This window comes from Sphingopyxis sp. DBS4 (assembly GCF_024628865.1).
GTDB lineage: Bacteria > Pseudomonadota > Alphaproteobacteria > Sphingomonadales > Sphingomonadaceae > Sphingopyxis.
The window spans coordinates 699,599-814,941 of the sequence record NZ_CP102384.1 but is presented as its reverse complement, the minus strand read 5'-3'; the positions used below and the strand labels follow the sequence as shown (position 1 = coordinate 814,941).

General features: G+C 66.2%; 99 protein-coding genes and 1 tRNA gene (2 of these 100 running past the window's edge). 38 read left to right on the top strand and 62 right to left on the bottom strand.

The window, feature by feature from the left end; translation table 11 throughout:
- Positions 1-680: the 5' portion of an ATP-dependent DNA helicase RecG gene (gene recG, locus NP825_RS03745; RefSeq protein WP_257548542.1), read on the bottom strand. It extends 1,387 nt beyond the left edge of the window; the window shows 680 of its 2,067 coding nt (coding positions 1-680); it begins with the start codon at positions 678-680; its stop codon lies beyond the left edge, outside the window.
- 206 nt (positions 681-886) lie between these two features.
- Here recG and NP825_RS03740 point away from each other — a divergent pair, with 206 nt between their 5' ends.
- Positions 887-1,147 (top strand): succinate dehydrogenase assembly factor 2, encoded by a 261-nt coding sequence (locus NP825_RS03740; RefSeq protein WP_257548539.1) that lies wholly within the window; start codon positions 887-889, stop codon positions 1,145-1,147.
- Positions 1,144-4,725, top strand: a complete 3,582-nt coding sequence (gene mfd / locus NP825_RS03735) for a transcription-repair coupling factor (protein ID WP_257548537.1) — start codon at positions 1,144-1,146, stop codon at positions 4,723-4,725. Before NP825_RS03740 ends, mfd begins: the two co-directional genes overlap by 4 nt.
- Positions 4,726-4,733: 8 nt before the next feature.
- Here mfd and NP825_RS03730 read toward each other — a convergent pair whose 3' ends face one another.
- On the bottom strand, positions 4,734-5,930 hold the full coding sequence (locus NP825_RS03730) for a GGDEF domain-containing phosphodiesterase (protein WP_257548534.1): 1,197 nt from the start codon (positions 5,928-5,930) through the stop codon (positions 4,734-4,736).
- A gap of 60 nt (positions 5,931-5,990) precedes the next feature.
- Between NP825_RS03730 and moaA the strand changes: the two genes are divergently transcribed.
- The 3 genes from moaA to NP825_RS03715 all read left to right on the top strand — a co-directional run bounded on the left by moaA (position 5,991) and on the right by NP825_RS03715 (position 7,934).
- Positions 5,991-6,995, top strand: a complete 1,005-nt coding sequence (gene moaA, locus NP825_RS03725; RefSeq protein ID WP_257548532.1) for a GTP 3',8-cyclase MoaA — start codon at positions 5,991-5,993, stop codon at positions 6,993-6,995.
- A gap of 33 nt (positions 6,996-7,028) precedes the next feature.
- Positions 7,029-7,799 (top strand): NAD kinase, encoded by a 771-nt coding sequence (locus NP825_RS03720; protein ID WP_257548529.1) that lies wholly within the window; start codon positions 7,029-7,031, stop codon positions 7,797-7,799.
- A gap of 60 nt (positions 7,800-7,859) precedes the next feature.
- Positions 7,860-7,934 (top strand) — tRNA-Asn (locus NP825_RS03715).
- Between the two features lie 7 nt (positions 7,935-7,941).
- Here NP825_RS03715 and NP825_RS03710 read toward each other — a convergent pair.
- The 9 genes from NP825_RS03710 to NP825_RS03670 form a co-directional block, all read right to left on the bottom strand.
- Positions 7,942-8,235, bottom strand: a complete 294-nt coding sequence (locus NP825_RS03710; protein ID WP_257548527.1) for a hypothetical protein — start codon at positions 8,233-8,235, stop codon at positions 7,942-7,944.
- Between the two features lie 132 nt (positions 8,236-8,367).
- On the bottom strand, positions 8,368-9,084 hold the full coding sequence (locus NP825_RS03705; RefSeq protein ID WP_257548520.1) for a response regulator: 717 nt from the start codon (positions 9,082-9,084) through the stop codon (positions 8,368-8,370).
- Complete coding sequence (locus tag NP825_RS03700) at positions 9,081-11,750, bottom strand: sensor histidine kinase KdpD (protein ID WP_257548518.1); 2,670 nt, start codon at positions 11,748-11,750, stop codon at positions 9,081-9,083. Before NP825_RS03700 ends, NP825_RS03705 begins: the two co-directional genes overlap by 4 nt.
- The gene (gene kdpC / locus NP825_RS03695) at positions 11,747-12,340 is read right to left on the bottom strand and encodes a potassium-transporting ATPase subunit KdpC (RefSeq protein ID WP_257548516.1); all 594 of its coding nucleotides are present in this window, start codon (positions 12,338-12,340) and stop codon (positions 11,747-11,749) included. The genes NP825_RS03700 and kdpC overlap by 4 nt, the downstream gene beginning before the upstream one ends.
- A 10-nt stretch (positions 12,341-12,350) precedes the next feature.
- A complete protein-coding gene (gene kdpB, locus NP825_RS03690) occupies positions 12,351-14,384 on the bottom strand; it encodes a potassium-transporting ATPase subunit KdpB (RefSeq protein WP_257548514.1) in 2,034 nt (677 codons plus the stop codon).
- A gap of 11 nt (positions 14,385-14,395) precedes the next feature.
- Positions 14,396-16,099 (bottom strand): potassium-transporting ATPase subunit KdpA, encoded by a 1,704-nt coding sequence (gene kdpA / locus NP825_RS03685; RefSeq protein WP_257548511.1) that lies wholly within the window; start codon positions 16,097-16,099, stop codon positions 14,396-14,398.
- A gap of 12 nt (positions 16,100-16,111) precedes the next feature.
- On the bottom strand, positions 16,112-16,201 hold the full coding sequence (locus NP825_RS03680; protein WP_257548509.1) for a potassium-transporting ATPase subunit F: 90 nt from the start codon (positions 16,199-16,201) through the stop codon (positions 16,112-16,114).
- 12 nt (positions 16,202-16,213) lie between these two features.
- Positions 16,214-16,441, bottom strand: coding sequence for a hypothetical protein (locus NP825_RS03675; protein ID WP_257548507.1), 228 nt, complete (start codon positions 16,439-16,441; stop codon positions 16,214-16,216).
- A gap of 42 nt (positions 16,442-16,483) precedes the next feature.
- Positions 16,484-18,226, bottom strand: a complete 1,743-nt coding sequence (locus NP825_RS03670) for a class I adenylate-forming enzyme family protein (protein WP_257548505.1) — start codon at positions 18,224-18,226, stop codon at positions 16,484-16,486.
- Between the two features lie 424 nt (positions 18,227-18,650).
- Between NP825_RS03670 and NP825_RS03665 the strand changes: the two genes are divergently transcribed.
- A complete protein-coding gene (locus NP825_RS03665; protein ID WP_257548502.1) occupies positions 18,651-19,328 on the top strand; it encodes a hypothetical protein in 678 nt (225 codons plus the stop codon).
- A gap of 51 nt (positions 19,329-19,379) precedes the next feature.
- On the opposite strand, the gene NP825_RS03660 is transcribed toward NP825_RS03665, so the two are convergent.
- Positions 19,380-20,390: a LacI family DNA-binding transcriptional regulator gene (locus NP825_RS03660; RefSeq protein WP_257548500.1), complete on the bottom strand. Its 1,011-nt coding sequence runs from the start codon at positions 20,388-20,390 to the stop codon at positions 19,380-19,382.
- Between the two features lie 149 nt (positions 20,391-20,539).
- Between NP825_RS03660 and NP825_RS03655 the strand changes: the two genes are divergently transcribed.
- From NP825_RS03655 to NP825_RS03625, 7 genes are all read left to right on the top strand, one after another.
- Positions 20,540-22,750 (top strand): glycoside hydrolase family 3 protein, encoded by a 2,211-nt coding sequence (locus NP825_RS03655; RefSeq protein ID WP_257548498.1) that lies wholly within the window; start codon positions 20,540-20,542, stop codon positions 22,748-22,750.
- A gap of 46 nt (positions 22,751-22,796) precedes the next feature.
- Positions 22,797-25,034, top strand: coding sequence for a TonB-dependent receptor (locus NP825_RS03650; RefSeq protein WP_257548480.1), 2,238 nt, complete (start codon positions 22,797-22,799; stop codon positions 25,032-25,034).
- A 62-nt stretch (positions 25,035-25,096) separates the two neighbouring features.
- The gene (locus NP825_RS03645; RefSeq protein WP_257548478.1) at positions 25,097-26,803 is read left to right on the top strand and encodes an alkaline phosphatase family protein; all 1,707 of its coding nucleotides are present in this window, start codon (positions 25,097-25,099) and stop codon (positions 26,801-26,803) included.
- Positions 26,804-26,837: 34 nt separating this feature from the next.
- Positions 26,838-28,391, top strand: coding sequence for a carboxylesterase/lipase family protein (locus NP825_RS03640; RefSeq protein ID WP_257548476.1), 1,554 nt, complete (start codon positions 26,838-26,840; stop codon positions 28,389-28,391).
- An 18-nt stretch (positions 28,392-28,409) separates the two neighbouring features.
- Positions 28,410-30,062 carry a carboxylesterase/lipase family protein gene (locus NP825_RS03635; protein ID WP_257548474.1) on the top strand — a complete coding sequence of 551 codons (1,653 nt, stop codon included), beginning with the start codon at positions 28,410-28,412 and terminating at the stop codon, positions 30,060-30,062.
- Between the two features lie 259 nt (positions 30,063-30,321).
- Entirely contained in the window at positions 30,322-30,564 is a 243-nt protein-coding gene (locus NP825_RS03630; RefSeq protein ID WP_257548472.1) for a hypothetical protein, read from the top strand.
- A gap of 48 nt (positions 30,565-30,612) precedes the next feature.
- Positions 30,613-31,368 (top strand): alpha/beta fold hydrolase, encoded by a 756-nt coding sequence (locus NP825_RS03625; protein ID WP_257548470.1) that lies wholly within the window; start codon positions 30,613-30,615, stop codon positions 31,366-31,368.
- Here the strand turns inward: NP825_RS03625 and NP825_RS03620 are convergent.
- The 3 genes from NP825_RS03620 to NP825_RS03610 form a co-directional block, all read right to left on the bottom strand.
- Positions 31,319-32,362: an alpha/beta fold hydrolase gene (locus NP825_RS03620; RefSeq protein WP_257548467.1), complete on the bottom strand. Its 1,044-nt coding sequence runs from the start codon at positions 32,360-32,362 to the stop codon at positions 31,319-31,321. The genes NP825_RS03625 and NP825_RS03620 overlap by 50 nt on opposite strands.
- A 58-nt stretch (positions 32,363-32,420) precedes the next feature.
- A complete protein-coding gene (locus tag NP825_RS03615; protein WP_257548465.1) occupies positions 32,421-34,094 on the bottom strand; it encodes an MFS transporter in 1,674 nt (557 codons plus the stop codon).
- A 192-nt stretch (positions 34,095-34,286) separates the two neighbouring features.
- Positions 34,287-35,657 (bottom strand): DEAD/DEAH box helicase, encoded by a 1,371-nt coding sequence (locus tag NP825_RS03610; RefSeq protein WP_257548463.1) that lies wholly within the window; start codon positions 35,655-35,657, stop codon positions 34,287-34,289.
- A gap of 377 nt (positions 35,658-36,034) precedes the next feature.
- Between NP825_RS03610 and NP825_RS03605 the strand changes: the two genes are divergently transcribed.
- Complete coding sequence (locus NP825_RS03605; RefSeq protein ID WP_257548460.1) at positions 36,035-37,507, top strand: glycerol kinase; 1,473 nt, start codon at positions 36,035-36,037, stop codon at positions 37,505-37,507.
- A 33-nt stretch (positions 37,508-37,540) separates the two neighbouring features.
- Here NP825_RS03605 and rpmE read toward each other — a convergent pair whose 3' ends face one another.
- The 12 genes from rpmE to rpsB all read right to left on the bottom strand — a co-directional run bounded on the left by rpmE (position 37,541) and on the right by rpsB (position 49,009).
- Entirely contained in the window at positions 37,541-37,768 is a 228-nt protein-coding gene (gene rpmE, locus NP825_RS03600) for a 50S ribosomal protein L31 (RefSeq protein WP_257548458.1), read from the bottom strand.
- A 210-nt stretch (positions 37,769-37,978) separates the two neighbouring features.
- Positions 37,979-38,455, bottom strand: coding sequence for a 3-hydroxyacyl-ACP dehydratase FabZ (gene fabZ / locus NP825_RS03595; RefSeq protein WP_257548456.1), 477 nt, complete (start codon positions 38,453-38,455; stop codon positions 37,979-37,981).
- Between the two features lie 5 nt (positions 38,456-38,460).
- Positions 38,461-39,147 carry an OmpH family outer membrane protein gene (locus NP825_RS03590; RefSeq protein WP_257548454.1) on the bottom strand — a complete coding sequence of 229 codons (687 nt, stop codon included), beginning with the start codon at positions 39,145-39,147 and terminating at the stop codon, positions 38,461-38,463.
- Complete coding sequence (gene bamA, locus NP825_RS03585; RefSeq protein ID WP_257548452.1) at positions 39,147-41,831, bottom strand: outer membrane protein assembly factor BamA; 2,685 nt, start codon at positions 41,829-41,831, stop codon at positions 39,147-39,149. Before bamA ends, NP825_RS03590 begins: the two co-directional genes overlap by 1 nt.
- Positions 41,832-41,902: 71 nt before the next feature.
- On the bottom strand, positions 41,903-43,033 hold the full coding sequence (gene rseP, locus NP825_RS03580) for an RIP metalloprotease RseP (protein ID WP_257548450.1): 1,131 nt from the start codon (positions 43,031-43,033) through the stop codon (positions 41,903-41,905).
- A complete protein-coding gene (locus NP825_RS03575) occupies positions 43,026-44,186 on the bottom strand; it encodes a 1-deoxy-D-xylulose-5-phosphate reductoisomerase (RefSeq protein ID WP_257548448.1) in 1,161 nt (386 codons plus the stop codon). The genes rseP and NP825_RS03575 overlap by 8 nt, the downstream gene beginning before the upstream one ends.
- 2 nt (positions 44,187-44,188) lie before the next feature.
- The gene (locus NP825_RS03570; protein WP_257548446.1) at positions 44,189-44,860 is read right to left on the bottom strand and encodes a phosphatidate cytidylyltransferase; all 672 of its coding nucleotides are present in this window, start codon (positions 44,858-44,860) and stop codon (positions 44,189-44,191) included.
- Between the two features lie 6 nt (positions 44,861-44,866).
- Positions 44,867-45,547: a polyprenyl diphosphate synthase gene (gene uppS, locus NP825_RS03565; RefSeq protein WP_257548444.1), complete on the bottom strand. Its 681-nt coding sequence runs from the start codon at positions 45,545-45,547 to the stop codon at positions 44,867-44,869.
- A 159-nt stretch (positions 45,548-45,706) separates the two neighbouring features.
- Complete coding sequence (gene frr / locus NP825_RS03560; protein ID WP_257548442.1) at positions 45,707-46,261, bottom strand: ribosome recycling factor; 555 nt, start codon at positions 46,259-46,261, stop codon at positions 45,707-45,709.
- A 23-nt stretch (positions 46,262-46,284) separates the two neighbouring features.
- A complete protein-coding gene (pyrH, locus tag NP825_RS03555) occupies positions 46,285-47,007 on the bottom strand; it encodes a UMP kinase (RefSeq protein ID WP_257548439.1) in 723 nt (240 codons plus the stop codon).
- Between the two features lie 115 nt (positions 47,008-47,122).
- Positions 47,123-48,049: a translation elongation factor Ts gene (gene tsf / locus NP825_RS03550; protein ID WP_257548436.1), complete on the bottom strand. Its 927-nt coding sequence runs from the start codon at positions 48,047-48,049 to the stop codon at positions 47,123-47,125.
- A gap of 135 nt (positions 48,050-48,184) precedes the next feature.
- Complete coding sequence (gene rpsB / locus NP825_RS03545) at positions 48,185-49,009, bottom strand: 30S ribosomal protein S2 (RefSeq protein ID WP_257548434.1); 825 nt, start codon at positions 49,007-49,009, stop codon at positions 48,185-48,187.
- 524 nt (positions 49,010-49,533) lie between these two features.
- Between rpsB and NP825_RS03540 the strand changes: the two genes are divergently transcribed.
- A complete protein-coding gene (locus NP825_RS03540) occupies positions 49,534-49,794 on the top strand; it encodes a hypothetical protein (RefSeq protein WP_257548432.1) in 261 nt (86 codons plus the stop codon).
- Here the strand turns inward: NP825_RS03540 and NP825_RS03535 are convergent.
- Positions 49,778-50,551, bottom strand: a complete 774-nt coding sequence (locus tag NP825_RS03535) for a phosphatidylcholine/phosphatidylserine synthase (RefSeq protein ID WP_257548430.1) — start codon at positions 50,549-50,551, stop codon at positions 49,778-49,780. The two genes, NP825_RS03540 and NP825_RS03535, sit on opposite strands and share 17 nt — an antisense overlap.
- On the bottom strand, positions 50,551-51,285 hold the full coding sequence (locus NP825_RS03530; protein WP_257548428.1) for a phosphatidylserine decarboxylase: 735 nt from the start codon (positions 51,283-51,285) through the stop codon (positions 50,551-50,553). The genes NP825_RS03535 and NP825_RS03530 overlap by 1 nt, the downstream gene beginning before the upstream one ends.
- A gap of 140 nt (positions 51,286-51,425) precedes the next feature.
- Here NP825_RS03530 and NP825_RS03525 point away from each other — a divergent pair, with 140 nt between their 5' ends.
- Positions 51,426-52,640 carry an NADP-dependent isocitrate dehydrogenase gene (locus NP825_RS03525; protein ID WP_257548426.1) on the top strand — a complete coding sequence of 405 codons (1,215 nt, stop codon included), beginning with the start codon at positions 51,426-51,428 and terminating at the stop codon, positions 52,638-52,640.
- Between the two features lie 80 nt (positions 52,641-52,720).
- Complete coding sequence (locus NP825_RS03520; protein ID WP_257548424.1) at positions 52,721-54,493, top strand: cation:proton antiporter; 1,773 nt, start codon at positions 52,721-52,723, stop codon at positions 54,491-54,493.
- A gap of 36 nt (positions 54,494-54,529) precedes the next feature.
- Here NP825_RS03520 and NP825_RS03515 read toward each other — a convergent pair whose 3' ends face one another.
- Positions 54,530-56,353: a PDZ domain-containing protein gene (locus tag NP825_RS03515; RefSeq protein ID WP_257548422.1), complete on the bottom strand. Its 1,824-nt coding sequence runs from the start codon at positions 56,351-56,353 to the stop codon at positions 54,530-54,532.
- Between the two features lie 223 nt (positions 56,354-56,576).
- On the bottom strand, positions 56,577-59,513 hold the full coding sequence (locus tag NP825_RS03510) for a pitrilysin family protein (protein ID WP_257548420.1): 2,937 nt from the start codon (positions 59,511-59,513) through the stop codon (positions 56,577-56,579).
- A 117-nt stretch (positions 59,514-59,630) separates the two neighbouring features.
- On the opposite strand from NP825_RS03510, the gene NP825_RS03505 reads away from it, so the two are divergent.
- A complete protein-coding gene (locus NP825_RS03505; RefSeq protein WP_257548418.1) occupies positions 59,631-60,488 on the top strand; it encodes a carbon-nitrogen hydrolase family protein in 858 nt (285 codons plus the stop codon).
- 662 nt (positions 60,489-61,150) lie between these two features.
- Here the strand turns inward: NP825_RS03505 and NP825_RS03500 are convergent.
- On the bottom strand, positions 61,151-61,390 hold the full coding sequence (locus NP825_RS03500; RefSeq protein ID WP_257548416.1) for a hypothetical protein: 240 nt from the start codon (positions 61,388-61,390) through the stop codon (positions 61,151-61,153).
- Positions 61,391-61,566: 176 nt separating this feature from the next.
- On the bottom strand, positions 61,567-62,352 hold the full coding sequence (locus NP825_RS03495) for an NUDIX domain-containing protein (protein WP_257548415.1): 786 nt from the start codon (positions 62,350-62,352) through the stop codon (positions 61,567-61,569).
- A 94-nt stretch (positions 62,353-62,446) separates the two neighbouring features.
- Here NP825_RS03495 and NP825_RS03490 point away from each other — a divergent pair, with 94 nt between their 5' ends.
- The gene (locus NP825_RS03490) at positions 62,447-63,082 is read left to right on the top strand and encodes a DUF4126 domain-containing protein (RefSeq protein ID WP_257548414.1); all 636 of its coding nucleotides are present in this window, start codon (positions 62,447-62,449) and stop codon (positions 63,080-63,082) included.
- Between the two features lie 60 nt (positions 63,083-63,142).
- Here the strand turns inward: NP825_RS03490 and NP825_RS03485 are convergent, their stop codons facing one another.
- Positions 63,143-64,366, bottom strand: coding sequence for an NAD(P)/FAD-dependent oxidoreductase (locus NP825_RS03485; RefSeq protein ID WP_257548413.1), 1,224 nt, complete (start codon positions 64,364-64,366; stop codon positions 63,143-63,145).
- A gap of 78 nt (positions 64,367-64,444) precedes the next feature.
- Positions 64,445-65,182, bottom strand: a complete 738-nt coding sequence (locus NP825_RS03480) for an IclR family transcriptional regulator (protein ID WP_257548412.1) — start codon at positions 65,180-65,182, stop codon at positions 64,445-64,447.
- Positions 65,183-65,287: 105 nt separating this feature from the next.
- Here NP825_RS03480 and NP825_RS03475 point away from each other — a divergent pair, with 105 nt between their 5' ends.
- The 7 genes from NP825_RS03475 to NP825_RS03445 all read left to right on the top strand — a co-directional run bounded on the left by NP825_RS03475 (position 65,288) and on the right by NP825_RS03445 (position 74,381).
- Positions 65,288-66,205, top strand: coding sequence for an SDR family NAD(P)-dependent oxidoreductase (locus NP825_RS03475; protein ID WP_257548411.1), 918 nt, complete (start codon positions 65,288-65,290; stop codon positions 66,203-66,205).
- Positions 66,206-66,215: 10 nt separating this feature from the next.
- Positions 66,216-67,385 carry an acyl-CoA dehydrogenase family protein gene (locus NP825_RS03470; protein WP_257548410.1) on the top strand — a complete coding sequence of 390 codons (1,170 nt, stop codon included), beginning with the start codon at positions 66,216-66,218 and terminating at the stop codon, positions 67,383-67,385.
- Positions 67,386-67,538: 153 nt separating this feature from the next.
- A complete protein-coding gene (locus tag NP825_RS03465; RefSeq protein ID WP_257548409.1) occupies positions 67,539-68,735 on the top strand; it encodes a CoA transferase in 1,197 nt (398 codons plus the stop codon).
- Positions 68,736-68,867: 132 nt separating this feature from the next.
- Positions 68,868-70,079 carry an acetyl-CoA C-acetyltransferase gene (locus tag NP825_RS03460; RefSeq protein WP_257548408.1) on the top strand — a complete coding sequence of 404 codons (1,212 nt, stop codon included), beginning with the start codon at positions 68,868-68,870 and terminating at the stop codon, positions 70,077-70,079.
- Positions 70,079-71,668, top strand: a complete 1,590-nt coding sequence (locus NP825_RS03455) for an acyl-CoA dehydrogenase family protein (RefSeq protein WP_257548406.1) — start codon at positions 70,079-70,081, stop codon at positions 71,666-71,668. Before NP825_RS03460 ends, NP825_RS03455 begins: the two co-directional genes overlap by 1 nt.
- Complete coding sequence (locus tag NP825_RS03450) at positions 71,668-72,519, top strand: MaoC family dehydratase N-terminal domain-containing protein (RefSeq protein WP_257548404.1); 852 nt, start codon at positions 71,668-71,670, stop codon at positions 72,517-72,519. Before NP825_RS03455 ends, NP825_RS03450 begins: the two co-directional genes overlap by 1 nt.
- Before the next feature lie 53 nt (positions 72,520-72,572).
- Entirely contained in the window at positions 72,573-74,381 is a 1,809-nt protein-coding gene (locus tag NP825_RS03445; RefSeq protein WP_257548402.1) for a diguanylate cyclase, read from the top strand.
- 144 nt (positions 74,382-74,525) lie between these two features.
- Here the strand turns inward: NP825_RS03445 and NP825_RS03440 are convergent, their stop codons facing one another.
- The 6 genes from NP825_RS03440 to NP825_RS03415 all read right to left on the bottom strand — a co-directional run bounded on the left by NP825_RS03440 (position 74,526) and on the right by NP825_RS03415 (position 82,149).
- Positions 74,526-75,956 carry an aldehyde dehydrogenase family protein gene (locus NP825_RS03440; RefSeq protein ID WP_257548400.1) on the bottom strand — a complete coding sequence of 477 codons (1,431 nt, stop codon included), beginning with the start codon at positions 75,954-75,956 and terminating at the stop codon, positions 74,526-74,528.
- 117 nt (positions 75,957-76,073) lie between these two features.
- Positions 76,074-77,186, bottom strand: coding sequence for an NAD(P)-dependent alcohol dehydrogenase (locus tag NP825_RS03435; protein WP_257548398.1), 1,113 nt, complete (start codon positions 77,184-77,186; stop codon positions 76,074-76,076).
- A gap of 12 nt (positions 77,187-77,198) precedes the next feature.
- On the bottom strand, positions 77,199-78,083 hold the full coding sequence (locus NP825_RS03430; RefSeq protein ID WP_257548396.1) for a helix-turn-helix domain-containing protein: 885 nt from the start codon (positions 78,081-78,083) through the stop codon (positions 77,199-77,201).
- Positions 78,080-79,297: a cytochrome P450 gene (locus tag NP825_RS03425; RefSeq protein ID WP_257548395.1), complete on the bottom strand. Its 1,218-nt coding sequence runs from the start codon at positions 79,295-79,297 to the stop codon at positions 78,080-78,082. Before NP825_RS03425 ends, NP825_RS03430 begins: the two co-directional genes overlap by 4 nt.
- Positions 79,298-79,299: 2 nt before the next feature.
- Positions 79,300-81,525: a TonB-dependent receptor gene (locus NP825_RS03420; RefSeq protein ID WP_257548394.1), complete on the bottom strand. Its 2,226-nt coding sequence runs from the start codon at positions 81,523-81,525 to the stop codon at positions 79,300-79,302.
- A 135-nt stretch (positions 81,526-81,660) separates the two neighbouring features.
- Complete coding sequence (locus NP825_RS03415; RefSeq protein ID WP_257548393.1) at positions 81,661-82,149, bottom strand: Lrp/AsnC family transcriptional regulator; 489 nt, start codon at positions 82,147-82,149, stop codon at positions 81,661-81,663.
- A 98-nt stretch (positions 82,150-82,247) separates the two neighbouring features.
- On the opposite strand from NP825_RS03415, the gene NP825_RS03410 reads away from it, so the two are divergent.
- Positions 82,248-83,213, top strand: a complete 966-nt coding sequence (locus tag NP825_RS03410) for a DMT family transporter (RefSeq protein WP_257548392.1) — start codon at positions 82,248-82,250, stop codon at positions 83,211-83,213.
- A gap of 23 nt (positions 83,214-83,236) precedes the next feature.
- Positions 83,237-83,668 carry a heme-binding protein gene (locus NP825_RS03405; protein ID WP_257548391.1) on the top strand — a complete coding sequence of 144 codons (432 nt, stop codon included), beginning with the start codon at positions 83,237-83,239 and terminating at the stop codon, positions 83,666-83,668.
- A gap of 29 nt (positions 83,669-83,697) precedes the next feature.
- On the opposite strand, the gene NP825_RS03400 is transcribed toward NP825_RS03405, so the two are convergent.
- Positions 83,698-84,381 carry a lipopolysaccharide assembly protein LapB gene (locus NP825_RS03400; protein ID WP_257548390.1) on the bottom strand — a complete coding sequence of 228 codons (684 nt, stop codon included), beginning with the start codon at positions 84,379-84,381 and terminating at the stop codon, positions 83,698-83,700.
- Positions 84,382-84,559: 178 nt separating this feature from the next.
- Between NP825_RS03400 and NP825_RS03395 the strand changes: the two genes are divergently transcribed.
- On the top strand, positions 84,560-85,507 hold the full coding sequence (locus NP825_RS03395; RefSeq protein WP_257548389.1) for an alpha/beta hydrolase: 948 nt from the start codon (positions 84,560-84,562) through the stop codon (positions 85,505-85,507).
- A 210-nt stretch (positions 85,508-85,717) separates the two neighbouring features.
- Positions 85,718-86,284, top strand: coding sequence for a TetR/AcrR family transcriptional regulator (locus NP825_RS03390; protein WP_257548388.1), 567 nt, complete (start codon positions 85,718-85,720; stop codon positions 86,282-86,284).
- Positions 86,285-86,371: 87 nt separating this feature from the next.
- Here the strand turns inward: NP825_RS03390 and NP825_RS03385 are convergent, their stop codons facing one another.
- Positions 86,372-90,607: a TonB-dependent receptor domain-containing protein gene (locus tag NP825_RS03385; protein WP_257548385.1), complete on the bottom strand. Its 4,236-nt coding sequence runs from the start codon at positions 90,605-90,607 to the stop codon at positions 86,372-86,374.
- A 267-nt stretch (positions 90,608-90,874) separates the two neighbouring features.
- Here NP825_RS03385 and NP825_RS03380 point away from each other — a divergent pair, with 267 nt between their 5' ends.
- From NP825_RS03380 to NP825_RS03370, 3 genes are read left to right on the top strand one after another with little or no spacing between them, the layout of a single operon-like run.
- Entirely contained in the window at positions 90,875-91,759 is an 885-nt protein-coding gene (locus tag NP825_RS03380; RefSeq protein ID WP_257548383.1) for a metal-dependent hydrolase, read from the top strand.
- On the top strand, positions 91,759-92,613 hold the full coding sequence (locus NP825_RS03375) for an SDR family oxidoreductase (protein WP_257548381.1): 855 nt from the start codon (positions 91,759-91,761) through the stop codon (positions 92,611-92,613). The genes NP825_RS03380 and NP825_RS03375 overlap by 1 nt, the downstream gene beginning before the upstream one ends.
- Positions 92,610-94,118, top strand: coding sequence for an NAD(P)/FAD-dependent oxidoreductase (locus NP825_RS03370; protein ID WP_257548379.1), 1,509 nt, complete (start codon positions 92,610-92,612; stop codon positions 94,116-94,118). Before NP825_RS03375 ends, NP825_RS03370 begins: the two co-directional genes overlap by 4 nt.
- Positions 94,119-94,125: 7 nt before the next feature.
- Here NP825_RS03370 and NP825_RS03365 read toward each other — a convergent pair whose 3' ends face one another.
- Both NP825_RS03365 and NP825_RS03360 read right to left on the bottom strand, forming a co-directional pair.
- On the bottom strand, positions 94,126-95,883 hold the full coding sequence (locus NP825_RS03365; protein ID WP_257548377.1) for a chloride channel protein: 1,758 nt from the start codon (positions 95,881-95,883) through the stop codon (positions 94,126-94,128).
- 54 nt (positions 95,884-95,937) lie between these two features.
- A complete protein-coding gene (locus NP825_RS03360; protein ID WP_257548375.1) occupies positions 95,938-96,987 on the bottom strand; it encodes a serine hydrolase in 1,050 nt (349 codons plus the stop codon).
- A gap of 103 nt (positions 96,988-97,090) precedes the next feature.
- Between NP825_RS03360 and NP825_RS03355 the strand changes: the two genes are divergently transcribed.
- Complete coding sequence (locus tag NP825_RS03355) at positions 97,091-98,389, top strand: hypothetical protein (RefSeq protein ID WP_257548374.1); 1,299 nt, start codon at positions 97,091-97,093, stop codon at positions 98,387-98,389.
- 44 nt (positions 98,390-98,433) lie between these two features.
- Here the strand turns inward: NP825_RS03355 and NP825_RS03350 are convergent, their stop codons facing one another.
- From NP825_RS03350 to alr, 3 genes are read right to left on the bottom strand one after another with little or no spacing between them, the layout of a single operon-like run.
- Positions 98,434-98,781 (bottom strand): RidA family protein, encoded by a 348-nt coding sequence (locus tag NP825_RS03350; protein WP_257548373.1) that lies wholly within the window; start codon positions 98,779-98,781, stop codon positions 98,434-98,436.
- A 26-nt stretch (positions 98,782-98,807) separates the two neighbouring features.
- The gene (locus NP825_RS03345) at positions 98,808-100,067 is read right to left on the bottom strand and encodes a D-amino acid dehydrogenase (protein WP_257548372.1); all 1,260 of its coding nucleotides are present in this window, start codon (positions 100,065-100,067) and stop codon (positions 98,808-98,810) included.
- On the bottom strand, positions 100,064-101,191 hold the full coding sequence (alr, locus tag NP825_RS03340) for an alanine racemase (RefSeq protein WP_257548371.1): 1,128 nt from the start codon (positions 101,189-101,191) through the stop codon (positions 100,064-100,066). Before alr ends, NP825_RS03345 begins: the two co-directional genes overlap by 4 nt.
- 122 nt (positions 101,192-101,313) lie before the next feature.
- Between alr and NP825_RS03335 the strand changes: the two genes are divergently transcribed.
- Positions 101,314-101,760 carry an Lrp/AsnC family transcriptional regulator gene (locus NP825_RS03335; RefSeq protein ID WP_257548370.1) on the top strand — a complete coding sequence of 149 codons (447 nt, stop codon included), beginning with the start codon at positions 101,314-101,316 and terminating at the stop codon, positions 101,758-101,760.
- A gap of 3 nt (positions 101,761-101,763) precedes the next feature.
- Here NP825_RS03335 and dmpG read toward each other — a convergent pair whose 3' ends face one another.
- The 13 genes from dmpG to NP825_RS03270 are packed head-to-tail and all read right to left on the bottom strand — an operon-like array spanning position 101,764 to position 112,553.
- Positions 101,764-102,789: a 4-hydroxy-2-oxovalerate aldolase gene (dmpG, locus tag NP825_RS03330; protein WP_257548369.1), complete on the bottom strand. Its 1,026-nt coding sequence runs from the start codon at positions 102,787-102,789 to the stop codon at positions 101,764-101,766.
- Complete coding sequence (locus tag NP825_RS03325) at positions 102,786-103,715, bottom strand: acetaldehyde dehydrogenase (acetylating) (protein WP_257548368.1); 930 nt, start codon at positions 103,713-103,715, stop codon at positions 102,786-102,788. Before NP825_RS03325 ends, dmpG begins: the two co-directional genes overlap by 4 nt.
- A gap of 4 nt (positions 103,716-103,719) precedes the next feature.
- Positions 103,720-104,499 carry a 2-keto-4-pentenoate hydratase gene (locus tag NP825_RS03320; protein WP_257548366.1) on the bottom strand — a complete coding sequence of 260 codons (780 nt, stop codon included), beginning with the start codon at positions 104,497-104,499 and terminating at the stop codon, positions 103,720-103,722.
- Entirely contained in the window at positions 104,496-105,020 is a 525-nt protein-coding gene (locus NP825_RS03315) for a 3-hydroxyanthranilate 3,4-dioxygenase (RefSeq protein WP_257548364.1), read from the bottom strand. The genes NP825_RS03320 and NP825_RS03315 overlap by 4 nt, the downstream gene beginning before the upstream one ends.
- Positions 105,021-105,024: 4 nt before the next feature.
- On the bottom strand, positions 105,025-105,459 hold the full coding sequence (locus tag NP825_RS03310; RefSeq protein ID WP_257548361.1) for a RidA family protein: 435 nt from the start codon (positions 105,457-105,459) through the stop codon (positions 105,025-105,027).
- Positions 105,456-106,235 carry a 2-keto-4-pentenoate hydratase gene (locus NP825_RS03305; RefSeq protein WP_257548359.1) on the bottom strand — a complete coding sequence of 260 codons (780 nt, stop codon included), beginning with the start codon at positions 106,233-106,235 and terminating at the stop codon, positions 105,456-105,458. The genes NP825_RS03310 and NP825_RS03305 overlap by 4 nt, the downstream gene beginning before the upstream one ends.
- Before the next feature lie 9 nt (positions 106,236-106,244).
- A complete protein-coding gene (locus tag NP825_RS03300; protein WP_257548357.1) occupies positions 106,245-107,717 on the bottom strand; it encodes a 2-hydroxymuconic semialdehyde dehydrogenase in 1,473 nt (490 codons plus the stop codon).
- Positions 107,714-108,541: an alpha/beta fold hydrolase gene (locus NP825_RS03295; RefSeq protein WP_257548355.1), complete on the bottom strand. Its 828-nt coding sequence runs from the start codon at positions 108,539-108,541 to the stop codon at positions 107,714-107,716. The genes NP825_RS03300 and NP825_RS03295 overlap by 4 nt, the downstream gene beginning before the upstream one ends.
- A complete protein-coding gene (locus tag NP825_RS03290) occupies positions 108,541-109,290 on the bottom strand; it encodes an ABC transporter ATP-binding protein (protein WP_257548354.1) in 750 nt (249 codons plus the stop codon). Before NP825_RS03290 ends, NP825_RS03295 begins: the two co-directional genes overlap by 1 nt.
- Positions 109,287-110,039, bottom strand: a complete 753-nt coding sequence (locus NP825_RS03285; RefSeq protein WP_257548353.1) for an ABC transporter permease — start codon at positions 110,037-110,039, stop codon at positions 109,287-109,289. Before NP825_RS03285 ends, NP825_RS03290 begins: the two co-directional genes overlap by 4 nt.
- Positions 110,036-110,593 (bottom strand): VOC family protein, encoded by a 558-nt coding sequence (locus NP825_RS03280; RefSeq protein ID WP_257548352.1) that lies wholly within the window; start codon positions 110,591-110,593, stop codon positions 110,036-110,038. Before NP825_RS03280 ends, NP825_RS03285 begins: the two co-directional genes overlap by 4 nt.
- Positions 110,590-111,642, bottom strand: coding sequence for an ABC transporter substrate-binding protein (locus NP825_RS03275; protein ID WP_257548351.1), 1,053 nt, complete (start codon positions 111,640-111,642; stop codon positions 110,590-110,592). The genes NP825_RS03280 and NP825_RS03275 overlap by 4 nt, the downstream gene beginning before the upstream one ends.
- Positions 111,639-112,553: a fumarylacetoacetate hydrolase family protein gene (locus NP825_RS03270; protein ID WP_257548350.1), complete on the bottom strand. Its 915-nt coding sequence runs from the start codon at positions 112,551-112,553 to the stop codon at positions 111,639-111,641. Before NP825_RS03270 ends, NP825_RS03275 begins: the two co-directional genes overlap by 4 nt.
- Before the next feature lie 21 nt (positions 112,554-112,574).
- Here NP825_RS03270 and NP825_RS03265 point away from each other — a divergent pair, with 21 nt between their 5' ends.
- From NP825_RS03265 to NP825_RS03255, 3 genes are all read left to right on the top strand, one after another.
- Positions 112,575-112,847 carry a hypothetical protein gene (locus NP825_RS03265; RefSeq protein WP_257548349.1) on the top strand — a complete coding sequence of 91 codons (273 nt, stop codon included), beginning with the start codon at positions 112,575-112,577 and terminating at the stop codon, positions 112,845-112,847.
- Positions 112,848-113,023: 176 nt separating this feature from the next.
- Positions 113,024-113,827 carry an aspartate dehydrogenase gene (locus NP825_RS03260; protein WP_257548348.1) on the top strand — a complete coding sequence of 268 codons (804 nt, stop codon included), beginning with the start codon at positions 113,024-113,026 and terminating at the stop codon, positions 113,825-113,827.
- Between the two features lie 24 nt (positions 113,828-113,851).
- Positions 113,852-114,298, top strand: a complete 447-nt coding sequence (locus NP825_RS03255; RefSeq protein ID WP_257548346.1) for a VOC family protein — start codon at positions 113,852-113,854, stop codon at positions 114,296-114,298.
- Positions 114,299-114,525: 227 nt separating this feature from the next.
- Here the strand turns inward: NP825_RS03255 and NP825_RS03250 are convergent, their stop codons facing one another.
- Positions 114,526-115,343: the 3' portion of an amidohydrolase family protein gene (locus NP825_RS03250; protein ID WP_257548344.1), read on the bottom strand. It continues 259 nt past the right edge of the window; 818 of the gene's 1,077 nt are visible here — the last part of the coding sequence; its start codon lies off the right edge, out of view; the stop codon is at positions 114,526-114,528.

The following is a 115,343-nucleotide window of genomic DNA, read 5'->3' as shown; positions in this document are numbered from 1 at the left end:
GCGACCTGACTCGCGAAAATCTCGTCATAGGCGAGCCGGTCGCGTGCCGCCTCGTCGCGCGGGCTCGCGTGCGCGCGCTCGACCGCCTCGCGCCACGCCGGCCAGCCGCGGCTGGCGAGCAAAGGCGCATCGATCCACTCCGCAAGGTCGGGTCGCCGTTCGAGCGCGACCTGCCCCAGCTGCGACAGCCGCGCGTTGGTCAGGCCCTCGGTCAGCGGATAGACCGGCTCGTGCACCGCGATTCCCGCCTCGTCGCCCGACTCGGCGACATGGTCGGGGTGGACGATCTGGCGCATATCGCCATAGAGGTCGAGCCGCCCCGATACGCGGCGCTTCTCGCCGAGCGGGAACAGCTTGCGCGCGAGCCCGGAGGTGCGCCCGAAATAGACGAGCCGGACATGGTCGCCCGCCTGATCGAACGCTTCGACCCCGAAGGGCGCGCGCGGGCTGCGGCCGGGGCGGTAATCCTGCGCGGTCAGCTCGACGATGATCGTCTGCCCTGCCTGCGCCTGATCGAGCCGGTCCACGGGCACGCGCGAGATGAGGCCGGTCGGCAGATGGAACAGCACATCGACCACGCGCTCCAGCCCCAGCCGGGTCAGCGGCTTGGCAAGCTGCGGCCCGACGCCCTTGAGGTCGGTCAGCGCGGCAAAGAGCGGGTTGAGGATTTCGGGTCGCATGGCTAGGGCGTGTCTAGCCTCGTCTTTCCGTTCGTGTCGAGCGAAGGAAACCCAACCTCTCTTCCGTTTGTGCTGAGCTTGTCGAAGCACCGTCCTTATTTCCGGCGGCGGAAAGAGAGAACAGCCCTTCGACAAGCTCAGGGCGAACGGTGAGTGGGGGCGACGTCCATTTTCACTTCATCGCTTGCGCGATTAGAAGGCCCGCCATGCAAGACCGCCTGAAACGCCTCAAATTCCGCGCCTGGCACCGCGGCACGCGCGAGGCCGATTATATGATCGGCGGCTTCTTCGACCGCTATGCGCCCGAATGGGGCGAGGCGGAGCTTGCCTGGTACGAACTGGTCGTCGAGGAGGATGACGTCGATATCATGGCGTGGGCGCTCGGCACCGGCCATCCGCCCGCGCATCTCGACCGCCCCGAGTTGATCGCCGCGATGCGGCGGCTGGACTATATCCCGCTGCCATGACTCGACCCGCCGCCGACATCTTCGCCGCCATCGCGTCGGCCTCGGCGCCGCTGACGCTCGCGCGCACGGCGGACGGCTTCCTGCCGCTGCTGCTCGCCGATCTGGCGCGGGCGAGCGACAAAAGGCTGCTCTATGTCGCGACCGACGACGCGGCGATGCAGGCGATCGCCGACGCCGCGCCCTTCTTCGCGCCCGATCTTGTCGTGCATCGCTTCCCGGCGTGGGACTGCCTGCCCTACGACCGCGCCGGCCCGTCGATGCGCGTCAGCGCCGACCGGCTCGCCACCCTGTCGGCCTTGCAGGCGGCCCCAAAGCGCGGCGAACTGATCCTGACCACCGTCGCCGCGATCACCCAGCGCACGCTCACCCCCTTCCGCATCCGCCAGCTCGCGACGACGCTCGCGCCGGGGCAGCGGATCGATCGCGACGCGCTCGCCGAACTGCTCGTCTCGAACGGCTTCAACCGCGTCGATACCGTCGCCGACCAGGGTGAGTTCGCGGTGCGCGGCGGCATCGTCGACCTGTTCCCGGCGGGCGAGGAAACGGGCTTGCGCGTCGATTTCTTCGGCGACGAGATCGAAAGTATCCGCCGCTTCGACCCCGCCGACCAGCGCAGCCTCGGTCCCGCCAAGGCACTGCAACTGCTCCCCGCCGCCGAAACGTTGCTCGACGAGGCGACGATCAAGCGCTTCCGCTCCGCCTATCGCGAAATCTTCGGCGCGCAGGCAACCGGCGATCCGCTTTATCAGGCGGTGAGCGAAGGCCGTCGGCAGGCGGGGATGGACCATTGGTTGCCACTGTTCGAGGAACGGCTGGCGACCTTGTTCGACCATATCGACCCCGCCACCCCCGTGCTGCGCGGCCATCGCACCGAAGCGACCGCCGAGACGCGCTTCGCGGCGATCGCCGACTATCATGCCAACCGCGTCGCCGCCGCGCAGGAGCAGGCGGGCAGCTACCGTCCCTTGAAACCCGAAGCGCTCTATCTGACCGAAGCCGAATGGGCGGCGGCGGAGCGGCGCCCGGTCCATATCGTCACGCCCTTCGATGTCCCGCCGTCGGCGACGGTGATCGACCTCGAAAGTTTCGCCGCGCGCGATTTCACCCCCGAGCGCACCGCCGACCTCAACGTCTATGACAAGGTGGCGGATCATCTGTCGGACGAGCGCCGCAAGGGGCGCAAGACGATCATCGCCAGCTATTCGGGCGGCGCGCGCGAACGATTGGCAGGGTTGCTGAAAGAGCATGGCGTCGATGGGTTGGCGCAGGTCGATACGTGGCAGGAGGCGCTGGGTGCCAGTCTCCCCTCCCGCTTGCGGGAGGGGTCGGGGGAGGGCCTGTCTGATGACGGCACAGCGCCCGAGACACGCCCTCCCCTAGCCCCTCCCGCAAGCGGGAGGGGAACGGGCACCGTCGCCCTCATCGTCCTCCCGCTCGACCACGGCTTCGCTTCGGACGCGATCAGCCTGCTTACCGAGCAGGACATTCTCGGCGAGCGCCTCGTCCGTCGCGCCAAGCGTCGCAAGAGCGCCGATGCCTTCCTCGCCGAACTCGCAACGCTCAGCGTCGGCGATCTCGTCGTCCATCTCGACCATGGCATCGGTCGCTACGAGGGGCTGACCTCGATCCCGGTCGGCGACAGCCCGCACGATTGCGTCGCGCTCACCTATGCCGGCGGCGACAAGCTCTACGTCCCCGTCGAGAATCTCGACGTCCTCTCGCGCTATGGCGGCGAGAGCGAAGGCGTTGCGCTCGACAAATTGGGCGGCGAGGCGTGGCAGCGCCGCAAGGCGCGGATGAAGGAGCGCATCCGCGAAATCGCGGGCGAACTGCTCGCCACCGCCGCGCAGCGCGCGCTCCGTCCCGGCGAAGTGCTCGCGCAGGACGCCTCCTATCCCGCCTTCGCCGACCGCTTCCCCTATCAGGAAACCGACGACCAGGACCGCGCGATCGGCGACGTTCTCGCCGACATGGCGTCGGGGCGCCCGATGGACCGGCTGGTGTGCGGCGACGTCGGTTTCGGCAAGACCGAGGTCGCTTTGCGCGCCGCTTTCGTCGCCGCAATGGCGGGGGTGCAGGTCGCGCTCGTCTGTCCGACCACCCTGCTCGCACGCCAGCATTTCACCAATTTCGTCGAACGTTTCAAAGGCTTCCCGATCAACATTGGCAGACTGTCACGGCTAGTTCCGGCGGCCGAAGCGCAGAAGACACGCGACGGGTTGTCGAACGGCCAGATCGACATCGTCGTCGGCACCCACGCGGTGATTGCGAAATCGGTCGAGTTCCAGAATCTCGGCCTCGTCATCGTCGACGAGGAGCAGCGCTTCGGCGTCGTCCACAAGGAGCGGCTGAAGCAGCTCAAGGCCGACGTCCATGTCCTGACCCTCACCGCGACCCCGATCCCGCGCACCTTGCAGATGGCGATGTCGGGGCTGCGCGAGCTTTCGGTCATCCAGACGCCTCCCGTGGACCGCCTCGCGGTCCGCACTTATGTGGCGCCGTGGGACCCCGTGGTGATCCGCGAGGCGCTGCTCCGCGAGCATGACCGCGGCGGCCAGAGCTTCTTCGTCACCCCGCGGATCAAGGATTTGCCCGATATCGAGGAATTCCTGCGCACCCGCGTGCCCGAGATCAAATATGTCGTCGCGCACGGCCAGATGGCGCCGGGCGAGGTCGAGGAGCGGATGGGCGCCTTCTACGACCGCAAATATGACGTGCTCGTCTCGACGACGATCGTCGAGTCCGGCCTCGACATTCCGAGCGCAAACACGCTGGTCGTCCACCGCGCCGACCGGTTCGGCCTCGCGCAACTCTACCAGCTTCGCGGCCGCGTCGGGCGGTCGAAGACGCGCGCCTATGCCTACCTCACGACGCCAGAGGGCGGCGCGATCACCGATACCGCCGAAAAGCGGCTGAAGCTGCTCGGCGATCTCGATACGCTCGGCGCGGGGTTCCAGCTCGCGAGCCATGATCTCGATATTCGCGGCGCGGGCAATCTCGTCGGCGACGAGCAGTCGGGGCATATCCGCGAGGTCGGCTTCGAACTCTATCAGTCGATGCTCGAAGAGGCGATTCTCGTCGCCAAGGCCGAGGGCATGGGCGCCGCGCCACCGCGCGAGGCGCTGTCGCCGGTCATCACCGTCGATGCGCCGATCCTGATCCCGGAGGATTATGTCCCCGACCTGCCGCTACGCATGGCGCTCTATCGCCGCCTCAACGAGGCCGAGGATCGCGCCGGGCTCGACGGTTTCGCGGCCGAGATGATCGACCGCTTCGGCCCGCTGCCGCCCGAAACCGCGAACCTCATCCAGCTCATGGAGATCAAGGCAAACGCCAAGGCCGCGGGTATCGCCAAGCTCGACGTCGGCACCAAGGGCGCGCTCGTCAGCTTCCACGGCGACCAGTTCGCCAACGTCCCCGGTCTGATCGCCTATGTCGAGCGGCTGAAAGGCCGCGCGCGTATCCGGCCCGACAACAGGCTGTCGGTCAGCGGCGACTGGGGCAGCGCGGGGGCGAGACTCAACGGCGCGCTGCAATTGTCGAAGGGGCTGGGAAAATTGGCGCGGCAGGCGACTTAAGACGAAGCCTATTGCATCAACGCCAGCAATTCCTCCCCCGGCACAGGTCCCGATTTCAGGAACCCCTGCCAGGTCGCAACTCCCAGCTCCCGCAGCCGTTCGAGCTGCGCCTCATTCTCGATCCCCTCCGCAACCACCAGCAGTCCGAGCGCGCGTGCCAGATCGACAATCGCGCGCACGACGATGCGGTCGCGGTCGCTGCCGTCGAGGCTGCGGGTGAAACCGCTGTCGATCTTGAGATAATCGATCGGCAACTGCGCGAGCAGCGAAAGACTCGAATAGCCGGTGCCGAAATCGTCGATCGCGATCGCCGAGCCAAGCGCGCGGATCTGCGCAAGCTGCGCCGCCGCGCCGGTCGGATCGCTGAGCATCGCCTGTTCGGTGAGTTCGAGCGTCAGCCGGTCGGGATCGACCCCGGCCTTCTTCGCCATCGCCGCGAAGCGATCGGCGAATTCGGGATCGCCGAGGTCGGCGGCGGTGATGTTGAGCGACACGCGCAGCTTGCCGAGCGCGCGCGGCCAAGCCGCGATCTCAGCGAGCGCGACATGATGCGCATGTTCGGTGAGTTCGCGTTCGAGCCGTGCCGCCCGCGCCGCGGTGACCAGCGGCCCCGCGCCGAGCAGCCCGAGCTCGGGATGCCGCCAGCGCAGCAGCGCCTCGACTCCGGTCATCGCGCCGGTCGCGACGTCATATTGCGGCTGATAATGGATCACGACCTCGCCGCGCGACAGCGCCGACGTCACCATCGCGCCGTCGCGCGCCGATGCGGGGCGCGCAAGCTGGTCGCTCGCGGTGCGGAGTTGATCGACGATCGGCTCGTCGCGAACGATCAATGCCGCGGCGATGCGGATCGCGAGGCGCCCCTTGGGATCGCCGACCATCGGCTCGGCGAGCGCGACATGCAGCGCGCGTTCCTGCGCGCGCAGGGCGCCGAGCGACAGCGGCACCGCCGGAACGATCAGGAAGCGCGGCCCGTCGAGGCGCTGGACGCAGCTTCCATGTCCGAACTCGTCGCCGGCGAAATTTTCCAGCCGCCGCCCGATCTCGTCGAGCACGGCGTCGCCCGCCGCGGTCCCGGCGCTGTTGTTGATACGCGCCATCTGGTCGACCTGCACCAGCATGACGCCGGCGTCGGTTTCGTGTCGGATATGCAGGTCTTCGAGCATCCGGACACAGCCGGATACGGAGTCGGGTACGCGATTCATCGCGCCCCCTTATCAGGCTTTTCTTGCCAAGCCCTTCCCTTTTGCATCACAATCGCACCGATGGCCTCGCTTTCGCCTTTCCCTGCCCCGCTCACCGACGGCCACGGCCGCCGGATCGACTATCTGCGGCTGTCGGTGACCGATCGCTGCGACCTGCGCTGCCGCTATTGCATGGCCGAGGACATGACCTTCCTGCCCCGCGCTGCGGTGCTGAGCATCGAGGAGATGGGCGACCTCGCCGCGCGCTTCATCGCACGCGGCATCCGGCGCATCCGCCTGACCGGCGGCGAGCCGCTGGTACGGCGCGGAATCGATATGCTGGCGATGCGGCTCGGCGCGCTGATCGGGCACGGACTCGACGAGCTGACGCTGACCACCAACGCGATGCGCCTCGCCGAGCACGCGCCGATGCTGGCGGCGGCGGGGGTGCGGCGGATCAACGTCAGCCTCGACACGCTCGACGCGGGGGCTTTCCGCCATATCACCCGCGTCGGCGACCTCGCGGTCGCGCTGCGCGGGATCGAGGCCGCGCGCGATGCTGGTCTCGCGGTCAAGATCAACATGGTCGCGCTCGCCGGGCTCAACGAGGATCAGTTGCTGCCGATGCTCGCTTATTGCGGCAGTAACGGCTTCGACCTGACGCTGATCGAGACGATGCCGCTCGGCGAGGTCGCCGAGGACCGCAGCGATCATTATATCCCGCTCCATCACTTCATCGCCCCGCTCCGCACCGAGCGCGGCCTCTTTCCCGTCGACAAGCGCACCGGCGGTCCCGCGCGCTATTTCGCGGTCGAGGACAGTCCGGTCACCCTCGGCCTCATCACGCCGCTCAGCGACAATTTCTGCGCGACGTGCAACCGCATCCGCCTGACCGTCGAGGGGCGCATCTATATGTGCCTCGGCCAGGACGATCATGTCGACCTGCGCGCGGCCCTACGCGACGGCGGCGACGTCGACGGCTTGATTGATGCCGCATTGGCTGGCAAACCCCGCGCGCACGACTTTCACATCGAACGAAAGTCCAGACCGGCGGTCGCGCGTCATATGAGTGCAACGGGCGGCTGACACGTCGCCCAGAAATGGGGGCACGGGGACCGAATGCAACGCAAGATCGCACTGGTGGCGTCGAACGCGCCCGCGGGGCTGGAGGCTGAGGCCGAGCTGCGCCCGCTCTACGACTTCGTCGACTTGGCCGAGGCCGACATGCTGATCGCGCTCGGCGGCGACGGCTTCCTGCTGCACATGCTGCACCAGCTGCTCGACCAGCGGCGCAGCCTGCCCGTCTTCGGGATGAACCGCGGCACCATCGGCTTCCTGATGAACGAGTTCCGCGTCGAAGGGCTGCTCGACCGCATCGCGGCGGCACGGCCCTTTCTGATCCATCCCTTGTCGGGCGACATCACGACGATCAGCGGCGAGCGCCATATCCTGCCCGCGATCAACGAAATCTCGCTGCTCCGCGAAACGCGCCAGGCCGCGAAGCTCGAGGTGATGATCAACGAAAAGACGATGCTAGAGGAACTGGCATGCGACGGTGTGCTGGTGTCGACCCCGGCGGGATCGACCGCCTACAACCTCAGCGCCAACGGCCCGATCCTCCCGCTCGAATCGGAGATGCTGGCGCTGACCCCGATCAGCCCCTTCCGCCCGCGGCGCTGGCGCGGCGCACTCGTCCCCGAATCGACGAGCATCCGCTTCAACGTTCGCGAGGCCGCGAAACGCCCGGTCAGCGCCGTCGCCGACCAACGCGAAATCCGCGATGTGAAGACGGTATTGGTGACGACCGACCGCAGCCGCCCGCTGACCTTGCTGTTCGATCCCGACCAGGGTCTGGACGAACGCATCGCGATGGAACAATTTATCGTTTGAGGGCTTGATTAATCCCGCGACCGGCGGCAAAGGGTCCGCCTTCCCGCTTCGGCGGCGTGTTCCTCGGTAGCTCAGCGGTAGAGCAATCGACTGTTAATCGATCGGTCGTAGGTTCGAATCCTACCCGGGGAGCCACATTCCTTCATAATCGCTTTCCATCACCGGGCCAGCCCTGATCCGGGGGCGAGCGCCATCGCTCCGAGACCTCGACGCTATCCCAGAGTCCGGGGCCGACGAACAGGAGCGCGCTGCCCGCGCTTCCGCAGATGAAGATCATCGCGGCGAGCATCATCATGGAAGACGTCGCATCGCGCGCCGATGTCGTCAGCGCAATGCCGTGAAGGCGGTCGGCTGCCGACCAGCCGATGACGAACAGCATGATGCCGCCAAGGCGCAGGCCCAGATTGGCCGCGAGCGTTTCATGCCATTTCTTCATGCGACACCTCCGACGGAGGTCATTCAACTACGCAGGGCGGCGTAGGATTTCGAGGCCGCGAAACGCGGCGCCGCGTTGAGATTGCATATGATCGCTCGCCCTGGCGGCGATCCTGTCGGCGCGGCGCCGGGCCTACCCCTCCGCGTCCCCCGCCTTCTCAGCCTCGAGCCGCAGGCGATAGCCGATCCCGAGTTCGTTGCTGATGATCCGTGGCTGCTGCGGATCGGCCTCCAGCTTCTGGCGCAGCGTGCGAATGAGCACGCGCAGATATTCGACATGATGCTCATGCTCGCGCGGCCATACCTCGGCCATGATCTGCTTGTGGGTGATCACGCGGCCGGGAAAGCGGGCGAGCTGCGCGAGCACCGCATATTCCTTGGGCGTGAGATGAATCTCGCTGCCGCCCTTCGTCACCGTTCGGGCGACCATATCCAATCTGACGTCGCCCACCGTCACGACAAGATTGCCGCCGTCGCGCGTCAGGCGATTGCGCAGAGCGACGCGCACCCGCGCGAGCAGTTCGTCGGTGTCGAACGGCTTGGTCAGATAATCGTCGGCGCCAAGATCGAGCGCCGCCACTTTCTCCTCGGTCGCCTCGCGCGCCGATACGACGATCAGCGTCGTTTCGGACTGCTGCTTGAAAAGTGGAACCAGCTCCAGCCCGTCGCGATCGGGCAGGCCGAGATCGAGCAAGGTGATGTCGGGCCGCTCTTCGCGGAGCCGTTCGATCGCCGCACGCGCGTTCCCGGCCTCGACGATCGCATAATCGGCGCGCTCCAGCGCCGCGCGGATCAGGCGGCGGATATGCGTTTCGTCATCGACGATCAGAATCTTGTGCCGAACCTTCATCGGATATCCTTGTCGGTCAGATCGGTGGCGATCAACGCCTCGGGGATGCGGATCGTGAAGCGGGCGCCATGCGGCTCGCTGTTGTTGCCCGCTTCGACCGTCAACCCCATCGCCTCGGCAAAACCCTTGACGATCGCAAGCCCGAGCCCGGTGCCGTGCTTCACGCGGTCGCTGCCCTCCAACCGCGTGAAGGTTTCGAAGACGCGCTTTTCGCTGCCCGGCGCGATGCCCGGCCCCTGATCGATCACCGAGAGCAGGATGGCGTCGGCGGCGCGGTTCGCGCGAATGGCGATAGGGGTGCCGGGATCGGCGTATCGCCCGGCATTGTCGAGCAGGTTGATCAGACAGTGATGAAGCAGCACCGGATCGACCCGCACGAGCGGTATGCTGGACGCGATGTCGATCAGGACGTCGTGCCCCGCAAGCGACGCACGGGTATCGTGTGCCGCGCTCGCCGCGGCATCGAATAATTCCGTCGCTTCCACTTTCATCGGCAGGGCGCCGGCTTCGACCCGCACCATGTCGAGGAGGTTCGAGACGAAGCGGTTGAGGCGCAGCGCTTCGGCCTCGATCGTTTCTGCCATTTCGGCCGACGGATGACGCCGCATCTCCTGCGCCGCCGACAATATCGTGGTGAGCGGCGTGCGAAGGTCATGGCTCACCGACGACAGCAGAGCCGAGCGCAGCCGATCCCGCTCGTCGACCTGCCGCGCGTGCAGCGATGCCTCCTCAAGCTCCATGCGGTCGAGCGCGATCGAGGCTTGATCAAGCAGGCTCATCAGCAGCGGCACCTGATCGGACCGCACCGGCTCGCCCGCGTCGTCGCGGGTCAGCCCGAGCACGCCGAGCACGCCGCGGGTGGTGCGCAGCGGATGAAACAGCCAGTCCGACGCGGTGAGCGTGGCCGAGCCGCGTCCTGCAGGCTGCGCATTGTCGATCGCCCATTGCGCCGCGGCGCGCTCGATCTGTTCGAGCCGGTCCTCGGGCGGCACCGCGGCGCGCAGCATCGGCCCGTCGGCGGACGGCAGCAGCAGCACCGCACGAACGTCGAGCAATCGCCCGACCTCGGCGCAGATCGCCTGCATCAGCGCGTCCTGATCGGGCGCCGCGGTCAACTGGCGCGAGAAGCTGGCAAGCGCGGCATTCTGGCGCGCGCTCGATTGCGCCAGATCCGCCTGCGCCCGCACCCGCGCCGCGAACTGGCTGGTCACGATCGCAACCCCGAGCAGCACCAGGATGCTGATGACATTTTCAGGATTGTTGACCGTCAGCGTGCCGGTCGGCGGCAGGAAAAAGAAATTATAGGCGAGGCTCGACGCGAGTCCTGCGAACAGCCCGGCGCGCAGGCCGAAGGTCGCGGCCGCGAACATGACGGGGACAAGGTAGAGAAGCGCAATATTGCCGAGATCAATGGCTTCGAGCAACAGGCGACCGAGCGCGGTCATCGCGGCGACCATCGCGAGCGACACGGCATAGTGCGACGGCTTGCCCCAGCGCCCGGGCTGAGTCGCAGCGCTGCGCTGGCCTGTCGGCTTGTCGACTTCGCCGGGCAGGACATGGACCGCGACATCGTCGATCGTCCGGACGAGTTGATCGACGATCGAGCCGTGGCGCATCTCGAACCACCAAGGCCGGGTCGACTTTCCGATGACGATCTGCGTCGCGCGCGCGTCCGCCGCGAAGGCGCGCAGCCCCTCGGCGACGCTCGCGGCGGGAACGGTCGCGGTCGAAGCGCCGAGCCGCGAGGCGAGCGCCAGCGTATCGGCAAGCTGCCTACGATCGTCATCGGACATCGCCCGGCTCCGCCGCGTTTCGATATAGACCGCCGTCCAGGGCGCCTTCAGCGCATCGGCAAGCAGCTTGCCCGCGCGGACGAGCCCCGCCGCCACGGGAAGCTCGCTCACTGCCACGACGATGCGCTCGCCGACCGCGAAGCTGCCTGCCAGCGCGTGGCTGCGGACATGGTCGAGCATCTGGACGTCGACGGCCTGCGCCGCCCGGCGCAGCGCCAGTTCGCGAAGCGCGGTGAGGTTCGATTTGGAAAAGAAATGCGTCAGCGCACGCGACGCCTCCTGCGGGATATAGACCTTCCCGTCGCGCAGCCGCTCGATCAGTTCGTCGGGCGGAATATCGACGACCTCGATCTCGGCATTTTCCAATATGGTATCGGGCACCGTCTCGCGGACGCGAACGCGCGTGAAGGAGGCAACGATGTCGTTGAGGCTCTCGACATGCTGGATGTTGATCGTCGAATAGACATCGATCCCGGCGTCCAGCAGTTCCTCGATATCCTGATAGCGCTTGGGGTGACGGCTTCCGGGGGCGTTGGTGTGCGCCAGTTCATCGACCAGCACGAGCTGCGGCCGCCGTTCGAGGATCGCGTCGATGTCCATCTCGCCAAGGCTGTGCCCCGGATGATCGACCGCGCGCCGCGGGATGATCTCATAGCCATCAACCAGCGCCTCGGTCTCGCGGCGGCCATGGGTTTCGACGACGCCGATCACCACATCCACCCAGGATTCGCGGCGGCGACGGCCATCGGTCAGCATTTCCCAGGTCTTGCCGACGCCGGGCGCGGCGCCGAGAAACAGCTTGAGACGACCGCGGCCTTCCTGCGCCGCCTGGCGCAGAAAAGCCTCGGGTGGTGGTCGATCCTTTTCGGTCACGCGGCGGGTTTAGCCCCAAGTGCATCGAGTCGTCGATTGAGCTTGAACAGATTGACCCGCGGCTCGCCGAGGAAACCAAGCAGCGGCGTCTCGATTGCCTGCTCGACGATCCTGCGCACGTTCGCCGGATCGAGCGAACGCGCGTGCGCGACGCGCTCGACCTGATAAAGGGCCGCCTCGGGGCTGATATGGGGGTCGAGCCCCGAGGCGGAGGTCGTCACCAGGTCAGGCGGGACGTTCGGCCCTGGCGCCGTTCCGGAAAGCCGCGCGACATCCGCCTTCACGCGCTCGGCCAACGCCCGCGACGTCGGGCCGAGGTTCGACCCCGACGAGGCAAGCCCGTCATATCCGTCGCCGCCCGCCGCCGAGGGCCGGCTATGGAAATAACGGTCGCTGGCGAACGCCTGCCCGACCACGGTCGAACCGACGACCCGGCCGTTGTCGCGCACGAGGCTGCCGTTCGCCTGAACCGGAAAGAGCGCCTGTCCGACGGCTGTGATCGCGAGCGGATAGGCAAGCCCGAGCAGCGCCGCGAACAGCAGGGTCATGACGAGCGCGGGGCGCAGCGAACCGATGATATCCTTGTTCACATCCATTTCCTCAGGCAAGACCGAGGCCGCCCACGGCCAGGTCGATGAGCTTGATGCCGATAAAGGGTGCGACGAGGCCGCCGAGGCCATAGACGGCGAGGTTGCGCGCGAGCAGCGGTCCCGCCCCCATCGGGCGATAGGACACGCCCTTGAGCGCGAGCGGCACGAGCAGCGGAATGATCAGCGCGTTGAAGATGATCGCCGACAGGATCGCGCTTTCGGGGGTGGCCAGCCCCATGACGTTGAGCACGCCGAGCCCCGGATAGAGCGCGACGAACATCGCGGGAATGATCGCGAAATATTTGGCGACGTCGTTGGCGACCGAAAAGGTCGTGAGCGCGCCGCGCGTCATGAGCAGTTGCTTGCCCAATCCGACGACTTCGATCAGCTTGGTCGGGTCGCTGTCGAGGTCGACCATATTGCCCGCCTCGCGCGCCGCCTGCGTGCCCGTGTTCATCGCGACGCCGACATCGGCCTGCGCCAGTGCCGGCGCGTCGTTGGTGCCGTCGCCGCACATCGCGACGAGCCGTCCACCCGCCTGTTCCTTGCGGATCAAGGCCAGCTTGTCCTCCGGTGTCGCCTGCGCGAGGAAATCGTCGACCCCGGCCTCGGCAGCGATCGCCGCGGCGGTGAGCGGATTGTCGCCGGTAATCATCACCGTTCGAATACCCATTGCGCGAAGCTCGCCAAAACGTTCGCGGATGCCCGCCTTGACGATGTCCTTCAGAAAGATCGCGCCCAGCAGCCTGCCGTCCATCGCGACCGCCAGCGGCGTCCCGCCCGCGCGCGCGATCTCGTCGGTGATGCGGCGCAATTCGGTTGCGGCAGCGCTCGCATCCGCACCGGGATTGGCGCGCAGAATCGAGTCCACCGCGCCTTTCTGAATCACGCTCTCGCCGATCCGGATGCCCGAAATCCGCGTCTGTGCGGTAAAGGCGATGGGCTCGGCACCGGCGGGCAAATCCGCCGCCTGGCCGAAATCCTCCCGCGCCAGCGCGACGATCGAGCGGCCTTCGGGCGTTTCATCGGCAAGACTCGCGAGCAGCGCCGCCTCCGCAAGCTGCGCTGCCGAATGACCGCCCACGGCACGAAATTCGGTGGCCTGCCGGTCTCCAACGGTGATCGTGCCGGTCTTGTCGAGCAGCAGCACATCGACATCGCCCGCCGCCTCGACCGCGCGGCCCGACTTGGCAAGCACGTTGAAGCGCACGAGCCGGTCCATGCCCGCGATGCCGATCGCCGAAAGCAGCGCCGCGATCGTCGTCGGGATCAGCGTGATCAGCAGCGCGGCCAGAATCGCGACGGGGATCGCGCCGCCGGCATAGGACGCAAAGGCGGGGATGGTGCCGACGGCGATCAAAAAGATGATCGTCAGACCGACCAGCAGCAGCGTCAGCGCGATCTCGTTCGGGGTCTTCTGCCGGTCGGCGCCTTCGACCAGCGCGATCATCCGGTCGAGAAAGCCCTGGCCCGGCCCCGCGGTCACGCGGACACGGATCGCGTCGGAGATGACGCGCGTACCCGCGGTCACCGCGCTGCGGTCCCCCCCGGCCTCGCGGATCACCGGCGCGCTTTCGCCGGTAATCGCGGCCTCGTTGACCGACGCGGCGCCCGCGACGACTTCGCCGTCCGACGGGATGAGGTCGCCGGTCTCGACAAGCACCACATCCCCGACCTTGAGCGCGCTGGCGGGGATATCGTCCCACGCCGGACCGCCACCCTGCAACCTTTTCGCCGTCAGTTCGGCCTTGGCGGCGCGCAGCGAGGCCGCCTGCGCCTTGCCGCGCCCTTCGGCGAGCGCTTCGGCGAAGGTGCCGAAGAGGACGGTGAGCCAGAGCCAGAGGACGAGTTGCAGCTTGAAGCCGGTCGCGAGACCATCCTGCCCGATAACGAGCAGCATGGTCAGCAGCGACGCGACGACCGCCGTGGTGAACATCACCGGATTGCGGATCAGGTCGCGCGGATGAAGCTTGCGGAAGGCCCCGCCGATCGCCGGGACGACAAGATCGGCGGTGAATACAGACCTGGTTTCGGACCGAGCCATGGAAATGATCCTCAGAAAAGCTGGCCGCCCACCATCGCAAGATGGTCGGCGACGGGGCCGAGCGCGAGGCTGGGCAGGAAGGTCAGGCCGCCGACGACGGCCACGATGCCGATCAGCAGGCCCGTCCACAGCGGCCCGGTGGTCGGGAAGCTGCCCGTGGTCGCCGGCGTATATTTTTTCGCCGCCAGGCCGCCCGCGATCGCCAGCATCGGCACGATGATGAAGAACCGGCCGATCCACATCGCGACGCCGAGCAGGCCGTTATAGAAGGGCGTGTTGGCGTTGAGCCCCGCAAAGGCCGACCCGTTGTTCGCGACCGCGCTGGTGAAGGCGTAGAGGATCTCCGAAAAGCCGTGCGGCCCCTTGTTGAGCGGCCCCGCCAGCCCCGCCCCGGTCACCGATGCGATGGCAGTGAAGCCGAGGATGACGAGCGGCAGCACCGCGATCGCGAGCACCGCGAGCTTGACCTCGCGCGCCTCGATCTTCTTGCCGACATATTCGGGAGTGCGTCCGACCATCAGCCCGGCCACGAAAATCGCAAGGATCGCGAAGAGCAGGAAACCATAGATGCCCGCGCCGACGCCACCGACCACGACTTCGCCAAGTTGCATGTTGAACAGCGGGATCATCCCGCCCAATGCAGTGAAGCTGTCGTGCATCGCATTGACCGCGCCGCACGAGGCCGCCGTCGTCACGACCGCGAACAGCGCCGACTGCGCGATGCCGAAGCGCACCTCCTTGCCTTCCATATTGCCGCCCGCGGCGCCAAGCTGGTGCAGGATCGGGTTGCCGGCGGCTTCCTGCCAATAGGTGATCGCGGCGCCGGCGAGAAAGAACGCCATCATCGCGGCGAGGATCGCCCAGCCCTGGCGCGGATTGCCCACCGCCTTGCCGAAGGTCCAGGTCAGCCCGACGCCGATCGCGAAGATCGACAGCATCTGGACGAAATTGGTCAGCGCGGTCGGATTTTCGAACGGATGCGCGCTATTGGCGTTGAAGAAGCCGCCGCCGTTGGTGCCGAGCAGCTTGATCGCTTCCTGCGACGCGACGGGACCGAGCGCGAGCGTTTGCCGGGCGCCCTCGAGCGTCGTCACGTCGACCGAGCCGGCAAGCGTCTGCGGCACTCCGCTCGCGATATAGAAGAGGGCCAGGACGACGCAGACCGGCAGCAGCAGATAGAGCGTCACGCGCGTCATATCGGCCCAGAAATTGCCGATCGTCTTCGTTTCGCGCCGCGCGAAACCGCGGAACAGCGCGAAGGCGAGCGCGATGCCGGTCGCCGCCGACAGGAAATTGTGAATGGTCAGCCCCAGCATCTGGCTGAGGTTCGACATCGTCGATTCGCCGCCATAGCTTTGCCAATTGGTGTTGGCGGTGAAGCTGATCGCCGTGTTGAAAGCCAGGTCCGCGCTCGTCCCGTCGCGACCGAGCGGATTGAGCGGCAGCACGCCCTGCAAACGCAGCACCGCATAGGTGAAGAGCAGCAGCGCGGCATTGAAGATCAGCATATGGACCGCATAGCGGCGCCAGCCCTGTTCCTCGTTCGGGTCGATCCCCGACAGGCGGTAAAAGCCCGCCTCGACCGGGCCGAGCAAGCGGTGGAGCGGCGTGCGCCGCCCTTCGTAGAGCGCGAAAAGCCACAGGCCCATCGGCTTTGCGAGCAGGAGCAGCAGGCCGGTGAAAACGGCGATCAGCAGCCATCCCTGAAAGGTCACGGCGCGCCTCCCCTAAAAGCGTTCGGGCCGCGCAAGCACGGCGACGAGGTAGAGCAGAAGGCCAAGCGCGGTGAGGCCCGCGAGCCAGAGGTCGAGAGACATGGGCATCGATCCCTATGCGTCGTCGCACAGCCGCGCATAGCCGAGGCTCGCGGCGAGGAGAGCGAGGATGATGCCGATCCAGATCAGATCCTGCATGATGTTGCTCCGGCAAGACGCGGGCCACGGAATGGGCGAGTCGTCTGCAGGAGGCTCAAATAGGAGAAAGCCGCGTTTGAATTCGAGAGCGCGAAATCTCGGGCCGCATAGTGTTTGCGTATGATTTTTCGGACCGTCGATCATCTCGCCTCTGGGGCGAAGATGAGTTTCCGGGGCTTTTCTCCGCTACACCTCGAACAAGGCCTTCAAATCCTTTTTGAGTATCTTGCCGTTCGCATTACGCGGCAGCATGTCCGGCGCGAACCGGATCGCGACCGGAACCTTGAAGGCGGCAAGGCGCGCCCGGACCCAGCCCTGCAGTTCGGCCTCGCTCGCGGACATGCCGGGCGCCAGGTGGACGACCGCGACCGGTTCCTCTCCCAGTGTCCGGTGCGGGATGCCGATGACCGCGGCGTCGGTCACGGCCGGATGCTCGTAGAGTATGTTCTCGACTTCGGACGAATAGATATTCTCGCCGCCGCGCAGCACCATGTCCTTCGCGCGGTCGACGACATAGAGAAAACCTTCGTCGTCGAGCCGCGCAAGATCGCCGGTGCGCACCCAACCCTCGACGAAGGTTTCCGCTGTCGCCTCGGGTTTGTTCCAATAGCCCTTCACGATCATCGGGCCGCGCGCCCACAGCTCGCCGACCGTCCCCACGGGCAACAGGGTAACGCCATCGTCGGCGCGGATTTCAAGGTCGGCAACCGCGACCGGCGGCCCGGCGCTGGTCGGGCGAGCGAGATAATCCTCCGCCCCGTGCGAGGTGACCGTCGCCGTCGTTTCGGTCATACCCCAGCCGTTACCAGGGAGCGCGCCGAATTCCTCATAGATGCGCTTCACCAGTTCGGGCGCCGACGGCGCTCCACCGTATGAAATCGCCTCCAGCGAGGAAAGGTCGTAGCGGGCGCGGTCGGGATGCTCGATCAACTGCCACGCGATTGTCGGAACGCCGCCGGTCACATTGACCTTCTCGCGCTCGATGATCTCCATCGCGCGCCCCGCGTCCCATTTGCGCATGAAGATGGTGGTGTGGCCCGCCGCCATCGCTCCCATCAACATCGCCGAACAGGCGGTGACGTGGAACATGGGGATGACGGTCAGCAGCGTGCGCGGCATCGGATCGGGAATCGGCTCGCCACGGCGCAGAAAGCTGCGCGCCGCCGAAAAGCCGCCCGACAGGATATTGGTGACGAGATTGCGGTGCGTGCCGAGGGCGCCCTTGGGATTGCCGGTCGTGCCGCTGGTATAGAAGATCGTCGCCTCGTCGTCGCTCTCGATCGCGGCCTGCGGCCGCCCCTCATCGGGCAGGCCGCTCCAGCCATGCGGCACGCCGACGATGTCTTCGAGCGCGGTCGCCCCCGCGACGGGCGCATCCGCCCGCGCCACGATCAGATGTTCGACCGCGGGCATCGCTTCCAGATGGTCGCGGATACGCGCATGGCGCTCGGCGTCGACGAGGAGCAGCTTCGCACCCGAATCGCGGATGCCATAGGCAAGCTCGGCGCCCGTCCACCAGGCATTGAGCGGCACCGCGATCGCGCCGATCGTCACGATCGCAAAAAAGATCATCGGCCATTCGGGCAGGTTGCGCATCGCGAAGGCGACTCGATCCCCCTTGCCTACACCCATCGACCGGAACGCGCGCGCGAGGGTGGCGGTCGCGCGCCAATTCGCCTCATAGCTGACTCGCTCGTCGTCGAGGATCGTGAACAGCCGTTCGCCGTGGGTGCGCGAGAGGTCGAGGAGCTCGCCCAGATCGTGTGGCGCATTCTTCCAAATTCGCGTCGGAATGCCACCGACAAGGGCATGGTCCATTTCGAACTTGGCACCTGGCGCCGTAAGCAGGGCATTCGCCTCGGCGATGGACATGCTGGGCCAGGCGGGATCGAGCGGAACGATACGTTCGCTGGTCGGATCTTCAGCCATCGGCAAAGCTTCCATAATCTCTCTCCTCGTGCCGAGGGCCAGCCTCGGCTTACCGCTTCGGTAGGCCGCAGTTGACGTTCACGTCAACCGCGGGTGCGCAAAAATGCAAACAATGAGGCCGCAAGGATGTCGACCATCCGGCTGGGGATGCCGCTTCGCTCGCGGCGCGAGCCGCCAAAGCAGGGTCGCACCTGCGCGCACGACGAACCGCGAGGCTTTGTCCTGTATCCGCGGCGACAGTTGGTATGCTCCCTTGTCAAAGGTCCGGCGCCCGACTATCCGTCGCGTCACGAACCCCGGGGGCATATCAACCAGCGGACGCCGCAACCAAAGATTGCTTCAGCTGAACCCTGTTCCAGCCATTCCCTACGTCGAACAGCTCAGCATCGGGCCTGGGCGCCGCACGCTTGCCATAAGCCTGGCCGTGCTGATCACGGCGCTGCTGCTGTTCATGCTGTTTTCCTTTGGTCCGGGAAAGCCGCCGGGCACCAGGCAGGAGCGCGTCAGCGTGGTGAGCCTGAGCGTCTCCGAGGCTGGGAAAGAGTCGCCCGAACCGAGCAAATCGAAGCCCGAGCGGACCAGGGAGCAGTCGCAGCCACCCCCCGAAAAACCGCAGTCGCCGCAACCACCCGAACCACTGCCCCCGCCACCCATTACGCCGCCAGCCGCGCCGCCGCTGGCAGTGCCGCCATCGCCGCCCAGCCCCCCGAACGTCCTTCGCCCGTCAAACGGGCGGGTTTATGGGCCGCCCGACACCGGCGGCTCCCCCGCCTCCCGCGACTCCGAGCGCGTGGGAACGGCGCCCAATGGCGAGCCGCTCTATGCCGCGACCTGGTATCGCGAGCCGAGCGATGACGAACTGCGCGGCTATCTGTCCACCGCCAGCGGGCCCGGTTGGGGTCTGATCGCCTGCCGCACGGCGCCGGATTATCGCGTCGAGGACTGCGTCGGGCTCGACGAATATCCCTATGGGTCGCAGATCAATCGCGCAGTGCTCGCCGCGGCGTGGCAGTTCAAGGTGCGACCTCCGCGGCTCGGCGGACGGACTTTGGTGGGCAGTTGGGTCAGGATCAGAATCGACTACGACGTCCGGCGGCGCTGACCGCCGCCGTGTTGCCCCCGGCCTCTCCGATTGCGTCGAGGAACCCAACCGCTAGGTCGTACCTCGAACGATAAGGCGCGTGGGCAGCACGATGTCGCGTTTCCCCCCGGGATCTGCCGCATCTGCCACGATGCTCACCGCCCGGAATGCAAGATCGGCAATGGGTTGGTGGACCGTGGTCAGGGGCGGCCATGCGAGCTGCGCGATATAGCTGTCGTCGAACCCTGCAATCGCGACCTGGTCCGGAATCGACAGGCCCCGATCGCGGATCGCCATCATCGCGCCGATGGCAACTTCGTCGTTGAACGCGAAAATCGCGTCGGGCCACGGCCCCGCGGCCTTCAGAAGATCGACCGTCGCAAGCCGCCCGCTTTCCGAAATCGATTCGTGGACTTCGATGCGGGAAAGCGCGATGCGCGCCGGGTCGCCTCCCAATTCGGCCAACGCCTCGCCGAAAGCCCGTTCGCGGATCGACGCGGCGGCGTGGTCGGCGGGCCCCGCGATGAAGGCGAAGCGGCGGCGCCCGCTGTCCCAGAGATGCCTTGCAAGTTGCCGCACGCCGTGGCGGTCGTCGGCGCTGACCGCGATCGACCGGTCAATCCGCGTGCCGGGAGTGATGCGCACATAGGGCACACCGTCGCGGTCAAGAGCATCAAGCAACCTCTCATCGTCACAGACGGGCGGCGTCAGGATCAGCGCATCGCAACGGGCGCCGCGCAATCCCTGTTCATACCGGTCGACGACGCTGTCGGAACCATGGTCGAATTCCTCGAGGACAAGATGATAGCCATATTGACGGCAGGCCTTTGCCGCACCCCGGAAAATCTCCGCGAAATAGAAAGAGGAAAGATGCGGCATGAAAGCGCCGATCAGAAAGGAACGCGACGCCGCCAGCGATCGCGCGGCCTGGTTCACACGGTAACCGGTTTCGCGGATCGCCGCCTCGATGCGCTCGCGCGTCGCCGCGCTCACATTCGCATTGCGGTTGACGACCCGCGACACCGTCTTCGCCGACACACCGGCGATCGCCGCCACATCGTCCAGGGTTGCAGGCTTTTTCACGCGAGGACCGATAGGATTCATCGCGCCTTGTTAGACACGGAATACGTATCCAGTCCAGCATCAATGTCAGCGCTGACATTTTTGCGTTGTCAGCGCTGACATTATTAGTTAGCTATCGATTCAAGACAAAAGAAATCGGGGAGAGTTTCATGAAATCGTGGCTTTGCTGCGCGGGGCTGCTTGCTGCCTGCTCGACCTTCGCCGTCGCCCAGCGGGCAGAAGCGCAGGATACGACGAACAACGCCGACAGCCGCGCCGCCTCGACCGAAGCGGCGATGACCGACGCCGAACGGGTCTCGCTGCTCCACGGCATCATGGCCATGCCCTATGGCGACGTGAAGATACCCGAAGGCGTCCCTTTCGGCGCGGGTTATATTCCCGGCATCGAACGCCTCGCCGTTCCTCCTCTTACCGAAACCGACGCCAGCCTCGGCGTTTCCTATGTCGGCGGATTGCGTGGCGACGGCGCGACCGCGCTGCCTTCCGGGATGGCGATGGGGTCGACGTGGAGCCCGGAACTGATGCACAAGGGCGGCGCCCGGATCGCAGACGAAGCGCATGCTAAGGGATTCAATGTCCTGCTCGCGGGCGGCATCAATCTCGTCCGCGATCCGCGCGGCGGCCGCGCCTTCGAATATCTGGGCGAGGATCCGCTTCATTCGGGGCTGCTCGGCGGTGCGGCGGTCGCGGGCATCCAGTCTCGCCACGTGATTTCGACGGTCAAGCATTTCGTGCTCAACCCGACCGAAACCGGGCGCCAGTTCCACAACGGCATCATCGACGAGGGCGCCCTCCGCATGAGCGATCTGCTCGCCTTCGAGATCGCGATCGAAAAGGGCCAGCCCGGGTCGGTCATGTGCGCCTATAACAAGGTCAACGGCGCGCAGGCGTGCGGCAACGACCGGATGCTCAACGGCATCCTCAAACGCGACTGGGGCTACAAGGGCTGGGTGATGTCCGATTGGGGCGCGGTGCGGGCGACCGATTTCGCGATCGAGGGGCTCGACCAGCAATCGGGTGCGCAGCTCGATGCCTCGGTTTTCTTTGGCCAGCCCTTGCTAGACGCCGCGAAGCGCGACAAGCGATACCGCGACCGCATCGCCGATATGAGCCGGCGCGTGCTGCGCTCCATTTACGCCGTCGGCGTCGACAGCAACCCGCCTAGCAAGGCGCCGGTCGATGCCGCCGCCGGCGCCGCGGTCGCGCAGGAAATTGCCGAAAAGGGCATCGTCCTGCTCCAGAACCGCGACGGCATCCTGCCGCTGGCCGCCTCCGCCAAGCGCATTCTCGTCGTCGGCGGCTATGCCGACGCGGGCGTGCTCTCGGGCGGCGGGTCGTCGCAGGTGCAAGGTCAGGGTGGCCCGGCCGTCTCGCTCCCCACCATCGAAGATGGGCCGTTCACCGCGATGATGGCGCAGAATTTCCATCGCTCCTCGCCGCTTGCCGCCATTCGCGCCCGGGCCCCGCAGGCCGAGGTCGTCTTCCGCGACGGCCGCTATCCCGCCGAAGCAGCATTGGCGGCGAAGAACGCCGATCTCGTCATCGTCTTCGGCACCCAGTGGATGACCGAGGGACTCGATGTCGCCGACCTGTCACTGCCGCAAGGGCAGGATGCGGTGATCGCGGCGGTGGCGAAGGCCAATCCGAACAATATCGTCGTCCTCGAAACCGGCGGCCCAATCGCCATGCCGTGGAAGGATGATGTCGGCGCGATCGTCGAGGCCTGGTATCCCGGTGCGCGCGGCGGCGAAGCGATCGCCGCGATATTGTTCGGCGACGTCAATCCGTCGGGGCGCCTGCCGGTGACCTTCCCGGCCTCCGTTGCGCAGCTTCCGCGCCCCGCCCTGCCCGGTGCCGAAACGGTCGCGCCCAGCTTCGGCGGGCACGGAAAACCCGGCCAGACGCTCGACATCGACTATAATGTCGAAGGAGCAGACGTCGGCTATCGCTGGTTCGCCCGCAAACAGGAAAAGCCGCTTTATCCCTTTGGTTACGGGCTCAGCTACACCAGCTTCGAACGCTCGGGCCTTGCCGTATCGGGGGGCGCCAACCCCAGCGCGTCCTTCACGCTGCGGAACAGTGGTGGGCGCGACGGCGCTGATGTCGGGCAGGTCTATCTGGTCGAAACGCCGCGCGGCAAGACGCGCCGACTCGTCGCTTTCGCACGCGTCGACCTGAAGCCCGGCGAAGCCCGCACGGTCGAGGTGCCGATCGACCCGCGACTGCTCGCCGACTGGACCGCAAAGGGTTGGACCATCGCGCCCGGCACCTACCGTTTCGCGCTCGGCGCGTCGGCCGAAGATTTGATCGAGGAAACGAGCGTCACGCTCGCTGAAAGGACTTGGAACTACCGCCAATAGATAATCAGGACAGGGGATCGACATGAAGAGGATTTGGACTTCCGCCATGGCACTCACCGCGGCCCTCGCCGCCGCGACGCCGGCACTCGCGCAGGAAGTGGCGACCGACGGGCAAAGCAGCGGCTTCGGCGACATCATCGTCACCGCACAGAAGCGCGCCGAAAATCTGCAGGACGTGCCGATCTCGGCAACCGTCGTCAGCGGCGACCAACTCGCATCGCGCCAGATATTCGATCCGTCTCAGCTTCAGCTCGTCGCGCCAAGCCTCCAGGTCAAAAGCTTCAACGCCGCGCTCGGCGCGTCCAACTTCTCGGTTCGCGGGGTCGGCACGCTCAGCTTTTCGAACACGATCGAATCGAGCGTGACCTCGGTGATCGACGGCGTGGTGATGGGCAATCCGTCGCTCGGCTTCATGAACTATCTCGACCTCGCGCAAATCGAAGTGCTCAACGGGCCGCAAGGCATGTTGTTCGGGAAAAATGCATCGGCGGGCCTCGTCAACATCACGACGCGGCGGCCGGAGATCGGCCGTTTCGACGGACAGCTCTCGGGCGAGATTGCGCAGATGAAGGTGCCGGGCGACGGCCTGCTCTATCGCCTTCAGGGCATCGTCAACGTGCCGCTGGGCGACACCGCCGCGCTGCGCGTCAGCGCCTCGCAGACGCATACCGATCCCGTCATCAAGAATCTGGTGACCGTGCCTGGCAGCCAATATGGCCAGGACCAGACCAGCCTGCGTGCCAAGCTGCTTTGGGAACCGACGCCGGAACTCAGCATCTACATCGCCGGCGATTATGCCCATTCCTCGGGCGTCGGCTCGGGCGGCAGCGCCGACCGCATCGTACGGACGACCAGCCTGTTCGCCGCCGAAAATGCCGATCTCGGCATCGTCGCCAGCCCCGACAATTTCTATTCGAGCTATGGCGCGCCGACCAGGGCGACCTTCGACGTCGGCGGGGTGCAGGCCAATATCGACTATGAATTCTCCGGCGGCCACACGCTGACCAGCATCACCGCGTGGCGCAAGTTCGACGCCGACAATCTGTTCGATTCGGACAAGCACCGCATCGATATTCTCGACACCAACCACCAACTCTCGACGATTAGCCAGTTCACCGAGGAATTGCGGCTGGCATCGCCGACGGGCCAATTTTTCGAATATCAGCTCGGGCTTTATTATTTCGATTCCAAAAGCGATTCGGACATCACGGCCAGCGGCGCCTATGGCGAGACGGCGCCGCCGCCCGCGGGCTTCGATGCCTGGCTGGGCATTCGCTCGACCGGTTCGATGACATCGAAAAGCTATGCCGCCTTCGGGCAGGGCACGCTGAATCTCAGCGACCGGTTCCGCTTCACCTTCGGCGGCCGCTACACCTACGACAAGCTCAAGCTGCGATCGATCAGCGACGACACGGGGTTCGTCGTGCCGCTCGGCGCAACAGGGTCGCGCGATCAGCGCATCAGCGAGGAGAATTTCTCGTGGCGCGTCGGCGCGCAATATGACCTCACCGACGACGTCATGGCCTATGCATCGGTGGCACGCGGATACAAGGGGCCGGGTTTCAATCTGACGATCGATCCGAACGCGCCGCTCATCATGCCCGAAATTCCGACCTCCTACGAAGCGGGGATCAAGTCGACGCTGCTCGATCGCCACCTGATCTTCAACATTTCGGGCTACACCTCGACCTTCAAGAATTTCCAAGCGCAGGCCTTCGATACCGCGAGCAACGGCTACGTGCTGCTCAACGCGGGCGCGCTCAAATCGCGCGGGTTCGAGATCGAGGCATCAGCTCTGCCGGCGCAGGGGCTCGTGTTCAATCTGGGGGTGAGCTACGTCGATGCCTTCTTCTCGGACTTCCAGGCCGACAAATGCTATCCTTTCCAACCCGACTGCCGCGCCAACGGCACGATCGACTCGTCGGGCAACCGCCTGCCGAACGTGCCCAAATGGACGATCAGCCTGACGGGCCGCTATGAAACGCCGGTCAGCGAACATATGGCGGTATTCCTGCAAGGTGCGCTCTACAGCCGCACCAAGTCGAACTTCAGCTCGACCGCGGATCCGAGCACCGAATTGCCGGGCTATACGCTGTTCGACGCGAGCATCGGGCTCAAGGAAATCGACGACAAATATAAATTGACGCTCTTTTGCCGCAATTGCTTCGACAAGCGCCAGCCGACCTTCATCAATTCCAACTCGCAGTCTCGCGGCGACTATTACCACATGTTCGGCCTCAACTCGTTCCGCACGCTCGGCGTGTCGCTCGAAGGGCGTTTCTGAAAAAGTGTAAGGCGCCGGGCCGCCGGTCGCGGCGACCCGGCGCAACCGGAAGGTTGACTATGATGAGAAAATGGATCGCGGCCGCGGCCGGCGCCCTGGCTATCGCGGCAGCCGCAACATCGCCCGCGGCCGCCGAGGAAAAGCCCGGTGCGCCGAAGCTGGTCATCCTGATTTCGATCGACCAGTTTTCGGCCGATCTGTTCAACGCCAGCCGCAGCGATTTTCATGGCGGGCTCGCGACGCTGGCGGGGGGGATTGTTTATTCCAATGCCTTCCACGCCCACGGTGTGACCGAGACCTGCGCCGGCCATGCCGTGATCGCCAGCGGCCGGCACCCCAATGCGACGGGGATCATCGCGAACCAATGGTATGACCAGCGCGGCGCGATCGATCGCTATTGCACCGACGACGGCGTCCACGTCGCGGCGCGCGCCAGCCGCAAGCTCGGCGTCGGGCCGGGGATGCTGGAAGTGTCCACGCTCGGCGACTGGCTGAAGGCCGCTTCGCCCGCCAACCGCGTCTTTTCGGTCGCGGGCAAGGACCGCTCGGCGATCATGATGGGCGGCCGTCATCCCGACGGCGCCTTCTGGTTCGACGGCAAGCAGGGCTTCGATAGCTGGGGCGATGATCCGCAGCAGGCACAGCGACGCCTCGCGCCGCTCGACCGCCTCAACGCGAAGCTCGCGAAGCGCCTCGCGGCACCGCCCCCCTGGACCTATCGGCGCGAGGCCTGCCGTCAGCGCGAGGCTTATATCCCCCTGCCCGGCGGCGGAAATTTCCACGCGCACCTGCCGCCCGATCCGGCGGCGGCGATCCCGGGACAACCGGCCGCAAACGGCCCGTCGCTGCCGCCCTGGTTCTATGACAGCGCCACGATCGACGCCGCGCTTAGCCTGATCGACAGCGAAGCGCTCGGCCGCGCGGCGGGAACCGATCTGCTGGCGGTCGGCCTTTCCGCGACCGACATGGTCGGCCATGCCTATGGCACGCAGGGGCCCGAGATGTGCGACCAGATGGCGCGCGTCGACGAAGAAGTCGGGCGCCTTCTGAAGCGCGTCGAGGACCTGCATATTCCCGTACTCGTCGCGCTCACCGCCGACCATGGCGGCGGCGACATCCCCGAACGGCTGACGATGCGCGGCTATCGCGATGCCGGCCGTATCGATGCCAAGGCCTTGCTGGCCGATCTCAACGCCGCGGCGCGCACCGCGGCCGGCATCGGCTGGGATCCGCTGCGCCCGGCCTATTTCGATCCGACCCAGCTCCTCGTCGTCGATGCCGAAGGACGCTCGCTTGCCGACGCCGCCCTCAAGGCGCGCATCGCCGAAGCCGCCGCGACGCGGGCCCTCGCTCTGCCCGGCATTGCGGGCGCGTGGACCGCCGCGCAGTTGCGGGCGCGTCACCCCGATCCGCGCCTTTCTCCCGATCTATTGCCGGTTGCCGATCGCATGGCGCTGTCCTTCTATCCCGAGCGCAGCGGCGACGTCCTGCTCGCGACCGATCCCCTCAAGATCGCCGCGCCGCCGCTCCCCGGCCTGTTCATGATGGGGCATTCGGGACCGAGCGATTTCAACCGGCGCGTCCCCATCCTATTCTGGTGGCCCGGCGTGGTCCATCAGGAGCGTGCCTTGCCGGTGCGGGTGGTCGATCTCGCGCCGACCCTCGCAGCCGACATGCGGATCGCGCCGAGCGATCCGGTCGATGGAGAATGCCTCGAACTCGGCGATACCGGGACGACCTGTCTCACGCCGCCTGCGCCGTCGCGCTAGGATTCGTGCGGACCCGAGTCTGAAAGGACAGAATATGCGGATATTTCCTGCCATCGCGCTCGCCCTTGCGCTCGCCTCTCCGGCCGCGGCCGCGGAGACCTCGGCGCAACCCGTCGTCGAAACCCACAGCGGCGTCGTGCAGGGTGTGGCGGAGGGGCAGAGCATCGCCTATCGCGGCATGCCCTATGCCCTGCCGCCGGTGGGCACCCTGCGCTGGCGCGCGCCGCAACCCGCCGACCGCTGGCCGAATGTCCGCATCGCCGGCCAATTCGGTCCCGACTGCATGCAGATCCCCTACAAGGCCGACGCCGCACCGTTGGGAGTCAAGCCGTCGGAAGATTGCCTGTATCTCAACGTCTGGACGCCGGCCGCGCCCTCGCGCGAAAAGCGTCCGGTGATGGTCTGGATCTACGGCGGCGGCTTCGTCAACGGCGGCAGCTCCCCGCCCGTCTATTCGGGCCGGTCCTTCGCCGAATCGGGCGTGATATTCGTCAGCTTCAACTATCGTCTCGGCCGCTTCGGCTTCTTCGCCCATCCCGCACTCACCCAGGAAGCCGCGGGGGCACCGCACGGCAATTATGCGATTCTCGACCAGATCGCCGCGCTGCAATGGGTGCGCGACAATATCGCGGCGTTCGGCGGCGACCCCGGCAATGTCACCATCTTCGGCGAATCGGCGGGCGGCATGTCCGTACATGCCCTGGCGACAACCCCGCTCGCGAAGGGACTCTTCCACAAGGCGATCGTCATGTCGGGCGGTGGGCGCGACCTGATGGGTCCACTGCGCACCGCGGCCGAGGCCGAAACGATCGGCGCCGACTTCGCGCGGGCCAAGGGAGTCGAGGGCGACGGCGCCGACGCGCTCGCCGCGCTTCGCGCGCTGCCCGCCGACAGCGTGATGAGCGGCCTCAACCTGATGACCCTGTTCGACGCCAAGGATTTCACGCCGCTCTATGCCGACGGACAAATCGTGCGCCGGTCGGTCGACGCCGCCTATGCCGCAGGCGAAGGCGCGCCGATCCCGATGGTGATCGGCGCCAACGACGCCGACGGCTTTTTCTTCGGCGGCGGGGTCGAACAGGCCTATGCTCCGCTGGCCGCCATGCGGGCCGGAGCCGAACCGGTTTACGACCCCGAAGGACGCAGGGACGCAATGCGCATCGGGGTCGCGGTCTCCGCCGATACGATGTTCCTCGAACCCGCACGCCACGTCGCGCGGATCATTGCCGGACGCAGACAACCCGTTTTCACCTATCGCTTCGGCTATGTGCCCGAATATTTGCGTGCGAAGCTGCCCGGCGCTTTCCATGCCAGCGAATTGCCCTTCTTCTTCGACACCGTCGACGTCCGCCACGGCGCGGCGACGACGCCCGCCGATCGCACGGCGGCACGGCTGGTGCATGATTATTGGGTCAATTTCGCAAAGACCGGCACGCCCTCGGCCATCGGTGGCGGACGCTGGTCGCCCTATGCGGCGGCAAGCGACGCCGTGATGATTTTCGACGCGACGGGCGCCCATCAGGAGCCCGATCCGATCCGCGCGCGGCTCGACTTCGTCGAACGGACCATAACCGCTAAGACGCCCTGAAGGGCAGGAGCGATAGCGATGCGCCTTTTCCTTTCTCTCGCCCTTCTGTTCGGCACGCTCCCGCTTGCACCGCCGGCGACCGCGGAGGAGGCAGTGGTCAAGATCGAGAGCGGCGAGCTGGCCGGCACGGTCGATCATGACGTGATCCGTTTTCTGGGTGTGCCCTATGCCGCTCCGCCGGTCGGCGAACGGCGCTGGGCGGCGCCCCAGGCGGCATTGCCGTGGTCGGGGCGGCGTGCGGCAAAAACCCAGGGCCCCGGTTGCATGCAGGCGATCACACCCGACGGCTTCGGTCCCTGGACCCGGGAATATGTCGCCCCGCCGCCGGTCTCGGAAGACTGCCTCACGCTCGACATATGGGCGCCGGCGCACCACGACGCGGGGCCGTTGCCGGTGATGTTGTGGATCCATGGCGGCGCCTTCATGTCGGGGTCGAACGCGGTGCCGATCTATGACGGCACCGAATTGGCGCGGCAGGGCATCATGGTCGTATCGATCAATTATCGCCTGGGAGTTTTCGGTTTTTCGGCCTTTCGCGATCTGGCGGGCGAGCCGGGCGGCGGCGCGAATTTCGGCTTGCAGGACATGATTGCGGCGCTCGGCTGGACGCAACGCAATATCGCGGCCTTCGGCGGCGACCCCGAACGGGTCACCATCGCCGGCCAGTCGGCGGGGGGCATGGCGGTGCAAATGCTGCTCCTCTCCCCGCAAGCCGAAGGCCTGTTCGCTCGCGCGATCGTGCAAAGCGGCATCGTCGAGACCCCGCTGCCCGACCGCGCCGAAGCCGACCGCCGCGGCGCCGACCTGCTGGCGCGCGCCGGGTTGTCCGACACCGCCGCGCTGCGTCAGCTGCCCGCCGACCGGGTGATGGCGCTGCTCGATGCCGGCCCGCTCGCCGGAGCGGGCGACGTCGGCGGCCTGCCGCTGCTCGGTCCGGTTGTCGATGGGTCGATCCTGCCCGACCAGATCGAGGCGCTCGAAGCGGCAGGCGGGCGGCAGGTGATTCCGGTGATGGCCGGGCTGAACGCCGACGAAGGCGTGCTGAATCCCGCCTATTTCCACACTACACCCGCCGAAGTGCGCGCCCGCGCGTCCCATATGGTCGGAGAGGCCGACGCCGATATCCTGCTGGCGGGCACCCCGCTCGACAGCGAAGCGGCGGCGCGTGCCGCCGGCCAGCGGCTGACGCGCCTCTATGGTCTCGCATCGCTCATCGACTGGGCGCGGGCGCATCGCGGACCGATTTTCACTTATTATTACACCCACCCCGAGCCCGGGCCGGGCAAAGACATGTTCGGCGCCTTCCATTCGGCCGAAATCCCCTATGTTTTCAATTCATTGAAAGCATCTCCAGACCGACCCTTCGATGATCGGGACCATCTGATCGCCGCCAGAATGTCGCGCCTGTGGGCCAATTTCGTTAAAAGCGGCGACCCCAATGGTGCGGACCTGCCGCATTGGCCCCTTTTCGCCAAGGGGTCGGCCGACGTGATGGAATTGGGCACGCATTTCGCGCCCTATCAGGACGACCGGGCCGGGCTGGCGCTCGTGCTCGATCGACTGCCGAAGGGTCCGGGACGTTCGGTCTTCGGCATCGACAGTTTTGCGCGACGGGCCGAGCATCCGATGACCGACGCATGGCCCGGAGATTCCGACCGTCGCGCCGAATAGAGTTTGGGGGCACATGCCGCCGATGCAGATGCCATAAAGCGCCGGCCACCGGCTATGCCATCGCGCCGTTTCGCACTGCTCCCCGGCATCCCGCGACGCCCGCCTCACTCGCCTTGTGCCGACCCGCCATCCGAAATTGCCACCCCGATACGAACCCGCCCTTCCCTCCGCTGTCGGGTTAATTTACAGTTTACCATCAGCCAGTCGCGTCGAATCCCCGATTTGCGCCACTGGCACGGCGCTTGCTTGGATGGGAATGATGCTGAAAAAGATCGGACGCCTGTTCGTCATCAAGACCCGCTTCGAGGCGTGTCTGATCGTCTATGCGCTCGCGATGGGGGCGATGGCGCGCGGCACGGCCTATCTGCATCAATTTCCCGGTTTCGGCGGCTATCTGCTGATGGCGGCGTGCAGCGGTTCGGTTTTCCTCGCCGGCGCGAAGATTTTCGACTGCCTGCACTATGAACAGGCTGCCAAAACCGCGGCCGAACCGCAGGCATAGCGACGCGCGACCTTTCACCCGTCATCAAGCTGTGCCAAGGCCGATGCCATGAGCAGGATCAGCGGCCGCCCCTCGATCAGCACCGAACATGTCTATGGCCTCAGCCTGCGCGTCGCGCGCTGGCATGAGGGTGCGCCCGGCACGCCGCTGCTCTTCCTCAACGGCATCGGAGCCGACATCGCCGCCGCGGCGCCGCTGCTCGCGCAAATCCAGGGCCGCGAGGTGTGGACGCTCGACATGCCCGGCGTCGGCGGCTCGCCCGACGCGCTGCTCCCCTATAGCGCGCCGACGATGGCGGCGACGGTGATGGAGATCGCGGGTCGCTTCGGCCACGACTTGCTCGACGTCACGGGGTTCAGCTGGGGCGGCGCACTGGCGCAGCAGATCGCGGTGCAGTTTCCGGAGCGCGTGCACCGCCTGGTGCTGATGGCGACGACCCCGACGGTCGGCGCGCCCGGCATCGGCTGGGCGGCGCTGCTCGACGACGACATGCTCGCCAGCGGTCTCAAGCTGCCGACCGCGACTCCGCTCGGCCTGACCTGGCAGACGATGGCGATGGCGGGCTGGACGAGCGCGGCGATGCTGCCGCACCTTCGCAATATCCCGACGCTGATCCTGATGGGCGAGCGCGACGGCGTCGTGCCCGCGTGCCACGGACAGACGATCGCCGAGCTGATCGACGGCGCGGTGCTGGAGGTGGTGCCGGGATCGCACCTCTTCCCCTTCACCCACGCCGCGGCGATCGCCGCGCGGATCAACGACTTTCTGGAGCAGGCGCCGCCTGCGGCGCGAGCCGCCGCGTAAGGAAGTCCGCGATCGCCTTCGCGGTCGCATCGGGCGCTTCCTCCATCGGCAGATGACCGATGCCGTCCAGCAGCACGACCTCCGACCCCGCGATCCGCTCGTGGAAGGTCTGGGCGGCGGTCGGATTGATCAGCCGATCCTCCTTGCCGAACAGGATCAGCGTCGGCGCCCTGATCTCGCCGATCCGATCCGCCATCGCGGGCTCGCGGTCGATCCGCGCGCGCAGCGCCGTCGCCTCGCGATTGCCCGGAAAGCGCAGCAACTCCCAATAGCGGTCGATCATCGCATCATCGACGATGTCCTGCCGCGCGACCGAACCGCGCAGCGATTCCTCGACCAGCGAGCGCGGGGTGATCTGCGTCGCCAGCCAGCGCCCGAACGGGTATTGCAGGATGCGAAAGCCGATGTTCGATTCGGGCGCTTTCTCGCCCTTGCGCAGCGGCATCCCGGCCGCGTCGAGCAGCAGCAGTGCGTCGACCCGGTCGGGCCGGTCGAGCGCGTAGCGCCACGCGACCCAGCCGCCCATCGAATTGCCGCCGAGGATGAAATGGTCGAGGCCCAGCTTTGCCGCGACGACATCGACCGCCGCGATCATCCCGTCGGCGCTGTAATCCTTGTCGGGCGTGCCGCCGGTCAGCCCGTGTCCGGGCAGGTCGAGCGTGACGATGCGATAGGTCGCGCCGAGCCGCTTCACCAGCGGCTCCCACGTCTGGAGGCTCGAATTGGCGCCGTGGAGCAACACGATGACGGGACCGTCGCGGCGCCCCTGGTCACGGTAATGGATATGCTGCCCCGCCGGCCCGGCCGCGAAGGCGGCGTTCGGGCCGCCATATTTGGCGATCATCGCGTCGCGGTCGGTATCGGGCGTCCGAAGCGCAAAGAAGAGCGCGACGATCGCGAGCAGCAGCGCGAGCGGAATGAGCACCCGCTTGCGCCGGAAGAGCGGCCGCCGCGGCGGCAGCGGTTCGAAATCATCTTCGTCGATCGTCGGCATCCGGCCCCCCTCAGAGCGAGAAAGACCCTAGCGGGCAGGCTCGTGGCGTCAATCCACGCTATTCATATATGGGGCGACGAAAGGTTTCGGGCAGGAACAACAACCCGACGACCACGCCGACCGCCGCGATCGCGACCGGATACCAGAGGCCGTAATAGATGTTGCCGGTGGCCGCGACCATCGCGAAGGCAGTCGTCGGCAGGAAGCCGCCGAACCAGCCGTTGCCGATATGATAGGGAAGCGACATGGCGGTGTAGCGGATGCGGCTGGGGAAGAGCTCGACGAGCAGCGCGGCGATCGGGCCATAGACCATCGTCACCAGCAGCACGAGGTAGAAGAGGATCGCGACGACGAGCGGCTTGTCGATGGCCTGCGGGTCGGCCTTCGCCGGATAGCCCGCGTCCGCGAGCGCGCGTTCGAGGTCGGCGCGGAAAGAGGCGACCGCCCCCGCTCGATCCTCTTCGGCAAGGCGCCACGGATCGGGTGCGGCGAGGACATGCGATCCGATGCGGACCCGTGCCGGATCGCCCGTCCTGCGTTCGCGGGTGAAAGCGGTGTAGCTGACGCCGGCCTTCGCCAGCGCCGACTTGATGATGTCGCAGCCCTTATCCTCGAATCTGTTGCGCCCGATCGGGTCGAACTGGAAGGAACAGGCGCCGGGGTCCGCCGCCATGATCACCGCGGCTTGCTGCTGTGCCTTGGCCATCGCTGGATTGGCGGCCTCCGTCAGCATCTGGAACGAAGGGAAATAGGTCAGCGCCGCGAGCGCGCAGCCGGCAAGGATGATCGGCTTGCGTCCGATCCGGTCGCTGAGCCAGCCGAAGAGAATGAAGAAGGGGGTGCCGAGCGCCAGCGCGATGGCGATCAATATGTTCGCGGTCGCGCCGTCGACCTTCAGCGTCTTTTCGAGGAAGAAGAGCGCGTAGAATTGCCCGGTGTACCAGACCACCGCCTGCCCCGCGACCGCGCCGAACAGCGCGACGAGCACCCATTTGAGGTTCGCCCAGCGCCCGAAGGCCTCGGTCAGCGGCGCCTTAGAGGTCGTGCCCTCTTCCTTCATCTGCCGGAAGACCGGACTTTCCTCAAGCTGCAGTCGAATCCACAGCGACACGCCGAGAAGAATGGCCGAGATCAGGAAAGGGATGCGCCAGCCCCAGTCCGCGAAGGCGGCTTCGCCGACGAGCGAGCGGGTCACGATGACGACGAGCAAGGCCGCGAACAAACCGAGCGTCGCGGTGGTCTGGATGAAACTGGTGAAAAGGCCGCGCTTTCCTTCAGGCGCATGTTCAGCGACATACGTGGCAGCGCCGCCATATTCGCCGCCAAGCGCGAGCCCTTGGACGAGGCGGAGCAGAACGAGGAGGATCGGCGCCGCGACGCCGGCCGCCGCATAACTCGGCAGCACGCCGACGAGAAAGGTCGATGCGCCCATCAATCCCATGGTGACGAGGAACGTATTCTTGCGCCCGACGAGGTCGCCGATCCGTCCGAAGACGAGCGCACCGAAAGGGCGCACCGCAAAACCCGCGGCGAAGGCCGCAAGCGCGAAGATGAAGCCCGTGGTCTCGTTGACGCCCGAAAAGAACTGCGCCGAGATTACGCCCGCGAGCAGGCCGTAGAGGTAGAAATCATACCATTCGAACACGGTGCCGAGCGAGGAGGCGAGGATCACCTTGCGCTCGCTCTGCCGGGTTTCGGCTGGAAGTGCTGCTGCGCCTGCGCCGTCGGTCATCCGCTACCCCTTCACCCCTTATGGGAGTGGACGGTAGTCGGTCACCGCGTAGCGTCAATGACGCAGACATCGTTCGCCGACACCCGAACCGAAAAGGTCGTCATTGCGAGCGGAGCGAAGCAATCCAGAGCGGGTTGTCGCGCCCTGGATTGCTTCGTCGCTACGCTCCTCGCAATGACGAGATTGGAGGTGTCAACCGACGCGCGTCACCGCGCCCTTGTGCGCGCCGACGCCGCCGCGGCGCGGGCGGAAGCGGCGCTTGCGCTGCGGTTGCGCGCCCTCGCCCGCCGGCGCTTCGCGACGCGGGCCGCGGTTCGACTTCTCGCCGTTACGGCGCAATGCATCCTCGCGCTGGCGCTGCGGATCGCGGCCCTTGCCGCCGGTGTTGCGCGGCGCCTGCACCGGCTTGGGCAGGTTGCGCACCATTTCGTTGAAGCCGTCGGGCAGCTTCACCGGCTCGGCACGGGTACGCGTCACGCGCTCGATATCGCGCAGATAGGCTTTTTCGTCGGGTGCGACGAAGCTGATCGCAATGCCCTCCGCCCCCGCGCGCGCGGTGCGGCCGATGCGGTGGACATATTGTTCGGGAACGTTCGGAATCTCGAAGTTGATCACATGGCTGACGCCGCTGACGTCGATCCCGCGCGCCGCAATGTCGGTCGCGACGAGCAGGCGCACCTGCCCCGAGCGAAAAGCCTGGAGCGCCGTCGTGCGCTGCGCCTGGCTCTTGTTGCCGTGGATCGCATAGGCCTGGATGCCCGCGCCCGCGAGGTGGCGGACGACGCGGTCGGCGCCATGCTTGGTGCGCGTGAAGATCAGCGCGCGGTCGATCTCCTCGGCCTTCAGTACATGATGGAGCAACGCCTGCTTCTCCTTCTGCTCGACGAAGGTGATCTGCTGGCGGACCTTTTCGGCGGTCGTCGCCTGCGGCGCGACCGACACAGTGACCGGATCGTTGAGGAACTGGTCGGCCAGGCCCGCGATCTCCTTCGGCATCGTCGCCGAGAAGAAGAGATTCTGGCGGCGCGAGGGCAGCAGCTTGGCGATGCGGCGCAGCGAATGGATGAAGCCCATGTCCATCATCTGGTCGGCTTCGTCGAGAACGAATATCTCGACATCGTCGAGGCGTAGCGCGCGCTGATCGATCAGGTCGAGCAGACGGCCCGGTGTCGCAACGAGAATGTCGACGCCCTTCGCCAGATCGCGAATCTGCTTGTTGATCGGCACGCCACCGAAAACGGTCGAGACGCTGAGCTTGGTGAAGCGGCCATAGTCGCGGCAGCTTTGCGCGATCTGCGCGGCAAGCTCGCGGGTCGGCGCGAGCACGAGCATCCGGCAGCCGCGCGGGTTAGCGCGATGGGGATAGGTCAGGAGGTGATGGATCGAAGGCAGCGAAAAGCCTGCGGTCTTGCCGGTGCCGGTCTGCGCGATGCCACACAGGTCGCGGCCCTTCATCAGCGGCGGGATCGCCTGCACCTGGATCGGGGTCGGCGTGGTGTAATCCTTGGCGGCAAGCGCGCGATTGATGTCGGCGTGCAGGCCAAAGTCATTGAAACTCGTCATAAAATACTCACTATGGGCGACGCGCAGGCGCATCCGCTCGCATCGAACGGACGGCGCACGGCCGCGGGTTCGAAACGACCCGCGTGAAAGGGTGCCTCTGGGGACAAAGCGCCGGTCCGGCTCGCCCGCGCCTGAAATGGGCGGGAAAATCACGCTGCCGGTGGTTACGGCGGGGAAGCCCGCCATGCTGCGCTGCACAACATATGGCATGGGTTGCGCGAAATTGCAAGATTATTGCTTGCCTACCTATTCCCGTTCGCCCTGAGCTTGTCGAATAGCCGTTCTTTCTTCATGAAATGGGAAGGGAAGACCTGTGGTTGACCTGCGGTCGCCTGGCGGCCCGACAAGTTCAGGACGAACGGATGAGGGGTAGTGCTTTGGCCGAAAAGATCATCGTCATCGACGAGGGGACGACCTCGACCCGCACGATGCTTTTCAGCGCCGACGGCACGCCGCTCGGCAGTGCGCAGCGCGAGTTTCGGCAGCATTACCCTGGCCCCGGCCTCGTCGAGCATGACGCCGCCGAGATCTGGGAGGCCACCCTCGCCTGCACGCGCGAGATGATCGAGCAGGCGGGCGGCACCGGCGCGGTTGCGGCGATCGGCATCACCAACCAGCGCGAGACCGTCGTCTTCTGGGATCGCGCGACCGGCGAGCCGCTCGCCCCGGCGATCGTCTGGCAGGACCGGCGCTCGGCCGCCGACTGCGCCGCGCTGAAGGAAGCGGGGTACGAACCGCAGGCGCAGGCGAAGACCGGCCTGCTGCTCGATCCTTATTTTTCGGGCACCAAAATCGGCTGGGCGCTCCGCCATTGGCCGCAGCTCAAGGAGGCGGGTGAACGCCTCGCGGTCGGCACGATCGAATCCTATCTCGTTTATCGCCTGACCGGCGGGGCGCATGTCACCGATGCCAGCAATGCTTCGCGCACGCTGCTGATGGACATCAACGGCGCGGGCGGCTGGGACGAGGGATTGTGCGATCTGCTCGGCGTGCCGATGGCGCTTCTTCCCGAAATCACCGGCTGCACCGCCGCCGTCGGGACGACCGACCCAGAACTGTTCGGTGGCGCTATCCCGATATCGGGCATGGCGGGCGACCAGCAGGCGGCGACGATCGGCCAGGCGTGCCTGTCGCCGGGGCAGACCAAGGCGACCTTCGGCACCGGCGCCTTCATCCTGTCGGCCAGCGGCACCGCGCGGCCCGTATCGAACAACCGCCTCCTCGCGACGATCCTCGTGCAGGAAGGCGACGTCCGCTCTTATGCGCTCGAAGGATCGGTGTTCGTCGCGGGCAGCCTGATCAAATGGCTGCGCGACGGGCTCGGCCTGCTCGCGAGCGCGGGCGAGAGCGAGGGACTCGCGCGTTCGGTCGCCGATACTGGCGGCGTCTATCTGGTCCCCGCCCTCGCCGGCCTCGGCGCGCCGCACTGGCGGCCCGATGCGCTCGCCGCGCTGTCGGGGCTGAGCTTCGCCAGCACCAAGGCGCATGTCGCGCGCGCGGCGCTCGAGGCACAGGCCTATCAGGCGCACGACCTCAAATCGGCGTTCGCCGCCGACGGCGTCGATTGGGCCGAGGTCCGCATCGATGGCGGCATGGCCGCGAACGACTGGATGGCTCAGGACCTTGCCGACATGCTGGACATCGCCGTCGAGCGCCCCGATTTCGTCGAAAGTACCGCGCTCGGCGCCGCGATGCTCGCTGCGACCGGCGCTGGCCTCTATCCCGATCTTGCGAGCGCCGCCGCCGCGATGCGCGGCACCGCGACGCGCTTCACGCCCGCGCTGGACGCCGACAAACGCAAAACGCGCCTTGCCGGGTGGCAAAGCGCGCTTGCAAAGGTTTTGGCGTAACCGTGACCCCCGCCTTCACGGGGACGACGTATCTTAACGCTTGAGCGTCAGCCCACCGAAACGCTTGTTGAACTTCGCAACCTGGCCGCCCGCGTCGAGCATACGGCCCTGGCCACCGGTCCAGGCCGGGTGCGCGGTCGGGTCGATTTCGAGGGTCATCACGTCGCCCTCTTTGCCCCAGGTCGAACGCGTCTGATATTCGGTGCCATCGGTCATCTTGACCGTGATCATGTGATAATCGGGGTGAATGTCTTTTTTCATCTGTTGGCTCCTGTGCCGCCGGTTACCGACCGGCGAGCTTGAGTCGATGCTTTCCCCGTCACGGGGCCCGCGAAGCGGCTGCCCCTAACGGTGAACGGCGCAAAATGCAACACCTTGCCTCGTCATCCCGGACTTGATGCGGGATCTACAGCGACGCCGAAGCCATCGACCCCGGATCAAGTCCGGGGTGACGAGGCAGGATGGATCGGTTCAGTCGCTCGGCGGGTCGGCGATCATCGCGGTGAACTGGCATTCGGTCGCCAGCTGATCGCCCAGCATCGCCCGTCCCTCGAACTTGCAGATGTTCCGCTTCGCCTGCAGGATGGAGACGTGGAGGTCGAGCAGATGGCCCGGCTCCACGGGTTTGCGGAACTTCACGCCGTCGATGCCCATGAAATAGACGAGCTTGCCCGATCCCGCGAGGCCGAGCGATTCGATCGCGAGCACGCCGCCCGCCTGCGCCAGCGCCTCGACGATGAGGACGCCGGGCATGATCGGCCGGCCGGGGAAATGGCCCTGAAAGAAAGGCTCGTTCATGGTGACCGCCTTGACCGCGTGGATCGACTGGTCCCTGACCATCGATTCCACCCGGTCGACGAGCAGCATCGGATAGCGATGCGGCAAGAGGCCGAGAATCCGGCGGATGTCCGCCGGACCCATGGCTTCACCCTTTTCCCCGTCCGCCATACGGTTTAGCGCGTCGTCGGCGGGGTGCCGGCGGCCGGCGTGGCGGCGGCGCCCGGCTGCGCGGCGCGCGCCGCGTCCATCAGCTGCTGGTTGCGCTGCTGGACAAGCTGGCCGGGCTTGTAGCCGGCGGGCGGCGTGATCGTCACGCTCGGCAGGATCTTGTTGAGCTCGACGACCACCGCGTCCGTGATGTCGACATTATTCTCGCGCGCCAGCACCGCGTCGGGCTGCAGCAGCAGGTCGACCTTCTTGGCGGTCATCGCGGCCTTGATCGCTTCGTTCATGCGAACGCTGATCTGATCCTCGACATAGGCGAGCGCGAGCTCGACGGGCTCGCCGATCTTGCCCAGCTCTTCCTGCGCGGCCTGACGCTTGTCCTGCACCGCCTTCGCGGCGGCCTGCAGCGCGGTCTGGTTCTGCGGGCTCTTCTTCGCCTCTTCATTATATTTGGCGATCAGCACGTTCATTTCGGCCTGCAGCGTCTGGCCGCGGGTTTCCTGCTGGTCGATCTGCGCCTTGTAGGTCGTCTGGATCTGCTGCGAGGCGACGGTGAAGGCGTTCGACTTGGCGGCGGCGGCGCGCACGTCGGCGACCGCGACAGCGCGGGCCTGCGCGGCGGCGGGCGCGGCGAACATGGGCGAAACCGACAGCGCGGCGATGGCAAGCGCCGAAGCGGTGAAAATTTTCTTCATCAGAATTGGGTTCCTACGTTGAATGAGAAGCGTTTGGTATCGTCACCCTCTTCTTTGCGGAGGGCATAAGCGAAGTCGATCCGGAAGGGTCCGAAGGGAGAGTTCCAGTTGACGCCGGCGCCGATCGCGACGCGCGGCATCCAGCTATTGCCGTAAAAGCGTTCTTCGAACGGCGCGAGCGCGGCATAACCATTGGCGCTGTCGCAGGTCGAATAGAGCGTCGTGCTGCCTGTCGTCAACGTCGCGAACTTGATGTCACCGGTCGTCGCGTTGCGGCACTTATATTTGGTCAGGCCGTCCGACGGATCCCTGAAATCGGCGAGCGTCGTCAGCGTCGGGCGCTTCACGCTCCACACCGACCCGACATCGAGGAAGATCGACGGACGCAGGCCCAGTTCCTTGGCGCCGGTGCCGAGCGGAATGTCCATCTCGAGCCGGCCCTGATAATAGGCACGCCCGCCGAGCGCGTCGTCGATCAGGTTGTTGCGGTTCTTGAGGTCCGAATTGAGCACGGGGTTCGCCGGATCGGTCAGATCGACGTCGGTGAAGCGGATGACGCGCGGGCCGATACCGCGAATGTCGAAACCGCGCATCTGCGGCTCACCGAGTTGGAAGCGATCGACGAGGCGCACCTTGTCGCTCGTCGGGGTCGGGCGCCCGCCGAACGGATAGATATAACCGCCCTCGGCCGAGACGTTGAGGATGAAGCGGTTGCCCAGGTTGAAGTGCTTGCTGCCCTGGACGCGGGTGCGGGCATATTTGACGCTGCCGCCGAGCCCCGCGAAATCCTGGCTGAGCGACAGCGACTGGCCGCGCGTCGGACGCAGGCGGTTGTCGCGGTCGTCATAGGCGAGCGTGTAACCGAGCAGCGAGGTCGTGCGCTTGCCGATCGCGTCGCACAGATAGCGGCCGGCGACGAGCGGATCGCATTGACCGCCGAAATAATAGAGATTCTTGTCGAGCGACACATCGTCGAAGTTGATCGTGTAACGGCCGAAGAAGGACATGAACTCGGTCAGCGGCACGCCGACGTTGATCTGCGCGCCGGTCGTCACCTGCTGGAACGTCGTCCGGCGGTCGTTGTTGATGAAGTTGAACGAGTTCAGATCGCGACGATAGACGCTGCCGCCGATCGAGATATTGCGGTCGAACAGATAGGGTTCGGTAAAGCCGAGTTCGATCGACTTCGAATAGCTCGAATAGTTGACCGACGCCTGAAGCTGCTGGCCGAGGCCGCGGAAGTTGCGCTGGCGGATCGAACCCTGAAGCAGGAAATTCTCGATCGACGAGAAGCCGGCCGACAACGACAGTTCGCCCGTCGGCTTTTCCTCGACATTGGTCTCCAGGATGATGCGGTCGGGGGTCGAGCCTTCCTTGCGGTCGATCTCCAGATTCTCCTGGAAATAGCCGAGGCTGTTGAGGCGGTTTTCGGTGCGCTTGACGCCGAAGCTGTTGAAGGCATCGCCTTCGTTCAGGCGGAACTCGCGGCGCACCACCTTGTCGTGGGTCAGCGTGTTGCCGTTGACGTCGATGCGCTCCACATAAGTGCGCGGGCTTTCGCCGACGTCGAACGAAATATCCATCGTCCGCGTTTCGGCGTTGCGGTGAAATTCGGGATTGATGTCGGCAAAAGCGTAACCGAACAGGCCGGCGGTTTCGCTCAGGCTTTCGACCGTATCCTCGACCTGCTTGGCATTATACCAGTCGCCGGTCTTCATCGGCAGCAGCTTTTGCAGCATCTCGGGCTTGAAGTCGCGCAATTCGCTCTTCACGCTGACGTCGCCGAACTTGTAGCGCTCGCCCTCCTCGACGACATAGGTGATGATGAAATCCTGCTTGTTGCTGGTCAGCTCGGCAACCGCGGAGATGACGCGGAAGTCGGCATAGCCGTTCTGCAGGTAGAAGAGGCGCAGCTTCTGCTGGTCATAGGCGAGGCGATCGGGGTCGTAGCTGGTGTTCGACGACAGGATCGTCAGCAGGCCCGACTCCTTGGTCGCCATCTCGTCCTTGAGGTCGCCGTCGCTGAACTTCTCATTGCCGATGATGTTGATCTGGCGGACCTTCGACTTCGGCCCTTCGTTGATCTCGAACACCACGTCGACGCGGTTCTGGTCGAGCGAGACCATTTTCGGCTCGACGGTCGCGGCGAAGCGGCCCTGACGCTTGTAGAGCTCGATGATGCGCGCGACGTCGGCGCGGACCTTCGAGCGCGTGAAGATCTGGCGCGGCGCGAGCTTGATCTCGGGCCGGATCTTGTCTTCCTTCAGGCGCTTGTTGCCCTCCAGGATGACGCGGTTGATCACCGGATTCTCGGCCACCTGGATCGTCAGCGCGCCGTCTTCGTCGCTGATCTGATAATCCTTGAACAATTCGGTCGCCGCGAGGTCCTTGAGCGCCTGGTCGAGCGTCGCGCGGGTATAGGGCTGGCCGACGCGCAGGCGCAGATAGGACAGGATCGTCTGCGCCTCGAGCCGCTGGTTGCCGGTGACGGTGATCGACTTCACGGTCGTCGCGGTCGGAACCGCCTCCCCCGTGGGCGCGGGGACGTTCGGCGCGGGAACGGTCGGCGGTGCGGCTTCCTGTGCGTGGAGCGCCGCTGTCGGCCATGCGAGCATGGTTCCCGCCATAAGAAGCGCCGATAGCTGGGTCCGCGCCCGGATTTTTTGTGAAGCCACGCTGTTCATCCCGCAAAAATAACTCAAAAGCGACAAACCCGCTTGCCCACAGGTCCGCGCGCACTCCTGCCCCAGTCCGCTTATCCAATCAAGCGCGCGATCCGGTCCCAGACCCCGATTGAGCCCAAATCGTTGAAAGTCACGACCAGCATCAGCGTCACGATCGCCACGAAACCGAATCGGAACGCCCATTCCTGCGCCTCGGCGGGGGCAGGACGGCGCCGGATCGCCTCATAGGCATAGAAAAGCAGATGGCCGCCATCGAGCATCGGCAATGGCAACAGATTTATGAACCCCAGATTGATGGACACGAAGGCGATGAACCAGATCAGCGCCGTCGGCCCGAGCGACGCCTGCTCGCCCGATTGCTTCGCGATTCGCAAGGGGCCGCCCATTTCCTTGACCGAACGTTGCCCGGTGAGGAACTGGCCCAGGGCCTTGCCCGTCAGGCGCATGATGTCCCAGGTCTGTGCCGCGCTTGCCTGAACCGCCGCCAAGGGTCCCACGGGCGTGTGGGTGATCGGCCCCGACCGGATGCCGATGATCGCCATGTCGGCCTTGTTGCCGAAATCATCGGTTATCGTCGTGATCCGCGGCTTCAGCGTGACGGTGAACCGATCGCCGCCGCGCTCCACCTCGATCACGGCCGGCCGGCCGAGGTCATAGGCGACCATATTCGGTATCGCATCGAAGCTTTCGATGGCCTGCCCGTCGATCCGCACGATGCGGTCGCCGACGCGGAGTCCAGCGGCCTCCGCCGCGCTTCCCGCTTGCACCCCGCCGATAACGGGCGGAAGCGCCGGGGCGCCATAGGCCATGAAGAAACCCGCGAAAACCAGGATCGCGAACAGCAAGTTGGTGAGCGGCCCCGCAAGGACGATCAAGGCGCGTTTCCACACGGGCTGCGCCGGAAAGGTGTGCGATCGCTCTTCGGTGGGAAGCGTCTGCCAGCCCGCATCGGGCTGGCTCACCGCATCGCGGTCGCCCGCGAACTGGACATAGCCGCCGAGCGGCAGCCAGCCGATCTTCCATTCGGTGCCGCGCCTGTCGGTCCAGCCGACGATTCTGCGCCCGAAGCCGATCGAGAAGGCGTCGGCCTTTACCCCGCACCAGCGGCCGACGATGTAATGACCATATTCGTGCACGAAGACCAGCGGCCCGAGCACGAGCAGGAAGCCCACAAAATACAGCCACAGGGGCACGTCATGCATGTTCGTATCGGTCCACAAAATGCTGCGCGGCCGCGCGCGATGCGGCATCGACGCTGAATATGTCCTGAAGCGACACGGGCAGCGAGGGCGCCTCGGCCTCGATCACGCGGCGCACCGTATCGACGATCGCCGGGAAGGAAATGCGCCCCGCGAGGAACGCGGCGACCGCGACCTCGTTCGCGGCGTTGAGCTGCGCCGGGCGCGCGCCGCCCTCGGCGATCGCGGCGCGGCAGAGCGCGGTGGCGGGAAAGCGCATCTCGTCGGGCGCCTCGAAGTCGAGCCGCGCGATCGATGCGAGGTCGAGCGGCGCGCAGGGCGTCGCCATCCGCTGCGGCCAGGCGAGCGCGCTGCTGATCGGAATCCGCATGTCGGGCGAGCCGAGCTGCGCCAGCGTCGAGCAATCGACATATTCGACGAGGCTGTGGATCACCGACTGCGGGTGAACGAGAATCTCGATGCGGTCGAGCCCGACGGGGAACAGATGATGCGCCTCGATGAGTTCGAGCCCCTTGTTCATCATCGTCGCCGAATCGACGCTGATCTTCGCGCCCATTGACCAGTTCGGATGCGCGACCGCCTGCGCCGGGGTGACGCGCGTCATCGCCTCGGCGCTCATCGTGCGGAACGGCCCGCCGCTGGCGGTCAGGATGATCCGCCGCACCTGATCGATGCGCCCGCCCGCGAGGCACTGGAAGATTGCATTATGCTCGCTGTCGACCGGCAGGATCGTCGCGCCCGATTTGCGCGCCGCCGCGGTCATCAGTTCGCCCGAAGAGACGAGCGCTTCCTTGTTGGCGAGCGCGACGTCGATGCCCGCCTCAAGCGCCGCCATCGTCGGCGCAAGGCCGGCGGTGCCGACGATCGCCGCCATCACCAGATCGGTCGGATGCTTCGCCGCCGCGATCAACGCCTCGGCCCCCGCCGCGACCCCGATATTCGTGCCCGCGAGCGCTTCCTTGAGTTCGGCATGGCGCGCTTCGTCGGCAATCACGACGAGCTCGGGCCGAAATTCGAGCGCGAGGCGCGCCAGCTCGCCGACATCGCTGTTCGCGGTCAGCACACTCACCCGCCACGCCTCGCCATCGCGGCGCACGAGGTCGAGGGTCGACTGCCCGACCGACCCCGTCGCGCCGAAGAGCGAGAGGCGGCGCATGATCAGCCGGCCGCCCGCACAGCGATATCGCCCATGAAAGCCAGCGCGCCGAGCAGCAGGGCCACCGGCAACAGCCCGTCGACGCGGTCGAACAGCCCGCCATGGCCGGGGATCAGCTTGCCCGAATCCTTGACCCCGGCGCGGCGTTTCATCCAGCTTTCGCCAAGGTCGCCGAGCTGCGCGAGCAGCCCCATGAACAGGCCGATCCACAGCGGCACGCCGATGATACCGGCGCGATCGCCGATCGTCGCGCTGGCGATGAGCGCGGCGACCATGCCGCCGATCAGCCCCGACCAGGTCTTCGACGGGCTGATCGCGGGCGCGAGGCGCGCGCCGCCGAAGGCGCGGCCGGCGAAATAGGCACCGATATCGGTCGCCCACACCATGCCGAACACCCAGAGCGCCGCGGTCATGCCCAGATGGTCGCGGATGAACCAGAGTCCCGCCATCGCGCCAAGGATCGCGAGCGGCCCGAGCAGCATCAGCGCCATCTTCGCGCCGCCGCCCAGCGTCATCGCGCGGACGAGCGCCAGCCATTCGACGACGACGAGCGCGCCGCCGACGAGCAGCAGCAGGCCGAAGGCGATGCCGCCGAACCACAGCGCGGTGCCCGCGATCGCGAACAGGACGATCGCCGATCCCACGCGGGTCCAAAGGTCCGACTTACCAGCCACCATATCTCAAAGCCCCCCGTAGCGGCGCTCGCGCCGCGCGAAATGATCGAGCGCCGCCTGCAGGTCGGCGGGCTTGAAATCGGGCCACAGCGTATCGGTGAAATAGAGCTCGGCATAGGCCGATTGCCACAGCAGGAAATTCGACAGGCGCACTTCACCCGAGGTGCGGATGAGCAGGTCGAGCGGCGGCAGATCGGCGGTGTCGAGATGCGCCTCGATCGCCTCGGCCGTGATCGCTCCCGCCGCAGCAGCAGCGGTGGCCGCGCGCACGAGCTCGTCCTGCGCGCCATAGTTGAGCGCGACCGCCAGCGTCGTGCGGCTGTTATGCGCGGTGCGATCGAGCGCCTTTTCGATCAGTTCGACAACGTCGGGCGCGAGCGCGCGCCAGTTGCCGATGATCTTGAGCTTCACGTCATTCGCGGCGAATTCGTCGAGGTCGGAGAGGATGAAGCGCTTCATCAGCCCCATCAGGTCGCTGACCTCTTCCTCTGGCCGCTTCCAGTTCTCCGACGAAAAGGCGTAGAGCGTCAGCGCTTCCAGCCGCATTTCCGCCGCCGCGCGGACGATCGTGCGCACCGCCTCGACCCCGGCCTTGTGCCCGGCGACGCGCGGCAGGAAGCGCTTCTTGGCCCAGCGGCCATTGCCGTCCATGATGATGGCGACATGGCGCGCGCCGTGGTCGCTCATAAATCCTCCCCGGCACGGGGAGGGGGACCATCGAAGGTGGTGGAGGGGCACATGAGGCCACGCGAAGCGTATGATGGAGGGCGCCCCTCCACCATGCTTCGCATGGTCCCCCTCCCCGTGCCGGGGAGGATCGCGATGGCGGCACCGTCGCGCATGCGTTTAGCCCAAAATTTCCTTTTCCTTCGCCGCCGCCGCCGCATCGATGTCGGCGATGGTGCTGTCGGTCAGCTTCTGGACCTCGGTTTCGGAGCGCTTGCGCTCGTCCTCGCTGATTTCCTTCTTGTTCTCGTCGGTCTTGAGATTGTCCATGCCGTCGCGGCGGACGTTGCGGACCGCGACGCGCGCCTTTTCGGCATATTGGCCGGCGAGCTTCGACAGTTCCTTGCGGCGTTCCTGCGTCATTTCGGGGATCGGCAGGCGCAAAAGCTGGCCGTCGACGATCGGGTTGAGACCGAGGCCCGCCGAGCGGATCGCCTTGTCGACCGGGCCGACGTTCGATTTGTCCCACACTTGCACCGCGAGCATCCGCGGCTCGGGAACGCTGACCGAGGCGACCTGGTTCAGCGGCATGTGGCTGCCATAGACCTCGACCGTCACCGGATCGAGCAACGCGCTGTTCGCGCGGCCGGTGCGCAGGCCCGCCAGGTCGTGCTTCAGCGATTCGACCGCGCCGTGCATCCGGCGTTCGAGGTCGGCCTTGTCATATTTCGCCATCTGTCTTTCCTCTCTTGATCTCGTCAGTCGGCCTGGCCAACGACGGTGGCAACGCCCTCGCCCGCCAGCACGCGCGCCAGATTGCCGGCCTCGCGGATGTTGAACACGACGATCGGGATATTGTTGTCGCGGCAGAGCGCCACCGCGCTCGCGTCCATGACCTTCAGATTGTCGGCGAGCACGCGATCGTAGCTGAGGCTGTCATAGCGGACCGCGTTCGCGTCCTTCTTGGGATCGGCGTTATAGACGCCGTCGACGCTCGTGCCCTTGAGGAGCGCGTCGCACTTCATCTCGGCGGCGCGCAGCGCGGCGCCGCTGTCGGTGGTGAAATAAGGCGCGCCGACGCCCGCGGCGAAGATCACGACACGGCCCTTTTCGAGGTGGCGTTCGGCGCGGCGGCGGATCACCGGCTCGCACACCTTGTCCATCTCGATCGCCGACTGGACGCGCGTCTGGACGCCGAGTTGTTCGAGCGCATTCTGCATCGCGAGCGCGTTCATCACCGTCGCAAGCATCCCCATATAGTCGGCCTGCGCGCGGTCCATGCCCTTGGCGGCGCCCGCCATGCCGCGGAAGATATTGCCGCCGCCGATGACGAGGCAGATTTCGAGCCCGCGGTCCTTCGCTTCCTTGACCTCGGCGGCCATGCTCGCGACCGTTTCGGGATCGATGCCGAAGGGGGTGGAGCCCATCAACGCCTCGCCCGACAGCTTGAGCAATATGCGTTTCATGCCGGGCAATGCCATGTCGGGGGGAACCTCTTGCAAACTCACCAAATGCGAATGGCGCGCACCCTAGTGAAGGCGCGCGCCATTGCCAAGCGGACTGCCGCGCCTCGGCGCAGCAATCCGTTCCTTCTTTTTAGACGCCGGCGGCCGCAGCGACTTCCGCCGCGAAGTCGCTTTCTTCCTTCTCGATACCTTCACCGAGCTGGAAGCGGACGAAGCCCTTGAGCGTGATCGTCGCGCCGACATCCTTGCCGGCCGCGGCGACGACTTCGGCGACCGGGGTTTTGCCGTCCATCACGAACAGCTGCGACAGCAGCGCGTTTTCCTTGCGGAACTTGGCGATCGAGCCGTCGACCATCTTGGCGACGATCTCGGCAGGCTTGCCCGACTGTGCCGCCTTTTCCTCGGCGATCGCTCGTTCGCGCGCCACCAGGTCGGCGTCGAGGTCGTCGCCGTTCAGTGCCAGCGGGTTCGCGGCCGCGACGTGCATCGCAAGCTGCTTGCCCAACGGTTCGAGAACGTCGGCGCCCGCGGTCGATTCGAGCGCGACGAGCACGCCGATCTTGCCCATGCCGGGCGCGGCGGCGTTGTGGACATAGCCGGTGACGACGCCCGAGCCGACCGACAGGATCGCCGCGCGGCGCAGCGACTGGTTCTCGCCGATCGTCGCGATGTTGCTCGTCAGCTTCTCGGCGACGGTGCCGCCGGTCGGATAGGTCGCAGCGGCGAGCGCATCGATGTCGGTGATATTGTTCGCGAGCGCGACCTGCGTCACGTCGCGGACGAAGTCCTGGAACTGCTCGTTCTTGCCGACGAAATCGGTTTCGCTGTTCACTTCGACGAGCGCGCCCTTGGCGCCGTCGGTCGCGAAACCGACGAGACCTTCGGCGGCGACGCGGCCGGCCTTCTTGGCGGCGGCGGCGAGGCCTTTGGTGCGCAGCCAGTCGATCGACGCCTCGATGTCGCCGCCGTTTTCGGCGAGCGCCTTCTTGCAGTCCATCATGCCGGCGCCGGTGCGATCGCGCAGTTCCTTGACGAGGGCGGCCGTGATCTCAGCCATGGGATATTCCTTTCCAAAGGGGCGGGCGCGTTCGGGCCCGCGGGACGCCCGCGCGCATGGCGGGGCGATAAGTCAAAGGGATGACAGGGACGGCGCGAGCATGATGCCGCGCCGCCCCGTCATGCCCAGAGCGGATTAGGCGTCGCTCTGGCGTTCGGTTTCGGCCGCCGCTTCGGCGGGAACCTGCTCGTCTTCGTTCGGAGCGGCTTCGACCAGCGCCGGTTCGGCGACGGGCTCGACGGCCGCGCCCAGATCCTCGCCGCGATCGGCGCGGGCCTGCTGGCCGCCGCGGGTCGCCGCCTGGGCCACCGCGTCGCAGTAAAGGCGGATGGCGCGCGCGGCGTCATCATTCGCCGGAACCGGGAAGGCGATGCCGTCGGGCGAGACGTTCGAATCGAGGATCGCGACGACGGGAATGCCGAGGACGTTGGCTTCCTTGATCGCCAGCTCTTCCTTGTTCGCGTCGATCACGAACATCACGTCGGGAATGCCGCCCATGTCGCGAATGCCGCCGAGTGACATTTCGAGCTTGTCGCGCTCACGCGTCTTGTTGAGCACTTCCTTCTTGGTGAGGCCCGAGGTGTCGCCCGAAAGCTGTTCCTCGAGCGTCTTGAGGCGCTTGATCGAGTTCGAGATCGTCTTCCAGTTGGTGAGCATGCCGCCCAGCCAGCGGTGGTTGACGAAATGCTGGCCCGAGGCGCGGGCCGCATCGGCGATCGGACCCTGCGCTTGGCGCTTGGTGCCGACGAACAGCACCTTGCCGCCCGCCGCCGAGGTCGACGAGATGAAGTCGAGCGCACGCGCGAAGAGCGGCACGGTCTGCGACAGGTCGAGAATGTGGATGCCGTTGCGCGCGCCGAAGATATACGGCTTCATGCGCGGGTTCCAGCGGTGGGTCTGGTGGCCGAAGTGGGCGCCAGCCTCGATAAGATTCTGCATCGTGACGACAGGGGCCGCCATAGTCTTTCTCCTTCCGGTTAGTCCTCTGGAAGGCAAGAACCGAGGCATCCGCGAGGGGATGGACCCGGCACCGGTATGTGCGCCTTCCATGTGGAATGGGCGGCCCGTTAGCGGGGCCGACGCGGAAATGCAAGGGGAGAAGGACAAACGGTTGCGGCGGGATGCGCAGCGGGAGATGGGAAAGGTGGAGGACGACCGGAAGCGGACCTATCTTCATCGTCATCCCGGACTTGATCCGGGATCCATTCTCGCAGCGCCGGTTGATGGATCCCGGATCAAGTCCGGGATGACGAGAGTCTGAAAATCGCGCTCAGCATCTCTTATCTTCATCATTCCCGCGAAAGAAAATGGGGAATGCCCATCCCTCTCCCAAAGCCCACGCCTCAAACACACTCAACTCATCGACGAAACCAAACGGTTCATCGCAACATCATTGAGAACAAAACAGGAACATGGAACGAAGAACGCAAGGAAACCGTCCAATGGACACGGGTTTCGCACATCGAAGCCGGAAGGACAAGCTCATGGTTCAGGTCGCTGCCGCTCTCCTCTTCGCCGTCGCTGCCGGGCTCGGCCTGACGGTCATCCTCGCGATGCTGAAAACCAACGAGACAGCGATTCTTTCGGCGCTGCTCGGCGAAGGCGCCTTTCCGGCCGAGGCCGCGCCCCAGCCCGGCCCGGCTTCGCGCGTCGTGACGCTGCGCCGGTCGCCCGAACGCCGCGATGCGCCGCGCCCGCTTCGCGCCGAGGTCCGCACCCAACCGCAGTTCAGCCGCGCCGCCTGACCCTAGCATAGCTCGCGACGCCGAAAGGCAGCAACGTCACATAGACAGCACAGACCGCCAGCAAGGTCTGCCACGGCGCAGTGACGAGCGCCGCGCCGAGCAGGCCCACGCCGGCAAGCGCGAACAATCGCCACGACCGGCGCAGGCGGATCGACGACCAGCTATACGTCGGGATCGCCGAAATCATCAGCATCGCAACGCCGAGCGCCCAGGGCATCACGACATACCATTCGCGGAACAGGTCGTTGCCGCTCGAAAGCCAGAGATAGACCGGAACGAAGGCCAGCCCCGCCCCGGCGGGCGCAGGAATGCCGGTGTTGAAACCCGCCGACTTGTGCGGCTGGACGTCGGCGTCCATGCGCGAGTTGAAGCGCGCGAGGCGCAGCGCGCAGCCGACTGCGAGCGCCAGTGCCGCGGTCCAGCCGAATTTGGGCGCGTCGTCCAGCGACCACAGGAACAGGATCATCGCCGGCGCGACGCCGAAGGCTATGACGTCAGAGAGCGAATCGAGCTCGGCGCCGAACTTGCTCTGCGCGCGGAGCAGGCGAGCGATGCGCCCGTCCATCCCGTCGAGCACACCGGCGAAGATCACCGCGGCGAGCGCCTTTTCCCATTCCTCGCCGATCGCGAAGCGCACCCCGGTCAGCCCGAAGCAGAGCGCGAGCGCGGTGATCGCATTGGGCGCGAAAGCGCGCAGCGGGATGCCGCCCAGGCGGCGCTGTTCGGCGTCGACGCTCGTCTGCGGCGCGTCGGACATTATTGCCCGATGCCGTCGAGGATTTCGGACGTGCCGATCCGCGCAATCACCGTTTCGCCCGCGAGCGCACGCTGCCCCAGCAATATCTGCGGGGTCGTGCCCGCGGGCAGATAGACGTCGACGCGGCTGCCGAAACGGATCAGCCCGACGCGCTGCCCGGTCTGAAGCTCGGTCCCCATGCTCACGAACGGCATGATGCGCCGCGCGACCAGCCCGGCGATCTGGGTGAAGCCGATGCGGACGCCGTCGCCGCGTTCGACGACGAAATGCTGGCGCTCATTCTCCTCGCTCGCCTTGTCGAGGTCGGCGTTCACGAATTTGCCGGGAATATAGACGAGCTTGCGGAGCGTCCCCGCGACCGGGGTGCGGTTGATGTGGACGTCGAAGACGCTCATGAAGATCGACACGCGCAGCATCGGCGCGTCGCCGAGGCCATCGGCGCCCGCGATCTCGGGCGGCGGCAGAACTTCGGCGATCTGGGTCACGAGGCCATCCGCGGGTGCGATCACCACATCGGCGCCGGTCGGCGTGACGCGCACCGGATCGCGAAAGAAGGCCGCGACCCAGATGGTGACGCCGAACGCCAGCCAGCCGGCGATCTCCCACCCGAGCAGCCAGAAGCAGAGGGTGACGACGCCCGCGATCAGCAGGAATTTGCGGCCTTCCGGGTGGATCGACGGCCAGCGCCATTTGATGCCGCCGCCCGGACGATTGGAAGAGAGGATAGAGGACATGCCGGTCTTTCTAGAAAGGCGAACGGTCATAGACAATCGAATAAGCCGCCCCGCGGGTTCCACCACGGCCATTGATCAATCGCGCCGCTTTCCCTAAGGCCCGCTGCAACTCCGACTCCCCAAGGAAAAAGGCTGAACGCATGGGCAAGATCAAGGTAGTCAATCCGGTCGTCGAACTCGACGGCGACGAAATGACCCGGATCATCTGGCAATGGATCCGCGAACGGCTGATCCTGCCCTATCTCGACATCGACCTCCATTATTACGACCTGGGCATCGAGGAACGCGACCGCACCGACGACAAGATCACCGTCGAGGCCGCGAACGCGATCAAGAAGCACGGCGTCGGCGTCAAATGCGCGACGATCACCCCCGACGAAGCGCGCGTCGAGGAATTCGGGCTCAAGAAGATGTGGAAGTCGCCGAACGGCACGATCCGCAACATCCTGGGCGGCGTCGTCTTCCGCGAGCCGATCGTGATGAAGAACGTCCCGCGCCTCGTCCCCGGCTGGACCGACCCGATCGTCGTCGGCCGTCATGCCTTCGGCGACCAGTATAAGGCGACCGACTTCCGCGTCCCCGGCCCCGGCAAGCTGCGCCTGGTGTTCGAGGGCGAGGACGGCACGCTGATCGACGAGGAGGTGTTCCAGTTCCCCTCCTCGGGCGTCGCGATGGGGATGTACAACCTCGACGATTCGATCCGCGACTTCGCGCGCGCCAGCCTCAACTACGGCCTCGCGCGCCAGTGGCCGGTGTATCTGTCGACCAAGAACACGATCCTCAAGGCCTATGACGGCCGCTTCAAGGATCTGTTCGAAGAAGTCTATATCGACGAGTTCAAGCCGAAGTTCGACGAGCTCGGCATCACTTACGAGCATCGCCTGATCGACGACATGGTCGCATCGGCGCTCAAGTGGAGCGGCAAGTTCGTCTGGGCGTGCAAGAATTACGACGGCGACGTCCAGTCGGATACCGTCGCGCAGGGCTTCGGCTCGCTCGGCCTGATGACCAGCGTGCTGATGACCCCCGACGGCAAGACCGTCGAATCGGAGGCCGCGCACGGCACCGTCACCCGCCATTACCGTATGCACCAGCAGGGCAAGGCGACCTCGACCAACCCGATCGCGTCGATCTTCGCCTGGACCGGCGGGCTCAAGCATCGCGGCAAGCTCGACGGCACGCCCGAGGTGACGAAGTTCGCCGACGACCTCGAAAAAATCTGCGTCGCGACGGTCGAAAGCGGCAAGATGACCAAGGATCTCGCGCTGCTGATCGGACCCGACCAGAACTGGCTGACCACCGAAGGTTTCTTCGAAGCGATCGTCGAGAATCTCGACAAGAAGATGGGCGCCTGAGGCCGCAATCCATAAACAACCAAAAAGGTTGGGATAGACATCTAGCCAATCGGGGCCGGCCTGCATAAAGTCGGCCCCATATGGTATCGGAAACGGACACATCCCTCATCGGCGACGCGCTGGTGGTGTTGGGCGCCGCGGGCGTCATCATTCCCGCCTTTGCGCGCTTTCGTATCTCGCCGGTCATCGGCTTCATTCTTGTCGGCCTGCTCGTCGGCCCGTCGGGCCTCGGATCGCTGACCGGCGATTATTCTTGGCTGCGCCACGTCACCATCGGGTCGGCCGAGGAGATCGCGCTCTTCGCCGAACTCGGCATCGTGCTGCTGCTCTTTTCGATCGGCCTTGAACTGTCGTTCCGCCGCCTGTGGCAGCTTCGCAAGCTGGTGTTCGGCATCGGTGCCGCCGAGTTGTTCGTGGCGGGCGCGATCCTCGGCACCGCGCTGCTGTTCGTCGGCAATCTCTCCACCGCCGCCGCCTATGGCCTCGGCATCGCCCTCGCCCTTTCGTCCACCGCGCTGGTGCTGCCGATCGCGGGAACGAAATCGGCGGTCGGCCGCGCCTCCTTTTCGATGCTGCTGTTCGAGGATCTGGCGCTGGTTCCGATCATCTTCGTCCTCGCGGCATTTTCACCCGCGACGTCAGGGAACAGCACCGAACTGCTGCTCACCACCCTGTGGCAAGGCGCGGTCGTCGTCGCCGGGCTGGCGATCGGCGGCTGGTTCCTGCTGCCCAAGATTTTCGCGCAAGCGGCGCGCGCCAAGGATCCCGAGCTCTTCCTCGCCGCGAGCCTGCTCGTGGTCATTGTCGCGGCGCTCGCGACCGCCGCGGTCGGCCTGTCGCCGATTGTCGGCGCGCTGCTCGCCGGACTGATGATCGCCGAAACCGAATATCATAACGAGGTCGAAGCGATCACCGCGCCGTTCAAGGGGCTAGCGCTCGGGGTCTTCCTGATCAGCGTCGGCATGGGGCTCAATCTCAAGAGCATCGCCGCGCTGTGGCCGCAACTCATCGCCGCGGTCGTCGGCGTGGTCATCGTCAAGGCGGCCGTCACCGCCGCACTGCTGCGCTTCTCGGGCGCGGCGCGGCGCGGGACCGCGGCCGAGGTCGGCCTGTTGATGGCGAGCCCGTCCGAAACGACGCTGATCGTGCTCGCGACGGCGTTCCAGGCGCAGCTCATCAGCCGCGAAACCGCCGAATTCTGGCAGCTCGTCACCGCGATCGGCCTGACGATCACCCCGCTGCTCGCCCGGATCGGCCATGACATCGCGCGCCGCATCGAAATGCGGAACGCGGATGCCGAGATCGGGGAGGAAGCCCCGCCGCGGCGCACCGTGATCGTCGGCTTCGGCCGCGTCGGGCGGATCGTCGCCGAACTGCTCCGCGAGCATGGACGCCCCTATATCGCGGTCGATGCCGATATCGACACGGTCGCGGCGGCGCGGCGCGACGGCTTCACGGTCCGCTTCGCCGACGTCGCGCGGCCGGGCAGCCTCGACCATCTGGGGATCGAGGTGGCCGACGCCGTCGTCCTGACCATGGACGATCCGGTGCAGCAGCTTCGCATGACGCGCCAGCTTCGGCGCAAATATCCCGACCTGCCGATCATCAGCCGCGCGCGCGGGGCGGACCATGCCGCCGCCCTTTATCAGGCGGGCGCGACCGACGCGGTGCCCGAGACGCTGGAAAGCTCGTTGCAACTCGCCGAGGCGGTGCTGATCGACCTTGGCGTCGCGATGGGGCCCGTCATCGCCTCGATCCACGACGTGCGCGCGAAGATGCGCCACGACATCATGACCAAGGGCCACCTCGATCGCGAACCGCGCATCCCAAAGCTGCGAACGCCGGGCAGTTAGCGCGCGATCATATTGGACGACAAAGGAAGCGCGGCGTTACGCGCCGGCCTCGCTCGCCTGCCCTTCCAGCTTTTTGACGATAGTGCGCAGCGCGTCGATTTCGGCGCTCAACAGCTTGAATCGGGTGTCCTGAGCCGCGATGCGCCTCTCCCTTTCCATCGCAACGGCCAGCCCCCGAGCGGTCGGGTCTACAATATCCTCCAGCGTTTCGCGCTCATCGCGGCCATAGAAGCTGCCGTCGGGCCGCGCGCCGAGAAGCAGCCATCCCATCGCACCAACCGCTTCGGCATGCAGCGGGATGCGCAGCGGGAAGAGCGGGTCCGTGCGATCGATCTGCATTTTTGCCGGCCCATCGACCGGCGCCATGCGCCGCGTCAGCCATGCCTCCACGGCCGCCCCGTCGATATCGCGGACCGCCAGCACGGCATCGCCGATCACGACGGCACCATGGCTGGCTCGTACACCATCCTCGATGCGCGCCAGAGCCGCATTCGCCAATATTTCCGCACTCGACGTTTCGCGCAAATCGCCGACCAGCAACGGCAGCCCCCGGCGCAATTGGACGAGGCCGCTACGGAAACGCTTTTCCACCCAATCCGAAACGCGGTGATGCACCGGCACGATCAGCATCGCCGCCATCGCCGCCGCCAATCCACTGGCCAAGGCGCCCGTGCTGCGGCCAAGATACTCCTCGCCGATGGCTTCGATCAGCTTCTCCGAAGCCGCGAAGATACCGACCATTCCAAGCGTCAGGCCACCATAGACCACCGAATTGCTGATCGTCGCATCGACGTCGAAAAGGCGATACCGAAGCAGCGATATGGTGAAGACAAGGCAGAACAGGATATTCGTCATCGACTGTACGGCGACGGCCACCACGGTAAGCCACGCATATACGCCATAATCGGTCGCCGCCTCGATAGGATAATTCAGCGCAGCATTCAGACAGAACGCCGCGACCATCGCCGCGAAGCCGAAAAGCGCCCAGCGAATTTGCTGCCGCTCGGTCCCGGCCGGCAGGCCGCGGGCGCGGACAAAAATGGCGGCCACGGCCAGGAGATATAGCGATATTTCGATCGCGCCGCCCAAGGCACCGAACACATCCGTGAAAACGAGAATCCCGAAAAGGATGGGCGCAGCCACGAATAGCAGCGCGGACCAGCGCGATGCGAACCGGCCATCGGGGAAGATCGCAAGGATCATCACCGGCAACGACGCGGAAAGAATATTGATCGCACCTATGGCGATCGAGGCCAGCCCCGATCCCCCCATCGATCCGCCGCTCGAAAAAACCGCAGCCGCGGTTGCACCACACAGCAGCATCAGGGAAGTCCACGGTGCGAGCGTATCGCGTCCGCGCCGAAGCATGAGAAGCAGAGCGCAGACCCACGGGACGAGCGAATAGCTGATCAGGTTCAGCAGGCCGAAGGCCCAGCGCGACGCACCGGGAAACAGGGCGTAGGGCCGAAGCGCGCGCCGCGCCAACTCGGGATCGCGGGTCAGCGTTCGCGTTACCTGCTCGCCCGACGGCTTTCGGATGGTCAGGGCAACCTGACTGCCGATAGCCCCGTCCAGCAGCCTGTCGACCGTCGCCCAATCGGCCTCCGTCACCGGACGGCCGTCGACGGCAACCAGCAAATCGCCGTTGGCGATACCCGTCTTTGCAGCGACGCTATCGACGGCCGGCCCCAGATGAACCCCGTTCATCGTCGTGAGGCCCAGATTGATGGCGGGCGGCACTGTGGTGATGTAGCGATAGGTCGCCGGCAATGAGGCCATCATGGCGATCGATGCTGCGACCAGCATCGTCCACCAGACGGCCAGGAACAGGAGTCGGGGCCTTCCGGTGAGCGGCGCCATGCTGTCCGGAAACCAACGCTTCTTCGTCGATCGTGCGTCTGTCAACTGGCCCCCCGCCACCCGCGCCGCCGCGCGAACACCCCGATTGCAATTTTCTAACCGAGGCGCGGCGCCCCCGCAACGGACATGTCGGGCAACGGCCATCGGAGCCAAGTCCCGAAATGGACATTCCGACAAGGCAAGGCTTCGCGCCCCGGCGAAGGCAGCGCAGGGCGGGCCGGGGCTATCGCCCGCCCTGCGCCGCTGCCTTGTCGAGCGCGGCGGCGTCCGCCAGCGTCATTCCCTTCGGCAGGATCGCCACCGACCACTGGCGCCCCGGCACCAGATATTGCCGCGCGAGCCGCTGGATATCGGCGGGCGTGATCGACGAAATATCGCGATCGATCGACAGTGCCGCCGCGGCGACGCGCGGATCGCGGGTCGCGCCCTCGAGCAGGAACATCCAATAGACGTTGCCGGTCGAAGCCCGCTCGATCTGCTCGCGGATCGGCCCGGCGTTGCGCGCGAGTTCGTCGGCGCCGACCGGATTGGCGACCAGGTCGGCGGCGATATCGCTGGCGATTTCATAGAAACGGCCGACATCCTTCGGCGCCAGCAGGCTGCCGACAACCAGATAGCCGCCGCTGCCATCGAAGCCAGTCGGCCAATGGCTGTCGGCGCTCGGACCATAGCTTGCCCCCTGCTCGGCGCGCAGCCGGTCGAAAAGCCGGTCGTTGAAGATCGCCGCCAATATCTCCAGCCCGTGCGCGTCACGCGGATTCCCCAGGCCTCCGCTCGTCGGCCATGCGGTCATCGCCGCCGCCTGCCCCTGTTCGCCCTTGTGGTAGGCGATCATCGGCGTTGTGTTGTGTTTCGCGAAAGCGACGGCCTGTCCGCTCGGCGGCGCCAGTTCCTGGCGCGGGGACAGCGCGCCCAGCGTGTTCGCCAATATCTGCTTGTAATCGACCGTCGACAGGTCGCCGAATATCTGCACCTCGATCGGCCCGCTCGCCAGCCGCGGTTCCCAAAAGGCGCGGAAAGCAGCCGGGGTCAGCGCGGATATCGCGGCCCTGTCGGGTGCCGACCAGCGCGCGTCGTCGCCGGTCAGCCAGCCTTGCAGATTGCGGTCGAGCACCGCGTTGGGCGTCGCATCGTTGAGGTCGTAGCCGGTCAGATAGCCGACGCGCAGCCGCTCGACCGGCGCGGCATCCCAGCGCGGCATCGCGAGCTTCGCCGCCATCAGCTTCATCTGATCGGCCAGATCGGCGGGCCGGCTTTCGGCCGACAGCTCGAACGCATCGTCCTCGACCGAGAAATTCATCTGGATCTGGCGCCCGTTGGTAAGCTGGTCGATCTCATTCTGGCCCCACGGGCCGATGCCGCTCGCGACCAGGGCATAGTCGCCGGTCCACAGCAGGTTCGGCGCGTCGGCGGCAACGCTGCGATTGCCGGTGCCGAAGCGGACCTTCACCCGCACCTTTCCGGGCTCGACCTGATTGTTCGACACCAGCGCGGTGACGCCGTTGGCGAATGCGATCCGTTCGGCGCGAAGCCCCGGAACCGGCTCCGTCGACACGATCGACCCGGGCTTGCCGATCGGGGGCAATTGCTTGAAATCGACGTTCGCTGCGGCCAGCCGGTCGCCCTGTATCTTCGGCGGCGCGGCCAGCGCCGCGATCAGGGCCGCGTCGCCGCCAGGAATCGCGGCCGGGGTCGTCAGCACGACGCGCGTCACGGGCGCGCTGAAGATCGCCTTGCTGATATTCAGCATCACCTGCGGCGTCGCGGAGGCGCGGATCGCCTTGAACATGTCGACCTGCCCCTGCGGGCTGGCGACCGTCTCGCCAATGTCGACCGCGCGCACCATGTCGTCGGCAAGCCGCGCGCCGGGCTCGTTGCGGGCGTTGTCGAGTTCCTTGAGCAGAAAGGCCTGAATCTCGTTCGCTTCGCGGTCGATGTCGGCCTGCGACGGCGGCGTCGTCACCGCGTCGGCGATCACCCCGCGCACGTCGGCGAGCGCCGCCTTCCAATCGCTGAGCGGCACGATCTGCGCCATGGTGACGTCGGCGCTGCGGCTGACATATTGCTGCTCGACCGTCGCGACCAGAAAGCTGCCGCCCGCCCGCGCCCGGTTTTCGAGCCGCCGGTTGACCAGCGCCTGCGCGAGATATTCGAGGTAGAGCCGCCGCGTATTCTCGACCGTGTCGATCCGCTTCTTCCACGGCCGGATCATTGCGAGGGTCAGCGCAAGCGGCTGGTTGGCCTCGACGATTACCTTTGCGACGGGTGCCTTGGGATCGGGTTTGCCGAAATCGGGCGGCGTCGGCGCCGGGCCGTCCCCCTGCCAGTCGCCATAATATTTGGCGATCAGCCGCGCGAACTCGGCCGGATCGCCATCGCCGGAGATCACGACCACCGCGCGATCGGGCCGATACCAACGATTGTGAAATGCCTGCACCGTGGCGGCGCGCGCCGCCGCCAGCGAGGCCGTCGTGCCGATCGGCGAACGATCGCCAAGCAATTGCCCCGCGAAAAGATGCGCGGTGGTGCGGTCGGCGATCCGCTTTTGCGGTCCGTCGGATTCGCGCAGTTCGGCCAGCACGACGCCGCGCTCGGCGGTCACCGCCGCTTCGGAAATTCGGGGTTCGCGCACCATGCCCGCGAGCAATTTCATGCTTTCATCGAGGTTGGCCGGGGTCACGCTCGGCAGGTCGAGTTGATAGACCGTCTGCGTCGGCGTGGTTTGCGCATTGGAATCGCTGCCGAATGTCACACCGAAACGCTGCCAGATGCGCTTCGTCTCGCCATCGGGAATATGCTCCGACCCGCGAAAGGTCAGATGCTCGAGCAGATGCGCGAAGCCGCGTTCGGCGTCACTCTCGAACATCGAACCGACGTCCATGCGGACACGGATCGACACCTGTCCGGGCGGCACCCCATTGTTGCGGACGGCATAGCGAACGCCGTTGGGCAGGATGCCAAACTGCCATGCCGTATCGCGCGGAATGTCGCTGCCCGCATAGAGCCAGTCGCTGGCCTGCCCGGCCTGCACCGGCACCGGAGAGGCGGAGGGCGTGGTCTGCGCGGCGGCGATCGGCGCGAACAGCATCGCGGCGGCGGCGCTGGCCGAAAGGAAGGATCGCAGGATAAAAGGGGGCGTCAGCGGGGGAGAATAGGACATTGCCCCCTCTTATCGCGTTCGAACCTTGCTGGCCACTGAACTTCGCCCGCCCGCCCTTTCCCTCGGGCTTGCGACGGGCGGCTTGCCGCGGGCACGGCTTGGGCCTAGCCAGACGCGATGGAAACCGCCCCTGCCCCGCTCGCCGCGCTCGTCCAGATGACGAGCGGCACCGATCCCGCCGTCAATCTGGCGACGATCGACCGCGCGCTAGCCGAAGCGGCGGCAAAGGGTGCGACGATGGCGTTCCTCCCCGAAATGTCGCTGCTGCTCGACCGCGACCGCCCGCGCTCGGCGATGCATATCGTCCGCGAGGCGGACAGCGCTTGGCTCCCGGCGCTCCGGCAGATGGCGCAGCGCCATGGCCTGTGGCTGCACAGCGGATCGATGCCCTTGCTGTCCGACGACGGCGCCCGGCGCGTCAATCGCAGCCATGTGATCGCCGCCGACGGCAGCGTTCGCGCGCGCTACGACAAGATCCACATGTTCGACGTCACCCTTCCGTCGGGGGAGAAATGGACCGAGTCCGCCGCCTATGCCAGTGGAGCGGCTCTCGAAGTCGTCCAAACCCCGCTCGGCCGTCTCGGCCTCAGCATCTGTTTCGACCTGCGCTTTCCCGAACTCTATCGCGCGCTGGTCGATCGCGGCGCCGATCTGATCGCGGTGCCCGCCGCCTTCACCGTCTCGACCGGCGAAGCCCATTGGCACATCCTGCTCCGCGCCCGCGCGATCGAAACGGCGTGTCATGTCGTCGCGGCAGCCCAGAGCGGAACGCACGCCGATGGGCGGGCAACCTACGGTCACAGCCTCGCGATTGATCCGTGGGGTACCGTGCTGGCCGAAGCGACGGCGGGCAACGCCGATGGCGATCGCGGCTATGATCTGATCCTCGCCCCGATCGCCGCCGATGCTGCCGCGCGGGCACGGCAGGCGATTCCGCTGGCCCGATCGCGTGCTGTTCGGTCGATCGAAATTTAGGGTATAGTCAAATTTCCTATGCCGGGTTTCGACCGGAAGCCGACCTATCTTGCATCGTCATCCCGGACTTGATCCGGGATCCATTCTCTCAGCGCCGGGGGAATGGATTCCGGATCAAGTCCGGGATGACGAAAGTCTGAAAGTAGCGCTCAGCATCTCTTATCTTCGTCATTCCCGCGAAAGCGGGAACCCAGAGCGTGCATCGGCTGACCCCACTCCGGGTTCCCGCTTTCGCGGGAATGACGAAAGTTGGGAAGGGGCCGCCCCCCACCCCAGAGCAGGCAGCGCCGTCAAATAGGCCTTTCCTACATTATCCGGCTATGCCAGCGTTCATCCGGCTCTTTCATTTGGTGGATAAAGGCGGCCGCGCCCCAGCTTGCGGGAGCGATCACGGCGAGACGTGCCGGGTGCGTTCTGCGCGCCGCGATACCCGCATCGGGGCGATGCAATAGGCTGAACTTTCCTGAACTTTGGAATTGCTACGTCGCCCTCGCGCCAACCGGCCTCGCGCCACGATGACGCACGAAGGCAGGGCAGCCTCCCACCCCGTTTCGACCATCTGCTGTTCGGCCAATGAGCGAAGCTCAATCCCCAAGCCCCAGACGCACAAAAGGCCCCGAACTTTCGTTCGGAGCCTTTTGGATTATCTCGGCGATGCCGGATCAGCCGGGGCTGGTCGGGTTGTCGCTGTTGTTGTCCGATGCCAGGATGATGCCACCGATGATCGCGGCCAGAGCAACGAGAGCGATGATCCAGCTCGTGCTTCCTTCGAGTTCGCTTTCGCCGCCGACAACCGACGTGGCACGAGCCGAATCAAGCGAGGTAGCAGCCGAAGCGGCAACCGGAGCCACAATCATCGACGTTGCCGCGAGGGAGATCGCAGCTTTCTTAAGCAGGTTCATCTTCTTCTCCGTCCACTGGAACTAGTCTTATCGAATCACACCAACGCGTTGGCTATCGCTGTGAATCTACCCAGCCTCTGTAGGCATAGTCATTGCCGATTGCAACGATGATTTGACCTATCCCCCATTTGTTATGAATTTGCTAAACCAGCGAAAAGCGCTGCATCGGCCCCAATTCATCCACGTCGGATACGATCGAACGGCTCGCTCGTCACCGGGTAGCCGAGATGATCGGGGATGCACAGATGCGCGCGGCCATCGCGTTCCTCGACCCACGGCGTGACCAATTCGACCGGAAAATGCCCGGCATGCGCCGAAAAATCGGCGAAGCTGCCCGTCTGCGCCAGCCTCTCCAGATTGCGGCGGGTCGGGAAGATGATCGACACGTCGCCGCGATCGGCCATCGCCAGCGTGTCGGGGGCGCTCGCCCAAAAGATATGGCTGTGCTCGGCCTCCTCGACCGTCAGTTCATGCCCGTGCGGCGGCGCGGCGACGGCATAGAAGCGGGTGTCGAAGGTGCGCGCTTCCTTGAAATTGGGGCACCAGCGCGCAAAGGGCACGAGCGATTCGAGTGCGAGTCGCTCGTGCCGCGACTCCAGCATCTTTGACAATAGCGTCCCGCCGAGCAGCGCCTGGCGGATTGCGGCCGTTTCCTGATCGGCGAGCGTCGGCCAGCCGACCGCAAGACCCGTCTCCTCGAGCGTTTCGCGCAGCGCCGCGACCCGCGCCGCGCCCTCGACATCGTCCGGCGCGAAGCCGTGCTGCGCCGCGACCACATAATCGTCGGGATCGATGCGCCCGCCCGGAAACACCACCGCACCCGCCGCGAAAACCATCGTCGTCGACCGCTTGACCAGCAATATCTCGTCGGGCCCGCCCCCGCTTGGGGGGCGCATGATGACGAGCGTGGCAGCGGGGATGGCGTTGTCCGGCACGGCGGACGGCGAAGCGGATGAACTCATGCCAAAACCCTAACCGTGCGCGCCGCGCTTGTCATCCGGCCATTGCAGAGGCGCGGACGAGGGTGCAAGAAGGGCCTCCAGTGGGAGCAGGGCCATGGGAATATTGGAGATTCTGGGTGTCGCCGGCAGTCTCAGCCTGCTCGCAGGCTGGCGGCTCTACCTCACCATTCTCGCCACCGGCATCGCGATGCATTTCGGCTGGCTGCCGCTGCCCGAACATCTGAAGGCTCTGCAGGTTCTCGCCAACCCCTGGGTACTCGGCGTCGCGACCGTCGGCACGCTTGCCGAATTCTTCGCCGACAAGGTCGCCTGGATCGATTCGGCCTGGGACACGATCCACAGCGTCATCCGTCCGCTCGGAGGCGCGCTGCTCGCGCTCGCGCTCGTCGATAGTTCCGATCCGACGTGGCAGGTCGTGGCCTTCCTCCTCGGCGGCGGCGGCGCGCTGCTCAGCCACGGCGCCAAGGCGACGACGCGCGCGGTCGTCAACATCAGCCCCGAACCGTTCAGCAACGCCGCGGTCTCGACCGGCGAGGATGTCGCGACGACCGGCCTGCTCGCGCTCGCCATCGCCTATCCCGCGCTCGCGATCGTGATCGCCATCCTGCTCGCCGCCGCCGCGGTGGTGGTGATCGTCGCGCTGCGCCGCCTGCTCCGCAACATCAAGACGACGCTGAAACGCGCGCTCGGCGATCTGCCGCCGGAGGCAGAGCGTTTGCCGCCGGTTTAGGCCAGCGATTCGGCAATCGGTCCTCCCCACCGCCTCGCGGCAGAGAGGATCGGATAGCGATCAACCCGCTAGCAATTCCTTGAGCGGCTTGTCGGTATCGGCAAGCTGCTCGGCCGTCGCGACGAGCCCGGCGGTGACGATCTTTCGCCCCTGGACGTAATCCTTGGTCGCATTGACGCAGTCGAGCGCGATCACCCTGCCTGCCTTCAGATAGACGATCGAGAAGCTGCGGCTCGCGATGTCGCCGCGCACCACCGTCTGGTCGTGCCCGGTCGAGAGCCCCGCGGTCTGGAGCTTGAGGTCGTACTGGTTCGACCAGAACCAGGGGATAGCGTGATAGGGCGCTTCGTCGCCAACGATGCCCTTGGCGACGACATTCGCCTGGTCGTTGGCATTCTGCACCGATTCGAGCCGGATCGTCGCCCCCTCGGCAAATTCGTTCACATGCGCCGCGCAATCGCCAATCGCATAGATGTCGGGCAGGCTCGTCTTGCAATGGCGGTCGACGAGCACGCCGTTTCCACCCTCGGCCCCCGCCGCGATCAGCGGCTCGACCGCCGGGACGATGCCGATGCCGACGATGACGAGATCGGCGGGAATGACCTCGCCGTCCGACAGGCGCACGCCGGTTACGTGATCCGTGCCCTCGATCGCTTCGACCGCGACACCGAGCCGGAGGTCGACGCCATGCTCGCGATGTTCCTTCTCATAGAAGCGCGACAGATCCTCGCCCGCGACGCGGGCGAGCACGCGGTCGAGCGCTTCCAGCAGCACGACCTTCTTGCCCGCCTTTGTCAGCACCGCCGCCGCCTCGAGCCCGATATAGCCGCCGCCGATCACGACGATCTGCCGCGCCGTCTCCGACGCCGCCTTCATTGCGTCGGCGTCGGCACGGGTGCGCACGCCCTGCACGCCGGGCAGGTCGCCGCCGGGGATCGGGAGCATCCGGGGGCTGCCGCCGGTCGCCCAGACGAGCTTGCCGTAACCGATCGTCTCGCCGCCGTCGGTGGTGACGCTATGTGCCGCGGGATCGACTCCCACCACGCGCTTGCCGAGCAGCATCGTCACTTCGCGCTCGTCCCAATATTTGGCGGGACGAAGCTGGATGCGCTCGAACTCCTTCTCGCCCGCGAAATATTCCTTCGAGAGCGGCGGGCGCTCATAGGGCAGTTCGGGTTCGTCGCCGATGATCGCGATGCTGCCTTCGAATTTCTGTGTCCGCAGCATTACCGCGACCTGCGCGCCGCCGTGTCCGGCCCCCACGATCACCACGTCGAACTGCATAATCCCTCCGTTACGGCGCGCTCGCTTTTCGGCCGTGCCCTTGCACGCCGCAGGCAGCGGCACAACAAACATTGGCTATCAGGCGGACAGTATCACCTCGTCGCGAAGCGCGACAAGCGCCGCGCCCAGCGCCTCGACCTCGGCCTCGCTGCGCGATCCGGCGACGAACGAAGCGGACAGGCAGAAACCGGGGGCGATATCGGCGATTCCTGCGGCGACGGTGCAGACGCCGCGGTGGGCGTGACCGCGATCGATCGCGAACCCCTGCACCCCCGCCGCCGCGACCTGCCGCGCATAAGCCTCGAACGTCAGCGCGTCCTGCCAGCGCACCGGGGCATAGCGCCGCGCCAGTTCGGCTTCGCTCACCCCCTGCACCGCGGCAATCGCGCGCCCCGCCGCGCCGCTGCCGAGCGGCTGGCGTTGTCCGTCGGCGAGGCTGAGGCGCATGCCGGCGTCGCTCTCGGCACGCGCGGCGAGTTGCATGCGGTCGCGCGAAACGACCCGCCACAGCCCGACCGCCGCCTCGTCGCGCTGGGCGAAGCGCGCCATCAGCGGCTGCGCGCGGTCGGCGAGCCGCGCGGCGCGCGTGTCGCGGAGCGCATCGGCCGCCTGCCACGCAACCGCCAGCCGATATTGCTTGGTCCGCGCGTCGCGCTCGACCGTGCCCTCGGCAACCAGCGTCTTCAGGAGGTTGAGGCAACTCGACGGGCTGAGGTCGGTGAAACGGCCGATATCCGACAGCGTCAGCGCTCCCGACTCCGCGAGCAGGCGGAGGATGGCGAAAGCCTGCGAGACGGAGCGAACCGGACCGGTCATGGCTCGGAGATATTTTCAACATTATGAAAAATCAATTCCGAATGTTGAAATGATACGCACGGTCGCCTATCGCGCTATCGACACGAATCGAACGGGAGAGCGGCCATGAGCGGATGCCTTGACGGAAAGGTCGTCGCGATCACCGGCGCGGGCCGCGGGATCGGCCGCGAACTGGCGCTGCATTGCGCCGCCCAGGGCGCGGCGGTGGTCGTCAACGACCCCGGCGTCGCGCAGGCGGGCGACGGCGGCGACGCCGCGCCGGCCGAAACGACCGCGGCCGACATCGACGCCGCGGGCGGCAAGGCAATCGCCAACTTCGGCAATGTCGCCGACCCGAAAGAAGCCGCAAGCATCGTCGAGGACGCGGTCGCCAAATTCGGCCGCATCGACGCCGTGGTGAACAATGCCGGCATCCTCCGCGACACCATCTGGCACAAGATGAGTTATGAAGACTGGAAGAGCGTCATCGAGGTCAATCTGACCGGCGTCTTCAATGTCTCGAAGGCTGCGACGCCCTATTTTCGCGAGCAGCAATCGGGCAGCTTCATCCATTTCACCTCGACCAGCGGCCTGATCGGCAACATCGGGCAGGCCAATTACTCTGCCGCGAAGCTCGGCGTCGTCGCGCTGTCGCAGTCGATCGCGCTCGACATGGCGCGCGCCGGAGTGCGCTCCAACTGCATTGCCCCCTTCGCGTGGAGCCGGATGACCGCCTCGATCCCCGCGACGACGCCCGCCGAACAGGAACGCGTCAAGCGCATCCAGGAAATGTCGGCCGACAAGATCGCGCCGCTCGTCGCCTATCTCGCCTCCGACCTGTCGCAGGACGTGACCAACCAGATTTTCTCGGTGCGCAAGAACGAGATCGTCCTGTTCTCGAAACCGCGCCCCGTGCGTTCGATGACCAAGCTCGAAGGCTGGACGGCAGAGGCGATCGCCGACGAACTGATCCCCGCCTTTCGCCCAAGCTTCGCGCGCGCCGACGAAGTGTCGGCGCACGTCTTCCCCTACGACCCGATCTGAGGAACAGCCCATGAGCAACCCCGGCATGGACGCGGACGTCTTCGAACAGTTCATCGAGCAGCTTCAGCGCTATGTGCGCGAGCGCCTTCTCCCCGCCGAGAAGGAGATCATCGAGACCGACCGCATCCCCGACGATATTCTCGCCGAAATGCGCGATATGGGACTGTTCGGCCTGACCATCCCCGAAGAGTTCGGCGGCGCGGGGATGAACGTCAGCCAGTACGTCAAGACGATCCACACGATCAGCTATGCGATGCCGGCCTTCCGTTCGATCATCTCGATCAACATCGGCATGTTCGCCTCGGCGCTCAAGAATGGCGGGACCGAGGCGCAGAAGGCCGAGTGGCTGCCGCGCGTCGCTTCGGGCGAAATCGCCTGCTTCGGCCTGACCGAACCCGGCTCGGGATCGGACTCGGCGGGGCTTCAGACGACCGCGACGCAGACCGACAACGGCTGGGTGCTGAACGGCACCAAGCGCTACATCACCAATTCGCCCTTCGCCAAGGTCGGCCTGATCATGGCGCGCACCTCAAAGGAGAATCTGCCCAAGAACGCCCATGTCTCGGCCTTCGTCGTGCCGATGGACGCGCCGGGCGTGTCGATCGGCAAGTCGGACAAGAAGATGGGCCAGTCGGGCAGCCATATCGCCGACATCGTGATGGACGACGTCCGCGTCGGCGGCGAGGCGTTGCTGGGCGGCGAACTCGGCAAGGGCTTCGCCTATGCGATGATGAGCCTGGACAACGGCCGCATGTCGGTCGGCGCCGCCGCCACCGCCTACGCCCGCCGCGCGCTCGACAGCGCGGTGCGCTACGCGACCGAGCGCAAGGCGTTCGGCGAACCGATCGCCAATTTCCAGCTTATCCAGCAGATGCTCGCGCAGAGCGAAATCGACATCTATGCCGCCGAATGCATGATGGCGGATGTCACGCGCCGCGCCGATGCGGGCGAGAATGTCCTGCGCAAGGCGGCGGCGTTCAAGGTCTTTGCATCCGAAATGTGCGGGCGCGTGGTGGACGCCTGCGTGCAGGTTTATGGCGGCGCGGGCTATCTCGCCGAATATGACGCCGAGCGCTTTTTCCGCGATGCGCGTATCTATCGCATCTACGAAGGCACGACGCAGATTCTCCAGCTTCAGATCGCCAAGCATATGCTGCGCGAATTCGCGGCGGCGAATTGAAGATGAGGAACCGCTTTCCCTCTCTCCCACCGTGCCCCCGCGAAGGCAGGGGCCTATCTCCTGCCCTAACGATACAGAGCAAGCTGTGGCAGGAGATCGATAGCGCCGGAGATGGGCCCCTGCCTTCGCAGGGGCACGGCGGGAAAGAATCTGATGTATAACCTTCTCTCCGCCCTCCCGGTCATCGAGGCGTCGTCCTTCGTCGCCTCCCCCACCGCGGGCCTTTACCTCGCGCAGTTCGGCGCCGAGGTGATCCGCGTCGACCAGATCGGCGGCGGCCCCGATTTCCGGCGCTGGCCGGTGACGGCGGAGAATGATTCGCTCTATTGGGAAAACCTCAACCGCGCGAAGAAGTCGGTCGCACTCGACCTCGCCCGGCCCGAGGGGCGCGAACTGCTACAGGCGCTGGTGCGCGCGACCGGGCAGTTCGTCACCAACTTCCCCGCCGGCGGCTTCCTGTCGCACGAATTGCTCGCCGAGAAGCGCCCCGACCTGATCACCGTGCGCGTGATGGGCTGGGCCGATGGTTCGCCCGCGCTCGACTACACCGTCAACAACAGCGTCGGTTATCCGATGCTCACCGGGGCGGGGCCGGAGCCCGTCAATCACGTCCTGCCCGCGTGGGACCTGCTCACCGGCGCCTATGCCGCCTTCGCGCTGCTCGCCGCGATCCAGCGCCGCGCCGCGACGGGCGAAGGCGGCGAGGTCCGCCTGCCGCTCTCCGACGTCGCGATCGGCACCGTCGCCAATATGGGCGGCATCGCCGAGGTGCTCTATTCGGGCGAGAACCGCCCCCGGCTCGGCAATGCGGTCTATGGCCTGTTCGGGCGCGATTTCACCACCCGCGACGGGCAGCGGACGATGGTCGTCGTCGTCACGCCGCGCCAATGGGCGAACCTGATCGCTGCGCTGAATCTCGGCGAAGCGGTCGCGGCGGTCGAGGCGGCCCGCGGCGTCTCCTTCGCGAAGGACGACGGCCTCCGCTTCACCCACCGCGACGCGCTCTATCCTTTGTTCGAGCAGGCGATCGCGGCGCGCGATCACGCCGACATCGCCGCCGCCTTCGACGCGGGCGGGATCGTCCATTCACCCTATCGCACGATGCTCGACGCCGCGAACGACCCGGCGCTGGTCGCCGACAACCCGATCTTCGGCGCCGCCGCCAACCCCAGCGGCTTCGCCTACCCCGCCGCGGGCGCCTTCGCGACCATTCCGCAATCGGAGCGCGAGCCGCCGCGCCCGGCCCCGCGAAATGGTCAGCATAGCGAAGAGGTGCTGTCCTCACGCCTGTCACTATCGTCGACCGAAATCGCCCGCCTGATCGACGCCGGTATCGTCGGTGTCGACTAAGATCGCCTTCCCCTTTTCCGTCACCCCGGACTTGATCCGGGGTCCCGCTAAGCAACGTTTGAAAGCTGGCCCCCGGATCAAGTCCGGGGTGACGGAGCGGTTAAATACCCCTGCCCAAACCGGAGACCAGACATGACCCTGCGCCGCGCCGCCATCGTCGCCCCCATCCGCACCGCCGTCGGCAAGTTCGGCGGTTCGCTCTCGTCGATGACCGCGGGCGATCTCGGCGCCGTCATCCTGAAGGCGCTGATCGAGCGCACGAAGATCGACCCGGCGCGCGTCGACGATGTCGTCTTTTCGCAAGGCTACGGCAACGGCGAGGCGCCGTGCATCGGCCATTGGTCGTGGCTCGCCGCCGGCCTGCCGCTGGAGGTGCCGGGCTATCAGCTCGACCGCCGCTGCGGCTCGGGGCTGCAGGCGATCGTCAACGCCGCTATGATGGTCCAGACCGGCATGTCGGACATCGTCGTCGCGGGCGGCGTCGAATCGATGTCCAACGTCGAGCACTACAGCACCGATATCCGCAAGGGCGTGCGCGCGGGCAATCTCACCTTTCACGACCGGCTGACGCGCGGCCGCGTCATGTCGCAGCCGGTGGAACGCTTCGGCGTCATCACCGGAATGATCGAGACCGCCGAAAATCTGGCGAAGGATTATAATATCAGCCGCGAGGCGTGCGACGCCTATGCGGTGCGCAGCCACCAGCGCGCCGCCGCCGCCTGGACGAACGGCCTGTTCGACGACGAACTGGTGCCGGTGTCGGTGCTGCAGAAGAAGGGCGATCCCATCGTCTTCGCCCACGACGAGGGCTATCGCGCCGACGCGAGCATGGAAACGCTCGGCAAGCTGCGCGCGCTGGAAGGCGGCGTGGTCACGGCGGGCAATGCGAGCCAGCAGAATGATGCGGCCGCCGCCTGTCTCGTCGTCGCGGAAGACAAGCTCGACGAACTCGGCCTCGAACCCATCGCCTGGTATCACAGCTCGGCGGCGGCGGGCTGCGATCCGAGCCGCATGGGCATCGGCCCCGTTCCCGCGGTCGAACGGCTGTTCGCGCGGAACGGCCTCGGCTGGAGCGACATCGACCTCGTCGAGCTCAACGAGGCCTTCGCGCCGCAGGTGCTCGCGGTGCTCAAAGGCTGGGGCTGGTCCGATGACGACGGCCGCAACGAGATCCTCAACGTCAACGGCTCGGGCATCTCGCTCGGCCACCCGATCGGCGCGACCGGCGGCCGCATCCTCGCCAATCTGACGCGCGAACTGATTCGCAGGAACGGCCGCTATGGTCTTGAAACCATGTGCATCGGCGGCGGCCAGGGCATCGCGGCAATCTTCGAGCGCGCCTGATGGACTTGCGCTCCGCCCTGCAAGCGGCACAGACTTATCGCGGTGCGGCACAGGCGGCGCTCGCCGAACGACTAGCGGTGCGGCCGATCGATCGCGAGCAGCGCGCGGCGCACGGCTTTGCCTGGGTTGCGACGACGGTGGCAGCGCTAGAAGCGACACTGGATTGGTTTGAAGCGGGCAATGCCGCGAACCCGCTCGACGCGAAGATAGCTACCCTCGCCTTCGCCGAAGGCATCGGCCAGCTCACCGGCGGCCTGCCGATGGGGCAGAATGAGATGTTTCGCCCGGCCGACCTCGGTCTCACCGCCGCCGCGCGGGCGCTGGCGGACGCCTGCGCCGACCTGCTCGACGCCGACCATGCGGCAACGCGCGCCGCGGTCGCCGCCGCGCTCGCCGAAGGCCATTGGCCGAGCGAGACGCTGCACGACACCGACCTCGACGCGATCCGCGAGCAGTATCGCCGCTTCACCGATGCCGCGATTATCCCCCACGCGCACGGCTGGCACCTCGCCAATGACCTGATCCCCGACGCCACCGTGCAGGCGATGGCCGAACTCGGCACCTTCGGCGTCTGTATCCCCGAGGAATTTGGCGGCCTCGGCCTCGGCAAGCTCGTGATGTGCCTCGTCACCGAGGAACTGTCGCGCGGCTGGATCGGCGCGGGCTCGCTCGGTACGCGCTCGGAAATCGCGGGCGAGCTGATCGCGATGGGCGGCACCGACGCGCAGAAGGCCGAATGGCTGCCGAAAATCGCGAGCGGCGAGATATTGCCCACAGCGGTGTTTACCGAACCCGACGTCGGCTCCGACCTCGGCTCGCTCCAGACGCGCGCCCGGCGCGAAGATGATCACTGGGTCATCGATGGCGCAAAGAACTGGATCACCCACGCGAGCCGCTCGGACCTGATGACTCTGCTCGCGCGCACCCTCCCCGACGCCAAGGGCTATGCGGGCCTGTCGATGCTGCTCGTCCCCAAGCCGCGCGGGACCGAGGCCGATCCCTTCCCCGCCCCCGGCATGACCGGCAGCGAGATCGAGGTGCTCGGCTATCGTGGGATGCGCGAATATGCCTTGCAGTTCGAGGGGCTGACGGCGCCCGCCGACGCCCTGCTCGGCGGCGAGGAAGGGCAAGGCTTCAAGCAGCTCATGCGCACCTTCGAGGGCGCGCGCATTCAGACCGCCGCGCGCGCCGTCGGCGTCGCGCGCCGCGCGCTCGAACTCGGGCTCGACTATGCCCTCACCCGCAAGCAGTTCGGAAAAACGATCGTCCATTTCCCGCGCGTCACCGACAAGCTCGCGATGAGCCTCATCGATTTCATCATGGCGCGCGAACTCTCCTACGCCGCCGCACGCGCCAAGGATTCGGGAAAGCGCTGCGACATCGAGGCGGGAATGGCGAAGCTGCTCGGCGCACGCGCTGCCTGGTCGAACGCCGATGCGGCGCTGCAGATTCACGGCGGCAACGGCTATGCGCTCGAATATGAGATCAGCCGCGTGCTGTGCGACGCGCGCATCCTCAATATCTTCGAGGGCGCGGCGGAGATTCAGGCGCAGGTGATCGCGCGCGGGCTGACTGGAGGACGCAATTGATGACCGACTGGAGCGCATGGATCGGCCGCGAGGATGAGCGCCGCGACCATATCGATCCGGCCGCGGTGGCGCGCTGGCTCGCGACGCTCGACCGCCCCGCCCCGGCGGACGGCAGCGTCCCGCAGGCTTATCACTGGTGCCTCGGCCTGCCCGATGCGCCGACCGCGAGCCTCGGCGCCGACGGCCATCCGGTGCGCGATGACAGCGACGACAGTTTCCTGCCGCCGATCCCTCTGCCGCGCCGCATGTGGGCGGCGAGCAAGGTCGAGTTTCTCAGCCCCCTGCGCCCCGGCCAGTCGGTGGTGCGCAGCTCGCGCGTCGCCGCGATCACCGAGAAACAGGGTGGCAGCGGCAAGCTCGTCTTCGCCGAAGTCGCCCACGAAACCCGCGGCGACGGCGAGCTGGCGGTGCGCGAGACGCAGTCGATCGTCTTCCGCGAGCCCGCTCCCGCCGGCGCGCCGCCTGCCCCACCGCCGCCCGGCGACGACAGTTTCGATCCGTCGCCGTGGAACGCGCACCGGATGCTCATTCCGTCGGAAGCCTTGCTGTTCCGCTATTCGGCCCTGACCTTCAACAGCCACCGAATCCATTACGATCTGCCCTATGCGACGCAGGAAGAGGGCTACCGGGGCCTCGTCGTCCACGGGCCACTCACCGCTACGCTCCTGCTCGATCTCGCGCAGCGGCAGTTCGGCGATAATGCCCTCAGGCGCTTCGACTTTCGCGGCACCTCGCCTGCGATCTGCGGCGAAGAGCTGCACCTTGCGCTGCGCGGCAGCGGCGATGCGATCGAGCTGGGGGCCTTTGCGGCCGACGGGCGGCAGGTGATGGCGGCGACCGCGTCCGTCTGACCGGGCGCGCATTTCTCTCTTCCATAAGATCGCGATGCCATTAAGCGAAGGTCATGCGTCTCGCGACCATCACCAACTGGGCCTATGGCGCGACGGTCGTGCTGACGATCGCTTCGTCGACGACGATGCTGCTCGCCTCGAACGCGCAGCAGCGCGAGCGCGAGGCGGTCGAGCAACGCTACCGGCTCGATCAGGCGACCGCGACGCTGGGCGACGACATCTTCGCGCTGAGCGACCGCGCGCGCCAATATGTGAACAGCGGCGACGCGACCTATCTGGTTGGTTACCGCGCCGAAGCGGCGGCGCTCAAACCGGTCGAGCAGCGGATCGCGCATATCGGCGATGCAGGTGCTTCCGAAAGCGAGCTTGCGGCGCTCGGCGAGGCGGTGCGGCTCGCCGACCTGCTCCGCGACGAGCAGAGCGCGGCGCTGGCGGCGCATGAAAAGGGCAATGAGGCAGAGGCCCGCCAGCTCCTGTTCGGCGCCGAATATGAGCGGCAGCTCGACCGCGCCGAAATGGACCTCAGGCGCTTTCAGGACCGGCTCGAAAGCCGCACCGAACGGCAGGTCGCGGCCGCGACCGACCTGTCGCGGCTGTGGAAGCGCATTTCGGAGATCGTCCTCGCGCTGACCGCGCTGCTCGTGCTCTGCGTCCTCTATTTCGTCTTCAAGCAACGCGTCCTGCACCCGGTCGTCAAATTGAGCGACGTCGTCAACCGTCTCGCCCGGCAGGATTTCGAGGCCGAACCACCCGCGATCGACCAGATCGACGAGATCGGCGATATGGCGCAGGCGATCCGCATCTTCCGCGAAAACGGCCTCGAACGCCTGCGGCTGGAGGCCGAGCGCGACGCCGACCGGTCGATGCGCGACCTGCTGTCGCGGATGACGCAGCGGCTGCAGGGCTGCGACACGATGGATGATCTGAAAGAGGTCGTCGGCCGCTTCATGCCGGAGATCGCGCCCGGACTCGCCGGGCGTCTCTATCTGCTCGACCAGCGGCGCAACATGGTGGTCGAGGCGACCAACTGGCTCGATCCCGTTCATTCGAGGCCCGAGTTTTCGGCGCTTGCCTGCTGGGCGCTGCGGCGCGGCGTTCCGCATCGGCCCGCGGGCGCCAGCATCGACGTACCGTGCGATCATGTCGAGCGGAGCGGCGATGCGCCGCTCGACACGCTGTGCCTGCCGCTGATCGCGCAGCGCGAAACGCTGGGACTGCTCTATCTCGAACCCAAGGATGCGCGGGGCGACGGTCTGACCGGCCCCGAAATCTATCTCGACATATTGGCCGAGAATATCGGGCTCGCGGTCGCCAACCTCCAGCTCCGCGAAACGCTGCGCGAGATGGCGCTCGCCGACCCGCTCACCGGCCTGCCGAACCGACGCCAGCTCGACCAGCTTCTGGAGGTGCAACTCGCAGAGGCCGGGCGGCTCGGCCGCGATCTCGGCTGCCTGATGGTCGACGTCGATCATTTCAAGCGGTTCAACGACGTCCACGGCCACGATGCCGGGGACATGATCCTGCGCGAGGTCGGGCGCGTGCTGGCGAGTTCAACGCGCGAAGCGGGGCTCGCCTTCCGCTATGGCGGCGAGGAGTTCATGGTCCTGCTGCCGGGCTTTTCCGCAGACCAGGCGAGCACGCGCGCCGAGGAGATCCGGCAGCGGATTGCCGGCCTGCAGCTCGGCAGCGAAGCGGGCAATCTCGGCCCGGTCACCGTCTCGATCGGGATCGCGATCACGCCGCTCCATTGTCCGCCCGACCGGCTGGTGCGCACCGCCGACGCCGCGCTGCTGCGCGCGAAGGCAATGGGGCGCGACCGCGTCGAAATGGCGCAGCAGCGCGACGCGTTCGCGGCTACCTGACGCTCGATCGTGATCGGGTTAGGCTCAAACACCGCCTTCCTTATCTCGTCATCGCGAAGGCCGGGATCTCGCCGGTGCGTCAGATCGAGACGGCGAGATCCCGGCCTTCGCCGGGATGACGATTCCGTCAAAAACGATCAGGCTCTAGGCGGGCACGGCCTTCTTGCGCCGCACGATCGTCTGCGCGTTCGTATATTCGAGCAGGCCTTCGACCCCGCCCTCGACCCCGACGCCCGACTGTTTCATGCCGCCGAAGGCTGCGGTCGGCGACAGATGCTGGACCTCGTTGACCCAGACGGTGCCGCTCGCGATGCGCTCGGCAATTGCGAACGCCTTGTCCTCGTCCGCGCCCCAGACGGAGCCGCCGAGGCCGTAATCGGTGGCATTGGCGCGTGCGACGACCTCGTCGAGATCGTCGAATTTGAGGAGCGGCAGCACGGGACCGAACTGCTCCTCCTGCACGATGCGGCTGTCCTCGGGCGGATTGTCGAGGATGGTGACGGGGATGAAATAGCCCGGCACCTCCGCCGCCTCACCCCCGACGAGGAACTTGTAGCCCTTGTCTTTCGCGTCCTGAATCAGGTCGAGCACGCGGTGGTATTGCGCCTCGTTGTTGATCGGGCCGATCTGCGTCCCCTGTTCGGACCCGTCGCCGACCTTCACCGTCTTCGCATAGGCGACGAGCGCCGCCTTCAGCGGCTCGTAGATGTCCTTGTGGACATACATGCGCTTGGTCGCGATGCAGATTTGGCCATTGTTGCGGAAGGCGGCCCAGAAGAGTTCCTCGGCGACCTTTTCGACATCGACATCGGGCATGACGATCGCGGCGTCGTTGCCGCCGAGTTCGAGCGTGACGCGCTTGAGCGTCGGCGCTGCCGATTCCATCACCCGGCGCCCGGTGGCGGTCGATCCGGTGAAACTGATCTTGTCGAAGCCCTTATGGCTCGTCATCCACGGGCCGAGCGCATCGCCTCCGGTGACGATGTTGAGCACGCCCGGCGGCAGCAGGTCCTTGACCAGTTCGCCGAACTTGAGCGTCGCCAGCGGCGTGAACGGCGAAGGTTTGAGCACCATCGTATTGCCCGCGAGCAGCGCCGGGCCGACCTTGAACATCGCGAGGATCATCGGGAAATTCCATGGCGCGATGGCGCCGACGACGCCGAGCGGGATGTGGCGCGTCTCGCTATAGCGTTCGTCGCTGTCCTCGTTGACCGTCACCGGCAGATCGAGGCTCGCGGCGCCCATCAGCCAATAGCCCGCGCCCATGATCTCGCCCTCGGCCTCGGCGTGCGGCTTGCCCTGTTCGGCGGTCAGCAGGCGCTTGAAAGCGTCGGCATTGGCGAGCACCGCCTGCCCCATCGCGTTCAGCGCGGCCTTGCGTTCGGCGATCGGCGTCGCGGCCCAGCCGGGAAAAGCGCCGCGCGCAGCGGCAATCGCGCGGTCGAGGTCGTCGCGCCCCGCATCGGGAACGCTGGCGATCACCGCCTCGGTCGCGGGGTTGCGCACATCGAAACGGGCGCTGCCGGCGTCCAGTTTGCCGCCAATCAGCATCGCATAGTCGCGGTCGAATTCCATGGTTCGTCTCCTCTCATTCCCGTTCGTGCTGAGCTTGTCGAGGCGCTGCCCTTTTCTTCGACGTTCGAAAGAAGAACGGTCCTTCAACGAGCTCAGCGCAAACGGGGAATTTCAATCCTATGGTATCAGCACGACCTTGATGCACTCGCCGCGCGCCTGCGCAGCGACGGCCTCATTGATCCGGGCGAGCGGAAAGGTCTGGATCAGCGTGTCGAAAGGGAAGCGTCCCGCGGCGTGATGCGCGATCAGTTCGGGGATGAAGCTTTGCGGGTCGCTGTCGCCCTCGATGATCCCGATGATGCGGTGGCCGGGGGTCATCAGCGCGGCGATGTTGACGCTGATCGCGGCGTCGCGTTGCGCGGGCACGCCGACGAGCCCGATCGCGCCATGGCTGCCGAGTGCGGCGAGCCCCGCCTCGATGACGGGCACGACGCCGCTGGTGTCGAACGCGAAATCGAGCCCGGCCGGAACGATCGCGCGCAGCGCTTCGGCCAGATCGCCGGCCTCGGCCGGATCGACGACATGCGTCGCGCCGAGCCTCTTGGCGATGTCGCGCCGCGCGGCGATCGGTTCGACGAGGATGATCGTCGAACAGCCCTGGATCACCGCGCCCATCACCGCCGCCAGCCCGACCGGGCCGCCGCCGAAGATCGCGATGCTCGATCCTGCGGGGCAAGCGAGCGAGTTCATCACGCCGCCTGCGCCGGTCTGGAACCCGCACCCAAGCGGCCCGAGCAGTTCGAGCTCGACCTTTGACGTATCGACCTTCACCACATTGCGCGCGCGGGTGACGGTGAGCGCCGAGAAAGAGGACTGACCGAAGAAATGCGACGTGATCCGCTCATCGCCCTTCGCATAGGCGGTCGAGCCGTCGTCGAGCCGCATCCCGGCATAGTTCAGTGGTACGAAGCTCTGGCAATAGCTCGGCAGATGCTCGTCGCAGCGCGGGCAGGCGCCGCAGCTCGAAAAGCCGACGACGACGGCGTCGCCGACGGCGAGGCCTTCGACCCCCTCGCCCACCGCCTCGATCACCCCCGCGCCTTCGTGGCCGAGCACGCCGGGCAGCGCGAAGGGCGCGAACTGGTCGCGGAAGATCAGGTCGGTGTGACAGAGCCCGACCCCCGCGATCCGCACCCGCACCTCACCCGCGCGCGGCTCCTCGACCGCAATCGTTTCGATCGTGAAATCGCCGCCGGGCTGTCGCACCACGGCGGCCGTCGCTTCGGTCATATCCTTCTCCGTTCAATGAAGCCCGCGCCGTTCCTGCTGGCGATAGTCGCTCGGCGCCATGCCGAACCAGGCGCGGAAGGCGCGGCTGAAATGGCTCTGGCTGGTAAAACCCGTCGCCTCGGACAGCGCCGCAAGGCTGAGGTCGGTCTGGACGAGCATCTGCTGCGCGCGGTCGAGCCGCGCCTTCATCACATATTGGTGCGGCGAAATGCCCGTCGCCTTCTTGAACAGGCGGCAGAAATGCGACGGCGTGACCCCCGCGACCGCCGCCATCGCTTCGAGACTATGCTCTTCCGCCGGGTTGGCGAGCACTGCGTTCATGATCTTGTGAAGGCGGTAGGCCGAAAAATCCGACACCGGGATTTCGGTGGGATTGCCATGCGCGGGCGGTCCCGAGAGGATATGCGCCTTCAACGCATTGACCATCGCCGAGACATAGGCGGTGCGTTCCTCGGCCTGCGGCGCGTAAAGCTCGGCGAGTATCTGGCGGGTCAGCGCGACCCCCAACGGATCGGCGAAAGCAAAGCGCATCCGGCTGAACTGATCGGCGTGCGGCTGCCCCGCGAGCACATCCGACGACATCGACAGCGTCACGACGTCGAGCTCGCCATCGACGAGCCAGCCGGTCGGCATCCCCGCGGGGACGATCGTCGCGCAGCCGGGGATCGAACTCGTCTCGGTCCAGCCGTCCCTGTCCCACGTCTTGACCTGCGGCTTGCCCGCGACATGGACGGTGAAGATCGGCTGCGGCAGCGCGGGCAAGGTGTAGCTGCCGACGAACTGGCGCCAGCGGCAGAGTGACCAACCGTCGCCGAACGATCCCATCTCGACATCGGGCGCGCGGCCGAGGACGTCGCAGATGATCTCCTTATTATCCCAGACGCTGTCCTGTTTCACGTCACCAGCCTGACCTCGAGCCGTTTGAAGCCATTGATGAAGTTCGACCGCACGCGGTTCGGCTCTCTCACGACCTCGAAGCGCCGAACATGCCGCGCCATCCACGCAAAGGCCAGTCGCAATTGCATCTCCGCCAGCCGCGATCCGACGCACACATGCACGCCCGCGCCAAAGGCGAGATGCTGGCGGATCGGGCGCGTCACGTCGAAGCGGTCGGGATCGGCGAAGATTGCCGGATCGCGGTTGCCGGCGGGATAGAAGACGACGACCTTGTCGCCCTTGCGGATCGCCTGCCCGCCGAGTTCGGTGTCGCGCGTCGCGGTGCGGCGCATGTGGATCACCGGGCTGGCATGGCGCACCATCTCCTTGACCGCGTTCGGCAACAGATCGGGGTCGGCGCGGACGGCGTCCCATTGATCAGGATTGGCCGCGAAGGCGATCAGGCTGTGATTGATCGAGTTGCGCGTCGTCTCATTGCCGCCGACGAGCGCGAGGATCAGATTGCCGATGAAATCGCCGAGCGGCACCGGCTCGCCATGGATTTCGGTGTTCGCGAGCAGCGAGGCGATGTCGGGGCCGGGCCTCGCGCGGCGTTCGTCGAACAGTGCGGCGGCAAAGCCCATGAATTCCTGCATGATCGCCGCCATCGCCTCGGGCGACTGGCGGAAATCGGGATCGTCCTCGCCGACGAAAGCGTCGGTCCAGCGGTGGAGGTCGTGCCACATCTCGGCGGGCACGCCGAGCAGTTCGGCGAGCGTCAGCAGCGGGAGCGGGACGGTGAGCAGCGGCAGGATGTCGACTGTCTCGTTCAAGGGGACGGCGGCGAACAGTCGCTCGACCCGCTCGGCGATCCGCGCCTCGATCCCGTCGAGCCGCGCGGGTGACAGCGCGGGCATGACGAAGCGGCGATATTGGGTGTGGGTCGGCGGATCGCGCGAAATGAAGGGGATGCCGATCGCCGCCTCGCCCGCTCCGGTCAACCCGACCTCATTCTCGTTGAAGATGCGGTGCCCGCCATTTTCATGCGCCGAGGAGAAGAGGTCGGCCTGCCGCGATACCGCGACGATGTCGTCGAACCCCAACACCGCCCAGAAGCCCGCGCCATCGACCTCCGGGTTCCAGTGGACCGTTCCCGCGGCGCGCATCGCCGCAAGCTCGGCATAGGGCATGGCGCCGACGTAGAGATCGGGATTCTTGAGGTCGACAGCCGCCATGATCAGAAGCCGTAGCGCAGGCTGACGCCATAGGTGCGCGGCGCGGCGGGGACGAGGAAATTGAACGGGAAGCCCGCACCGCGCAGGTCGAGCCCATAGCCATAGGTCTTACGATCGAAGAGGTTGTTGGCGAACAGCCGAACCGTCAGCGCATCGTTCGACCAGCTCAGCGATGCGTTGACCTTGGCGTTCGCCCCCTGCTGCAACTCGCTGTTCACCTGCGGCGTGCCGGGCGCGTCGATCTCGTTGAAGGGAGAGAAATACTGGCGGCTCGAATAGGCCATGTTCGGCGCGAAAGTCAGCGTACCGCCGGCAATGTCGACCATGTCCCACTCGAAACCGAGCTGCGCGGTGAGTTTGGGCGCGAAGGGAAGCGAATTGCCCGAAAGGTCGGCGCCTTGCAGCGTCAGCTCCTTATATTTGGAATGCAGCCAGCCGAGTGAGGCGTCGATACGAAAGCCGGCGGCGGGGCGCAGCGTCGTTTCGACCTCGAGGCCATAGACTTCCGACGAGGGCGCATTGACGAGAAAGGAAACCGGCCCCGCCCGCGTGTCCTGAAGCTGCTGGTTGGAATAGTCATAGTAGAAAGCCGATGCGGCATAGGTGAGCAGGCGCCCGCCCGCGCGGCCCTTGATCCCGACCTCATAGGCGTTGACCCGCTCGGGCTCGATATAGGAAATACCGCTAGACGAGGTATAGCCACCGCCGTTGACCGCCCCGGCGCGATAGCCGCGATTGTAGCTGGCATAGAGCAACATCCCGCTGTCGAACGTATAGCTGAGCGCCACGCGGCCGGTGAGCGCGTGATTGGTGTCGGCGAGCGCGAAGCGCGCATCGGGATCATAGGCGCAGGTGCCCGCGACGCCCGCGCAGGGCACCGTCGTCGCGATCGGCGTGTCGGGATCGTCGACCCCGCCGACGAACAGATAGGCGAAGGCGTCGTCGTAGCGCGATTTGTCGGTGGTGTAGCGCGCACCCAGGGTCAGCACGAGCCGGTCGGCGAGGTCGATGTCGGCCTGGCCGAACACCGCATAGCTTTTGCGCACCTGCCGGTAATGCTGGAAGAAGCCGCCCGCCGGGGGCAGCGGCAGGTTGAACCGGTTGTCGGTGATATTGCGGTCCCAGCCATAGAAGAGCCCGCCGACGAAGGTGATGCCGTCGCCGTCGTAATTGGCGCGCAATTCCTGGCTGAACTGGCGGTAGCGCGAGCGCCAGTTGATATCGAGCAGGTCGAGCGGCGACCCGTCGGCCGCCTGCTGCAGATCCTGCTTGCCGCCATCATAGCTGGTGATCGAGGTCAGGCTGAGCCGGTCGTTCAGTTCGAGCGCGATATTGGCCGAGAAACCCCATGCGTCGGTGCGGTTCTCGCCGACGCGGTTCTCGTCGGTCTCGAAGAAGCCGAGCCCGGTGCGAAAGGCGCCCAGGCCGTGGACCGCCGCCTGCGTCCCGCGATCACGCCCGCCATAAGCGCGCAGCACGATGTCGAGCGTCTCGACCGGCTTGAGGCGCAGCGAGGCGCGGCCCTGCAGCGTGTCGACCGACGCCGCGTCGCGCCCGCCGGGAAAGACATTTTTGATCTGCCCGTCGCCCTTGGCGTAATTGACCGCGAGGCGAAGCCCCGCGACATCCTCGGCAAGCGTCGCCTCGGCGGCGCCCTGCGCGGTGATCGTGTCGAAATTGGCGTAACCGAGCTGGACGTATCCGTTCGTGCCCGACAGGCCCGGCTTCTTCGTGATGAAGTTGATCGCCCCGCCGGTGGTGTTGCGCCCGAAGAGCGTCCCCTGCGGCCCGCGTAGCACCTCGATGCGGTCGAGGTCGAACAGCCCCATGCCGTGGCTGGTGCGCGGCGCCAGATAGACGTCGTCGAGATAGACCCCCACGGGCGACGCCTGATTGCTGTTATATTCGTTCGCCACCCCGATGCCGCGCAGCGAGAAATTCGGCTGCGTATCGCCATAGGGGCTGTTGATCTGAAGATTGGGGACCGCATCGCCGAGTTGCGCCGAATTGGTGATGCCGCGTTCGGCGAGCGTGTCGCCGCCGAGCGCGGTGACCGCGAGCGGCACGTCGAGCAGCGACTGTTCACGGCGCTGCGCGGTGACGACGATGTCGCCGTCGGCGGCGTCGGTCCCGGCGGACGCGCCGCCCGTCTCCTGCGCCAGCGCGGCGGTCGATGTCGAAATTGCGAGCGCAGCGAGAAGCGCGCGCGAAAAGGCCATGCTTGCCATATCATCTCTCCCGATCGAGGCCTCTGCGAACCTCATGGAAAAGAATTAGATCGGCGCCCCCCGCGTGGCTTTAGCCTCGCTTGCAACGAGATTTGACATTTCTTGCGCGCCGGGCGCCCGACCTGTCGCTCCCCATCAGGGGATGATGACGCCCGTTTCGGCCTTCACGCGGTCGAGGGCAATCAGCGAGCGGAAGCTTTCGATGGCAGGATTTTCGACAAACAGGCGCCGCGTCAGCGCCTCATAGGCGGGCATGTCGATCGTGACGATCACCAGCGCAAAGCTGATCCCGCCGGTGACATAATAGCATTGCTGGATTTCGGGCGTGGCCCGGAACAGTGCCTTGGCGGCCTCGACCGTCGCCGCATGTTCGTCGATCAGCCGCACCTCGACGATCGAGGTGATCGTCAGCGCCGCCGCCGCCGGATCAAGGAGCGCGACATTCGCCCGGATGATTCCGGCCGCCTCCATCGCCGCGATCCGTCGCTGCACCGCCGCTGCCGAGAGATTGACCGCTTCGCCGATCGCGCGCTGCGGTATCTTGTTGTCGCGCTGGACGAGGCGGAGGATCGCCTTGTCGAACGAATCGAGCGCGCGCGGGGAACGGTGGACGGAACGGGACATGGACGCACTTTTGTTGCATTTACCGGTGCGATCAAGAGCGCTTCGCTCGCCGCGTCGATGCTATCGCCGCGCCGTTCGACGGCAAAGGAATCGGGGCCATGGCGCAAGGCGGAAAGGCGACCCTCGCCGGGGTGGCATATGGCATGGGAGCCGGCGCGCTCTGGGGTCTCGTCTTCCTCGCGCCGCAACTCGCCTCGGCCTTCGGGCCGCTGCAACTGACGATCGGGCGGTATCTGGCTTATGGCCTGCTCTCGCTCGCGCTGATCGCGCCGCGCCGCCGGATGCTCGCATCGCATCTCGCTCGGCACGACGGACGCGAACTCGCCCTGCTCGCACTGCTCGGCAACACGCTCTACTATGTGCTCTTGTCGGCGGCGGTGCAGGCGGGCGGCATCGCGATGACCTCGCTCGTCATCGGCTTCCTGCCGGTCGCGGTGACGATCATCGGCCGGCGCGACGCCGATGCCGTGCCGCTCCGACGGCTGCTTCCCTCGCTCCTCCTCTGCGGCGCCGGGGCGATCTGCGTCGGATGGCAGGCGTTCGCGCTGCTCGACAGCGCATCGATCGAGCCGCTGATCGGCCTTGCCTGCGCGATCGGCGCGCTCGCCTCATGGACCGCCTATGCGGTCCGCAACAGCCGCGCCCTCGCCCGCCTCGACGCGATTTCCGCCCACGACTGGAGCCTGCTCATCGGAATCGCCACGGGCGCTCAGTGCCTGCTGCTGCTTCCGCTCGCGCTCTTCCTCGAAAATTGGCGTCATGGTGCCCCTGACTGGCTGCTGTTCGCGGGCGTGTCGGTCGGGGTGGCGCTGCTGGCGTCGATCGCGGGCAATGCGCTGTGGAACCGGATGAGCCGGCTGCTGCCGCTCGCGCTCACCGGGCAGATGATCCTATTCGAGACCTTGTTCGCGCTTCTTTACGCCTTCTGGTGGGAACAGCGCGGCCCAACCGCACTCGAAGCAGCGGCGTTCGGCTTCGTCATCGCAAGCGTGCTTGCCTGCGTCGCGGCACACGGCGGGGCTGGCGCAAGGCCGACGAAGCTGGCAATGGAGGCCCCTGAGTAATTAGCTTACTAAGGAGTTTCTGGATGACGCACAGCCGCCCGATCGCCACCATATCCGCCGCGTCCGCGCGCGAATTGACCGACGCAGCGGCGACGGCCGCTGCGGAAATCGGCGTGCCAATGTGCATCGCGGTCTCCTGCGCCGCGGGCAATCTCCTTCATTTCCTGCGCATGGACGGCGCACCGCTGCTCAGCACCGACATCGCGATCAACAAGGCCTATACCGCCGCTGGTTTCGGCATGGCGACGCATGCGTGGCACGAGTTCATCAAGAACGACCCGCCGCTACTCCACGGCATCGTCCACACCGACCGCCTCGTCACCTTCGGTGGCGGCTATCCGGTCAAGGAGGGCGGCGCGGTCATCGGCGGCCTCGGCATCAGCGGCGGCCATTATCATCAGGACATGGAGGTCGCGACGAAAGCGCTCGCGGCGGTCGGCCTCGCGGCCGAATAGCGTCGCAACCTCCCTGCCCTACCGCCGCGTCAGGATATCCGCCCGAACGGCAATAATTGCTCGGCGAGGCGAGAGGCGCCCTTGTGGTCGCCCGCCTGGATCAGCGCGGCGACACGCTTCGCGGCCGCCTGCGTGATCCGGTCGACTTCGGCCGGGGCCGGCGCACGTACCGCCTTGTCGAGCAGCAGCTTTGCTGCCGGGGCGTCCTTCGCGTCGAGCGCGACGCGCGCCAGCCCCGCGTAAGCGGGAAAGAAGGCGCGGTTGCCGCCAAGGCTCACCGCCTTGTTCAGCGCCGCCAGCCCCTTACTTTTGCTCGCACCGAGCGCCGAGCCGCCGACGAACCCGCCGACCTCGTTGATCACCGTGAGATGCCATCCGCCGAGCGCGATCTGCGCTTCGGGATCGCTCGGATGACGGTTCGCGAAGGTCGTCAGCAAATCGCGTCCGCGCCGCGCGTCGCCCAGCGACCGCGTCAGCTTGCCGCGATAGCCATAAGCGATCCCCTGCTGAAGCTGGGCGTCGCGATTTGCAGGCTCCTTCGCCAGCGTCGCATCGAGCGTCTTGATGGCCTGGTTCACCAACGCCAGCGCCTGTGTCTTGCCGCCGGTCTGAAACGCCGCGGTGACGAGCGTGGCACGCGGACTCGCGGCCGAAACGGCAGGCGCGGCGAGAACGATCGCAGCGGCGCCCAGAAAGGCAGTCGATTTATGCATGTGTCGAAAACTCCCGTCGGTTGCCCTGTTCGAGATTAGATTGCCCGTATTTGACATTGATGTCAATTATAAATAGTGGTTGCGCCGCCATTCCGTTGAATGGAGCGTGATTTTTGGCGATCTGTTCCATTTTGATGGGTGTTAATATAATTCAATGTCAAATTAATGAGGTGGGCCGATGGTGAGCGAAGGGGATATCCGGGCGCAGCGAAGGCGGAACCGCCTGCTTCGCTGGGCACCGCGGTTGAAGGTAACGGGCGGCGCGCGGCTGTGGCTTACGCGGCGGCTTTTGCACGCGGCTACGATCGGATCTGCGGCGCGGGTCCGCCGCCGCGGCATCGCCCTGACTCTGTCGCGCCTCCCGACGCCCAATCGCACCCGCGTCCGCATCCTGCGGCCCGAGGGCCCACCCAAGGGCGTGTTGATCGATTTCCACGGCGGCGCCTGGGCGGTGGGCCTCGCCGCGATGGACGACAAGCTCAATGCCGGTTTTGCCGAGGCGTGCGGCCTGCTGGTCTTCTCGGTCGACTACAGGCTCGCGATGCCGCGCTCGATCGCGGCGATCCAGGCCGAGTGCGCGGCGGCGGCGCTGGCGATCGCCGAGCGGCAGGATGTCGCGCACTTGCCGATATTCCTCACCGGCGAGTCCGCCGGCGGCCATCTCGCGCTGTCGGTCGCGCTGATGCTCAAGGACCTGCCGGAGTGGAGCAGCCGTTTTCGCGGCATGGTCCTGCATTATGGCGTCTACGACCTCGGCGGCACGCCCAGCGCCATGACGGCGGGCAAGGACAGTCTCGTCCTCCACGGCCCCACGCTCGAACGCCAGATCGCGCGGTTGTGTCCCGGCCTGACCCGCGAGGAAAGGCGCCGGCCCGATCTCTCACCGCTTTACGGCGATCTGACCGGCTTGCCGCCCGCGCTGATCGTCGTCGGCGACATCGATCCGCTGCGCGACGACAGCATCCAGCTTGCCGAGCGGCTGCAAGCCGCCGGGGTTGAGGTTGAACTGGAGCTGTTACCCGAGGCGCCGCACGGGATCATCCACTTTCCCGGCGCCTATGCCGCGAAGGTCCGCGAGCGCGGCCATCGCTGGCTTCGGCAGAGGTTGGCCGCCATCCCCGCCTGACCCTCCCTCTTCCGGTCCGGCGCCTCCTTCGTGTGCGCTGTCATATTGACGAACGCGCGATGGCGGTTCAGGAGTCACGGCATTGTGCCGTCGGCGGCCACCCCGCCGCGCCGACGCGCCGCCGTCCCACGCACCGGGGGAATAGAGGGACCATCATTGACCGAAGTGGCGAAAGTTCCGAAGGAGCCCCGGGTCCGGCGGCGCAAGTGGATGGGGGACAAAGCGCGCGAAGAGGGGCTGATCGCCGCGCGCAAGCTGCTGCTCGAAGGCGGTCCGGGCGCGGTGACGCTCGCCAATGTCGGCGAGGCGATCGGCATGTCGCACGCCAATGTCCTCTATCATTTCGGCTCGGCCGCCGACCTGCAATCGGCGCTGATGGGATCGATGATCCGCGACCTGACCGACGCGCTCGACAGCGCGGTCGAGCGGATCAAGACCGACGGCGCTGCGCCGCGGGTGATCGTCGATCAGGTGTTCGACGCTTTCGGCGAGGGCGGCGCGGGCCAGCTTGCCGCCTGGATCGCCCTGTCGCGCGACTTTTCGCATCTGGAGCCGGTGCGCGAGGCGGTGAACACGCTGGTCGTCGCCTTTCGCGACAAATTCCTCGACGAGGACGCCGATCCGCGCGTCCGCTCCGCCGTGCTGATGGTCGCAACGTGCGCGTTTGGGGATGCCGTAATCGGCCCGCACCTGCGCGACATGCTGGGCCAGGATGAGGACGCGATGCGCAGCCTGGCGGCAAAACTGCTGCCGATGTTCGTCATCGGGCCGCTGTAGCATTCGTCTCCTTCCAAAAAGGCGGGGCGGGCCAAGACCCGCCCCCCAGTGGACGCTTCCCGGAGTGCGGGTGGGAGAGCGGTTGGATCAGTTCCCGAAACCGATGCTCAGCTTGATGTAGGGGCCGTGGATCGTGCGGTCATATTTGCCGGGCCCGCTTGCGTCGCCGCCGTCGATGGCATTGAAATAGCGGTCCCAGCGATACCCCGCCTTCACGCCGACGCGGCCGATGCTGTAGGACAGGCCGGCTGCAGCGCCGAGCGTCGGGACGGTGACGCTGTTACGGCGGGTAATGCTGACCTGGTTGGTGGTCGTGCTGGTCGGTCCGGTGATATTCGCAAGCGCGACAAACAGGCGCTTCTGCAAATCGGTCAAAAAGTCTCCCGTAGCGTTGTCGCGGAATTCGCCGATGCTTTCGTCCGCTGTTATGCGGGACGCCTGACGGCCGAACAACAATCCCGCCGACATTGCCCAGTCGAAACCAACGGCACCCGTTTCGGGCGAGCCGAACAAATCTATCGTGCCATCCCATTTCGCGACGGGACCAACGCCGTGAAAATCCCTCTCTATCGCTGCATAGCTTTGATAGCGATGGAAGGTATTGAAACCATTCGCGAGGATATTGTTACCCTGAACATTGTCCGGCGTCGCCAGAATGTCGAGCGACGTGTCCGAAGCAAAGTCGGCATAGCGTGCGCCGAGACCGAACGAGGAGCGCATGTTCTTTCCAATCGGAATATCGCGGCTCGCGATGAAATCCAGGATCAAATGCTTTTCCTGATCGACCGCCGCAGCATCGGCAAAGCTTGTGTGGCGAAAGGCAAAATTAAGGTCGCAGGTATCCGAGTAGGGGCAAACCGGCGCTCCCACCTCTTCATCGCGGAGACGTCGGCTCGACCCATCCTTGCCGTAACGCAGTTCGGCAGTCAGTTTCCATGGGCCATCGTTGGGCTGGAAGATCAACGCTAGATCAGTGCTATCGCGCCACGACATCCGCCGATCGTTCTGAACCGCCGCGAAGGAATCAAAGCCCGTCGGAAAGTCATTGGTGAATGCCGGGCGATAGGGCGCATTGCCACCACTATGCCGCAGCAATTCCACCCCACCTTCCAGCGTCACATCCCACGGCGTCCCCGGCGTATGCGGCCGGTTAGCTCCGCCGAAACCGAAGGGAAGCCCCGAAAATTCCTTGGTGACGCGCAGCCCGTAGCGGCGCGGTTCTGTCAGAAACATATTCGTGACGAGTTGCGTATCGTCGCTAAGCAGGAAGGCGCCGGTAATCGCGGTCTTGTTGAAGACATTCTTCACATAGGCCATGATGTTCCAGCCTGCTGCCTCGTTATGCAGCAACAGCGCGGCGTTGACGGTGGAATAGGGCCGGATGCGGTCGTAGTCGGGGCGATTGAAGATACGTGCCCAGCTCTTTCCCTGGTAATAATAATCGCCATGCAGCGTCGCCAACCAGTCTCCACCAAGCGGGACGGTGTAATCGGCGTTGACGGACACGGTGACGTGCGGCGCGTTGGGCAGTTCATTACCCGACAGGTCGGTATAGAAGCCCTCACCATTATTGGGAGCGGTCGAGGGGTCCCATCCGGCATAACCGGGCTTCCACGCCAGCATCGAAAGCCCGTTGCCCGTCGTCGGATTGGCGACATAGGGAGCCGCAGTCACCGGATCATAGCCGAGTTGATAGGCAAGTTCGCACGGACCGGCATTCCCGCCGCCCTTGCCACCCAGATTGATCAGCGCCGGATCGCCAGCCGCTCCCCACTGAGGGGACTCTCCCGCCGGTACGACTCCCTGAAACAGGGCGGCAGGCAGAATGCAGTTCGATGGATAGGCGGGAAAGGGGCGCACGACCACCCAATCGGAATTGCCCGCCGTACGATCCATCAGATCGATTGCTTGCGATCCCTTTCTCAACTTGCTGCCTTGATAGCCGAGTTTCAATCCGAGTTGAAAATTGCGTGTCGGATTCCACGCCGCTTCCAACTCAGCGCCCCACACAAGCGTGTCGAAATTCAGATTGACCGCCGACCGATTGACGATCTGCGAAATCTGATAGCCCTTGTAATCGTAGAAGAAGGCGGCCGCGTTCACCGTCAGCGTGCGGTCCAGCAGCTCGTTCTTGATCCCGACCTCGAACGCATTGACATATTCGGGCGCGAAGGTCGCGGGGCTGGTCGCCGACTGCCGGACTAGGGCATCGGTTACATCACTTTTGCCACCTACACCAAATGTATAGGCAACGGTGCCTGTAGGGGGCGGATTCGCGCCGCCCGCCTTGTATCCGCGCGAAGCGGAAGCATAGAGCAGCGTGCTATCAGTGAACGAAAGTTCAGGCTTCCAATCGATGCTGACCTTACCGCTCGGCTTGATCCATTGCTGGCGGATCGTTGTCGCGACCGAATAACCCGCCGTGTTGCCCCCAAGTATCCAACTCGGGATGCGCGGCGCCTTCTTCCGATCCACTGTCAGTCGTCCCCCGACCGTCAGCTTCAAATTGTCCGCAAGGTCGTAATAGGCTTCGCCAAACGCGGACCAGGAACTCAGCGCATAGGGATTATTGCTAAGAAAATAATTATGGCCCTGTCCGTTGAGATTATCCAACGAATTGGGATCCATATAGATACAGCCTGCGACGGAATAGGCACGATTGGGATCCGGCGGCTGCAGCCCGTCCTGCAAACATTCGCGGTTGTCGCTGACGCCGGCCTGATAGGGCGGCATCTCAAGATTGCCTTGAAGCGGCCCCATCGCCCCCAGGAGGCCAAACGAATTGAAGAATACGTAGAATTTCTCGTCTGTTTTATATCGCAGGAAGTTTGCGCCGATATTGAAGTTGAACGGCCCTTCATTGCTCGATGTCAGGCGGAACTCCTGGGCAAACTGGGTCGACTTGGCGACCGAAAGATCGACGCCGGCCAACCTGTCGGTACAGCCAATTTGCGGGTCGCAAAAAATGCCTGTCTGGAACATCTCGCCTGGATGGAGACGATCGGGAACTTCAACCGGACCGAGTTCGAGCACGCCCGGCCGGGCAGTTCCATTACCGCCATAGCCCCATGCGCCCGGCGCCGTGTTGAATCTGTTGAAGTCCTGAGTCGAGAAGATTTTGTCGGTCGAATAAGCCGTTTCGGAACTGAGCTTCAGATTATCGGCCACGTCCCAGCCGAGCTGCAATTCGAAGATATTCGACCGCGCGCGATAGTCGGGCTCAATCGTCGATTCGATCTCGCGCAGATTGCGCGACTGTGTCCGGCTGAGATAGGGATCATCCAGGACGGCAGGCAAACCAATGCCTCCGAGCGGCAGATAATAAGGGGCCGAAACGCCGTTGGGCGTCTGGTAACTCTCATCCGAGTAGAAACTCGAAGGCAGACATCCCTGGCTGAAACTCGCCTGGACACCCGAAAACAATACGCTCTGCCCTTTTTCGGGAAGTTCCTGGAAATGCGTCACCGGAAACCCCGCAACCTCGGTCCTTTCATCGGTCTTGCACAATTGCTTGCCCGAACGCAGGCGGTCGTCCTTCTCGTTGAAATGTTCCCAGACGAAATTGGCTTCGAAATTGTCGGTCGGGCGGAACAGCAGGCTGGCACGCGTCGACCAGAGGTCGCGGCCGTCGATCTGCTTGTCGGTGATACTGTTGTGGACATAACCGTCGCGCTTCGTCCACGCACCCGCCAGGCGGAGCGCGACCTTGTCGTCGACGATCGGGATGTTGATCATCCCCTCGGTGCGGATCTGGTTGTAACTGCCGACATCGACCGACAGCTTGGCGCCCGGTTCGAACTTCGGCTTCGCGGTCACCAGATTGACGACGCCCGCGGTCGCGTTGCGGCCGTAGAGGGTGCCCTGCGGGCCGCGCAGGATCTCGACCCGTTCGAGGTCGAAGAATTCCTGTTCGAAAAAGCGGTTGCGAATGAAGGGGGTATTGTTGAGCGCGACGCCGACCGCCGGGTCGGTGGTGACCGAGATCGCCTGCGTCCCGATGCCGCGGATCTGGATCGAATAGCCCGAGAAATTGGTCTTGGTGAAGGTCATGTTGGGAACCTGCGTCATCAGGTCGGGGCCGCCCGTCACCTGGCGCGTCGTCAGTTCCTCCATCGTCACCGCGGTCACCGCGGCAGGCACGTCCTGGATCGATTCGGCGCGCTTGCGCGCAGTGACGACGATCTCGTTGCTGCGCCCCTGCCCCTCCTCGGTTGCCGGTTTCTGATCCGCAGCCTCATCTGCCAGCGCCGGCATTGCCAGACACATCGAAACCGCGATCAGACTGACGGCCGCACCGGCCCGCGAGACGCTTCTCGACCCCATGATACTCTCCCCTGAAGACGGCGGAATCTGGTCCGCCTGTTCTTGTTGCCCGATCATGGTTTCGTAAATTGACTTTGATGTCAATATCAAAATCCCGATTGCCGAAACATGAACTATAGTGCCCGGAAAATCGAGGCCAGGGTCGCGGAAAATGCATGGTTTTCTGGATGGCAGCGGGCGGGCGCCCGCCGATGCACTCTGATTCCTGTTGACATCAATGTCTAAACGAATCTATTTTAACATCATTGTCAAAACGGAGTCGAACCCATGACCCTCGAAAAACGCCTTTCCTCCAAGAGCCCCGACGATCTGTCGATCACCATCCGCAACCTCCGCTTCCGGTTCGACGGGGACGACGCCGCCAGGGACGGCAACGCGCGCAACCGGCGCTGGTGGCACGGGGGCGATCCGGTCGCGACCGCCTTTTTCAACGCGCTGTCGGCGACCTTCCCCGATGGCGAGAAATTCTTCATGGATAGCGTGCGCGAATATCGCCACCTGACCAGCGAGCCGCTGCGCTCGCAGATCAAGGATTTCGTCGGCCAGGAAGCGGTGCATAGCCGCGAACATCGCGAATTCAATGCGCTAGCCACCAATGCGGGTTACGACATCGCCAGGCTCGAGGCGCGAACGCAGCGCGTCATCGCGCTCGGCAAGCGCAATGCGAAGATACGGCAGCTCGCCGCGACCTGCGCGCTCGAACATTTCACCGCGATCCTCGCCCACGCGCTGCTCGAGGCGGACAGCACCGACCTCGCCGGCGCCCCCGACGAGGCGAAGCGCATGTGGAGCTGGCATGCGATGGAGGAGCTCGAACACAAGGCGGTCGCCTTCGACACGATGATGGTCGCGACGCGGAACTGGTCGTCGCTACGCCGCTATTTCCTGCGCACCGTCACGATGGTCGCGAGCACCCTGCTCTTTTTCTGGACGATCGGCGCCAATATGGCCTCGCTCTATCGCGAAGACCGCATCAATACGCCCGCAACCTGGTGGAAGACCGCCAAATATCTGTTGGGCAAGCCCGGCGTGCTCCGCCGCTGCTTCATTCCCTATCTGCAATATTACCGGCCGGGCTTCCATCCCTGGGACCATGACGACCGCCATCTGCTGACGCTGACCGAAGCGAAATACGGGCTGGCCGCGGCCTGATGCGCTACGATCTTGCGGGGCGCACCGTCGTCCTGACCGGCGCCGCGAGCGGCATCGGCGCCGCACTGGCAGGCAATCTCGCCGCGCGCGGTTGCCGGCTGGCGCTGGTGGACCGCGACCGGGCCATGCTCGAATTGGCCGCGGCGCCGCTGGGGACGGCGGTGTTGAGCCTCCACGGCGTCGACGTGACCGACCGCGCGGCCGTCGCGACGCTGCCCGCCGAGATATTGGGCAGCGACGACATCGCGCATGTCGATATCCTCATCAACAATGCCGGCATCGCGGCGATGGGCCGTTTCGACCAGCTCGGCCTCGACGAGTTCGACCGGGTGATGGCGGTCAATTTCGGCGGCGTGCTGGCGATGACCAAGGCCTTTCTGCCGCACCTCGGCCCCGATGCCCGGATCGCCAATATCTCCAGCCTGTTCGGCCTGATCGCGCCGCCCGGTCAGCTTCCCTATGTGACGAGCAAGTTCGCGGTGCGCGGTTTCACCGAAGCGCTGCGGCACGAGTTGGCCGGGACCGGGATCAAGGTCACCGCGATCCATCCGGGCGGCGTCCGCACCGCGATCGCGCGCAATGCGGAGATCGCGGGTGCAATCGACCCCGACCGCGCGGAGGCGGCGACGGCGGCGTTCGGAAAACTGCTGCGGATGGAGCCCGATCGCGCCGCCGCCCTGATCATTCGCGCCATCGAAAAAGGGAAGCCGCGCCTGCTGATCGGCGGCGACGCCGTGTTCGGCGATCTGCTCGCGCGCCTCGCCCCCGCGCGATACGGGCATGTGCTGCGCGCCCTGATGGGCGGAATGCGCAAGCATGTCGGGACGATGACGCGCGGGGGCGAGGCGTCGTGACTCCCATCGAACCCGAAGACCGCGTCGAGGTGCTGATCGTCGGCGCGGGGTTCAGCGGGCTCGGCCTCGGCGCGAGGCTCGTTCGCGAGGGGCAACGGAATTTCGTCATCCTCGAAAAGGGCGACAGCGTCGGCGGCACCTGGCGCGACAATCGCTATCCGGGGTGCGCCTGCGACATTCCCTCGCATCTCTATTCGCTCTCGTTCGGGCCGCGGCCCGACTGGTCGCGCTATTATCCGACCCAGCCCGAACTGTTCGCCTATCTGGAGGAGGTGGCGCGCCACTTCGATCTCGGCCCGCACCTGCGGCTGAACACCGCCTTCGCCGACGCCGAATGGGATGCGAACGAGTCCGTGTGGCGGGTGCGCACGCGCGACGGGCGGCTGTTCAAAGCGGCGGTTCTCGTCTCGGCGATCGGGGCACTGCATGTGCCCGAAAAGCCCGCCATCTCCGGGATCGAAACCTTTCCGGGCGCAGTCTTTCATTCCGCCGAATGGCCGGCCGATTTCGATGCGACCGGCCGGCGCATCGCGGTCGTCGGAACCGGCGCCAGCGCGATTCAGTTCGTGCCCGAGCTGGCGAAAGAGGCGGCCTCGCTCACCCTGTTCCAGCGCACCGCGCCGTGGGTGCTGCCGAAATTCGACCGGCCGATCGGGGCGCTGCAACGCACGGCGCTCCGGCACCTTCCGGGCTATCGGCGCCTGCTGCGCGCCGGCCTCTATTGGCTGCACGAAGCGCGGCTGCTGGTCTTTACCGGCGGGACACGGCTGCGCCGTCTCGCGCGCCGGCACGGCGAACGGATCATCGCCCGCGCGATCCCCGACAAGGGGCTTCGCGCCGCCGTGACCCCGGCCTATGATCTCGGCTGCAAGCGCACCTTGCTTTCCAACGATTATTATCCAGCGCTCGCCGCCCCGGATGTTTCGGTCCGCACCGACCGCGTCGCGCGGGTCGAGCATAATCAGGTCGTGACCGCGGGCGGCGACCGCGTCACCGTCGATACGATCATCTTCGGAACCGGCTTTCAGGTCGTCGAATCGCTGAAGCGGCTCGATATTCGGGGAGTGGACGGCGCGCGGCTGGCCGAGGCCTGGCGGAATGGACCCGCCGCCTATCTCGGCCTGTCGGTTCCGGCTTTCCCGAATTTCTTCCTGATGCTCGGTCCCAACACCGGGCTTGGGCATAATTCGCAGATCCTGATGATCGAGGCGCAGGCCGAGCATATCATCCGGGCGCTGCGCTGGATGCGGCGCTCGGGGGCAACGGCGATCGAGGTTTCGGCCGCACGCGCCACCGCCTTCGACCGCGATACCCAGCGCCGGCTGCGCACCAGCGTCTGGGCGCGGGGCGGCTGCCAAAGCTGGTATCAGGATATCACCGGCCGCGTCGTCGCGCTGTGGCCGCGTTCGACGTTTCTTTACATCCTGCTCTGCCGGCGGCGCAAAGCCGGGGAATATGGGATCATCGCCTGCGCCCCGTCGCAAGCGCGGGTGACCGGGCCGTGAGCCGACCCTAGCCGCTCTCGCCGAACAGCTCGCGCTGCGAGGCTTCGAGTTCCTCGAAGTAGCGGCGGCGGGCATGTCGCTCGGTCACCACGCCAATCACCTGCTCGTCGTCGTCGATCACGACGAGTTCGTCCGCCGACGCCTCGTCGAACAGCTTCAGCACCGACCGGATGTCCATCGCCCGGCGCAGCACGATGCCCGACTGGGTCGCCAGCCCGGCGACCGCCGACGTCTCGTCGAGGTCGGGATGGAAGGCGGCGGCCGTCGGAACGATTCCGCGATAATGCCCCTCGGCGTCGATCAGGATGACCTTGGCGGTCTTGCCCAACGGCACGCGGTCCCGGAATTCGGCAACGGTCATATCCTGACTCACCGCGGTCCAGTCGGTCCGCATGATGCGACCGGCGGTCAGCGTCATCAGCCGTCCGATGTCGCGCGGGCTGCGGATGGTCGAACCACGCAGGTGCAGCCGCCAGGTCGAGAAGGAATAGCCGAACATCTCGCGCGTGAAGGCGCTAGACACCAATGTCGCGGTGAGCACGACGCCCATCAGCGCAAAGTCGTGTGTCGTCTCAAGCATCAGCACCGCCAGCGTCATCGGCCCGCCGACGATCGAGACCGAAAGCGCCGCCATGCCCACCAGTGCGGCGTCGTTCGGATCGATGAAGGCGCCCAGCGGGCTAAGATTGACGAGACCCGCGAAAATCTGCCCGATCAGCGACCCCAGGAAAAGCGAGGCGAAGAACAGCCCGCCGCGAAAGCCGAAGCTGAGCGAGATCACCGACGCGGCGATCTTGAGCAGCAGAACGATCGCGAGAAAGCTCAACGCCGGGCGCAGCACCAGATCGAGATGGAGCGCGCCGTGCCCCGCCGACAGCGTCTGCGGCGACAGCATCGCCAGCGGAATGAGAAGAAGCCCGCCGACGACCGGCTTCCATCCCGCGATGCGCCGCCAGCCATGGACGCTGAGCTCGGTGAAGGCGACGAGGCGCATGATGAGCATACCGAACAGCGCGCAAAGCAGGCCGAGCAAAGCATAGAGCAGGTAATCGGACACCGAAAAGGCCCGCCCCGCCGTCGTCGCGATCAGATAGGGATCGGCGCCCAGCGCGCGGGTCACGAATACGGCGGATAGGGCGGCGGCCATCACCGGCGCGATCGCGGCCGGGGTGTAATTGCCGATGACGATCTCGAAGGCATAGAAGGCGCCGGTCAGCGGCGCGCCGAAAGCCGCGCCGATCGCCCCGCCCGCCCCCGCGCCGACCAGGGTGCGCAGGTCGCCCCGGCGCAGCGTGAACCACTGCCCGAGCTGCGACGCGACGCCCCCGCCCATCTGGGCATAGGCCGCCTCCAGCCCCACCGACGCGCCCGCGCCGTTCGAGATGATCGTCTGCGACGCGATGACCAGATTGTCGGCGAAGGGAATCCGTCCGCCGTGCAGCGCATTGGCCTCCACCACGTCGACGGGAATGCGCTGACGGTTGCGCAGTCCGCGCGCGAAGAGCATCAGCATAAGGCCGCCCACCGGCAGCGCCAGCAACTTCCACGGATGGTGGATCATGCCGAGCGCGCTGAGCCGGTTGATCGTCACGCCATAAAGCAGACTCTGGATTCCATGCGCGATGAGCTGCTGGACGTTGGTCAGCGCCCCCGCCGCCAGCCCCGCGATCGCCGCCAGCAGGATGAAAGCCGCCTCGCTTTCGCGCAGCCGTCGCCGCTGCCGGGCCGCGGCGATCACGAGAGCGGATTTGCGCAGGCGGACCATCGCGAGCGCTCCAACGCCTTCCACGGCAGCGGGTCAAGCGCTTTCGGCGGAGCGTCAGCCGATCACGCGCATCAGACGCAGCCAGAGCTGCTGATCGAAATCGGCATCGGGTGCGTCGGCGCCGGTGCGGACGACCACCAGGTCGAGGCTCGGCACCACATAGAGCCGACGGTCGAGAAAGCCGAAGGCGCCGACCAGATCGGAAGGCGCCGCGGCGATCAATGGTCCGGCCCGCCGTCCTTCGGTCGCGCGAACGGCATAGGCGCCGCCATTAAGCCACCAGAGCCGTCCATAGGCAGGATTGGTCGGCGAACGCTCGAACATCGCTTTCAGGCCGGCTTTCGACACGATGCGGGTGCCGTTTTCGGCGACGCCGCCGTTCAGGATCATTTGCCCGAAGCGCGCGGTATCGCGCGGCGAGGTGACGAGTCCCGTGGCATTACCGACGTCGGCGAGCGCCGCCGGCCGCTCTCGCCAGGCCGTTTCGGTCATGCCGGCGGGCACCGTCAGCCAGTCGCGCGTCAATTGATCGAGCGGCAGCTTGCTCGCCGCGGTCAGGATGCGCTTGGAGGCCGCATACACCGCGGTGTTATAAAAGAATTGCGTCCCGGGCGGCGCGACATAGGCGAAGGACTCGTCGAGTCCCGAATTCATCTGCAGGATGTTGATCACCCGGATCTGCTTTTCCTGCGCGGGCGAGGCTTTCGACCAGCCGACGCCGAGATAGTCGTCGACCGGCCGGTCGACGTCGATCAATCCCTTGTCGACCGCGACGGCGACGAGCACCGCGATGAAGCTTTTCTGCTGCGACGCGACATCCTCGAGCAGCGCGCCGCTCGCGGTCTTGCCGTAAAGGAAGATCGAAAAGGTCCGGTCGTCGGGCGCCGGCCAATTCTCCTCGACCAGCGCCCGCCCGCCGCGCACGACGAGGAAGCCGGTGCTGTGCTGCCCGCGCGCATAATCGAGCAAGTCCCGCATCGCCGCATCCCGATCGGGCACCGCATGCGTCGCAGCGACGGCAGGATACGCATCGGTGACGGCGGGGCCGCATCCCGCGAGCCAGCAAGCCATGACGGCCGCCGCGAGTCCCGAAATCCGCCGCACATTCCTCTCCCTTGTTTCGCGCCCGCCCTTATCGTCGCATGGCGGGTTGACCAATGCAAACGGGTCGCGCCATGCTCCGGCCGAAACGGAGAGAGGCAAGGCAATGATCGACGGCAGCAGACGAAGCTTTCTGGGCGCGGGCGCGCTGCTGCCGCTGGCAAGCATGGGGGTTCAGGCCGCTTCTTCCGCAAGCAGCACGATCGAGGCCGACCTGCTGCGCTATGTCGGCTTCGGCAACAAACGCGCCGGCGGCCCCGGGGACATGGCGTGCGGTGCGTGGCTGGCGGATGAGCTCAGGAATGTGGGCTATGCCGTCGAGCGACAGGATTTCGCGGCCCCCTGGTTCGACGCGGCCGTCGCCGAACTGGTGTGCGAAGACCGGACGGCCCCCGTCTATCCCCAACCGGTCGTCATCCCGACCGGCCCCGGCGGCGTTTCGGGACCGCTGGTCCGCGTCGATCCGCATGGCCGCGCCATCACCTCGCTGCAGGGCACGATCGCGCTTGTCGACCTGCCGCACGCGCGCTGGTCGTCGATGCTCGCCAAGGCGGCGCGCGGACCGATCGAGGCGGCTTTTGCCGGTGGCGCGAAAGCCGCGGTGGCGATCACCAACGGCCCGACAGGCAAGCTGATCGCGCTCAACGCCGATGGCCGCAAGCCGATGTTCGCGGGGCCGGTGGCGCTGATCGCTCCCGAGGACGCCGATCCCTTCCTCGCGGCCGCGATGCAGGGCAGCGAGGCGCGCCTGACGATCGACGGCCGGGGCGGCACGCGCCCGGCCTTCAATTTCGTCGGCCGGATCGATCGCGGCAAGGGGCGCTGGCTGGCGATCTCCACACCGCGATCGGGCTGGTTCGGCTGCGCCGCCGAGCGCGGACCGGGCGTCGCCGCATGGCTCAACCTCGCGCGTTGGGCGCCGAAAGCGCTGCCCGATCACGACCTCGCCCTCATTTGCAACACCGGCCATGAATATGAATATCTCGGCGCCGCCGAAGCCATGAAGCAAATCGCGCCGCCGCCCGCCGCAACGCGTTTCTGGCTGCATATCGGCGCCAATGTCGCGGCACGCGACTGGCACGACCTCGGGGGTCATCTGACCCCGCTGCCCAGTGTCGACAGCCAGCGCTTCCTGTCGATATCGCCCGCGCTGCTCCCACTGGCGCGCGCCGTATTCGCGGGCCAGATCGGCTATGAAGCCCCGGTTTCGAGTGAAATACTGTCGGCGGGCGAGCTCGATGAGGTCATCAAGGCCGGCTATGCCCCGGCGGCCGGGGTCTTCGGCATCCACCGCTTCCATCATGTCGCCGACGATGACGAACGCTGCCTCGACGCTCCCGCAACCATCGCTGCGGCACAGGGATTTCGGCGGCTGGTCGAAGCGGTCGCCGGCACGCCGGGCTGAGGCGAGACGCGCCGTCGCGCGCCTCGCCCGCCGGACTTGAACTATCAGGGCAGCGCAGCGGTCACGATGATCTCGACCTTGTACGCATCGGTCGCGAGCCGCACCTCGCCGGTGGCGCGGGTCGGCGCATTGGCGCCGCCGAGCCAGTCTTCCCAGACGGCGTTCATCGCCGCGAAATCGCCCATGTCGGCGAGCCAGATGGTCGCGGTGAGCAGGCGATCGCGGCTGGTTCCCGCTTCGGCGAGCAGCGTGTCGATCGACGCGAGCACCGCGCGCGTCTGCGCGGTCGCATCCTCGCCGGGGGCGCCGATCTGACCCGCGAGATGGACGATGCCGTTGTGGATCACGGCCTGGCTCATGCGCGGGCCGCTATGCAGGCGTTCGATGGTCACTCTTCATTCTCCTTCGATTGAAATAGTCAGCGCGCATAGCGCGAAAGCGCCAGGTCCGCATGGTCGATCGGCGGCGGCGTCCCGCCGATCAGGCTGGCGATCAGCCGCCCGGAGCCGCATGCCATCGTCCAGCCCAATGTGCCATGGCCGGCATTCAGGAAAAGATTGGGCAGTCGCGTCGCGCCGACGATCGGCGTGCTGTCGGGGGTCATCGGCCGCAGCCCGCTCCAGAAATTCGTCTCCGCGCCCTGAACTGCGGCGCCCGGGAACAGGTCGTTCAGCGAATGCAACAACGTCTCTTCGCGGCGCGGCGAGAGCGCGCGGTTGAACCCGGAGAGTTCGGCCATACCGCCGACGCGGATGCGGTCGCCCAACCGGGTGATCGCGATCTTGTAGCTTTCGTCGAGCAGCGTCGATACCGGTGCGCGGCCTTCGTCGGCGATCGGAACGGTGACCGAATAGCCCTTGACCGGATAGATCGGCACGTCGAGCCCGAGCGGACGGAGCAGCCCCGGCGAAAAGCTCGCCAGCGCCGCCAGATAGGCATCGCCCCGGATCGTCCCGCGATCGGTCCGCACCCCGGCGATCCGCCCACCCTCGCTTTCGAGCGCTTCGATCGCGGTGTCGTAGAGGATTTCGACGCCCATCGCGGGCAGGCGATCCGCAAGCGCGCGCGTAAAGAGATGGCAGTCGCCCGTCTCGTCGCCGGGCAGCCGTAGGCCGCCGACGAAGCGATCACGCGTCGCAGCGAGCCCCGGTTCCGCGCGGACGCAGCCGTCCCGCTCCAACAGCTCATAGGCGACCCCATAATCCTTCAGGACCGCGATATCGCTCGCGCTGTCGTCGAACTGCTTTTGGGTGCGGAAAAGCTGAAGCGTCCCCTGCGAGCGATGGTCATAGTCGATCCCCAGCCTCGTCCGCAGCGCGATAAGCTCGTCGCGGCTATATTCGGCGAGGCGGACCATCCGGCTCTTGTTGAGGGCATAGCGCCCGGCCGTGCAGTTGCGCAGCATCGCGAAGATCCAGCGCAGCATCGCGGGATCGAAACGCAGCTTCAGGATCAGCGGCGCGTGATGCATGAACAGCCAGCGCAGCGCCTTGACCGGAATGCCCGGCGCCGCCCAGGGAGAGGCATAGCCCGGCGAAATCTCGCCCGCGTTGGCAAAGCTGGTTTCGAGCCCCGGCCCCGGCTGGCGGTCGATCAGCACGACCTCGTGCCCAGCCTCGGCCAGATAATAGGCCGACGTGACGCCGATGACTCCGGCGCCGAGAACCACAATCTTCATGCCCTGTCTCCCACATCGAGCGATTGGCCGGCCTCGACGAAAATCCGCGCATGGCGCGCCCCGAGGCGAGTCAAGATTTCATAGGGGATCGTCCCCGCGTCGCGGGCGACGTCGGCGAGCGACTGCGACGGCCCGATCAGTTCGACCAGATCGCCTTCGGCAAGCGCCGCGGCGCGCGGGTCGCTGATGTCGATCGTCAGGCTGTCCATCGACACGCGTCCGATGATGGGGAGCGGCACCCCGTTCCACCAGGCACGGCCGACGCCGCCAAGATTGCGCGGCCAGCCGTCGGCATAGCCGATGCCGATCGTGGCGAGCCGCTGCCGATCGCTCGCGACATGGTCGAGCCCGTAGCCGACGCCGGTGCCCGCCGCGACCTCGCGAATCTGGAGGATGCGCGCGTGCAGCGCCGCGACCGGCCGCAGGCCCGTCGCGGCCGGTCCGGGATCGACGCCGAACAGCGCCACGCCGGGACGGACGATATCGCCATGAAAATCTTCGGGCAGGAACGATCCGCCGCTGTTGGCGAGCGAGGCGGGCACGCCCGGAAACAGCGCGCGACCCGCGGCGAAGGCAGCAAGCTGTGCCGCATTGGCGGGATGGTCGGGCTCGTCGCCGCACGCGAGATGGCTCGTCACGAGGCGGAGGTCGACTTCGCGCGCGAAGGCGGGATCGCGCGCCAGCCGTTCGGCCTCGGCGAGCGGCAGGCCGAGGCGCGACATACCGCTGTCGAGTTGCAGCGCCGCCGGAAGCGCCACCCCCCGCGCCACCGCGAGCCCGCGCCATGCCGCCACCTGCGAAGACGAATTGAAGACCGGGATATGGCCCGCGCCGGCGCAGCGCGGTTCAGCGCCGGGGTCGAGGCCGTTCAGCACGAAGATGTCGGCATCGGCGTCGAGCACCGCGCGCAAGGTGTCGGCCTCGACGAGCCGCGCGACGAAGAAGGCCCGGCATCCCTCGCGATACAGCGCCGCCGCCACGCGTTCGGCGCCAAGGCCATAGCCGTTGGCCTTGACCACCGCGCCGGCGCACGCCGGCGCGACGCGGTCCGCGATCGTTCGATAATTGGCGCGGATTGCGTCGAGATCGATCCGAAGGATGCTCGACGACAGGATTTGCGGCATGATCCCTCACTCTCCCCGAAACAGGAGATAGGCAAAGACTCTTCCAATTTGTCGCCCATCCGAAGTAGGAACCTGCACGATCGACGCTTCGATTCGAATAATATGCGGAGATTTCGCAGAACATGCAGTCCCTCGACACCATCGACCGGCGCATTCTCAACCGCCTGCGGCTCGACGCCCGGATCACCAATCAGGCGCTTGCGAGCGAGGTCGGACTGTCGCCTTCGGCCTGCTTGCGCCGCGTGCGCCTGCTCGAACAATCGGGGGTGATCCGCGGCTATGCCGCGATCGTCTCGCACGCCGCGCCGCACGAAGGGACGACCGCGATCGTCCAGATCGAGCTCGAACGGCAGACCGAGGAATATCTCGTCCGCTTCGAAAAAGCCGTGCGCGATCACGCCGAGATTCAGGAATGGTATCTGATGTCGGGAAGCGGCGATTATGTCCTGCGGGTGCAGATCGACGGGATCGACGCCTATGGCGCCTTCCACCGCGACGTGCTCTCGCGACTGCCCGGCGTCTCGCGGATCATGTCGAGCTTCGCGATGCGCAGCAACCGGCGGATGTAGAGATTATCGACCGTTCGCCATATCGAGCGCGACGTCGATAATCATATCCTCCTGTCCGCCGACCATTTTGCGGCGTCCGAGCTCGACGAGGATGGCGCGGGTATCGAGGCCATGCTCGGCGGCGGCTTTCTCGGCGTGTCGCAGGAAGGAGGAATAGACCCCCGCATAACCCAATGTCAGCGTCTCGCGGTCGACGCGCACCGGGCGATCCTGAAGCGGGCGCACGAGGTCTTCGGCGGCGTCCATCAGCGCGAACAGGTCGCAACCGTGGTTCCAGCCATACACATCGGCGGCGGCGATGAAGACTTCAAGCGGCGCATTGCCTGCCCCTGCCCCCATTCCGGCCAGGCTGGCATCGACGCGCACCGCACCATTCTGCACCGCGACGAGGCTGTTGGAGACGCCGAGGCTGAGGTTGTGGTGCGCGTGGACGCCGCGCTGCGTCTCGGGCTTGAGTATCCGGTCATACGCCTGCAGCCGCGCCGCATAGCCGTCCATCGTCAGCGCGCCGCCGCTGTCGGTAACATAGACGCAATGCGCGCCATATTCCTCCATCAGCTTCGCTTGGCGCGCGAGGGGCTCGGGCTCCGACATATGGCTCATCATCAGAAAGCCCGCGACGTCCATGCCGATCCCGCGCGCGAACTCGATATGCTGCTTCGCGACATCGGCCTCGGTGCAATGCGTCGCGATGCGGACCGAGCGGACGCCCATCTCATAGGCATGTTTGAGGTCATGGATCGTCCCGATCCCGGGGAGAAGCAGCGTGGTCAGGACGCTATGTTCCAGCACCTCGGCCACCGCGCCGATCCAGTCCCAATCGGTGTGGGCGCCAAAGCCGTAGTTGAAGCTCGATCCCTGAAGCCCGTCGCCGTGCGAGACCTCGATCGCGTCGACCTTTGCGCGATCGAGCGCGCGGGCGATCGCCTGCACATGGTCGAGCCCATATTGGTGGCGGATCGCATGCATCCCGTCGCGGAGCGTGACGTCCTGGATATAGAGCTTCGTGCTCGTCGGATCGAAGGTCATGCCGCCATCCTTGTCGCGATCTTCTCGGCGATTTTGAGCGCCGCCGAGGTCATGATGTCGAGATTGCCCGCATAAGCCGGCAGATAATGCGCTGCCCCCTCGACCTCGAGGAAGACGCTGACCTTGAGGCCGGTGAAGCTCCCGCCCATCTCGGGAATACGCAAGGGCGCGTTGCCGCCGATGCTTTCGAACTGTACCGCCTGCTTGAGGCGGTAGCCGGGAACATAGCTCTGCACCTCGGCGACCATATCCTCGACGCTCTTCGCGATCACTTCGCGGTCGCCATCGTCGCAGAGGCAATAGACGGTGTCGCGCATGATCAGCGGCGGCTCGGCGGGATTGAGGACGATGATCGCCTTGCCGCGCGTCGCACCGCCGACCTTGACGATCGCCTCGCTCGTCGTCTCGGTGAACTCGTCGATGTTCGCGCGGGTGCCGGGACCGGCGCTTTTCGACGCGATCGACGCCACTATTTCTCCATAGTGCACCTTCGCGACGCGGTTCACCGCAGCGACGATCGGGATCGTCGCCTGCCCGCCGCACGTCACCATATTGACGTTCGCGGCATCCAGATGCGCGTCGCCGTTGACCGGCGGGATCGTATAGGGGCCGATGGCCGCGGGGGTCAGGTCGACGACGCGCTTGCCATGGGCGATCAGCGCTTCGCTATGCCGCTTGTGCGCGCCCGCCGAGGTCGCATCGAAGACGATGCCGATATCGGCGAAGCCCGGCATCGCCATCAGGCCATCCAGTCCATCGGCGGTGATCGGCACACCCAACCTTTCGGCGCGTTTCAGCCCGTCGCTCTCGGGATCGATGCCGACGAAAGCGCCCATTTCCAGCACGTCCGACAAGCGCATGATCTTGATCATCAGGTCCGTGCCGATGTTACCCGATCCGATGATCGCCACCTTGGTTTTTGCCATCGTCTCAGTCCTGATAGGTGAAGCTGCACGCACCGATGCCGGCGATGCGTACCTCGACATGATCGCCCGGCGTCAGCGTAACCATCGGCCCCAGCGCGCCCGCGAGCAGGATATCGCCGGCCTTGAGCGGCTCGCCGCGACCCGCGAGCGTTTGCGCCAGCCACGCCGCGGCGTTGAGCGGATTGCCGAGCGCTGCCGCACCGAGGCCGGTCGACGCGATCACGCCGTTAATCGCCATCTCCATCGCCGCGCCTTCGAGATCGAGCCCAGCGAGCGGCAGGCCCTGATCCGCCAGCACGAAGAAGGCCGACGAGCCATTGTCCGCGACCGTATCGGCGAAGCTGATCTTCCAGTCGGCGATACGGCTGTCGACAATCTCGATCGCCGCATGGACGCTGGCGACCGCCTTCGCGACCTGTTCGGCGGTCGTGTCGGTATCGGGCAGATCGGCGCCCAGGATGAAGGCGATCTCCGCCTCCGCCTTCGGCTGGATCGTCCGCGCCGGATCGAGCGTCCCGCCATCGGCGACCCGCATATCGTCGAACAGCACCCCGAAGTCGGGCTGATCGACGCCGAGTTGCGCCTGCACCGCCTTCGCGGTCAGCCCGGCCTTACGCCCGACGATGCGGCGGCCCTGCGCTTCCCAGAAGCGGGCGTTGATCGTCTGTATCGCATAGGCGCCCTCTGCGTCGGTCGGCTCCAGCGTATCGCGCAAAGGCGCCACCACCCCGCCCGCATAGGCGTCGCGTAAGCGGCGGGCGACGGCTTCATATGTCGTCGTCATCGCGCTTTGCCCGGATGGACCGTGCCGCACTGGCCGCAGGTGCGCAGCTCCTCGCTGGCGTAAAAGGCCTCGAACAAAGGCGGCAGATCGCGGACGATGCTCTGAAGCTGAACCTCGACGCGGTGGACGATATGGCCGCAATCGTCGCAATACCATTGGAAGGCGTCGGTCACGCCTTCGGGCCGCTTGCGCTCGATGACCAGCCCGACGCTGCCCGCGACGGGGCGCTGCGGCGAGTGCGGGACGTTCGGCGGCAACAGGAAGATGTCGCCCGCGCGGATCGGCATGTCCTTTGGTCCGTCGTCGGTCCAGAGGCGCAGGTTCATATCGCCCTCGATCTGGTAGAAGAATTCCTCGAGCGGATCGACATGATAGTCGGTGCGCTGGTTGGGACCACCGACGACGGTGACGATGAAATCGGCGTTCTCCCAGATCTGCGCATTGCCGACCGGGGGTTGCAGCACGTCGCGATGATCCTCGATCCATTCGCGGAAGTTGAAGGGCAGTCCATAGGTCAGCATGGCGTCATCCTTTCGATGCGCGCGGGATGAAGGCGGTCGCCTTGATCTCGATCAGCAGGTGCGGGTGAGGAAGCTGGTGGACCGCGACGGTGGTGCGCGCGGGACCGGCCTCGTCGAAATATTCGGCATAGACGGCGTTGTAGCCGCCGAAGTCGTTCATGTTGACGAGGAAGCTCGTCACGTCGACGACGTCGGCGAGCGAGCCGCCCGCGTCGGCGAGAATCGCGCCGATATTCTCGATCACCGCGCGCGTCTGCTCGGCGATGTCGAGCGACACCGTACCATATTCGTCGACCGAGGCGCCCGCGAAGCTGTTGTCGGTGCGGCGCGAACTCGTGCCCGAGACGAAGACGAAATCGCCCGCGCGGCGATAGTGCGGAAAGCGGCCGCGCGGGCGCGCCTTGCCGGGGATCACCCTGCCTTCGCTATCGCCGCTCATGCCGCACCTCCTTCGATGGTGAAGCCGACGCGGCCGAGATGCCCCGCGTCGAGCGAGACGCTATGCGCCGCGCCGATCGCCGCCGCCGCGGTCGCGCCGCCAAGCATCACCGTCCAGCCCGGCTGGAGGGTGAGGCCCGCCGCGCCCGCGAGCCGCGCCGCGGCGACGAGCGAGCGGAGCGGGTCGCCGAGGATCGCGGCGCTCGTCCCCGTCTCCGCCACCTCGCCATCGACGCGCATCGCCATCGCGACGTCGGACACGTCGGTATCGGCGGCGAGCCACGGGCCGGTAACGAAGGCCGACGAGGAAGCATTGTCGGCGATCACGTCGCCAAGCGCGAAGCGGAAATTCTCGTAACGGCTGTCGATGATCTCGAGCGCCGCTGCGACCGCATCGACCGCCGCGAGAGCTTCGTCGCGCGTCACCTCGCCCGACAAGGGCGCCTTCAGCCGCACCGCAACCTCGGGCTCGACGCGCGGATGGATGAAGCGCGCGCGGTCGATCGCGGCGCCGTTGACGACGACCATGTCAGAGGTGAGCCGGCCCCATATCTGGTCCTTGAGACCCATCTGCGCCATCTTCGCTTCGCTGGTGAAGCCCATCTTGACGCCCACCAGCGTCGCGCCACGCGCGAGACGATGGTCGATCGCGGCGCGCTGAATGGCATAGGCGTCGGCGAGCGGCAGGTCGCCCGCCTCCCCCGTGATCTGCGGGATCGCCCTGGCCTCGCGGGCGGCGGTGTCGAGCCTTGCGGCGATGGCGGCGATGTCGGCCATGATATCCTCTTACAGTTTCACGCAGATATTGGTCGGTTCGGAATAGAAATTCAGCGAATGCTCGCCGCCCTCGCGCCCGATGCCCGACAGCTTCATGCCGCCGAAGGGGGTGCGGAGGTCGCGCAGGAACCATTCGTTGACCCAGACGATGCCCACCTCCATCCGCGCCGCGACGCGGTGCGCGCGTCCCACGTCGCGCGTCCAGATCGCCGCGGCAAGGCCATAGTCGGTATCGTTTGCAAGCTCGATCGCTTCCTCTTCACTGTCGAAGGGCGCGATGTGGCAGACGGGACCGAAAATCTCCTCGCGTACGCAGCGCGCATCGGGGCCGAGGCCGGTGAGGATCGTCGGCTGGACGAACGCCCCGCCCGCGAGCGCGCCGTCGAGTTCGGGGATACCGCCACCGGTGACAACGGTCGCACCCTCGTCGCGCGCGAGCGCATAATAGGACAGCACCTTCTCGCGGTGGCCGTGCGAGATCAGCGGACCCATGTCTGCGCCTGACCAAGGGTCGCCAACGGTCAGCGCCTTCGCGCGTTCGGCGAGCGCGGCGACAAAGCGGTCGAAGATCGGCCGCTCGACATAGATGCGCTCTGTGCACAGGCACACCTGCCCGCAATTGGAGAAGACCGAGCGCACCGTCCCCGCAACCGCCTCGTCGAAATCGCAGTCGGCGAAGACGAGCGCGGCATTCTTGCCGCCGAGTTCGAAGGAGACGGGTTTCACGCCTGCTGCCGCGACGCGCATGATCGCGCCGCCGGTCGCCGATTCCCCGGTGAAGGTGATCGCGTCGATGTCCGGATTGGCGGTCAACCATTCGCCGGTCGAGTCCGCGCCGAAGCCGTGGACGAGGTTGAACACCCCCGGCGGCACTCCCGCCGCGTCCATCACCTCGGCGAGCAAAGTCGCGGTCGAGGGGGTTTCCTCGCTGGGCTTGACCACCACGACATTGCCGCACGCCAGCGCGGGCGCGACCTTCCACGTCATCAGCAGCAGCGGCAGGTTCCACGGCGACACGATCGCGACCACGCCGAGCGGCCGTGCGACCGCATAGTTGATCGCGCTGCGCCCGTCGGGCAGGTCGGTGCGGAAGCTCGGCATCGCGCGCGCTTCGGCGATAGCGGCGAAGGCGCGGAAATTGGCGGCGCCGCGCGGAATGTCGATCGTTCGCGCCTGATGCAGCGACTTGCCGGTATCGGCGATCTCCGCCGCCGCGAACTCGTCGAAACGCGCCTCGATCCCCTCGGCGATGCGGACGAGCAGCTTGCAGCGCTCGGCCTGCGACATCTTGCCCCACGGCCCCTTGAGCGCGGCGCGGCCCGCCGCAACGGCGCGATCGACGAGGTCGCGGCTCGCGAGCGACACGCGGCCCGCGACGCTGCCGTCGACCGGGTTCACATTGTCGAACCAGCCGTCGCCCTCGACGAAGGCTCCATCGACATAGTTCAGCACCGGCCGTTCGGCGAAGGGATAGGCGCTCATGCCGCCCCTCCGACCGCGACATAGCCCGCGGCATTGCTGTGCGCGGGGCCGGCCTTGCCGACATGCCCCGCCATCTGGAGCAGCGACAATATCGTGTCGTTGAACTGGGTCGGCGCTTCGAGGAAAGCCGAATGGCCCGCATCGTTGACCTCGACGAGGAAGGAGCCCGCGACATCGGCCTGTGCAAGGCGCACTGCCTCGATCGGGAAAAGCGCGTCCTCGACCCCGCAGAGGAAGAGGATCGGAAATCCCTTGCCGCCGAGATCGGCCGCCGGGCGCGCCTCGAAACGGCCCGCCAGGCTGTGACGATCGGCGGCGTTGAAGCTCGCGATCTGGCTATAGAGCGTTGCGAGCTCGCGCGGCGCGCCGGCGCCGAGGACGCGTTCGATCTGCGACAGGTCAGCGGTCTTTGCCCGCGCGGCGTCCATGATCGTCTTGATCTCGCCCGTCTCGGCGATACCGTGCAGGCTGTCGCAGATGGCGAGCGCCGCGACGCGCTCCGGGGTGCGGTGGGCGAAGCCGACGCAGGTGCCCGCGCCCATCGACTGGCCGACGAGCGCGGCCTTCTCCACGTCGAGATGATCGAGCAGCGCGGTCAGATCGTCGACAAAGGCGTCGCGCCCACGCCCGTCATGGTCGCGCGACAGGCCGAAGCCGCGATGGTCGAAGGTGACGACGCGGTTCGAACGCGCCAGCGCATCGATCTGCCGATACCAGATCGCATGATTGCCGCCGATGCCGTGCGCGAGCACGACCGCCGGTCCTTCTCCGTGCGTCTGCCACCAGATTTCGGCGCCCGCCGTCGCCAGAATCCCGCTGTCCATCACGATACTCCCATCAATTTGCTGAGCCGCACGACATAGTCGCCGAACGCCGGGTCCTCGCGCGTCGCGCTGGGGTCGCGCGGGCGCGGCAGGTCGATGCGGACATCCTCGATAATCGTCCCCGGCCGCTCCGACATCACCAGCACGCGGTCGGAGAGCAGCACGGCTTCCGAAATGCTGTGGGTGACGAGCAGCACGGTCTTGCGGTCGCGCTGCCAGATGCGGAGCAGTTCCATGTTGAGCCGGTCGCGGGTCAGCGCGTCGAGCGCGCCGAACGGCTCGTCCATCAGCAGCACCCGCGGCCCGCGCGCCAGCGCCTGCCCGATCGCGACGCGGTGGCGCATCCCGCCCGACAGTTCGCCGGGATAGCTCGCCTCGAAGCCCGTCAGCCCCAGCGTCTCGACCAGCGCGGCAATTGCCGCTTCGTCGGGGCGCTTCGCCGCCGGGTCGAGGTCGACGCCGAGCAGCAGATTGTCGCGGACATTGCGCCACGGCAGCAGGTTCGAGGTCTGGAAGACGAAACCCATGTCGGCAGTCGGCGCGGTGACCTCGGCGCCGCCGAAGCGGATGCTGCCTTCCTCGAAGGGAACCAGCCCCGCGATCAGGCGAAGGAGCGTGCTCTTGCCGCAGCCCGAGGGGCCGAGGATCGAGACGAATTCGGCATCGCCGATCTCGGCGCTGACGCCTTGCAGCACCTGACGGCCGCCGAACAGCTTGCCGGCGTTCGAGAGGGAAATCACCACGCTCATGCCGCGCGCCACCAGATGAAGCGCTCCCAATAGGCGACGCCGTAGAAGAGCAGGAGAGAGAGGATCGTCACCGCGATCAGCGCGGCGAAGGTCAGCGTCGTGTGCCCCGAACCCGAGGCGGTGAGGATGAGGTTGCCGAGGCCGTCGTTCGAGCCGACGAACTCGCCCACCACCGCCCCGATCACCGCGAGCGGCATCGCGACCTTGCACCCGTCGAGAAAGCTCGGCAGCGCGGCAGGAAGGCGGAGGCGCCAGAAGGCCTGCATCGGGGTGGCGCGCAGCGCCCGGAAATGCTCCTCGAGATGCGCCGGAGTGCTGGCGAGCCCGCCGAGCGTCGCGATGATGATCGGGAAGAAAGCGAAGAGGAAGGCCATGATCAGCTTCGACGCGAGGCCATAGCCGAACCAGACGACGATCAGCGGCGCGAGGCCGATCTTGGGGATCGATTGCAGCGCGACGAACAGCGGATAGACGGTGCTTTTCGCGGTGCGCGAGAAATGGATCAGCGCCGCGATCGGCACCCCGAGCGCGACCGCGATCAGGAACCCCCAGAACACTTCGGTCAGCGTGACGAGGCTTTGCGACAGGATCGGCCCGCGCGACTGCCAGAGCTCGCCGAGGATCGCGCTCGGCGGCGGCAGCAGATAGGAGGCGATGCCCGACGCGCGAACGCCATATTCCCACGCCAGCCCGAGCAGCAGAAAAAAGCCCGCGCTGATCGCGGTATCGCGATTGAGCAGTCTGCTCACGCGTCGTCGCCCTTGTCGAGCAGCGCCTGAATGCGCGCGGGCGGCGGCACGAGGAATTTCTCGAGGTGCCAGCGGTCGAAGGTTTCGAGATCTTTCCCGTCCCACACCGAGGGCGCATAGGGGCTGTCGGGGGTGATCTGCGTCATGTCGGTGTAGAATTCGACATTGTTGCCGTCGGGATCGCGGAAGACGAGGAAGCTGTTCGCCCCCGGCCCGTGCTTGCCGATGCCGCGGTCGATGGGGATACCGCGCGCGACCAGCATCGCCGCGACCTGCTCCATCTCCTCGATCGTTTCGAGGCGGTAGGAGAAATGCTCGACGGCGGGATAATGACCCTCGGGGATCGCGCTGTGGCCGGGGGGAAGCTGAAGCAGCGCGAGGTCGTGATGATCGACGCCCGCGCGCAGGAACACCATATGGTGGTCGATCCAGTCGGACACGGTGAGCCCGATCACCTCGGTATAGAAAGCGAGGCTGCGGTCGATGTCGCGTACCTTGAGCACGAGGTGGCCGAGCCGCGTCGGGCGCGGGCGGTAGGAACCGGGATCGGTCATGGCTGATTCCCCATCGGAACGAAGGCGTTGGTGAAGAGCTGCGGCATCTGGTCGAAGCCCTGAAGCTGGCCGCTCGCCTGCAGCGTGGTGACGGTGCGCTCGATCTTCTCGGGCGCGAGGCGGTGCGAGCCGCCCTCGGCCGCCATCAGGTCGGCGGTTTCGCGGATCTGGCGTTCGGTGACGGCCTCGTCGAGCAAAGGATAGGCCTTGCGGATGATCGCGAGCGCGCCCTTGGGATCGCGCGCCGCGTCGGCATAGCCGCGATAGGCGGCCTTCAGGAAAGCGCGCACCAGATCGGGCTGCTTTTCGATCAGCGCGTCCTGCGTCGCGAAACCGCTGCCGTAAACGTCGAGCCCGAAGTCGGCATAGGTAATGCGCCCGATGGTCACGCCCTTCGCCTTCGCCGCCTTGTCGAACAGCGCCATCGAATTGCCGAGCCAGCATTCGGCGGCGTCGATCCGTCCCTCGACGAGCGAAGAGACGACGATCGCCGGGTCGAGCTGGATCTGCTCGACGCGCGCCGGGTCAACGCCATTATCCTTGAGCCATGCCGGGAGCAGCGCCTGAATCATCGAGCTTTGCCCGGCGCCGAAGCGCAGGCCTGCAAGGTCGGCAGGCTTCGCGATATTGTGCCGCTCCTTGACGAAACAGGCGCCGGCGGGAAGCCGCATGTTGATGCCGCCGATCATCCGCACCTTGCCGCCCTTCGCGCGGCTGAGCGCGACCGACAGCGGATCGATATAGGCGAATTCGAACATGCCCTGGTCGAGCTCGTTCGCGGTCCGCATCCCGCCGAAACCGCGCACCGGCTCGACCGCGAGCCCGGCGTCAGCGAAATAACCCTTGTCGATCGCGACGAAGATGCCCGCCATGCTGCCCTGCGGCAGCCACGCCATGTTGAAGCGAACGGCGCGCGCGCCCTCCGCCTGCTTCGCGACCTGCGGCGCATTGCCGCCGAACGTGCTCCACAGCGTCAGCGCGGCGATGGCTGCAACGACGAGCAAAGGCGCGATCAGCGCGCGGCGCGAAAAGGCGGTCTTCGGCGTCATGCGCGCGGCAGGTGCGGCGCCGAGACGGGGTTGCGAAGCTCGCCTATGCCTTGGACCCAGGCATCCATCACGTCGCCGTCCTTCAGGAAGACGCCGCGCCCCATGCCGACCCCGGCGGGGGTGCCCGAGGCGATCAGGTCGCCCGCCTTCAATTCGAGGATCGTCGAGAGATAGGCGATCTGCTCATAGATGTTGAAGATCATCTCGGACGTGTTGCCGTCCTGCATAGCCTCGCCGTTGACCTTGAGGCCGAGGCGGATGTCATGCGGATCGCCGAGGCAGTCGCGCGGCACGAACACCGGGCCGAGCGGCGTGAAGCTGTCGAAGCTCTTGCCGCGGAACCAGTCGTGCGAGAAGGGAAAGTCGGTCCGCCGGGTGCGGTCGCGCGCCGACACGTCGTTGACGATCGTATAGCCCGCGATGAGGTCGTGCGCGTCGGCGACAGCGACGTTTTTCCCCGCACGGCCGAGCACGACGCCGAGCTCGACCTCCCAGTCGGGGCGCGACACCTGCGGGGGGACGACGACCGTCTCGTTCGACCCGACGACGCTCTCGACCGTCTTCAGGAAGACATAGGGCTCGCTCTCGGCCTTGGCGGCGAGCTTGGTCTTCATCTCGTCGGCATGTTCGATGAAGTTCGATGCGGCTGCGAAGATACGGCGCGGCTCGAACGGCGCCGCGAGCGCGGGCGCGTCGATTCCGCTCGCCGCGCCTTCCAGCGCGCGGGCGAGCGCGAACAGCCCGTCGCGCCGCGCGTCCCAGTCGCGGATGATCGCGGTGACGTCGCCCGCCACCGACGCGAAGCCATGCGCGTCGGCTGCAGCGTGCAGATCATGGAAAGCGTCGCCGACCCGGATCGTCGGGCGCGCGCCCTCGGGCGTGGCGCGGGTGGCAAGGGCAAAGCGGGTCATGCGTCGATCTTCCTTCTCAAAATGGCGCGCGAAGCCGGGCGCTGCGCAGCCGAATGCAAAGCCGGCGCCGATCGCCGCCAGCGCGGTGCGACGGTCGAGGGAGACATCGGCCATCGCATTTCACCCGAAGGCCCGGATCGGCATCCGCGCCGCCGCGACTGGTTCCCGTTCCGGTTTCAAAAACGCCTGCATGGCTCCCCCAAAATGCAGTCCTGCTTGTGCGGGGCGGACGATATGCAGTCAAAGATAGAAAATGCGGCTACCTATAACCAAAAATACATAGCCAGGGGATGATCAGCCTGGACGGAAACGCCGCGCTTCCCCCACCGTTATCCCGGCGAAGGCCGGGATGACGATTCCATCGAGCGTGATTGCGCTCCAGCCGATCGGCATCTCTATATCCGTTCAGAGATAGCGGGCCGGACAATCGATATTATCGCATATAACAGTGACGCCGTAGCGCGGCGGATATGAAGAGCATTGGCATCGCCGGTTTCGGCACCATCGGCCGCGTCGTCGCGCGCCATATCGAAGCAAGCGACCTGCCGCTGACGCTCGCGGCGGTGTCCGCAGGCGACCGCGCGCGCGCCGAGGCGGCGATGGCGAAGCTGAAACACCCCGTGCCGATCGTCGATACCGCCGAGCTCGTCGCCCTGTCCGACGTGATCGTCGACAGCGCGCCGACCGCGGCCTTCCGCGAGATCGCGGAGGCCACGCTGCGCGCCGGCAAGACTTTGGTCACGGTGAGCGGCGCGGCGCTGATGCAATGGCCCGAAGCCGCCGACCTCGCTCGCGCGCACGGCGGCCGCCTGATCCTCGCGACCGGCGCGCTGCTCGGGCTCGACGCGGTGCGCGCGGCGGCGATCGGCAATATCCATTCGGTGACGATGGTGACGCGCAAGCCGGTCCAGTCGCTGATCAAGGCCGAGCATGTCGTGCGCAATAACATCGACCTCACCGCGATCACCGAGCCGCTGAAAATCTTCGAGGGCAATGCGCGCGAGGGCGCGATCGCCTTTCCCGCCAACGTCAACGTCGCGGCGGCGCTGGGCCTCGCGGGCGTCGGCCCCGAACGCACCCGGCTCGAAATCTGGGCCGATCCGGCGCTCGAACGCAATACCCACCGCATCATCGTCGATTCGGACAGCGCGCGGCTCGAACTCGGAATTCAGAATATCCCGACCGACGAGAATCCCGGCACCGGCCGCATCACCGCGCAGAGCATCGTTGCGGTGCTGAACGATCTCGTCAGCCCGATCCGCATCGGCACCTGATTTTTCAAACGAAAGGTTCGAACCATGACCACCCGCCTCCGCCATGTGGCGATCGCATCCGCCGACCCCGACAATTCGGTCGGCTTCTTCACCGACGTCCTCGGCTGGACCGTCGCCGGCAAGATCGACAGCCGCAACGCGCGCGGCTATTATGTGACCGACGGCCACATCAACATCGCCCTGCTCTGCTTCAAGAACCGCCCCGCCGCGGGGATGGAGTTCCCCGAGGGCTATACCGGCCTCCATCACATCGGCTTCCAGTGCGATGATATCGCCGACGTCGTCGAGCGCTTCGAGAATTCGGGCTATGCCCCGCGCCACGACGTCAACCTGGCGCAGGGCCTCGGCAAGAATCCCGCGAAGGACAATGCCGAATACAAGATGGCGGGGCCGGAGAATGTCATGGTCGACGTCTCCGAGCGCGGCTGGGCGGGCACCGAGAGCTTCAAGGGCGCACCGCCGCCAGCATGAAATCGCAGCCATCCTGACAGACGAAAGCCGCCGAAGCCCATCGCTTCGGCGGTTTTTTTTGATTTGACGAAGATGCATGGAAAACGCGCTGCATCCTCCTCACTTCGTCATTCCCGCGAAAGCGGGAACCCAGTGTGGGGTCAGCCGACGCATGCTCTGGGTTCCCGCTTTCGCGGGAATGACGAATGTTGGGAAACAGCCGCTTCCTACCCCAATGCCGACGATGGCTACAGGTTCAGGAACGTCCGCGCGTTGCCGCTGAAGATCTTCACCTTCTGCGCCGGCGACAGCTCGCCATGCTCGCGCACCAGCGCGCCGATGTCCTGTTCGCCGAGCGGAAAGGGATGGTCGGAGCCGAGCAGGATGCGGTCCTCGCCCATCACGTCGACGAGCAGGCTGAGCGCGCGCGGGTCGAACACCGCCGAATCGACGAAGAAGCGATCGACATAGGTCGAGGGCGGATTCGGGCAGTCGACGCGAACGATGTCGCGATGCTTCCACGCATTTTCGACCCGGCCGAGCAGAAAGGCGAAGCTGCCGCCGCCGTGGCCGAAGCAGATGCGCAGGCTTCTGGGCAGGCGCTCGAACGCGCCCGACAGGATCAGCGACAGGATCGAAAGCTGCGTCTCGGCCGGCATCGCGACGAGCCAGGGCAGCATATATTTGGGCATCCGCTCGCGCGCCATCATGTCCCACGGGTGGACGAGCACCGCCGCGCCAACCTCCGCGCAATGGGTGAGGAAGGTCAAAATGCCTTCGTCGTCGAGATTGCGCAGCCCCATATGGTTGCCGATCTGGACGCCGAGATGTCCCGCCTCCATCGCGCGGCTGACCTCGGCGCACGACAGGTCGATGTCCTGCAGCGGCACCTGCGCGAGCGCTTTCATCCGCCCGGGCGCGTGGCCGCAAAAATCGAGCGCCGCATCGTTGAAGCGCCTGGCGCATTCGAGCGCCTGCTCCGCCGGGCGGCTGTAACCGAACATGATCGGCGTGGCGCAGATGATCTGAAGATCGATCCCCTGCTCGTCGAGCGCCTCGACGCGCC

What these genes read in the sequence shown, in the direction of transcription:
- NP825_RS03315 (WP_257548364.1), bottom strand. Translation starts at nt 105,020, where the DNA reads ATGCTGACCTATGGACTGCCCTTCAACTTCCGCGAATGGATCGAGGAT.
- NP825_RS03410 (WP_257548392.1), top strand. Translation starts at nt 82,248, where the DNA reads ATGGCGCAAGGCGGAAAGGCGACCCTCGCCGGGGTGGCATATGGCATG.
- fabZ (WP_257548456.1), bottom strand. Translation starts at nt 38,455, where the DNA reads ATGGCGGACGGGGAAAAGGGTGAAGCCATGGGTCCGGCGGACATCCGC.
- NP825_RS03620 (WP_257548467.1), bottom strand. Translation starts at nt 32,362, where the DNA reads ATGCCGACGATCGACGAAGATGATTTCGAACCGCTGCCGCCGCGGCGG.
- NP825_RS03510 (WP_257548420.1), bottom strand. Translation starts at nt 59,513, where the DNA reads ATGTCCTATTCTCCCCCGCTGACGCCCCCTTTTATCCTGCGATCCTTC.
- NP825_RS03270 (WP_257548350.1), bottom strand. Translation starts at nt 112,553, where the DNA reads ATGACCCGCTTTGCCCTTGCCACCCGCGCCACGCCCGAGGGCGCGCGC.
- NP825_RS03515 (WP_257548422.1), bottom strand. Translation starts at nt 56,353, where the DNA reads ATGGCGCCGCTCACCGGAAGGCCCCGACTCCTGTTCCTGGCCGTCTGG.
- NP825_RS03705 (WP_257548520.1), bottom strand. Translation starts at nt 9,084, where the DNA reads ATGAAGGTTCGGCACAAGATTCTGATCGTCGATGACGAAACGCATATC.
- NP825_RS03260 (WP_257548348.1), top strand. Translation starts at nt 113,024, where the DNA reads ATGAAGAGCATTGGCATCGCCGGTTTCGGCACCATCGGCCGCGTCGTC.
- NP825_RS03400 (WP_257548390.1), bottom strand. Translation starts at nt 84,381, where the DNA reads ATGCATAAATCGACTGCCTTTCTGGGCGCCGCTGCGATCGTTCTCGCC.
- NP825_RS03380 (WP_257548383.1), top strand. Translation starts at nt 90,875, where the DNA reads ATGACCCTCGAAAAACGCCTTTCCTCCAAGAGCCCCGACGATCTGTCG.
- NP825_RS03540 (WP_257548432.1), top strand. Translation starts at nt 49,534, where the DNA reads ATGGTTCAGGTCGCTGCCGCTCTCCTCTTCGCCGTCGCTGCCGGGCTC.
- NP825_RS03455 (WP_257548406.1), top strand. Translation starts at nt 70,079, where the DNA reads ATGGACTTGCGCTCCGCCCTGCAAGCGGCACAGACTTATCGCGGTGCG.
- NP825_RS03300 (WP_257548357.1), bottom strand. Translation starts at nt 107,717, where the DNA reads ATGAGCGCCTATCCCTTCGCCGAACGGCCGGTGCTGAACTATGTCGAT.
- NP825_RS03445 (WP_257548402.1), top strand. Translation starts at nt 72,573, where the DNA reads ATGCGTCTCGCGACCATCACCAACTGGGCCTATGGCGCGACGGTCGTG.
- tsf (WP_257548436.1), bottom strand. Translation starts at nt 48,049, where the DNA reads ATGGCTGAGATCACGGCCGCCCTCGTCAAGGAACTGCGCGATCGCACC.
- NP825_RS03485 (WP_257548413.1), bottom strand. Translation starts at nt 64,366, where the DNA reads ATGCAGTTCGACGTGGTGATCGTGGGGGCCGGACACGGCGGCGCGCAG.
- NP825_RS03390 (WP_257548388.1), top strand. Translation starts at nt 85,718, where the DNA reads ATGGGGGACAAAGCGCGCGAAGAGGGGCTGATCGCCGCGCGCAAGCTG.
- NP825_RS03505 (WP_257548418.1), top strand. Translation starts at nt 59,631, where the DNA reads ATGGAAACCGCCCCTGCCCCGCTCGCCGCGCTCGTCCAGATGACGAGC.
- mfd (WP_257548537.1), top strand. Translation starts at nt 1,144, where the DNA reads ATGACTCGACCCGCCGCCGACATCTTCGCCGCCATCGCGTCGGCCTCG.
- NP825_RS03405 (WP_257548391.1), top strand. Translation starts at nt 83,237, where the DNA reads ATGACGCACAGCCGCCCGATCGCCACCATATCCGCCGCGTCCGCGCGC.
- NP825_RS03610 (WP_257548463.1), bottom strand. Translation starts at nt 35,657, where the DNA reads ATGACGAGTTTCAATGACTTTGGCCTGCACGCCGACATCAATCGCGCG.
- NP825_RS03720 (WP_257548529.1), top strand. Translation starts at nt 7,029, where the DNA reads ATGCAACGCAAGATCGCACTGGTGGCGTCGAACGCGCCCGCGGGGCTG.
- NP825_RS03425 (WP_257548395.1), bottom strand. Translation starts at nt 79,297, where the DNA reads ATGGCGGCTGTCGACCTCAAGAATCCCGATCTCTACGTCGGCGCCATG.
- NP825_RS03320 (WP_257548366.1), bottom strand. Translation starts at nt 104,499, where the DNA reads ATGACGACGACATATGAAGCCGTCGCCCGCCGCTTACGCGACGCCTAT.
- rseP (WP_257548450.1), bottom strand. Translation starts at nt 43,033, where the DNA reads ATGCATGACGTGCCCCTGTGGCTGTATTTTGTGGGCTTCCTGCTCGTG.
- NP825_RS03480 (WP_257548412.1), bottom strand. Translation starts at nt 65,182, where the DNA reads ATGACCGGTCCGGTTCGCTCCGTCTCGCAGGCTTTCGCCATCCTCCGC.
- NP825_RS03440 (WP_257548400.1), bottom strand. Translation starts at nt 75,956, where the DNA reads ATGGAATTCGACCGCGACTATGCGATGCTGATTGGCGGCAAACTGGAC.
- NP825_RS03325 (WP_257548368.1), bottom strand. Translation starts at nt 103,715, where the DNA reads ATGGCAAAAACCAAGGTGGCGATCATCGGATCGGGTAACATCGGCACG.
- NP825_RS03615 (WP_257548465.1), bottom strand. Translation starts at nt 34,094, where the DNA reads ATGACCGACGGCGCAGGCGCAGCAGCACTTCCAGCCGAAACCCGGCAG.
- NP825_RS03375 (WP_257548381.1), top strand. Translation starts at nt 91,759, where the DNA reads ATGCGCTACGATCTTGCGGGGCGCACCGTCGTCCTGACCGGCGCCGCG.
- NP825_RS03730 (WP_257548534.1), bottom strand. Translation starts at nt 5,930, where the DNA reads ATGAATCGCGTACCCGACTCCGTATCCGGCTGTGTCCGGATGCTCGAA.
- alr (WP_257548371.1), bottom strand. Translation starts at nt 101,191, where the DNA reads ATGCCGCAAATCCTGTCGTCGAGCATCCTTCGGATCGATCTCGACGCA.
- NP825_RS03255 (WP_257548346.1), top strand. Translation starts at nt 113,852, where the DNA reads ATGACCACCCGCCTCCGCCATGTGGCGATCGCATCCGCCGACCCCGAC.
- NP825_RS03435 (WP_257548398.1), bottom strand. Translation starts at nt 77,186, where the DNA reads ATGACCGAAGCGACGGCCGCCGTGGTGCGACAGCCCGGCGGCGATTTC.
- NP825_RS03450 (WP_257548404.1), top strand. Translation starts at nt 71,668, where the DNA reads ATGACCGACTGGAGCGCATGGATCGGCCGCGAGGATGAGCGCCGCGAC.
- NP825_RS03525 (WP_257548426.1), top strand. Translation starts at nt 51,426, where the DNA reads ATGGGCAAGATCAAGGTAGTCAATCCGGTCGTCGAACTCGACGGCGAC.
- NP825_RS03465 (WP_257548409.1), top strand. Translation starts at nt 67,539, where the DNA reads ATGTATAACCTTCTCTCCGCCCTCCCGGTCATCGAGGCGTCGTCCTTC.
- NP825_RS03655 (WP_257548498.1), top strand. Translation starts at nt 20,540, where the DNA reads ATGAAATCGTGGCTTTGCTGCGCGGGGCTGCTTGCTGCCTGCTCGACC.
- NP825_RS03280 (WP_257548352.1), bottom strand. Translation starts at nt 110,593, where the DNA reads ATGACCGATCCCGGTTCCTACCGCCCGCGCCCGACGCGGCTCGGCCAC.
- NP825_RS03295 (WP_257548355.1), bottom strand. Translation starts at nt 108,541, where the DNA reads ATGGACAGCGGGATTCTGGCGACGGCGGGCGCCGAAATCTGGTGGCAG.
- NP825_RS03640 (WP_257548476.1), top strand. Translation starts at nt 26,838, where the DNA reads ATGCGGATATTTCCTGCCATCGCGCTCGCCCTTGCGCTCGCCTCTCCG.
- NP825_RS03495 (WP_257548415.1), bottom strand. Translation starts at nt 62,352, where the DNA reads ATGAGTTCATCCGCTTCGCCGTCCGCCGTGCCGGACAACGCCATCCCC.
- NP825_RS03365 (WP_257548377.1), bottom strand. Translation starts at nt 95,883, where the DNA reads ATGGTCCGCCTGCGCAAATCCGCTCTCGTGATCGCCGCGGCCCGGCAG.
- NP825_RS03710 (WP_257548527.1), bottom strand. Translation starts at nt 8,235, where the DNA reads ATGAAGAAATGGCATGAAACGCTCGCGGCCAATCTGGGCCTGCGCCTT.
- NP825_RS03470 (WP_257548410.1), top strand. Translation starts at nt 66,216, where the DNA reads ATGAGCAACCCCGGCATGGACGCGGACGTCTTCGAACAGTTCATCGAG.
- NP825_RS03520 (WP_257548424.1), top strand. Translation starts at nt 52,721, where the DNA reads ATGGTATCGGAAACGGACACATCCCTCATCGGCGACGCGCTGGTGGTG.
- NP825_RS03385 (WP_257548385.1), bottom strand. Translation starts at nt 90,607, where the DNA reads ATGGGGTCGAGAAGCGTCTCGCGGGCCGGTGCGGCCGTCAGTCTGATC.
- NP825_RS03345 (WP_257548372.1), bottom strand. Translation starts at nt 100,067, where the DNA reads ATGAAGATTGTGGTTCTCGGCGCCGGAGTCATCGGCGTCACGTCGGCC.
- NP825_RS03630 (WP_257548472.1), top strand. Translation starts at nt 30,322, where the DNA reads ATGCTGAAAAAGATCGGACGCCTGTTCGTCATCAAGACCCGCTTCGAG.
- frr (WP_257548442.1), bottom strand. Translation starts at nt 46,261, where the DNA reads ATGGCGAAATATGACAAGGCCGACCTCGAACGCCGGATGCACGGCGCG.
- kdpB (WP_257548514.1), bottom strand. Translation starts at nt 14,384, where the DNA reads ATGGCTCGGTCCGAAACCAGGTCTGTATTCACCGCCGATCTTGTCGTC.
- NP825_RS03740 (WP_257548539.1), top strand. Translation starts at nt 887, where the DNA reads ATGCAAGACCGCCTGAAACGCCTCAAATTCCGCGCCTGGCACCGCGGC.
- NP825_RS03310 (WP_257548361.1), bottom strand. Translation starts at nt 105,459, where the DNA reads ATGAGCGGCGATAGCGAAGGCAGGGTGATCCCCGGCAAGGCGCGCCCG.
- NP825_RS03500 (WP_257548416.1), bottom strand. Translation starts at nt 61,390, where the DNA reads ATGAACCTGCTTAAGAAAGCTGCGATCTCCCTCGCGGCAACGTCGATG.
- NP825_RS03415 (WP_257548393.1), bottom strand. Translation starts at nt 82,149, where the DNA reads ATGTCCCGTTCCGTCCACCGTTCCCCGCGCGCGCTCGATTCGTTCGAC.
- NP825_RS03290 (WP_257548354.1), bottom strand. Translation starts at nt 109,290, where the DNA reads ATGAGCGTGGTGATTTCCCTCTCGAACGCCGGCAAGCTGTTCGGCGGC.
- dmpG (WP_257548369.1), bottom strand. Translation starts at nt 102,789, where the DNA reads ATGACCTTCGATCCGACGAGCACGAAGCTCTATATCCAGGACGTCACG.
- uppS (WP_257548444.1), bottom strand. Translation starts at nt 45,547, where the DNA reads ATGAGCGACCACGGCGCGCGCCATGTCGCCATCATCATGGACGGCAAT.
- NP825_RS03305 (WP_257548359.1), bottom strand. Translation starts at nt 106,235, where the DNA reads ATGGCCGACATCGCCGCCATCGCCGCAAGGCTCGACACCGCCGCCCGC.
- NP825_RS03460 (WP_257548408.1), top strand. Translation starts at nt 68,868, where the DNA reads ATGACCCTGCGCCGCGCCGCCATCGTCGCCCCCATCCGCACCGCCGTC.
- NP825_RS03650 (WP_257548480.1), top strand. Translation starts at nt 22,797, where the DNA reads ATGGCACTCACCGCGGCCCTCGCCGCCGCGACGCCGGCACTCGCGCAG.
- NP825_RS03645 (WP_257548478.1), top strand. Translation starts at nt 25,097, where the DNA reads ATGAGAAAATGGATCGCGGCCGCGGCCGGCGCCCTGGCTATCGCGGCA.
- NP825_RS03530 (WP_257548428.1), bottom strand. Translation starts at nt 51,285, where the DNA reads ATGTCCTCTATCCTCTCTTCCAATCGTCCGGGCGGCGGCATCAAATGG.
- NP825_RS03575 (WP_257548448.1), bottom strand. Translation starts at nt 44,186, where the DNA reads ATGCGCCGCCTCTCGCTCTTCGGCGCGACGGGGTCGGTCGGGCAGTCG.
- NP825_RS03635 (WP_257548474.1), top strand. Translation starts at nt 28,410, where the DNA reads ATGCGCCTTTTCCTTTCTCTCGCCCTTCTGTTCGGCACGCTCCCGCTT.
- NP825_RS03490 (WP_257548414.1), top strand. Translation starts at nt 62,447, where the DNA reads ATGGGAATATTGGAGATTCTGGGTGTCGCCGGCAGTCTCAGCCTGCTC.
- NP825_RS03675 (WP_257548507.1), bottom strand. Translation starts at nt 16,441, where the DNA reads ATGATCGACGGTCCGAAAAATCATACGCAAACACTATGCGGCCCGAGA.
- NP825_RS03625 (WP_257548470.1), top strand. Translation starts at nt 30,613, where the DNA reads ATGAGCAGGATCAGCGGCCGCCCCTCGATCAGCACCGAACATGTCTAT.
- rpmE (WP_257548458.1), bottom strand. Translation starts at nt 37,768, where the DNA reads ATGAAAAAAGACATTCACCCCGATTATCACATGATCACGGTCAAGATG.
- NP825_RS03670 (WP_257548505.1), bottom strand. Translation starts at nt 18,226, where the DNA reads ATGGCTGAAGATCCGACCAGCGAACGTATCGTTCCGCTCGATCCCGCC.
- bamA (WP_257548452.1), bottom strand. Translation starts at nt 41,831, where the DNA reads ATGAACAGCGTGGCTTCACAAAAAATCCGGGCGCGGACCCAGCTATCG.
- NP825_RS03395 (WP_257548389.1), top strand. Translation starts at nt 84,560, where the DNA reads ATGGTGAGCGAAGGGGATATCCGGGCGCAGCGAAGGCGGAACCGCCTG.
- NP825_RS03590 (WP_257548454.1), bottom strand. Translation starts at nt 39,147, where the DNA reads ATGAAGAAAATTTTCACCGCTTCGGCGCTTGCCATCGCCGCGCTGTCG.
- NP825_RS03275 (WP_257548351.1), bottom strand. Translation starts at nt 111,642, where the DNA reads ATGACGCCGAAGACCGCCTTTTCGCGCCGCGCGCTGATCGCGCCTTTG.
- NP825_RS03535 (WP_257548430.1), bottom strand. Translation starts at nt 50,551, where the DNA reads ATGTCCGACGCGCCGCAGACGAGCGTCGACGCCGAACAGCGCCGCCTG.
- NP825_RS03265 (WP_257548349.1), top strand. Translation starts at nt 112,575, where the DNA reads ATGGCGCGCGAAGCCGGGCGCTGCGCAGCCGAATGCAAAGCCGGCGCC.
- NP825_RS03475 (WP_257548411.1), top strand. Translation starts at nt 65,288, where the DNA reads ATGAGCGGATGCCTTGACGGAAAGGTCGTCGCGATCACCGGCGCGGGC.
- NP825_RS03680 (WP_257548509.1), bottom strand. Translation starts at nt 16,201, where the DNA reads ATGTCTCTCGACCTCTGGCTCGCGGGCCTCACCGCGCTTGGCCTTCTG.
- rpsB (WP_257548434.1), bottom strand. Translation starts at nt 49,009, where the DNA reads ATGGCGGCCCCTGTCGTCACGATGCAGAATCTTATCGAGGCTGGCGCC.
- NP825_RS03355 (WP_257548374.1), top strand. Translation starts at nt 97,091, where the DNA reads ATGATCGACGGCAGCAGACGAAGCTTTCTGGGCGCGGGCGCGCTGCTG.
- moaA (WP_257548532.1), top strand. Translation starts at nt 5,991, where the DNA reads ATGGCCTCGCTTTCGCCTTTCCCTGCCCCGCTCACCGACGGCCACGGC.
- pyrH (WP_257548439.1), bottom strand. Translation starts at nt 47,007, where the DNA reads ATGGCATTGCCCGGCATGAAACGCATATTGCTCAAGCTGTCGGGCGAG.
- NP825_RS03420 (WP_257548394.1), bottom strand. Translation starts at nt 81,525, where the DNA reads ATGGCAAGCATGGCCTTTTCGCGCGCGCTTCTCGCTGCGCTCGCAATT.
- NP825_RS03335 (WP_257548370.1), top strand. Translation starts at nt 101,314, where the DNA reads ATGCAGTCCCTCGACACCATCGACCGGCGCATTCTCAACCGCCTGCGG.